Origin of the sequence: Nocardia sp. GP40 (genome assembly GCF_050434125.1) — a bacterium.
Taxonomy (GTDB): domain Bacteria; phylum Actinomycetota; class Actinomycetes; order Mycobacteriales; family Mycobacteriaceae; genus Nocardia; species Nocardia albiluteola.
The window spans coordinates 287,966-403,308 of the sequence record NZ_JBNPVW010000003.1; the positions used below are offsets into that span (position 1 = coordinate 287,966).

A 115,343-nucleotide genomic window follows, 5' to 3' on the forward strand; every position below is an offset into this window, starting at 1 on the left:
TGCGCCGAGCGGATCGGTCCCTGCCGGACGAGGCAGCCGCCGCCCGCACGGCTGGCGATACGATCGGCCGTCAGCGCCCGGAAGAGTCCCGCCGCAGATAATCCGCGGGGCCGTCCCGACGTGCCTCGCACCGCGCGAACGCAACGGGCGCGGCGTCGATCGACGAGTCTCCGCCGCCCGGAGGTGCGCAGCCCTCAGGACTCGCGCAGGGTGCGGATGAGGCCCTCCTGGACGACCGCCGCGACCAACTGCCCCTCGCGATTGAAGATCCGACCGCCGGTGAGCGCGCGCCCGTAGCCGGCCGACGGCGAATTCTGGTCGTAGAGGAGCCAGTCGTCGGCGCGGAAGGGGCGCAGGAACCACATGGCATGGTCGAGGGAGGCGTTCTGGGTGGGCTCGTCGGGGTGGGTGACCTTCGACGAGCCGAGCAGGGTCATATCGCTCATGTAGGCGAGGGTGCAGATGTGGAAGACCGGCTCGTCGGGCAGCGGGTGGCGGTAGCGGAACCACACCTGCTGCTGCGAGGCCAGCCCGTCGCGAGGGGCGACCTGGTCCTGCGGCAGCGACCGGATGTCCCAGTGCTCCCACTCGCGCATCGCCCACAGGCGCTCCGGGCTCATCGTCGTCTGGGCATCCGAAAGATTGTCCGGCGGAAGCACATTCGGCATCGAGTCCTGGTGCTCGGGGCCCTCGTCGCCGACGTGGAACGAAGCCGACATCGTGAAGATGGCCTGCCCGTCCTGGATTCCGGTCACCCGCCGGGTGCAGAACGAGCGGCCGTCGCGGATGCGCTCGACCTCGTAGACGGTGTGCTGGGCAGGATTGCCCGGGCGCAGGAAGTAACCGTGCAGCGAATGCACCTGATAGCGCGGGTCCACGGTACGAACCGCCGACACCAGCGCCTGCCCGGCAACCTGTCCCCCGAACGTCCTGGGCAGCTGGGTCTTCGTGGACGCGCCGCGGAAGATGTCCCGCTCCAGGCGCTCGAGCTCCAGCGCCTCTTCGATCGTGGCCATGAACCGTCCTTCCGGAATTCGACCCGCTCAGGCTATGCGATGGCGAACTCGGCGGCGTGCCTGGCTCTCCGTCCAGCGGGGCGGGCAGGATCACCGGGCGGCACGCTCGCCCCGACCCGGCATGATGGTCCAGTGCCCAGCTTCACCCCCATCGCCGCCGATGCCCTCGTCACGGCCGTCGCCGACCGCGCGGCAGCACTGCCCGGCCGCGCGGTCGTGGCGATCGACGGCGCCGACGCCGCCGAGCCGCTCCCGTTCGCCGAACTCGTCGCCGCACGAATCCGGACGCGGGGACGGCAGTGCGGGGTGGTGTCGCTGCACGACTACGTTCGCCCGGCCTCGCTGCGCCTCGAATACGGCCGCGACGAAATGTCCTACCGCACCGCATGGTTCGACTACTCCGGCCTGAATCGCGAAGTGCTGCAATCGCTGCGCGAGTACAACCGCTGGCTGCCCGCCCTCTGGGACGAGGCCACCGACCGATCCGCCCGCGCCACACCGATTGTCGCGACGAACGACACCATTGTGCTGGTGGCCGGACCGATGCTGCAGGGACGCGGCCTCCCCTTCGATCTCACGGTCGAGCTGCGCCTGTCCGAGGGCGCCCTGCGGCGCACCACCGCCGAGGACTTCACCATCGAGGCCCTGCTCCGGCACCGCCGCAATCATCCTGGTGACCCGGACTTCCTCGTCGCGTGGGATCATCGCGACCGGCCGGCACTCGGCACCTGAATATCCCCCCGGCCCGCACATTTCCCAGGCCGGGCCGCATTCCGCCGGTGGCCTCGCACACTGACACGTGTTCTAATGCAGATGATCGTGACAGAAAGAGGCGGGCATGTCGCTCACGTTCTTCACCTGGGCCGACGGACACTACGTCGCGACCGATATGTCGATAAGCCCCTGGTCGCAGGGCCAGTTGTCGGGCACGTCGGTCGGCGCCCTGCTCGCCCGTGAGCTGGAAACGCATTGTCCCGATTCGGGGTTCGTTCCCGCGCGTTTCACGGTGGACCTGTTCCGGCCGGTGCTGAACGAGCCGATCACGGTGTACAGCCACATCGTGCGCGACGGCAACCGGATCCGCGTCGCCGACGCCGCCATCGTCCAACACGATCAGATTCGGGCACGGGCGAGCGTGATGTATCTGACCACCGGCGAGCAGCCGCCGGGGCAGGTGTGGCACACGGACGACGACCTGCCTGTGCCAACCTCCGATCAGGTGGGGCCCATCGGCGCACCCCCGCTGTTCAAGTCCGGAGACCACGACTGGAGCCAGGATTTCGCATCCGGCCAGAACAGCGAGCGCAAGTGCGTCTGGCACAACCTCGAGTTCCTGGTGGATGACGAGCCCATGTCCCCGTTCGAGCGCGCCGCATTCCTCGGCGACGCGACCAGCATGGTCTGCAATTGGGGCACCGAGGGCGTCGGATACATCAACTGCGATGTCACCGTGACGCTCTCGCGCCTGCCCGAGGGTTCCGAGGTCGGCCTGCGAGCGCTGGATCAGGTTGCAGCACAGGGTATCTCAGTAGCAACCGCCACCATGTACGACCGGAACGGACCGCTGGGAACCAGCGTGGTCAACAGCCTGTCCAATGCCCGGCGTCAGGTGGATCTCGCCGGATACGGCGCCGCCAAGGCCGCCCTGGTCCACGGGTCGCGCTGAATCGCTGGAAACGGCGGGACAATCCGCGGGCGGTGTGGCTAGACTATCCGGGCTTGTTCGGGGTTTATCGGATGGTGGGGCGGCGAGTGACGTTCACGGAATCGGCGACGCGGGCGATTGTCGCCGGAGAAATCCCCGACGAACCGCTGGGTTGTGCCGAACGCGATATCACCCGGCACATTCGATCCATGATGGACCGGACCCCCGTACTGGTCTTGACCTCCCCGGATCAGGCCGCGGGCACCGGAAAGACCCAGATCGCCGCCGCATGCGCGCGGGCCGCGATCGCCGTGGACCGCGGGCTCATCGCATGGGTGAACGCGGAGTCCGAGGCACAGATGTGCGCGGATCTGGCGGTGGTCGCCGATCGGCTCGGCATCGCCGCAGGCGTCGACTCGGCGGGCGAGTCGGTGCGCCGGTACCTCGAGAGCACCGCGGGGCCCCATCTGCTGGTCTTCGACAACGTCGGTGACCCTGCCGCGCTGGAGCCGTTGCTGCCCGCTCGTGGCGACGCCCGGATCATCGTCACCGGCACCGCACAATTCGGGGAAACCGTTGCGGTGGGCCCGTTCTCACGCCCCGAGTCGGTCGATTACCTGCGCCGGCGGGCCCAGCTCGACGACGCGGTGGGCGCGGATCTGCTCGCCGAGGCGCTGGGCGATCTGCCGCTCGCGCTGACCGCCGCCGCGGCCGCCATCCGCCTGCGCCGCCGATATCCCGAGCACCGCATCGATTACCACGGATACGTGCGGGAGCTGCGGGGCGGCGGCCCCGACGCGGCCGTATCGCTGGCGGTGGACGCGGCCCTGCTCGACGATGTCGACGGGATGATGCATCGGATCCTGGCGAGTCTGGCGGTGCTGCCGCCCAGCGGGGTCCCCCTGGGCGCACTGCGCCGGCTGTCCGAGGGCAACGACTCCGGACCTGAAACCGTGGACATGGCCCTCGACAACTGCCTGCGTGCCGCCCTCGTCGGATATTCGCTGGATCGCACCGCGGCGCAGATGCATCGATCCGTCGCGGCGGTGCTGCGGAAACGGCTTGCCGACGCGGGCGAGCTGGACCACACCCTCACGGCCGCGGGCACGCTGATCGAACCGGAGGTCGCCGCCGGATCCCCGGGGGCGCACGCGGCGTCCGTCTGGCTCGAGCGCATGCGGCTGAGCCGCCTCGAACAGACCGCGATCGAACTGCACGACGGTGGCGCCTCGGGACATCCCGCGGCCGAACGGACCCGCGAGAAGCTGGCCGCCGCCTATCTGGCGGCCGGGCGGAGCGACCGCGCGATCGACCTGTGGCGGGACCTGCTGTCGGAGCGGACCCGGCTGCATGGTGACCTCGATCCGCGCACGCTGACCACGGTCCACGAGCTTGCCACCGCTCATCATATTGCGGGACAGCATGATTCGGCGATATCGGTATACGAGTCCGCGCTGCGGGCGGCGGAGCAGGGTCACGGCGGTGAACATCCCCAGACCCTCGCCCGGCGTCAGGATCTGGCCCGCGCGATGCTGTCGGCGGGGCGAACCGATGCGGCGATTTCATTGTTACGGAACATAATTGCCGATCGCGAGCGAGTTCTCGGCGCCGAGCATCCCGATACCGTCTCCGCCCGCGAAAACCTCGCGGCCGTTCACGTGCACACCCGGCGGCACACCGATGCGTGCCCGCTGCTGGAGCCGGGCGCCGCGGCCCTGGACAATGACAAAACTCCCGACCGGAACACCGTTTTGGCCGGACGACAGCTCGCGCAGGCATACTTCGCGGCCGACCGCTTCGGCGACGCTCTCGGCGTCTATGAACACCTCCTTGCCTACGCCGAACGGCATATCGGGCAGTCCGAAGAGGATGCCGGCCATGCCGCCGAGGATCTGCGGGACCTGCGAATGCGGGTCGGAATATGCCTGTCGCACACAAAGCAATACGCGCGGGCGGTTCCGGTGCTGCGAGAAGTCTTGTCGGAGACCCGGATCGCGCACGGCCGACACTATCCCAACACCATAGACCTGTCCCATTGGCTGGCCCTCGCGCTGCTCGAAACCGACCAGGGCGCAGAGGCTCTGGTGCTACTGGAACGATGCGTGGAGGGCAACGATCGCGTCCGCGGACCGGTCCATTCGAGAACAGTGTCCGCACGAAAGTGGCTGGTGCGGGCGTACCACCGGCAACCCGACGGGATGGACGGCGTTGTCGCGACACTAGAGCGCCTGGTCAGCGATTACGAGAGTATTCACGGCCCCACCGCGCTCACCACGCTGACCGAGCAGCAGCTACTGGTCAACACCTATCTGGGTGTGGATCGGCTCGACGATGCGATAACCCTGCTGGCCCGGACGGTGGACGGATTCGAGCGGGCCGTCGGTTCGGTGGATTCGCGCACCCATAAGCTGCGCCGCCTCCTGGCCCGCCTGTACCAGCGGGCGCGACGGCACGACGAGGCGATCGCCGTGCTGGATCTCGACCTCGCGGACGTCGAACGCACCGTAGGGAGGGGACATGCCGAAACCATCGCCGCCCGTGCCGAACTCGCCGCCGCGTATCGGCAGGCCGGTAAGTCCTCGATGGCGATCGCGATGTACAAGGTGAACCTGACCGCGCAGCAGGGAACGCTCGGTCAGATGCACGTCGACACCATCCGCACGCACGAGACCCTCTTCGTCATCTACACCCAGCTCGGTCGCCATGCCGATGCCACCGAACATCTCGAACGCCACTACGGCTATCTCGAGCGGACCCTGGGCGCCGACCATCCTGAGACCCTGGCCATCGCACATCACCTGAGCCGCAACTACTCCCGGATCGGCCGGGAGGCCGCGGCGATCGCGCTGTGGGAACGGATTCTGGTACGCCGCGAACAGGCGCTCGGCGCCGAGCACGCCGAAACTCTGCAAATCCGAGACCATCTGGGGGTCGCGTACATGAAGCAGGGCCGCACCGATGCGGCCGTCGCGCAGCTCGAGACCACACTGACCGCCCGTCGGCGGACGCAGGGACCCGAACACGACCTCACCCTGACCACCGAATGCAATCTGGCCGCGGCGTACGGGCAAGCGGGCCGCAACGACGAGGCGATCGAGCTGCAGACCCACACCCTGCGCATGCGCCAGGGCAGCGTCGGCCCCGAACATCGAGACACCCTGACCTCACAGAACAATCTGGCGATGGCGCTGATGAACGCCCGCCGCTACGACGACGGCATCCCCCTCGCCGAACGCACCCTTGCCACCCGCGATCGGATCCTGGGCCCGGCCCATGTCGACACCATGATCAGCAGGAACAACCTCGGCGTCTGGTATCACACGGTAGGCAGGTACGACGAGTCGGCCACCCTGCTGCAACACACCCTGGAGGATCGCACCCGGGTCCTGGGCGCCGACCACGCGGACACCGCCACCACCCGCCGACTGCTCGACGGCGTGATGACCGACATAAGCCGACGCCGGCGATCGCCACGGGGCCGGTAGACGTATCGAATCGGGCTGCGGCACAACGACGTCGAGCCCGGCCACACAGCGGACCGGGCTCGACGATTCCGGGCGTTACCAGCCGCGCTCGGCGAGGCGGTGGGGCTCGGGGATCTCCTCCACGTTGATGCCGACCATGGCCTCACCCAGGCCGCGGGAGACCTTCGCCAGCACGTCCGGGTCGTCGTGGAAGGTGGTGGCCTTCACGATGGCCGCGGCGCGCTGGGCCGGGTTGCCGGACTTGAAGATGCCCGACCCGACGAAGACGCCCTCGGCGCCGAGCTGCATCATCATCGCGGCGTCGGCGGGGGTGGCGATGCCGCCGGCGGTGAACAGCACCACGGGCAGCTTGCCGGTCTCGGCGACCTCGCGCACCAGCTCGTACGGGGCCTGCAGCTCCTTGGCCGCGACGTACAGCTCGTCCTCGGGCAGCGAGCCCAGGCGGCGGATCTCGTCGCGGATCTTGCGCATGTGGGTGGTGGCGTTGGACACATCGCCCGTCCCGGCCTCACCCTTGGAGCGGATCATGGCCGCACCCTCGGTGATGCGGCGCAGCGCCTCACCCAGGTTGGTGGCGCCGCACACGAAGGGGACCGTGAAGTTCCACTTGTCGATGTGGTGGGCGTAGTCGGCGGGGGTCAGCACCTCGGACTCGTCGATGTAGTCCACGCCCAGGCTCTGCAGGATCTGCGCCTCGACGAAGTGACCGATCCGCGCCTTGGCCATCACCGGGATGGAGACCGCGCTGATGATGCCGTCGATCATGTCCGGGTCGCTCATCCGCGACACGCCGCCCTGGGCGCGGATATCGGCGGGCACGCGCTCGAGGGCCATCACGGCCACCGCGCCGGCGTCCTCGGCGATCTTGGCCTGATCGGGCGTGACCACGTCCATGATCACCCCGCCCTTGAGCATCTCGGCCATACCGCGCTTCACGCGGGCGGTACCGGTCGTCGGGGCGGTTTCGGGCGTCGTCACGGCTAACTCCTGAGTGATGGGATGAATCGGTCGTTCATTGTCGAACGACACGATTCTAGGCGGCCCGATCAGGCCACTTCATAGCCAGTCAGGCAGCACTGGACTGGCTGCCCGGCCGGCCACCGGTCCTCGCTACCCCGCCGCTATAGCCCGCGCGCCACGCTGGCGCACAGCATCCAGCCATGCGACGCTCGTTCACCCCCGCCGCGCTCGGCGTCACCCTGCTGGCCCAGTGGGCCGGCGCCGGACCCGCACGGCGTGGTTCGGACCACCGCGGACGGCGACCAATTCACCTTCTGAGCGCCGGAGGTGATCCACTGGATAGATGACTGACGACACCCTGCGATCGGTAAGCATCGAGCGGACTGCGGCCGGGCGCTACCGCGCCACCAATGCGCGCGGCGGCCAGCTGGTTTTCGGATCCGGCGACGACACCGACTTCACCCCGGTCGAGCTGCTGCTCGCGGCCCTGGGCGGCTGCACCGGGATCGACGTCGACATCGCGACCTCCCGCCACGCCGAACCGACCGAGTTCACCATCGCGGTCAGCGGCGACAAGATCAGCGACGAGCAGGGGTCCCACATGACCGACCTCGAGGTTCGCTTCCGGGTCGCCTTCCCCGAGGACGAGGCCGGCGACCGCGCCCGCACCATCCTGCCCCGCGCCGTGCGCACGTCGCACGACAAGCTGTGCACCGTCAGCCGCACGATCGAGCTCGGGTCGGAGGTGCGGGCGATCGTGGCGGACCGCTAGGCGTACCTCCGCATTCGCGCCGGCCATGCGCGGTTTCGGACGGCTTCGCCGGCGGCCGCCCATCAGGCGTTCGTGGGCGCGGAGAGCTCGTCGGTGGCGATCGCCAGGTCCTTGTCGCCGCGGCCGGACAGGCACACCAGCAGCACCGAGCCCGGAGCCAGTTCGCCGCGTTCGCCCATCCCGAGCACATGCCCGAGCGCATGCGCGGACTCCAGCCCGGCGACGATTCCCTCGCTGCGGGACAGCGCGTGCATGCCACGCAGCGCGACGGCATCGGTCACCGCGTGGAACTCGGCGCGTCCGGTGTCCTTGAGATGGCTGAGCTCGGGACCGACCCCCGGATAGTCCAGACCGGCGGCGATGCTGTGCGTCCGGGCGATCTGCCCGTCCTCGTCCTGCAGCAGGTAGCTGTAGGCGCCGTCCACCTCGCCCGGGGTTCCGGCACTCAGGGTGGCGGCGTGATCGCCGGTCGCCATCCCGCGTCCCGCGGCCTCCACACCGACCAGCCGCACCGCTGGATCGTCCACGAACGGATGAAACATCCCGATCGCATTGCTGCCACCGCCGACGCAGGCGACCACATAGTCCGGCAGCCGGCCCTCGGACCGCAGGACCTGTTCCCGCGCCTCGAGGCCGATCACGGTCTGGAAGTCGCGCACGATCGTGGGGTACGGCGCGGGTCCGGCCACGGAGCCGAGCAGGTAGTGGCTGTCGTCCAGGTGCGCCACCCAGTCGCGGACCGACTCGGTGATCGCGTCCTTGAGTCTGCGACCACCGCTGTGCACCGGACGCACCTCGGCCCCGAGCAGCTTCATCCTCAGGACATTCATGGACTGCCGCGCCATATCGTCGGCGCCCATATAGATCACGCAGCTCATATCGAACATCGCGCAGACGGTCGCCACCGCCACCCCGTGCTGACCGGCCCCGGTCTCGGCGATGATGCGACGCTTACCCATCCGGCGGGCGAGCAGGGCCTGCCCCAGGGCGTTGTTGATCTTGTGTGCTCCCGTGTGCGCCATGTCCTCACGCTTGAGCCAGACCCGCACGCCCGGCGTCCCCAGCAGCCCGGTGAATCGTGGAATCGAGTGCAGCAGAGTCGGTCTCCCAACCCGCTCCCGCAGCAGCTCGTTCAACTCGTTCCGGAACCCCGGGCTGTCCATCGCATCCTGATACGTGTCTTCCAGCTCGAGCAGGGCGCCCATCAGGCCCTCGGGGACGTAGCGGCCCCCGTAGCGCCCGAACCTCCCGCGCGCGTTCGGAGATGTCCCGGGTAGGGAGCGACAACTTTGTGCAACACCGTGGTGGAGAACCATATACGTGACAACCTTCATGCCCGAGCAGCTCCGATGGCTGGAGTATTCACCCCATGTGAGCCTTGGGCATGACCACTATCCCCATCAGTGGTTAATTCTCGGTTAGAGGCTATCTTCCGGCGGCGCCGGGGGATCGGCATCCGGCCTACCGGATGGAGCGGACCTCGGGGTCGGCCAGGGCCGCGGCCGCGGCGGCGGCCTCGGGGAGCAGCTGGTCGAGGTGGTAGGGGTAGACCGTCTCGCCCAGCTTGTCGAGGGCGACGATGTCGTCGGGGGTGCACCACTTGTTGTCGGTGACGCAATGGCGTTCCCACGCGGTCGGATTGGCGGCCGACGGGATGAAACTCTTTGTGCGGGCGACGAAGAAGAGTTCCTCGGAGCGAATCAGCTCGCCGTCGAAGGGGAACACCGCGACACGGCGCCACAGCGGGCCGCGCAGCAGCGAGGAGTCCAGGGCGTACCCCGTCTCCTCCCACAGTTCCCGGACCGCCGCGGTGCGCAGGGTCTCCCCCGGTTCGACGCCGCCGCCGACGGTGAACCAGAAGGGAACGTCCGGGGTCTTGGGGTCGTGGCCGCGCATCAGCAGCACGCGGTCCTGGTCGTCGAGCAGGACCACGCGCGCGGAGGTACGCACGGTGTCGACGTCGAGCCCCGTGGTCGCGGCGGGGGTGACACGCTCGGCGATCTCGAAATACGTTGGCAGCGGCGCCGTGCCGCCCAGGTGCAGGAGCTGGACCAGGCGGCGGGTACGCAGCGCGAGGGTGTCACGGACGGCATCGTTGTGGAAGCGGCGCGCAATCAGCACCCGCGCCTCCGCATCGGCCAGCTCCGCCACCAGCTGCGGGCGCAGCTGCGTGATGTCCAGCGCGGAGAGCGCCGCGGCCAGCTGATTCTCCGCGGTCTCGCGGCTGTGCCAGTCGGCGCGCTCGGCCCGATCGGCCAGGGCGACAAGCTGTCTGGACCGTTCGGCCGTCGCCGCGTCCGCCGCGGGACCGGCCATCGAAATCGCCACGGTGCGCGCGACGACCGCCCGCCGCGACAGCGCCGCCTCGAGGGCGTAGCGAGCCTGATCACTGCGCACATGCAGCCGGTCCAGACGGTTCGCCGTGGAATACGCCCAGACGCCCGCGGCGACGAGCAGCGCCACGATGAGCGCCAGGACCAGGATCGTGGTCGCGGAGAAGGAGATCATCCGGCGGTCCTCACCCGGGTGTCACCGACCGTGACCGTCTCGTACACCCGCAGAATCTGTTCGGCCACGACCGGCCAATCGTATTCGCCCACCACCTGATTCGCCGCGCGAACCAGCTCCTCGCGGCCCGCCGGGTCACCGAGCAGTTCGATCAGCGCACCGGCCAGGGCGGCCGAATCCTCCACCGGCACCAGCCGGCCCGCCGTGCCGTCGCGCAGCACCCGGCGGAAGGCATCCAATTCGCTTGCCACGACGGCTGTTCCGGCGGCCATCGCCTCCACCAGCACGATGCCGAAGCTCTCCCCGCCGAGGTTGGGTGCGCAGTAGACCTCGGCGCTGCGCATCGCCGAGGCCTTCTCCGCGTCCGTGACCTGGCCGAGAAACCGCAGGTGTGAGGCGTTCTCACCGGCCTCGCGCCGTAGTCGCTCCTCGTCGCCCCGCCCGACGATCAGGATCTGCACGCCGGGGTGGCGGCGCACCAGCTTCGGCAGCGCGCCGAGCAGCACGTCCATCCCCTTGCGGGGCTCGTCGTAGCGGCCCAGGAACAGCACGGTTCCGCCCTGGCGCGGATAGCCCGGCAGCAGCGGCGCGTGCGCGAACGCGGGCACGTCGACGCCGTTCGGGATCTCCACCGCGTCCCCGCCCAGGGCCTCGACCTGCCAGCGCCGTGCCAGCTCCGAGACCGCGATCCGGCCGCTGATCTTCTCGTGGTACGGCCGCAGCACCCCCTGAAAGGTGCTGAGCACCAGCGACTTCGTGGTCGAGGTGTGGAAGGTCGCCACGATCGGCCCCTCGGCCACCTTCAGCGCCAGCATCGACAGGCTCGGCGCGTTCGGCTCGTGGATGTGCAGCACGTCGAAGTCGCCCTCGGCGATCCAGCGCCGCAGCCGGGAGTAGGCGGTGGGACCGAACGACAGCCGCGCCACCGACCCGTTGTACGGGATCGCCACGGCCTTGCCCGCCGAGACCACGAACTCCGGCAGCGGCGTGTCGTCGGACGCCGGGGCCAGCACGCTCACCCGATGCCCCCGCTCGATCAGCACCTGCGCCAGCTCCACGACGTGCGACTGCACCCCGCCCGGCACATCGAACGAATACGGGCACACCATGCCGATTCTCATGGTGCGCTGTCCTGTGCTACTCCGCCGTCCGGGGAGACCGCTCCGACCGCAGCCGCGGCGTCCTCCTGCGCAGCGGCGCCATTCGCCGACGCCGAACCGTTCGGCCGCACCGCGCTCTCCTGCCGCGCAACACCAGTCGCTGACGCCGTGCCGCTCCGAGACACCCTGTCCTGCGCGGCGGCGATTCGGGCGAGGCGAGCCGGGGACAGGTCCGATTCCCACATGGGTTGCAGCATGTGCCAATCCGCGGGGTGCGCGGCGATATTGGCGGCGAATTGGTCGGCGAGGGCCTGGGTGGCGGCCGCCACTCCGCCCAAGGTGTCGATTTCCGGATCGACCCTCAGCCCCCAGGCCTCACGGCCGGTGGCGTCGACGGTGAACCAGCTGTGCACCGGCAGCAGGGCGGCGCCGGTCTCGATAGCCAGCTTGGCGGCTCCGGCGGGCATCCAGGTGCGCTCGCCGAAGAAGGTCACCGGAACGCCCTTTCCCGTGAGGTCGCGCTCCCCCATCAGGCACACAATCTTGTTGTGCCGCAGGCGATCGGCGAGCTGCGGGAACGGTGGCTCATCGCCGCCGGTGAGCGGGAACACCTCGAATCCGAGGCTCTCGCGGTAGGCGACGAAGCGCTTGAACAGCGCCTCGGGCTTCAGGCGCTCGGTGACCGTGGAGAACGTGTCGTAGTTCTGTACCAGCCACACCCCGGCCATGTCCCAGTTGCCCGAATGCGGCAGCACCAGCAGCACACCGCGGCCCCGTGCCAGTCCGGCGTCCAGGTGCTCGAGCCCGCCCACCGGCAGCAGCGGCGAACGGCCCAGTTCGGCATGGTCCATGGTCGGCAGGCGGAACGCCTCGCGCCAATACCGCGCGTACGAGCGCATGCCGGCCCGGATCAGGTCGTCGGGCACCGCCTCGGGCGCCACGCCCAGCACCCGGGCCAGGTTGCGGCGCAGCTGATTCGGCTCACCGGTGCGGTGGGTAGCCCGATTGGCGCGCCGCCCGGCCCAGTCGCCCCCGGCGTCGAACATCCTGCGCACGCCCCGCTCCGGCAGCGCGCGCAGCAGCCGCCACCCCGCGGCGAACGCCTTGTCCGTCACTGCCGATTTCAGATCCGTCATCGCGCGTCCCCTCCGTCACCATTCCGCATCGTCATCCCGACGCACCCAGTGGTCATCGCGGCGCACCACATCGCCGTCCCGGCGCACCGCCGTGTCCCCGCGCACCGCCCCGTCATCCGGGCACACCGTCGCGTCGTCACTGCATGCGCTCGGCAGGATCCTGCGCTACCGAACTTCCCGCCGAAAACATGCGGTACTGACGAGATAGTGGCAGGCGCGAACGACACGATAATGGCGTGCGGGGATGACAGCGGTGAGGACATCACGCGCTGCCCGACGTCGCCGTGCCGGGCTCGGTGTTGTCCTGCTGCGCCTCGGCCGGCTTGTGCGACGAGTTCGCGCCGGGCTTGGGCGGCAGCACATCCCGCGCACCCGCCGAATTGCGCACCGCGAGCACGCGCTGGAAGACGGTGACGATACTGAGCACGGCCAGGATGTACATCGCGACATACACCGCATAGACCAGCCAGCCGATACCCCAGTATTCGCCGATACCGGTGAGTCCCGCGCCCACGAGCACGATGACCAGACGATCGGGCCGCTCGATGAGGCCGCCGTCGGCGCTCAGGCCGCTGGCCTCGGCGCGTGCCTTCACGTACGAGATGACCTGCGAGGTCACCAGCACCACGAGCGTCGCCGCGAACAGGTGCTTGGAGTGTTCGTGGTACACCGACCACCACGCCAGCGCGCCGAAGATCGCCCCGTCGGCCACCCGGTCGCACGAGGCGTCCAGCACCGCACCGTATTTCGTGCCGCCGCCGCGCGCGCGGGCCATCGCGCCGTCGAGCATGTCGAACATGACGAACAGCCAGATCACGATCGTGCCCCAGAACAGGTGATCGGACGGGAAGAGCGTCACCGCGGCCGCGATCGAGGCCGCGGTGCCGATCAGCGTCATCGCATCGGGCGTGAGCCCGGTACTCACCAGCGCTTTACCCAGGGGCGCAGTCGCTTTGGCGAATGTCTCACGACCGAAGAAACTGAGCACGCTAAGCTTCCTCCCATGCTCCGGCCAGTAGGGCGCGAGTCTCCCGTAGCAGCTGCGGCATAACCTTCACCCCGCCCACGACGGTGATGAAATTCGCGTCACCGCCCCAGCGCGGCACGATGTGCTGGTGCAGGTGGTCGGCGAGCGAACCGCCCGCCACGCCACCGAGATTCAGCCCGACATTGAAGCCCTCGGGCCGCGACACCTTCTTCATCACCCGGATCGCGCGCTGGGTGAACGCCATCAGTTCGGTGCTCTCCTCGACCGTGAGATCCTCGAGGTTCGCCACCCGCCGGTACGGCACCACCATCATGTGCCCCGGGTTGTACGGGTACAGGTTCAGCACCGCGTACACCCACTCGCCGCGGGCGATGACCAGGCCGTCCTCATCGGACATCTTCGGGATCTCGATGAACGGATGCCCGGACGCCGTGCGCTCACCGCCGTCGCGGTCCTCGCGCTCGCCCACCGCCCCGGTGATGTACGACATCCGGTACGGCGTCCACAGCCGCTGCAGCCGGTCGGGATCCCCGGCCCCGGCGTCGCGGATCTCGCCCGAGCCCGCCGGTGACACCGAATTCTCCTGCGACACTGTCATTCCCCACCGCTCACGATCGAGAATCCCTCCGCGGTCGGTGAGGCGTTCTCGCGGCGGCCGATCCAGTCGACGACGGTCGCGACCGCATCGGCGACGGGCACCCCGTTGACCTGGGTGCCGTCGCGGAAGCGGAAGCTCACCGCGCCCGCGGCGACGTCGCGCTCACCGGCCAGCAGCATGAACGGCACCTTCTGTGCGGTGTTGTTGAAGATCTTCTTCTGCATCCGGTCGTCGCTGCGGTCGACCTGGGCGCGCACGCCCGCGTCGTGCAGCAGCTCGATCACCCGATCCAGGTGCGGGACAAAGGCTTCCGCGACCGGGATGCCGACGACCTGCATCGGCGAGAGCCAGGCCGGGAAGGCGCCCGCGTAGTGCTCGGTCAGCACGCCGAAGAACCGCTCGATGGAACCGAACAGGGCGCGGTGAATCATCACCGGACGCTGCTTGGTGCCGTCGGAGGAGGTGTACTCCAGGTTGAACCGCTCGGGCAGGTTGAAATCGAGCTGGATGGTCGACATCTGCCAGGTGCGCCCCAGCGCGTCCTTGGCCTGCACCGAGATCTTCGGCCCGTAGAAGGCGGCGCCGCCCGGATCGGGCACCAGCTCGAGCCCGGAGGCCCCGGCGACCTTCTCGAGGGTTTCGGTGGCCTCCTCCCAGATCTCGTCGGAGCCGACGAACTTGTTCGGATCCTTGGTCGAGAGCTCCAGGTAGAAATCGTCGAGGCCGTAGTCCTTCAGCAGCGACAGCACGAACTGCAGCGTGGAGGTGAGCTCCGCGTGCATCTGCTCCTTGGTGCAGTAGATGTGCGCGTCGTCCTGGGTCATGCCGCGCACCCGGGTCAGGCCGTGCACGACGCCGGACTTCTCGTACCGGTAGACCGACCCGAATTCGAACAACCGCAGCGGCAGCTCGCGGTAGGACCGCCCGCGGGCGCGGAAGATCAGGTTGTGCATCGGGCAGTTCATCGGCTTGACGTAGTAGTCCTGGCCGGGCTTGCGGACCGTGCCGTCCTCGTTGTACTCCGCGTCCAGGTGCATCGCGGGGAACATGCCCTCGCGATACCAGTCCAGGTGGCCCGAGACCTCGAACAGGTGCCCCTTGGTGATGTGCGGGGTGTTGACGAATTCGTAGCCCGCGTCGATGTGCCGCTGGCGCGAGTACTCCTCGAGCTCCTTGCGGACGATGCCGCCCTTGGGGTGGAACACCGGCAGGCCCGAGCCCAGCTCGTCCGGGAAGGAGAACAGATCCAGCTCCAGCCCGAGCTTGCGATGATCGCGCTTCTCGGCCTCGGCCAGCAGGGCCAGGTACTCGTCCAGCGCCTCCTGCGACTCCCAGGCGGTGCCGTAGACGCGCTGCAGGTCCTCCCGGCTCTGGTCGCCGCGCCAGTACGCCGCCGAGCTGCGGGTCAGCTTGAACGCCGGGATGAACTTCGTGGTCGGGATGTGCGGCCCGCGGCACAGATCGCCCCAGACCTTCTCGCCCGAGCGCGGATCGAGATTGTCGTAGATGGTCAGCTCTTTGCCGCCGACCTCCATGACCTCCGGATCGTCGATGCCGGACTTGTCGGAGATCAGCTCGAGCTTGAACGGCTCCTTGGCCAGCTCGACTCGGGCCTCCTCGACCTCGACCACCCGGCGCGAAAACCGCTGTGCGCCCTTGACGATCTTCTTCATCCGCGATTCCAGCTTGGCCAGATCCTCGGGGGTGAACGGGCGATCGACCCGGAAGTCGTAGTAGAAGCCGTCCTTGATCGGCGGGCCGATGCCGAGCTTGGCTTCGGGGAACTCCTGCTGCACGGCCTGGGCCAGCACGTGCGCGGCCGAGTGGCGGATCACGCTGCGCCCGGCCTCGGTGTTCGCCGCGACGGGCTCGACCTCGGCGTCCTGCTCCGGGGCCCAGGACAGATCCCTGAGGTTGCCCTCGGCGTCGCGCACGACGACGACGGTGTCGGGGCCCTTCGTCGGCAGGTCCGCCTCGCGCACCGCGGAGCCCGCCGTCGTCCCGGCCGGCACCCGGATGAGGGCGGCTGGGGTTATGCGGGCTGAGATGGTCACGGCTGCGCTCTCCTTAGGCATTGTTGTACTCGAACCGGACGTCTGTGATGCCCGGCGCGACCATGCTATCGGGAGCATGTGACCGAGCGCAGCGAGGGAACCATCAAGCCGGCCTGGACCGAACGTCCGGGCCCCGCCGTTCAATCGGTGGTCGGCGCCCGTTCAGCTCCCCGTCGCCAGCTCGGTCAGCAGGTCGTGACGCTCGGCGGCGGGGCGTTTGGGGCAGCTGGTGCACATCTGGCAGCCGGGCACCTCGAACACCAGGCAGCAGGATGTGCGCCGCACGAAGGCGCGTCCGGAGACATCGATGAACCGCGGCACCGGCAACCGACCTGCCACCTCACGTGCGAGGCGGGCGCCGGCCTCGGCATCCCCGGCGTCGAGGGCGCGGTTGCCGATGGCGTCGGCGACGATCGCCCAGAGCGAGGGCGCGCCCGCGCCGGACACCTCCGCGACGACGGGGATGACGCGGTCGAGGGTGCGGCGCAGCGCCGGACCCACCTCCGCGTCGGCCTCCACGTGACCAGCAGCGGCCGTCCCGCGGACGACCCGCTCGATCCCGCCGTCCGGGCGAACTTCGCACCGCAGCTCCTCGAGCACCGGGGCCGCCGCGGGCCGCCCCCCGGCATAGGCGGTAGCGACGGGGTCGACCAGCGACGATGCGGCCATGCACCACCACAGGGTCCCGGAGACGCGCGAGTCGCCCGTGCCCCACGAGATCCCCATATCGGCGATCCGCTCGGCCAGCCACTCGGGCCGCGTGAGCGCCACGCCCGGAACGATCACCTGTGCCGACACCGCCGATGCCACCGCCATCTCCCTCCGATTCGATCCACCGAATGCGCTCTTACCCCAGACTGGCACGCCTGAGGTGCCGGGTCGATACGGGTCCGACCGGACCGCGTCGCGGCCGCAGGCCCCGCGGCGCTCGGGCCTGCCAAGCCTAGGCCCCGCCGCACTCCCGGGCCCGCAGGCTCGCCCGTCCCGATCACGGTAGCGCCCGCTCGCCCGGGGCGCGCCGGCGACCACGTTCGAGCGACGGGCGAAGGGCACGAATCCGGTTGTCACCGAACCGAATCCGTGCCCAACTCCGCTACAGAGTAGCCCGGTCCAGGGTGAAGACCACCTCGTACAGACCCGGATTCGCCTGCCCGAAGGCCCGGTTGCCGCGGATGAGCCCCTGCTCGGTGAGATGCTCGATCACGGCCTCCGCCGCGGCGAGGTTCTCGCTCTGCGCGTAGTTGACCACGCGGGTGCCGTCCAGGCTGCGGTGCAGGCTGGCCGACACCCAGCCGGGCACCTCGCGCGCGATGCGGGCAGCCCGGGCGAGGTGCTCGATGAGCTGTTGGTCCCGGCCGGGTTCGACGGTGAATACGTTGATCTGCGTCGTCAGTGCGTCGCCTATTCGAATGACTGGCATGATCTTCTCCTCAACTCCGTGGAAGGCGAGGACAACCGAGGATCGACCGGACCACCGAAACGGTATGCGCGCCAAGCCCCGGCGGTCTCGCCGAGTGCTTGTCGCGGGTTCGCCACCGGCGGTGGCGACACGGACCTCATGGGGAGGGGGCGGGCTTACCGATGCCGGCCCAGGTCCTTTTCGACACCACCACGATACAACAACGCCCCGGGCGCTCAACCCCGGGGCGTTGCCCGGTCTGCCGCCGCCCGGCCGTCGCTCACGGCCGGGGTCCCCTTCATACCGGCAGTACCGTGACCGGCTCTCCTGGTGCCGCGGTGGTGACATTCGGTGCGGCCTTACCGAATTCGGCGATGCCGTCGGCGGTGATCTCGATGACGCGGGCGGTGGGGATGTCGAAGAACAGGCCCGAGAGCACCACCGCGCGCTCGCGGATGCCGCGGGATACCACGGGGTGCCCGGCCAGGATGTCCAGCTGCACCGCGACATTCACCATGCCCAGCTGGTCGATCTCCCCGAAGCCCGCGGCGGCCGCGGCGGCGGCCACCGGATGCCCGCGCCGGAAGCTGTCCAGGCTCGCCCGCCCGTGTGCGAGCCAGTCGTCCAGGCCCGATCCGGCGGTCAGGTTGTGGTACAGCGCATCCATTGCGCCGCAACCGGAATGCCCGCACACCACGACAGAGCGCACGTTCAGTCGATCCAGGGCGTAGACGATCGCGGCCTCGACCGAGCTGTCGCGCCCGTCGGCGGGCACCAGATTGCCGATATTGCGGACGGTGAACAGATCCCCGGGACCGCTGCCGGTGAAGACGTTGGGTACCAGGCGCGAATCGGAGCACGTCAGGAACAGTGAATCGGGATTCTGGCTGTGGCGCAACGGATCCAGGTGGCTGCGCAGCGCGTGGGCGTGGCCGCGGTGATACTCGGTGATGCCGGCGGTGATCGGATCGACCTGCGGGGTGCGCCGCCACGGGCCCAGCGCCTCGTCGATCACGCGGCGCGCCCGGCCCCGACTGGGCGGACCGATCGCCAGGTCGGCGATGCGGGCCGCGCCCATTTCCACGAATTCCATGACGCCGCCGGTGCCTTCGTGGGTCTCCGCCCAGTCCCGCAGCGCATCGGCCGCGGCGTGGTCGAGGAAGTCGACCGTCATCTCCACGGTCACCGCCGCGCCCGCGGGCACTCGGGCCAGCGCGCCGGTCAGCCGGGGCAGTGCCAGGAAGGTGCAGGCGCCCTCGACAGTGACCAGCCAGCGCCCGTCCGCGACCGGCTCAGCGGTGACGTCGGCCCGCGCCACCCGCCACAGCAGCAGCCCGACCGCCAGGACCAGCCCGATCGCCATGCCCAGCAACAGATTTCCGAACACCACCACCAGCACGGTCACCCCGTAGACGAGCAGGTCGCCGCTGCGCCGGGCCAGCCGGATGTGCGCGAGCCGCACCAGGCCGATGCCGATCACGATCAGCAGCCCGGCCAGTGCCGCCCGCGGAATCCGGTGCACCACATCGACCATCGCCACCGCGAACACCAGCACCCACACGCCGCTGAGCATCGACGAGACCCGAGTCCGCGCGCCCGCCTCGACATTGGTGATGCTGCGCACGATCACCGCGGCGATCGGCAGCCCGCCCACCAGCCCGGAAACCATGTTGCCGATGCCCTGGCCGACCAGTTCGCGATCCGGATCGCAGCGCTGCCCCGGACGCAGCCTGGTCACCGCGGCCGCGGACAGCAGCGTCTCGACGCTGGCGATCAGCGCGACCGTGATCATGGTCAGCGTCACCGCACCCCAGCCGCCGGTCGGCAGCGCGGGCAGCCGCATGTCGTCGAACAGCGGCCCGCGCATCGAGATTCGGGCCACACTGGTCGGAACCACCAGCGCGGCAAGGGTTGCCGCAGCGACGGCCACCAGCGGCGCGGGAATCCGCCGCACCGCGGGCGGCAGGTACCGCCACCCCAGCATGATGACGATCACCAGCACGCCGACGAACGCGTCACCGCCGTGCAGCTGCCGCACCTGGTGCGGCAACTGGACGATGCTGTCCCACGGCGAGCTCAGCGCCTGCCCGCCCAGCAGCACATGCATCTGCTGCAGTGCGATCAGGACGCCGATGCCGGCGAGCATCGCGTGCACCACGACGGGCGCGATCGCCAGCGCACCACGCGCCAAGCGGCTGAGCCCGAACAGGATCTGCAGCGCACCCGCCCCCGCGGTAATGAAACAGGTTACCGCCCAGCCGAATTGGTGAATACTCTCCGCGACGACGATGGTGAGGCTCGCCGTCGGGCCGCTGACCTGCAGCGCGGGACCGCCGGCCGCCCCGGCGACGACGCCGCCGATCACCGCCGCCAGCAGCCCCGCGGCGACGGGCGCCCCGGTGGCGACGGCGATTCCGATCGAAAGGGGCAGGGCGACAAGGAATACCACGATCGACGCGGGCAGGTCGTACCGGAGCATTCCGGCCTGGCGAGGCAGGGCCCAGGGGCCTGGAGTCGACGTTCGGCGAGCCGAATCGGTGTCGGTGGACATTGATCTCCTTCGCCGATCCGGTGCATCCGGTCGGTTCATCGGGTCGAGAACATCTACTGGCATCGAAGGCAGAGCAGTTGCGGCCCGGGCACCGTGGTGTCGCAGGCGGCCTCGTGCGAACCCCGCGAGAAATGGGGCCGCGCCAATCGTAAAGAGTCAGCAAAGAATTTGAAAAGCAATTGTCCGAAACTCGCGACCCTCGGTACCGAATTGTGACCTGGACCACCCTCGGTCCGCCCCGATCGCTCGCGAAACGCGGCCGAGAGCTTGGGCCGGACCGAACGACGCCCCGGGCCGAAAGCCCGGGGCGTCGCATCGCCGCCTATCGCCGGATCACACCACGGACGGCTCTCCCGCCCGCTCGCTCGGGCTCTGCGTCGCGGCACGGTTGCGCAGCCGCAGCACGGCCTCGACCAGCGCGATGACCACCAGATTCACACCGAGCGCCACGATCCCGGCGTTCACGTTCGCCAGGCCGATCTTCCAGAACGTCACCCAGATGACGAACGCCTCGCCCGCCACGATGCCCCACAGCACCGCGTACCGGCCGACCAGCGGACGATCGCGCAGCCCGGCGATGAACCCGGGCACGAACTGCACCAGCCCGCTGTAGGTGAGCAGCAGCAGATTCGCCAGCGCGTTGGGCCGGGTCAGGTCCAGCACCAGCGCGAGCCCCAGAATCACCAGGACCACACCGTGATTGGTGTAGAACTGCACGCGCGGCACCGAGCTGCGCACGACGTTGCGCGCCACCATCGTGGACATGCCCAGCACCATGACCGCGGCGGGCACCATCGCCGCCGCCGCGCCACCGACCGCGATCAGGCCGACCACCCAACTCGGCAGCGCCCCATTGGTCAGGGTGAGCAGCACCCCATTGGCCGAGGTCTTCTTGGGCAAGGCCACGATGCCGATGAAGCCGACGATGATCGGGAACAGCAGCGTGATCTGATACAGCGGCAGCACCACCCAGTTGCGGCGCAGTCCGCGCGCACTACCGGCCGAGAGCACGGCGGGCCAGGTGTGCGGGAAGGTGAAGAATCCCGCGCCCAGCATGCTGGCCAGCATGCTGGTGGTCCACCACACCTTGTCATTCGGGCCCGAATGCACGGTCAGCATGCTCGGGTGTACCTGCTGAATCGTGTGGAACGCGTGCCCGATCCCGCCGGTGAAGTGGATCGGCACGGCGACCACGACGATCGCCACCGCCAGCAGCATCAGCGCATCCTTCAGATACGAGGTGGCCGCCGTGCCGCGGATCCCCGCCCACAGCACGAACGCCGCGGTCAGCACCGTGCCGATGATCTCGCCCCAGGTGCTGGAGGTGGAATCGTGCGTGACCAGCTTGATGATCAGCCCGAGCCCGGTGATCTGCAGTTGCAGGTAGGGCAGCATGAATACCACGGCGCACACCGCGATCACCACGCCCAAAGCCCGGCTGCCGTAGCGCTCCTCGTAGTAGTCGGCCTGGGTGAGGTACCCGTGCTGCCGCCCCAGATTCCAGACTCGGGGCCCCACGAAGTACCAGATCACGCAGGCCAGCGGAATGTACGGCAGCGAATAGCTCGCGGCCGCGCCGCCGCTGAACGCCAGCCCGGCCATGCCCAGGAAGGTGAAGGTGGTGAACACCTCCCCCGCCTGCAGGAACCACATCGTGACCGAGCCGAAACTCCGTCCGGCGACCGACCATTCGGCAAGATCCACGGCCGGGCGACGGCGGCCCAGGAGGCCGACGGCCGCGATGACGATCATGCCCAGGATTGTGAGGGTGAGCGTCACACTCATTGCGGCTCACCGCCTTCCACCGAACCGGCAGCCGAATTCGCCAGCGCCTCGGCATCTTCCAGATATCGCGTGCGCCCCCACTCGATCCCCGCCAGCGCGGGCACCAGGAGCAGCAGCCAGATCATCGGCCACACCACCATCGACGGCAGCCCGAACCACAGGTGCGGGCCGTTCACGAACGGCAGCCACGGCGTGAGAACCAGTGCCGCGGCGGGCAATACCGGGCCGAGCAGGTACAGATCACGCGTGGACCACTCACGGGCGGACATCGGCCACCTCCTGATCGAGACGGCGAATCGCCAACTCCGCCAGCAGCGCCGCCCCGTCCGGCAGCACCGAGTCGTCGAATATGGCCTGCGGGGAATGGTTGTAGGCGGCGATGGCCGGATCGATGCCCGGCGGCACGGCGCCGAGCATGGCGAAGCTGCCGGGGACCTGGTTCAGGACCCGGGAGAAGTCCTCGGCGCCGGTAAGCGGATTCGCCATGCGCGCGAAGCGGTCCGGGCCGAAGACCTCCGCGACGGTGTCGGCCAGGAAATCGGTCTCGGCCGCGTCGGTCGCGGTCACCGGGTACTCGATGCGGTATTCCACATCGACGTCCAAGCCGTGTGCGGCGGCGACCGACCGCAGGTACCGCGTCGACACCTCGGCCATCCGTTCGCGATTGGCCGGGGAGAAGGTGCGCACGGTCGCCTCGAAGTGCGCGTCGTCGGGGATGATGTTGTGCCGGGTGCCCGCGTGCAGCATGCCGACGGTCACCACCACCGGGTCGAAGACGTCGAACGTGCGGGTGACCAATGTCTGCAGGCCGGTGATCATCTCGGCCATCGCCGGGACCGGATCCTTGGCGCGCTGCGGGGCCGAGCCGTGCCCGCCCGCGCCGCGCACGGTGACGATCAACCGGTCCGAGGCCGCCAGCATCGGTCCGCTGCGGGAGGCGAAGACCCCGCGCGGCACCGACGCCGCGGACACGTGCAGCCCGTAGGCGGCCACCACCCGCTGCCCGGCGGCATCGAGCACCCCCTCGGCGACCATCTTGCCGGCGCCGTCCCAGCCCTCCTCGCCGGGCTGGAACATGAAAACCACGTCCCCGGAGAGGCTTTCGCGCCGATCGGCGAGCAGCTGCGCCGCGCCGACCAGCATCGCGACGTGCAGGTCGTGGCCGCAGGCGTGCATGGTGTCGCCGGTCTCGGAGGCATAGGACACCCCGGTGCGCTCGGTGACCGGCAGCGCGTCCATATCGCCGCGCAGCAGCACCGCCGGACCGCCGGGCCGGGCGCCGCGCAGCACCGCGGTCACCGAGGTCAGCGACGCGCCGGTGCTGATCTCGAGCGGCAGGGGGTCGAGTGCGGCCAGCACCCGTTCCTGCGTGTGTGGAAGGGTGAGTCCGATCTCGGGCCGCCGATGCAGATCATGCCGGAGCGAAACAAGATCGGAGGTGAGCGAGGAAGCATCCTCATGCAGCGCCATCGCGGCCTCCTGAAACAGACCCCGGCAAACGATATCCGGGGAGTTGCGATCTTTCTCCCCGCCGTTGGCTCGCACAAGGAAATCGCGAATCTCGCAACCCAGTCCTCACATCGGCGTTACGTCCCGGCTCAGCCGGTCCGGCGCCGCTCGGCGCGGTGGGCGAGGGCGGCCATGATGCGGGCCCAGGCCGGGGATTCGGTGACGATCAAGGAGAAGATCGGCGTCGGGTGCTCGGGCCTGCTGCTGCCGTCGTGTGCGATCTCCCAGGTCTCCAGGTCGTCGATGAGCCGATCCACGCGTGGATCGTCTGGTTCCCAGTCGACCGATCGATCACACGCGAGATACAGGCGCATCCGCTCGGGGTCCTCGAAACCCTCGTTCCTGTCGCGTATCCAGCCCGGCACGGACTCCGGATCCGTTGCCCGCAGCAGGATCGACCAGTCCCGCTCCAGCCGGATCGTCCGCTCGCTGACTCCGAGGCCGCGCAGCCGATTCAGGATGGCGACCATCTCGGGGGGCAGCACGAGCTCTTCACCGCTCGCCAATTCCGCTATGCGGCGCCGATGCTCGATGAGCTGGTCGATCTTGGCCCGCAACGCGGCGTCGAGATCGGTAATGGCGGCGGCGAATTCGGTGGGCCGTGCGTGCAGCATCGCATCGATACGGGCCAGCGGCACCCCCGCGTCGGCGAGGGCCCTGATCCGGACGAGATCCACCGCCGCCTGCGCGCCGTAGCGGCGGTAACCGGAGGCATCACGCTCGGGCTCGGGCAGCAGGCCGACCTGGTGATAATGGCGAACGGTTCGCACGGTCACCCCGGCGACCGACGCGAGCTGGCCGATCGTGAGCACCGTCTGCCTCCGGTCTTCGGGAAACGTGGCCACGCCGAGTCTATTCGCGAGTCACCCGGTCGACGACGTCACGAATCGCCTGGACCACCGGCTCGGGTCGGGTGAAGCACAACTGCCGGTGGCCGACGCCCGAGACGACGCGATGTTCCCCGGACGACACCGCACTCACCACCGCCTCGGCCATCCTTCGCATCCCCGCGTTGATCGCGCGCATCGCCGGCTCCGGCATCGCTCCCAGCGGGCCGGGATCGATGCCCTCCACGGTCAGCGCGACCACCGGCACATCGGGAATGTCCGCCCCAGCGCGCAGCTCCACGGTGAGTGCGGCCAAGCTCCCCCGCTCGACGGCCGCGACCCGGAGCCATTCGTCACCGACATGGGCATCGATCAGCGGCTGCCGCATGTGCTCCGGGAATTCCGCCAGCAGTTCGACGAACATCTCGCGGAGGGCAGGGCGGATCCGCTCGGGATCCGGTGCGGTCTGCTGGACGACCGAGCTCGCCGCGGGCATGACGTTCTCCCAATCGCGGTGGAAGCCGTCCACCCAGACCAGCCCGGCCACTTCTCGCGGGTACAACTGCGTGAACCGATGCGCATAGGCGCCGCCGAGAGAGTGCGCGACCAGGATGTACGGAGCGGCGAGGTCCTGGGCTTGCAACAACTCGTGCAGTTCCGTCGCGACCGCGGCGGCGGTGCGCGGCAGCGGAACCGGATCGCTGTACCCGGTGCCGCCACGGTCGTACACCACGGCGGTGCTGAACCGCGAAACCCCTTGCTGGACAGCGAAATAGTCCAGGCCGACCGCGCCCGAGCCCGGCAGGAACACCACTGCCGGACCGCCGCTGCCCAGCCGATGCACGAAAACCCGGCGGCCATCGACCTCCTGGAACCCGCCGACCGGCGGGGCGGGGCGGGCTGGGGAAACGATGTTCTTCGTCATGCGGCAAGCCTGCAACCCCGACGCTGCGTCAGGGTCAAGCGTTCATCCCGCGCGGGTCAGCCGAAGACCCGCACCGGAACGTCGTCGGCCCACGGCTGCCGGGTCACCATGTCGGCGACGCGCACCTCACCGCTCTCGAATTCGCCGGTGGCCGCGTCCACCAGGCGGTAGCGCTGGGTCTGACGGTGGATGGGCTGGGCGTCCAGCAGCACCACGCGCACCTCGCCGGGCTCGAAGCCGCAGCGCTCGTGCAGGGCGGCGATGAGCTGTTCGTTGTGCAGGTGGCCGTCGCCGAAGTTCCAGCCGACCGCGGTGGCGCAGATCCGCTCGCCGTCGGTGACGACGTACTCGGTCTCCTCGGCCCCCGCCATGGCCCGGTGCGCCAGCGTGAACAGCGCACGGCCGTGAGTGTTCATGGCGCGGAAGGCATATCCGAGATACATCAGGATCGGCATGCGGTCCTGGCCGTAGACGCGCTCGAGCTGCGCCTGCGGCATGCTGGCGATGGCCAGGATGTTGGCGTTGATCTTCGCCGTGGCCGAGGGTTTCACGCACCAGAGCGTGGTGTCCCAGTTGCCCGCGTAGTACCGCATGCCCGGCAGGAAGGAGACCTTGCGCGGGAACAGGTTTCCCGTCACCACGGTCCCGGCGACCACCAGGAACAGCAGGATGACCGGCACCGGATGCACCAGCGGGCCCAGGCCCCGCTCGGCGTGCGCGACAAAGAGACTCAGCACGCCGAAGATCATGAAGACGTTCCATTCCAGCGGCACGCCCATCGGGATCGCGGTGAGAATGCCGAGATGGAAGCACACCATGACCGTCGCCGCGATGGCCGTCGGCAGGCCACCGTGCGAGAAGAACAGCACGACGGGCACGCACAGCTCGACGGCGGTGGCACAGTGCGCGACGATCCGCGAGGGACGACCGGGCCGAAGATCGTCGGGGAAATGCTCGAAGAACATGCGCTTCAACGACTTTCCCCGCAGCAGGGGATTGTTGGACATCATCGTCGAGATCACGAACGGGAAGTGCCGGTTCAGCTTCGAGACCGCCGGCCCCATCCAGATCACCAGGAACACCAACTTGGCCGCGACCAGGGCGTCCGCGCCGAACAGGAAGCTCAGCGTCAGCGGCGCGTACACCTCGCCGCGCGCGGCCAGGAATATCGTCTTGTCGCGCAGGCCCAGCACCGCGAGCAGCGCCAGCACGAGCACGATCTCCCAGGCCGGCAGCAGCCCCACCGTGGTGTGCAGCGCGGGCAGCGGTCCGGCGCCGCTGGAGAACAGCGCCACCGCCGTGGCCACCAGCAGCGCCGCGTACAGCCCGACGTCCACCGGCGTGCGGTCGGTTCCGGCGGTCAGCGGGATCCGCGGCCAGGGTGGCAGCCGAATGGTCTTGGGCCGCAACCAGTACAGGATCGATCCGAAGGGCGGCAGGTAGCGGTTGTTCAGCGGCCCGAATCCGCAGCCGAGCCTGATCACCTCGACCAACAGCGTGTACAGCACCGCCTTCTCGAAGACGATCGGCTCCGACCACCAGCTGCCGACCCGGAGGAATCCGTCGATTCCGGTGGTGGACAGCATGATCAGCCAGCCGCCCAGGATGTACAGCGCGATCTTGCCGACATAGAACACATGCATCACCACGGGCGTGCCGAATCCCACCTCGGCCCAGTGCCGCGCCATCGGCTCGATTCGCTCGCCGCGCGTCCCCTTACTCCACTCCGCCATGTCGACCACCGGCAGATCCGGTTGCAGAAACCCCATCGCACACTCCCGTTCGATACCGCCCGGACCCGAACTAGAACCGGTTACAGGCCTCGTCACGGTGACACGCTCCCGGTGTGCTGTCAATCACAACGGGTCCTCGATCGGCGTGTAGCTCGTCCCAGATCTACGAGTCGCGGCTGCTGCGACTGGGCAGCCCGCTGTTCCACTTCGGCATGCTCGGCGTCGTCGGCGGACACGTGCTGGGAGTGCTGATTCCGCAATCGTGGACCGATGCGGTCGGCATCTCCGAGGAGCTGTACCACGTGGTCGCGGTGTCGGCCGGTGCCGTGGCCGGGGTGGCGGTGATCGCCGGCATCGGCCTACTCTGGGGCACCTACAACTATCGCCAGACCGTATCCCCCTGGTTCCGAAGCCTTTTCACCCCACACCCGCAGCCCGAGCTGATGGTCGGCACCCCTTGGACGTTCCAGCTGCACGGCCTGGTCGTCCTCACCCTGATCGCGCTGTGGCCCTACACCCGCCTGGTGCACATGTTCAGCGCACCGATCGGCTACCTGTTCCGGCCCTATATCGTCCACCGCGCCAAGCAGATCGACGCCGCCGACAAGCGTCGTTACGCCAGCGCATGGGACTCCCCGGTCGTCCCCCCGGCCGGACGCCACTGAGCCGCAACGACATCCGGCCCGCATGGGTCGCACGGCCCGAATCCCTTGGTGCGCAGACCCATCGCCGGTCCAGTGTGCCGCCAATCACACAACCCCCGCTCTCGCACCGCTTGAGCGCGCCCCTGCGGGTCCGTATCGTCTTCTAGTGAAGACGATACGTCTTCCGACGCATACGACACTGTGGTCGCTGCATCTTCACCAAACCTCACGTGGAACCAGGGGTGTCCCATGTTGGTATCGCAATACTTCGACCAATCCGTCCGCGTCGATTCCGTACCGGCGTCGTCGGTACCGGACGCGATCGACGCACAGGCATCGACGCCGGTCGCGGTCTACGCCCGGGCCCTGCGTGGGCTGCGCGGCAAATCCAAGAACATCGGCCACGAGCTCGACCAGCTGGAATTCGGCCGGCTCGTCGCCGAAACGCTCACCGGCGTCCAGACGGAACTGCAACTGCCCGAGGGGCATTTCTCGGTGGATACGTCCGGGGAGCCCCTGCTGGTCACCGAGGGCACCGGTTCGCACTGGGTGATGCCGACCAATTTCGAGAACGGCGCGTACTTCTCCACCCCGCACGCCGATCACCAGTACGGCCTGACCGCCACCCAGCTGCCACGGATCCATATCGGCAGATACGTCAAATTCGGCAAGGGCGCGGGGGTGAACGCCGGCGGCGACATCATCATCGGCGACGGCTCCTGGCTCTCCCCCGGCAGCCTGCTGCTGCGCCAGGACCACACCGCGTACGGCCGGCCGTCGGTGGGTTCGCGCACGGTGGCGATGACCCGTCAGCCGGGCATTCGGATGGGCGAATTCTCGTGGGTCGGGCGCGATGCGATGGTCGGCTGGAATTGCGATTACATCGGGGCGGGCGGCATTGTCGGCACCCGCTCCTTCGTGAACAGCTGGGTCGGTGACCACGCTATCGTCGGCGATCACGACCGGATTCTGCAGTATCAGCCATTCAAGGCATTCCTGGCCGACCGCTACCATCCGACGGTCGAGGAGACCCTGCGCATTACCGATTGGCACCGGATCGACGAGGACTGGCGCGTGGTCCACGACCGGACGCGCACCTCCCTGCGGGGCCCGGCGTTCGACCCGGATCTCGCGTCCTGGCTGCGGGATTCGGTTGGCGCGAGCTACCGCGCCCTGGTGGTCGAGCCGCGGTCGCTGTCGTTCCTGGAGCTGCTCGACGGCGCCCGGGTCGATATCGCCTCGAGCGGTACCGCACTCACGCCGTACATCCTGCAGTGGGCGATGGACCACCGCAATCGGCGCATTCGCGTGCGCACCGATCTGGACGGCGCCTCGCTGCCGCTGGAGACCTCCGGAAATCAGCACTATCTCAAGAAGGTCGGGTACGACGTCATCGTGTACGAATACGACGAATCGGCAACGGCGTTGCCGCTCACGGAAATCCAGCGACCGCTCGCCGCGGGTGGGCTGCTGATCACCGACGAGGCCGGTGCGGCCGAATCCGGCGTGCCGGATCGCCTGGTCGAGATCAAGGAGATCGCGTTCGGAGGGAAATCGCTCAAGGTATTCGAGAAGAAATGACCGCCCTGACTCTGCACGAATATTACGACCGCGCCTCGCGTCCGCCGTTCCTGCCGGACGCGACGGGCACGGCCCAGGTCTACTGCTTCGGGTACACCCACCGAACCGTGAACGACGCGCCGATCGATCGAGGCCGCATCGACTTCTACTACAAGGGCCCCGGCGGCCTGCTGGTCTGCGACGGCGAACAGCTCTGGGCCGCAGACGCAATGGTCGCCGGCGGCATCGAGGTCGAATACTGCGCGATCTACACCATCGACGAGGACGGCATTCCCGTCTATCGGGGCTACGGTCTGGCCGACGATTTCTCCGATGTCGGACTGCGCAGGCGGTACGCGAATCTGGCGGGCCTGTCCAAGCTACAGCCGACGGCGATCTCCGCGGAGATCGTGCCGGGCGATATTCCGGTACACAGCCGGGTCCGCGCCCGGATCGAGCGCGGCGGCGCGGTGGTCTGGTCCCGCGAGGGGATGCTGGGCTCGGGGGCGATGCTCTATTCGCGGCGCACGCTCGAGCGGCTCCTGTTCGGCCGGGACGGGATCTTCGAACCCGGCATGGTGGTGTACCTGCTGATCGGGTCGTGCATCAGCTCCTATCGGGACGGCGTGGTCCTGGAGTCCGGCGACCGCATCGTCATGGTGGACGAGGCCAGCGGGTTGTCCCTGTCGAATACCTTCTCCACACTCTGAGTTCCCGCGCGTGACGCCGGGCATGCGACACTAGGGGCGGCCAGCACATCGCGCCGTTGCGAATTCCGGGAGCCCGAGACCGACAATGGAACCTGTGACGAGTTCACCGCCCGTGTCCTTCGCCGATCGGCTCAATCAGCTGCTCGACGAGCGGGCGGCCCGCACCGGCGTGGCAATGTCCCTGTCCCAGTTCGCCGCCGACCTGCAGGCCAGGACCGGGGTCATCCTGAGCAAGGCGTACGTCGCCGCGCTTCGCAAGGGGCAGGCCCCGGAACCGCGCCTGGATGTCGTGCGCGGGCTCGCACGATATTTCGGCGTCAAACCGGCCTATTTCCTCGACGGCACCCCCGATCTGCCCGAGGAGATCCCGTCCGATCTGGCGGCCGCGATGCGGCGCTCGGGGATCCGCCAGATCGGTTTGCGGGCAGCGGGTTTGAGCGACGAGTCGTTGCGGCACCTGATCGGCATCGTGGACAACATCCGGGCACTCGAGGGCCTGCCGCCCCATCCGGGCGACACCGATTCCTGACTCACGCCGCGGCCAGCGCCCCGTACAGCCGCTCCTGCGCCGAGCGCCCGGCCCGCCCCGAGCGCCGATAATGCCCGGCCGCGACCAGATATCTGGCGCAATCGGCGTGGAAATCCTCGTAGGAATCCGAGAGCACCGGCGTCTCGACCCCCTCCGGCCCCACCGGCGGACGGCTCTTGCGGCGGCGCAGCAGAATCCAGACGTCGGACAGATAGGCGACCTGCCGCACGAGCTGCTGATTTACCCGGCTCGGCGTCAGCAGGTCGGCGGGCCGCAGGCACGGACACGATCCGAGCCCGGGAAAACAGCGGCGACCGGCGAGCGTGATGCGATTCAAGCGCAGGCAGGTCAGCGTGTCACGGACGTAACGATGCGCGGTCGACAATGGCGCGGCGAATACCACGGCCGCCACATAGCAAATGGCCCCCGCCGCGTGCGCCATTGTGGGCAGCAATTCCCAGCTCTCCGGATTTCCGATGGGCAGGATCAGCCCCAGCGCGAGCAGCAATCGACAGACCGCGTAGCTGCCGATTCCGGCCGACCCTGCGACCATCATGAGCAGCGCCGGCATCGCATCGGTTCGCCGCAACTGGCGGATCATCGATATTCCGGTGGCGATGACATACCCCTTCGCGACCAGCATCGGAAACGCGTAGGCGATAATATATAAATCGCCCGGCACGGAACCTCGAATCCACAGCAGGTAATTCTGCTCGGGCGGGCCTGGATACAGGTACGCGAAGGCGCCCAGCAGCACCGCCACGCTCGCCACGAAAGGCAGCGCCAGCACGATCCGGTGTATTCGGCCAAGCGATCCGGCCCACCAGGTCCGCACCACGACAACCGTGCTGAAATTCCAGGCCAGGCAGGTCAGATGCGCGCACAGGCAGGTCAGATGCCGCACCCCCAGCAGGTCGTCCGTCGAGGCCAGATACATGCCGGCCGCCAACTGATAGAACGGCAACCCGAGCAACACCGTGGCCAGCAGCAGCGTCGTGTCGCCCCCGCGCCGCGCGTGCACGGCCGTGTACAGCCCGCCCGCCGCGAAAAACACCGCGGCCGCCTCGTACCAGGCGAAATGGACGCCGTTCGAGGCGCTCAGCATCGGCGCGACCGATCCAGGCTCGCCGCGATCCGCCGCGCCGCGGCCGATGGCACCCGCTGATAGCCGCCCGCCTGCCGGGTCAGCAGTTCGCTCTGCAGCATGCGAGCGAACAGTTCGGCATCCTGTTCCCGGGCCGCCTGCCCCGATGTCCGGCACCGCACCGGGACGGTAGGCACCATCGCCGCCAGAGCAGGGGTCATGCCGTGTCCGAGAACAATGTGACCCAATTCATGACAGACGATATGATTGCGATGCGCCGGGGAGGCGTGCCGGTCGACGAGAATCAAGTCACGATCGTCGAGTTCGAACCATATTCCGAATATTTCGGTCTCCGCCAGATCGCTCGGCGCGACGACGATCTCGCGACCACGCCCGACCGCGGCAGCCTCGATACATTCGGCCAGCGTGACTGCACCCTCGACACCGGCGAACAATACCGCGCATGCCGCCCTGACATCGGCATTATCGCGCCGTGATCGCCTGCGATTCCACGATATCAACCGTCTCCTCCCCGGGCCCGTTCCCCTTTCCTGCAGATTAGCAGCAGACGACTACCGTCGCACCCGGGCAAAGTCGATCGGGGTTGATTGCTGCAATCGCGCGGCTACTGGCCGGGCATCGGCCCGTGCCTGACAATTCGCCTCACTCGGGCGACGGAGATCCGGCCTCGACATTGTCCAGAACTACACCCAGCAAACCCGGGAAACGATCGTCGAATTCATCTCGACGTAACCGAGCGGTCTGTTGCTGCCCCTGGTGCGACCGCCGGATCAGTCCGCACTCCCGCAGTACCCGGAAGTGATGGGACGCATTCGACTTGCTGATGCCCACGGCGTCATAGATCCGGTTGCACTCCATCTCGCCGTGGCGGGCGAGTAGGGCGACGATCCGCAGGCGCAGCGGATCACTCAGCCCGTTCATGGCATCGGCCAGGCTCACGGCGGCCAGGTCGGCGTGCAGGACATCGCGCATGGTCGCCATCATACCTTCCAATAGTTCAATGACCGTTGTACCGTTTGACTCATGAATCCACGGATCTACCTCCTCGCCTTCGGCACCTTCACGGTGGGTACCGAGGGCTACGTCATCGCGGGGGTCCTCCCGGCCGTCGCACACGACATGCACACATCCGTCTCGGTCTGCGGGCAGCTCGTGACGGTGTTCGCCCTGGTGTACGCGCTGGCGGGGCCCGTGCTGATCGGCACCTTCCACCGCGTGCCGCCCAAGTGGCTGCTCGTCGGCGCCGCGCTGGCCTTCGCGGTCTCCAACGCGATCGCCGCCGTCGCAACGGATTTCGCGCTGCTGACCCTCGCGCGGGTGCTGGCCGCGCTCAGCGCCGCCCTGTTCGCCGCGCCCGCCGCCGCCACCGCGGCCGCGCTGAGCCGGCCCGAGGATCTTCCGCACGCCATCGCTATCACCGCGAGCGGAAATGCCTTGGCGCTCACCCTCGGAGCCCCCATCGGCACGGTCATCGGCGCCGAGCTCGGCTGGCGCGGAGCGTTCTGGTTCGTGACCGCGCTGGCGCTGCTCACCGCCGTGGGCGTCGCGGCGTGGCTACCGGAGGTGCCGACGCCGCCCGCGCAGACCGGACGGCTGAATCTGTTGCGCAGCCCGGCAATTCGCTGGGGCCTGGTCACCACGTTCGGCATCTTCCTCGCCGCCTACTGCACCTACACCTACCTGTCGCCGATCGTCGGGCGGGCCACCGGCATGGGCAGCACCGGGGTGGCAGTGCTGATGGTCGTGTTCGGCGCGGGCGGATTCCTGGGCGGGCGCACCATCGGACGCATCCTGGTCCGCACCCCGATCGCCACGGTCTTGCGCACAGTCCTGGTGATCATGACGATTCTGCTCGCCCTGATCGCCGTTTTCACCGGCGCGCACGTCCCGGGCCTGGCCGAGGTCGTGTTCTTCCCGTTGCTGTTCCTGCTGGGCATGTCGTGGTGGTCCGGCGGCATCTCGCAACAGACCCGCATCGCCGCGCACGCCCCGCTGCAGCGCTCCCAGGCCCTGGGCCTGCACTTCTCGGCCCAGTTCCTTGGCGTGGCGGTGGGCGGCGCGCTCGGCGGCGCGGCCCTGTCCGCGGGCGGTCCGGTCGCGGTGCCCGTGGTCTCCGCCGTCATCGCGCTGGTGTCCCTGGTGTCCGTCCGGCTCACCGTCCCCATGGTGCCGGTCCCACTCCCCGCGTCCGTCACCACTCAACCATGATGATCGCGCCATCCGGATGCCCTGCTACACAAGGCATCCGGCACGGTCACCCACGCATGCAGGATCCCGCGCCCGTGGCCGCACATCCCTGACGCGACACCCGGATGCCCTGCCGCACACGGCATCCAGCACAGCCGCTCGCGCCACGCGGGATCCGGTACCCGCCGCTTCCCCTCTCCGACCCGATATCCGGATACCGATGCTCGCCACCGCTCCTCCCCGGCGTGCCATCCGGATACCTTGCCGCACAAGGTATCCGGCCCGCCTCCGTCAGGGCAGGAAGATCGCGCGGTCCGGTTCCGGGATCCAGCAGTCGGCGAGGATGTCTCCGTTGTAGTTCTCCCGGACGTGGTCGATCAGGTCGGGTAGGGCGGGGTGCGGATCGGTCGTGGACCACAGGAGTGCGTGCGGATAGGCGGGGGTGGGGTTCAGGACCGGGAGGCGGCGGATGTGGGGGTGCCAGGGAAAGGTGACGCTGTCGGCGCAGAACATCGAGAGGGTGTCCGAGGCGGCGATGCGGTCCAGGACGGCGATCTTTCCGGCCAAACCACGCGCGGCGGGCCGGTCGTCCTCCCGCTCGGGCGCGCCGCCGGGGGTGCGGCCGGTCAGGATCGTGATCGCGGTGGAGGCGGTCAGCTCCCGGTAGAAGTCGGCCCATTCCGAGGGGATCGACGCGCCGGGCGCCCACGACGGGTACGGCACGATGTCCGCCGGGGTGATCGACGGGCGGCCCGCGAGGGGATGATCCTTGCCGACCAGCAGGTGAAACGGGTCCACGAAGGCCGGGGTTATGCCGATTCCGGCGGGCAGCGGGCGCGGTCCCCCGTGCGGGCGGGCGAACGCGGCGTCCACCCGCCCGTTCAGCAGGGCGTCGCGGCTGGACCGGAACGCCGTGCCGATCACCAGCTCGATATCGGCGTCGGGCCGGCGATCCAGGTAGTACCGCACCGAATCCGCCTGCCGCTGATCCTGCACGGCCACCCGCAGCGCCCTCCCCGCAGGCCGCGCGGCGGCCAGGGTCTCCCCCGCCACCGCGAGCAGCGAGCGCGCGTATGGCAGCACCTTCGCGCCCGCCGCGCTCACCACGCTCCCCGAGGGCGTGCGGTCGAAAAGGCGCACCCCGAGCTGGCCCTCGAGCTTCGCGATACGCTTCGACACCGCCTGCTGGCTGATGCCCAGGAGGTCGGCGGCGTAACCGAACTGCCCCTCGTCGGCCGCGGTGACGAACGCGCGCACCGCCGCCAGATCGAGCTCCGCCACATTGCCTCCTCACGCCGATGAGTTGTGCAGCTTAGCGCGCCCGAATCCCCTCGCCGCACCGGCCACTGCGCACTCGGACGACCAACGAAGTCACCCGGCCACCGGCCCGAACACCGACCGTTCCCGCATCCGCGCGACCGACGAAGACACACGTCGACAGGTCCGGACGCGGTTCGGCAAGCGGGTTCGCACCGCGCAAATATCGGGCGCCTCCACCGGTCGGCCTCGAGCACCCGGGCGGCGCTGATTCGGGGGCTCATCACCCGTCCAGCGAACGACCAACACAACCATCGGTTGTGCGACACGACAAGTCGGTTGTTTGCGCGCCCCGCCCCACCCGACTTTGATCATCTCCCATGGCATTCGGCACCACAGTCCCGCGACGCGGCGCGCAACGACGGTCACTCGGCAGGGAATTCCGCTGGCTCTGGGCCGCGTACGCCGCCAGCGCCTACGGATCCGGCTTCGGACTTGGCGCGTTCTCGATCATCGCGGTCCTGGCCCTGCACGCGGGCCCGACGGCGGTGTCCGCGCTGTCGGCGGCGGGCCTGGCCGTGGGCGCGGTGCTCGCGGTGCCGCTGGGTCCGTGGGTAGAGGCGCACCGCAAGCGGCCGGTGATGATCGCGATGGATCTGACCCGGTTCGCGGCGATGGCGAGCATCCCGGCCGCGTACGCCCTGGGCGTCCTGACCTATGTCCAGGTGCTGACGGTGACGATCGTGGTCGCCGCCGCCAAGATCGCGTTCAACGCCGCGAGCGGCGCCTACCTGAAATCGCTGGTGCGCAGGGAGGATCTGATCGTGGCCACCGGGCGCTTCGAGGCGACCAACTGGACCTCGGTCACCCTCGCGCCCCCGCTGGGCGGCGCGGCGATCGGCGTCTTCGGCCCGGTCGTCACGATCGCGGGCGACGCGATCAGCTATCTGCTGTCCGCGCTCGGGATCTCCGCGATCGGCGGCGGCGAGCCCCGGCCCGCAGCCCCGACCGGCCGGATGCGCGCGTCGGATGTGCTCGACGGCTGGCGGCACATCCTGTCGCATGGGTCGCTGCGCCCGCTGCTGTTCAATTCGAATCTGTGCAACGGGTTCATCATGGCCACCGAGCCGCTGATCGCCCTGCTCATGCTCCGTCAGCTCGGCTTCCCGCCCTGGCAGTACAGCCTGGCCTTCGCCGCGCCGTGCGTCGGCGGGATCATCGGCGCCCGCGCCGCCGCCCCGCTGGTGGAGCGATTCGGGCGGCACCGGGTGCTGATGGTCTCCGGCGTGTTGCGCTCGTGCTGGATCCTGGGCTGGGCCTTCGTGCAGCCCGGCATCCCCGGCCTGGTGCTCGCGATCGCCGTGCAGTTCGGCCTGGTCACCTCGTGCGGGGTCATGATTCCGGTGTTCGCGGCCTACCGGCTCGAGCAGACCCCGAAGGAACTCGTGGCACGGACCCTGTCGTCCTGGTCGGTGTCCAGCAATCTGACCATCGCCGCCCTGACGGTCGGCTTCGGACTGCTGGCCTCGATCGTCGGCGTGCGCACCACGATCGCGGTAGCCGGGATCGCCATGCTGTTCACCCCGCTGCTGCTGATCCCGGTGCGGGCCACGCCCGCGCCCGAGCTGGAATCGGTGCCCGAACCGGAACCCGCGCCCAGCCGGGACTGACTGTCCGGTGAGTGAAAAAGATTGCCTGGCACCGTTCTTGGCGGTGGTAGAACCGGATTGATGCGGACCCGGCCCCGGATCGCACGGGCCGCGAGACGCCACGTCCGCACGCACTCACTCCGAGGAGGGGCGATATGACAGCGCAACAGGACGACGAAATCCGCCGGATCGAAGCGCAGGCGGCGCCGACCCGGTTCGCGCGGGGCTGGCACTGCCTCGGGCTCGTCCGGGACTTCGGAGGCGGCAAGCCGCACTCCATCGACGCGTTCGGCACCAAGCTCGTGGTGTTCCGGGGCGGCGACGGCAAGCTCAACGTGCTGGACGCGTACTGCCGCCACATGGGCGGGGACCTGTCCGACGGCGAGATCAAGGGCAACGAGGTCGCGTGCCCGTTCCACGACTGGCGCTGGGGCGGCGACGGCCGCTGCAAGCAGATCCCGTACGCCCGGCGGGTGCCGCCGCTGGCCCGCACGCGCGGCTGGACGACGCTGGAACAGGACGGCATGCTGTTCGTCTGGCACGACCCGGAGGGTTCGAAGCCCTCGGTCGACATCCCCCGCATCGAGGGCGCGGGCAGCGACGAATGGACCGACTGGCACTGGTACACCACGCTGGTGCACACCAACTGCCGCGAGATCATCGACAACATCGTGGACATGGCGCACTTCTTCTATATCCACGGCGCGCTGCCCACCTACTTCCGGAACGTCTTCGAGGGCCACGTCGCCACCCAGTACTTCGACGGCGGCTCGCGCGAGGACCTGGCCCCGCCGGGTTCGAAGATGCTCGGAAGCACCTCCGTCGCATCGTATTACGGCCCCTCGTTCATGATCGACGACCTGACCTACCACTACGAGGACGGAGACCAGCAGACCGTCCTGATCAACTGCCACTACCCGGTCGACGCGAATTCCTTTGTGCTGCAATACGGCATCATGGTCCGCAAGTCCGAGCACCTGCCCGAGGACGAGGCGATGGCCACCGCGATCGCGCTCGGGGACTGGGTCAAGCTCGGCTTCGAGCAGGACGTGGCGATCTGGAAGCGCAAGGCGCGCATCGACAATCCGCTGCTGTGCGAGGAGGACGGCCCGGTATACCAGCTGCGCCGCTGGTACGAGCAGTTCTACGTGGATGCCGCCGATGTCACCCCGCAGATGACCGACCGCTTCGAATTCGAGCTGGACACCACACGTCCGCTCGAGGCCTGGAACCAGCAGGTGCGCGACAACATCGCCGCCCGCGAGGCGGAGACGGTCTAGATCGAGTGTCTGCGGGCGGCTACCCGCCCGCAGACGCGGCGCTTCAGCCGGAATGTGTTCCCACTGTAGGCAATACCGCGAATCGGCACCGGGCGCCTCGGGCATGCCGTGCCCGCGGATCTTCTCCGATCCGTACCGGGCCATGACCCCGACGATCAGGCCGCCGGCGATCGGTGCGAGAAGTATGAGCCACCACGGGTGATGTTGTGCCCCGGGAGCCACGATCGAGGTCGAGAAACGCTGATAGAAAACGAGATTCGTGATGATTCCGAGAGCTTCAGCAGCCCGTCCGCGGCCAGGGCCGCCGCGGCGCCCACGGGGATGGCCATCGCCGCGATCCCCAGTACCCGCGGTTCGAGCCGGAAGTCTCCCAGATGCGTGCCATAGGACCGAACCGGCCGCCTGCGCTTGAGTTTCACGGCGAACTCCCTTCCCACTCAACGGACTTCGCGGAGACCGTCGTGTTCGAGGCTGCCGAGACGGCCCCTGCCAGCGCCCGCGCCGCGATCACGGTCGATTCCCGATCCGTGTCCGGCAGTCCATTCAGCACCGCGAGAAAGGCAGCCCGGCGCCGCTGCAGAATCTGATCCACGACCCGCTCACCGGATTCGGTGACCATCACGGTCACCACGCTGCGGTTGCTCGGGTCCGCACCGCGGGCCAGGTATCCGCGGGCCTCCAGTTTGTCCGCCAGCCGCGTGACCGAGGACGCGTTCACGCCCAGCGCCGCGGCCAGCCGCGACGAGGGGACTCGGCCGAGAGCCTCGACCTCCGCGGCGCACGATTCGGCCACACCCCCATCATCTTGCACTTAACAACAGTTGCTAAGTGCAATGAAATTCGTCAACCCCTATCCGGAAGATTGTGGTCGTTATCACGCGGCAATCCGGTTACGTCGAGATAACGCGATTTAGTTGTGTACATCACAGCGTCGGGCAACCGGTCGGCGGGAACGCGATTCGCGATCTTCCTGACCGCGGGCGGTCGTCCGTACCACAATGAAATGGCTTGTCGCGCGGAAGGAGACCCCTCCATGTACCCGGGAACGCACGCCGGTGATCAACCGGACAAACCCGCAGTCCTGCTCGCCGGAACCGATCGCGTGGTGACCTATCGCGAACTCGACGAGGGCTCGCTGCGGCTGGCGCGCATGCTGTTCGAGGCCGGACTGCGCCGCGGCGATCACGTCGCGCTGCTGACCGACAACGATCCCACCGCGTTCATCGCCTACTGGGCCGCCCTGCGTTCCGGGCTCTACATCACCGCGATCAACTGGCATCTGGGCGCGACCGAGGCGGCGTACATCGTCAACGACTGCGAGGCACGGGTTTTGATCACCGCGGCGGCCCTGGGCGGTCTGGCCGCGGATATCGCGGACGCGACCCCGCAGGTCCGGATCCGGGTCTCGTTCGGCGGCGAAGTGCCCGGCCACGAACCGCTGGAACCGATACTGGCACAGGCGTCGTGCGAGCCGTTGCCCGCGCAGCCGCGCGGCGCGGACATGCTCTACTCCTCGGGTACGACGGGGCGCCCCAAGGGAATCAAGCCCACACTGCCGGACTATGAGATCGACGCGCAGCCCGAGCCGACCATGTTCGCGCTCGGCCAGCTGTTCGGTTTCGGACTCGACACGATCTACCTGTCCCCCGCGCCGCTCTATCACGCTGCGCCCCTGCGTTTCTGCGGGTGGGTGCAGGCCTGGGGCGGCACCGTCGTGCTGCTGCCGCGCTTCGATCCCGAGACCGCTCTGGCCACGATCGAGCGGTACCGGATCACTCACAGTCAGTGGGTGCCAACGATGTTCGTGCGCATGCTGAAGATGCCCGAGCAGCTGCGCACCAAGTACGACCTGTCCAGCCATCGCCGCGCGATTCATGCCGCGGCGCCGTGCCCGGTCGAGGTGAAGCGGGCGATGATCGACTGGTGGGGGCCGATTCTCGTGGAGTACTACGCCAGCACCGAGGGCAGCGGGCTGACGTTCATCGACTCCCAGCAGTGGCTCGAACGCCCGGGATCGGTCGGCCGGGCCATGATCGGCATCGTGCACATCTGCGGCGACGACGGCGCGGAGCTGGCCACCGGAGAGACCGGCACCGTGTATTACGAACGCGACGAGCCCACCTTCGAGTACCACAACGATCCGGGAAAAACCCGCGACGGCCGGCATCCGCGATTCCCGTCGTGGGCGACCGTCGGCGACATCGGGCACGTCGACGCGGACGGCTACCTGTTCCTGACCGACCGCAAGGCCTTCATGATCATCTCCGGCGGGGTCAACATCTACCCGCAGGAAATCGAGGACGCGCTGGCGCTGCATCCGAAGGTGGACGATGTGGCCGTGGTGGGCGTGCCCGACCCGGAGATGGGGCAGTCCGTGCGCGCCTTCGTCCAGGCCGCCGCGGATGCCGCGCCCGGTTCAGAGCTGGCCGCCGAGCTCACCGGTTTCCTGCGCGAGCGCATCGCGCATTTCAAGGTCCCACGCGAGTTCGAGTTCGTGAGCGAACTGCCTCGGACACCCACGGGCAAGCTCGCGAAAGGCAAACTCCTGCAACGGCATACCTGACACCGCCGACCCGTTCGGCGGGCGCGGCTACGAGCGGCCGAGGAACCTGCGCCAGCTCCGCCTGCGGCCGGCCGCCCCCGGCGGGGCGGCCGCCTGCTCGTCCTGCCAGGTTCGCAGGCGCTGCAGCGCGATGGCCAGCGTGCCGTCCTCGAACAGGTGCGCGATGGTGCCGGTGACGAAGCGCTCCGAGTTCGCCATGACGCTCAGCACCCGGACCGATTCCGCGACCGGGGCCTCGGCCAGCCCGTGGCCGCATTCGTACCGGCGCAGCCCCTCCCACCGCCGCCACGGGAAGTCAACCAGCACACCGGCTTCGACCAGGGCCCGCAGCAGGGCGTTCATCTCGTCGCTGTAGCGCAGGTACGGCGTCTGGCCGGCGATGAAAATCCATTCCGAATGGGGACCGGACTCGGCCGCGAGTAATTCGTCGGCGGCTGCCCACAGCGACTTCCAGCACTCCGGCGCCGCCTCCCGCAGCCGGGACTCGATAGCCCGATCATTCGGATCCTCCACCCGAGCACCGTACCCCGCACCGCCGCAGGCGATTCCGGCGCATACATACTGACCAGTAGATATCCGCGAGACGTACGGAGGACAACGGTTCGGCGAATTCGGCACGGCGATACCACTTCCCGACAAGGGGAATAGGCAACCGTTGCCCTCACTAGGCTGTGCGGCGTGGGTGTGTACAACGATCGGCTCCAGCACATGGGCCAGAGCGCGGCCCAATTCCTCGACACCGACCCGGATCTCGACGAAGAGAACTACAACCTGCTCTATACCATCGTCCTGGCCGCGGACTTCGACTACCAGGTGAAGAACGGTGGCTTCGCGCAGTTGATCTTCAACCTGGGCCGTGACCGGCTCGAACATTGCCACGTCATGCTGACCACGGTGAACGCGCCGGTCGCCCTGTCCTTCTACGTGCGTGCCATCAAGCTCTGCGTAGAGAACCCGGCGGACTTCGATCAGCTTATGGCCGACTTCTCCGTACCGACCGTACTCGGCCAAAACCTGATCAGCCTCACCGTCGAGTACCTCCGAGGCGCCAACAGCTTCGACGCCGAGGTCGCCGAATTCATCGACTCCGTGGGTGAGCACATGCGAGCAGGTCTTCGTGCCTCACCGATCGGCACCGGAGCCGACGCATCGTTGGGAGAAGCCCGCCCGGCCGAGTGGCGCTCTCGGTGAATCCCCGGAGTGGCACCGACCACGACATCCCCAGTGCATCAAGGCAATTCCCGAGGAGCATCGGTACCGGCATTAAAGTTGTTGGTAGCTTTCGATTATGATCGATTCCGAGATCGAGCGGCTGCTGGACGGCCCGCCCAGCAAGCTGGCCTTCCGATCGCTGTGTGCGACGCTGGCCATGGCGGACTATCCCGAGGATCTCCTCGCTTGGTGCGAGGAGCGGCTCGTCTCGTGGCCGGATACCGTCCGGGAGGCGCCGGAGTCGTGGCTCCGCGAGCTCGAGGGCGACTTCACGAGGCCGACGTGGTCGCTGGTCCGGTCGTTGACCGTGTCGTCGGGCCGCCTCGGCATGCTCGATCTGGTCCTGCCCGATCCACGCTCCTACCCGGAGGTGCGTGGCGTGACACATATCGCTCTCGGGTGGTTCGGGTCCGACAATCTCGAGAGGCTGGTCGACGGATTCGACCTCTGGGAGAATCTGCGGGCACTCCGGCTCAACATCAACGACCAGGATTCACTGGACGACATCGCGAACCTCAATGCGCTCGCCCGAATCGAGTCGCTGAGCCTGAAAGACCTCCGATCCCACGCCGGGTGGTCGCGCGACTCGTTGTTCCGTCCGCCCGAAGGGCGGCCCTTGCGCGTCCGGCACGCCGAAATGCGGGCACGGCATCTGATTCACCTGCTCCGTGCGGGCCTGGTGCCGGACCTGCGCTCGGCCGACGCGATTGTCACCACTCCCGGTGAGGCGCGAGAACTCGCCGACTGCGCCGGCCTCGCCCGGCTGGAGCGGTTGGGGATCCGATTCTGCATCAGTCAGAACAGGGAGGGGCCGTGGTCGATACCACAGGGCGACACAATCGTCGCCGAAGACGACGAGGCCTACGAGGCCTTTTTCGCTCACGCCGACCTGACGAATCTTCGTAGCCTGACGATACTCGGAACCAACCATCACGGATTCCGGGAAGGATCGGGCGCTCGCGGGTCGAACTCCCTCGTCGCGAGCGGCGTACTACAGCGGCTCACCGAGTTCCACCTCGCGCATCTGCCACTCGGCGACACAGAAATCGCACACGTCCTCGGCGGAATCAGCGGCGACCGCATCGAGAAGCTGGTGCTCGTCGATCTTGCCGCCACCGACGCGATCGCGACGACATTGTCCGGGGCGGACGAACTTCCGCGGCTGCGCCACCTCGATCTGCACCGTAACCTGCTCGGCGAAACGGGCGCACGACAGCTGGCGACCCAGGTCGCGATGCCGGCACTGGAGCACCTCGACCTCAGCGGAAACAGCGGCGGTTCGCCGTATTACGGTCACCACACGGTGCAGCCGATCGGCGATCGAGGAGTCGCGGCCTGGGCAGGGTCGGACAATGCCGCAAATCTGAAGTACCTCAACGTGGCGGCCACGGGACTGAGCGAGGACGGGCTTACCGCGCTGCTGTGCTCGGAACTGCTCCAGCACCTCGAGACCCTGGACCTGTCCCGGAATCCCCTGGGGCGCTGGCCCGGCACCATCCGCACCTCGGCCGTGTGGCGCACACTGCGAACCTTGCACCTCGCCGAATGCGGAGTCGACGACGACGATATCGAAATCCTGACGGGCACAACGGCTCCCGAGCTGAGCAGCGTATCGCTGGCCTACAACAGCGTCGGGTCGCGCGGCGCGGCGGCCCTGGCCTCCTGGCCGGTATTGCCGCAACTGTGGAATCTCGACCTGTACGACAACATCATCGGGGACGACGGACTGATCGAGCTGGCCACCTCCGATGCGGCCGTCCGGCTTCTCGAACTCGACCTCGAACAGGACTGCTGGAACGCCCGCCAGCGAAGCCTGCGCAGCGCGCTGCCACCCGAAGTGCTGGATGCGGAGTCCTTTCCCAGCCTCGACTCGATCTACCTCGGCATCGTCGACGACTACCACGGGGTGCGGTACTTCTGCGGATTTCCGACCCACATGCTGCGCGGCATCGTATCGGCGCCGGAGACCCGCCCGGAGATCGTCACCTTCCTCACCAACATCGAGCTGGACGAGCTCGATGAGACGGAAGGCGATCCGGCGCAGCAGAATTCGGCATCATCAATCGCGGGCGACAGCAGAGACTTCCGAGCACGTCGCAAGGAGACTCACGCGGAGAGAGTCCGTGAGGCCGAGGAACTCATGCGCAGCCTCGTCGGCCCTCCCGGCCCCTGACCCGCCAATCGAGACGCGCGCGGCCGACCAGGGACAACCTCACGCCCCGAGATTCGAGAACCGTTCGCGCAGTTCTCGTTTGAGCAGCTTCCCGCTCGGGTTCTTGGGCAGCTCCCCCACGATGACGACGTACTTCGGCGTCTTGTATCCGGCCAGCCGCTCGCGGCAGAAGGCGATGACCACGTCGGGTGCCAGGTCGACGCCGTCCTTCGGCACCACCGCCGCGACGACGGCCTCGATCCAGGGCGGGTGCGGCACACCGAATACCGCGGTCTCGGCGATCCCGTCGTGCGCGTAGAGGGTCTCCTCGACCTCGCGGCTGGCGACGTTCTCGCCGCCGGTCTTGATCATGTCCTTCCTGCGGTCCACCACGTACAGGTAGCCGTCGTCGTCGAGATATCCGAGGTCGCCGGAATGGAACCAGCTGTTGCGGAACGCGGCCGCCGTCCGGTCCGGATCGTTGAGATAGCCGGACATCGCGTGCGGGCTGCGATGGACGATCTCGCCGATCACGCCGGCGTCCAACGGACGATACTCGTCGTCGACCACTAGCGTCTCGGCATTGAGCGCGGCCCGCCCGGCCGAACCCGCATGCGTCAGCTGGTCTTCCGGCTGCAGCACAGTGGCCATGGGCGCCATCTCGGTCTGGCCGCTGCAGGATGATGCTGGTCGAGCCCAAATAGATGTCCGGAATCAGGAAGCAGTCCAGCTGCGCGCAGTGATACAGCGGCAGCGCGTGCACCTCGATGTCGTGCCCGTCCATACCACCGTCCGCCAGGATGCTCACGTACTGCCACATCAGGCTGCGGCTGGAGAGCATCGCGCCCTTGGGCCGCGATTCCGTGCCGCTGGTGTACATCAGGCGTAGCACCTCGTCATCCTCTATCACGATGTCCGGCAACGGCTTCGGCACCTGCTTCAGCCAGGTCCGAATCTCTTCCCATCCCGTCCGCGCCGCACCGATCACCGCGCGAACCCGAATCTTCGCGTGCGACAGCCGCTGCGCCTCCTCCGCCGCCGCAGCGAGCGCATCCTCGGCCACCAATGCCGCCACCCGGCCGTGGTCGAGAATGTAGGCAATCTCGGACGCCCCCAGCATGAAGTTGATCGGCACAACCACCACGCCCAGCCGCGCCGCCGCGAAGACCAGCACCGGATACTGCCAGCAGTTGTGCGCCAGAATCGCGAGCCGCTCCCCGCGCTCGAGCCCGGCCTCGGCCAACGCGGTGGCGACGCGATCGACGATCGCGTCGAATTCGGCAAAGCTGAGCCGGGTGTCGCCGTCGACATGCGGATGCGCACAGCATCTCAGCGCTCGACCGGCCGCCCGTCGAGCCGCTTCGGCGTCCCGTAGTCGCGCCGCGCCGCCGCCTCCAGCGCGGCCCGTTGCTGGTCAGGATCCAATGCGCGGACCGGCCCGAGACTTGCTGCGGTCCGATAGATTTCACAGATCCACTCGACCAGCAGCATGTTGTCCACCGCATCGTCCAGATCCGAACCGAGCGCAACAGCGCCATGATTGGCCATGAGCGCCGCACGCTTGGCCCTCAGTGCGGTAAGCACATTCCGGCGAGCTCGGCGGTACCGAAGGCGGCGAACGGAGCCACCGGTATCGCGCCGCCCAACGGCAACTGCTGATAATGCACGACCGGAACCTCGTCGACCACCAGCCCCAACGCGGTTGCCTGCACCGAATGGGTGTGCACCACAGCGGCGGCTTCATGGTTCGCGTAAACGCCCAGGTGCAGTTCCAACTCGGACGTCGGCGCGAACTCCCCCGCAACCACCCGCCCGTCCCCATCGACGATCGTCACATGCTCGGCCCGCGCCTCGGCAAGCCGAATCCCCGTAGCGGTCACCGCCACACAACCGCCGGACACCCGCAGGCTTACATTCCCCGCGGTCCCGATCAACAGCCCGGCCCCCGCAAGCCTCCGGGCAGCCGCAGCCACCGCCGCGCGTTCTTCCTCGTATTCCGGCACGGCTCACGCTACCCCGGCACATCCAGCCGCACATCCGCGGCTGACGGTGCGCCGCAGGCAATCATCCGACAGGCTCGGCCCTACACTTCGCCCGGCCGCTCGCTGGTGAAGACGTGGTAGAAGTACGGCACGCTTTCCTCGGGGCCGTGGTCCAGGCGTTTGAATGCCTTGCCGATCGGGTTGCAGACCATGCCGGTGGGTAGCTCCATCACCATCGGGAAGCCGAAGAGGGTCTCCGCGACCTGGTCGCTGCTCAGTCTGTCCGATCGGAAGCCCTCGATGATCTCGTCGACGTGGCCGAGGCTGTCGGGGGTGTAATCGAGTTCGACGCCGCTGACGTTCGCGGCGGCCGCGGCGATATCTGCCGCGAAGCGGGCGGCGTTGGCGGGTTCGGGTGCGTACTTCAGACGGAGTCGCATGCTCTCTCTCACGATCGACGAGACGCCGTAGTGGCGCCGAAACCCGAACCTAACAGTCCTTTCGGACAGATGCCGACGCCGGAGAGCACGAAAACATCCGCCATGAAGCTGATTACACGATCGCTACCTCGCCGCGGCTACAGAGGTCACCCCGTGACGAGCCCCGACCGCACCAGCGCGGTGACCTTCTCCATGTCGTCGGTCATGTATCGGTCGTCCGCAAGAGGTTCGACGACACCGCGAACCACCGCGTGCGCCCGCGCGGTGCCACGCCCCAGCCGCAGGCCGCGCATTCGGTCGGCGATGAGATCGATACCCTGCGCGGCCATCAGCACCAGCACACCCAGCACCACGTCGAACCGGTCCAGGTTCGAGACCAGATTCCGGACCGAGGCCATCGCCATGGTGTTGTGATCCTCCTGCCCGCCCTTGATCGGAAAGGACAGCGAGCTTACCGGTGTCGAACGCGCATGCATCTCCGGGATCAGCGACGCGCCCACCGCATGCACCAGCGTCATGCCCGAATTCAGGCCGACCTTGCCGCCGGACAGGCTAGTGGGCAGCCCGTAGCTCCACAGGTCGTTGCCGAGGCGGCCCGATAAATCCTTGGCCAGCACCGCGATATCGGTGACATGGACGTTGAGCATGTGCGCCGAATGGCCCAGCAGGCTGCAGTCCCAATTGCCGCCGGTCACGAATTCGAAACAGCCGTCGGCATTCTCGAGCACCAGCGGGTTCGAGGTCGACGCATTCGCCTCCCAGACCAGCTGCCGCTTGGCCTCCTCGATGGTGCGCAACATGCTCGCGGCCTTGTGCGGCGTCGAGCGCACCGAGGTGGAATCCTGTATGCGCGGGCATATTTCGCCCAGGCGGGCCCTGCCCTGCCGGGTCATCCACTCGCTGCCTGAGACCAGCGCCAGGATACGCGCATTGGCCACGGCCTCCTGCGGTATGCGCCGTTCGGCGTGCATGCGCGGATCGAAGGCCTGCCGCTCGGCCCGGGTCGCCTCGCAGAACATCGCGAACGCGGCCATGAAGGTGTCGAACTGGTACCCGGACCTCCGCACCGCCGCCGCGTAGCAGGCGCACAGCACCGCACTGCCACTGATCAACGACAACGCCTCTCCCGCTTCGAGATCGAACCGCACGGCGAGTTTCGCGCGCCGCAACGCCTCCGGCGCCGTGGTGACCCCGGTCCGATCGGCGGCCGGGACCCGATCGCCGATCAACAGCAGCCCAGCCGCCGCCATCGGCTGCAGGTCGCCGGTCCCCAGCGATCCGACCTCCGGCATCAACGGCACGATTCCGGCATTGAGCACCGTCAGCATCCGATCCACCACCTCCGGCCGCACGCCGGCCGTGCCGCGCGCAAGAGCGTTGGCGCGCAGGATCAATGCGAGCCGGGCGATCGGCGCGGACAGATGCTCACCGACCCCGGCGGCATGCGAGCGCAAGATGTTGATCTGGAACTGCCGCTGCTCCGAGTCCGCCAGCGCCCGATCCTTCAATGGCCCCAGCGCCTGATTCCAGCCGTACACCCGGGGCGCGTCCGCCCGCAGCAACTCGCCGACCGCGCCCGCCCGCGCCCGCGCCATCACCTCCCGCGCCGACTCCGCGAGCCGGGCCTCCACCGAATCCGCCTCCAGCACAGCGACAATGTCCCGCCAACGGAGGGAATCGCCGTCCAGAATCAGCTCGACGTGCCGACTTCCCCTGCTGGGCAAGGGAAGCAGCGGCGGACCGTCGTCCTGCATGGTCAGCGAGTCGAGCCCGCCGGACAGGGCCACCGGCTCGGACAGCGCCTCGGGCAGCGGATCGGTGTCGCTGGGCAAGGCCATCGGCGCGGCTTGGTCGGGCAGGACCACCACCTCGGCCCTGCCGGACAGGGCAATCGGCTCCGCGTAATCGGGCAACGCCATCGACTCGACATGTCCAGGCACGGCCACCGACTCCGCAGGCTCAGGCAAAGCCCGCGACTCGACATACCCAGGCAGGACCGTCGGCTCGGTGTGATCGGGCAGGGCCATGGGCTCGGTGTGACCGGGCGAATTCTGTTCCAGCATCAAGGCACCTTCCGATCTGACGAGCTATCCTCAACTGCCGCAAAGCTATCGATCCGTGTGCGGCCTCGCCCACAGCGAGAAGTACGCCCGATGATCGTTCTCACGACAACGCCTACCATCGATCGGCGTTGTCGTGCGACGACGCACGCGCCAGGCGCCCAGCTACCGCGAGAACGCCGATCGCGGCAATGGCTCGCGATCGAGGGCAACCAGGGCCTCGGCAAGCACGTGCGCACCGCGGGCGATGTCCGCGGCCGCGGTGAACTCCTGCGGACAGTGCGACAATCCGCCGACGGACGGCACGAAGATCATGCCCATGGGTCCGAGCCGCGCCAGGTGCGCGGCGTCGTGTCCGGCGCCCGACGGCACCGCCTTCCAGGTGTAGCCCAGATCCGACGCCGTGGTCGCGATCAGATCCTGGACCGGTGCCGCGGCCGGGACCGGGTCCTGATCGGTGAGGTATTCGGTCTCCACCTCCACCCCGCGTGCCCTTGCGGCGGCGGTGATCTCGTCCACGATCTGCCGCCGCGCCCCGTGCAACCAGGACGGATCGACGCTGCGCAGCTCGGCCCAGAGCCGGGCGCGGTCGGTGATCACGCCCATCGATCCTGGGCTGGACTCGATCCGGCCGCTGGTGGCGACGCCGTGACCCGGTGCGCCGCAACCGACCCGTTCCACGATCAGCACCGCCTCCGCCGCGGCGACCAGCGCGTCGTGCCGCTCGGCCATCGGCGTGGTACCGGCGTGCCCCGCCAGGCCGCTGAAACTCGCCAGCACGCGGTCGATTCCGGCGATGGCGGTGACGACGCCGATCTGCTCGCCCGAACGTTCCAGCAGCGGCCCCTGTTCGATGTGCAGTTCCAGGTAGGCGTGGATTCCCTCTGCAGCCCAGGCGATTCGGGTCGCCGCACCAGCATCGAGGCCGAAGGATTCGAAGGCCCGGCCGAGGGCCAGGCCGGTGCCGTCGGTGCGGTCGAGATGTTCCGGTATCAGCTGCCCGGTGATTGCCCGCGAACCCAGGCAGGACACCCCGAATTCGTTGGCCTCCTCGCCGAGGAAGTCGACCACCAGCAGGTCCCGCTCCAGCCGAGTTCCGGTTTCGCGCAGCCGCCGCGCTACTTCGATGCCCGACAGGACCCCCACGACTCCGTCGTAGCGCCCGCCCCGGGAGACGGTGTCGGTGTGCGAGCCGGTCACCAACGGCGGCTTGGCCGGATCGCGCCCCGCGAGCCTGCCGATGACGTTGCCGGCCGCATCGATGTGCACCTCGAGCCCGGCGCCGGACATGGTGGCGCGCACCCATTCCCGGGCCGCGCGGTAGGGACTCGAGAACGCCTCTCGGCTCCATCCGGACAGCTCCGGATCGTGGAATTCGGCCAGGGCCTCCAGATCCGCTGCGAGCCTGCCGGATTCGGGCGCGAGGGCGGTCATCGGCCCGCCCGCTGCGGCAGGTACTCGAGAAAATCGATGCCCATGATCCGCTCGCATTCCCCGACCGCGACCGGGTCGACCGCGGAGGAGGACAGCGGCAGGGCACTGGCCTCGGCCCTGATCAGCACGGCATCCAGACCCTCATGAGCGTCCTTGACCGCCAGTGGAAATCCGTCCTCGGCGCGCAGGATCACGATGGTGTCCGGGTACGTCGCCACCCGCCCCTGCGGCCCCTCGATGGCCATGTACTCGTTCAGGTAGGGAACGGTGTGCGCGCCGATGCGGAACGTCCCGTGGTCGAAGCCACCGCGGGTCGTCAGGGGGACCTCGAAAAACAATGCCCCACGGTCGATCACCGTGCCACCGATGCGCTTGCACACCGCCGCGGCGACCGCCTCTCCGCGCACGCCCGCCGCGGCTCCCTCGCCCGCCTCCTCCATCTCCGCACCGAGCTGCAGCGCCAGCGAAATGACGCCCAGCGCCGCATGATCACGCACCCAGGACAATTCGACCGGGTTCCGCGCCGCGGCGATGAATCCACCGGTGCGCACGGAGATATCGCGCAGCACGTCGTCGCAGGTGTCCACCCGCCCGGTGTTGATGCTGGTGAAATGCCCGTGCAGGGACCGGTTTCCGCCGCACACCACCTGGGTGGACACGTACCCCTCGCGGGTGGTCAGGCCGAGCGAGCCGAGTTTGCCGGTGGGGTGGGCGCGCACGTCACCCGCGGCGTCCAGCACCTTCACCCCGAGCACCGCGGACTGGATCCAGCCGTTGAGGGTGGTCGAGTAGCCGTTCTGCCCGGTGATGACCGCGGAAATCGGCACATCGGACACGCGCATGAGCTCCTGCAGGGCGTGCACGTAGTCGACCGGGCGGATCTCCCAGTCCTTGGCGGCGGGGGCGCCGATCGCGGTCACCGTCGCAACCCAACTGTCCTGTGGCAGTTCGTCGATCGCGGCCAATATCGGGCGGTTCACCTCGGTGGCCAGGCGGCCCATCAGCTCGCCGTGATGCCGCCAGCCGCCACCACCGCAGGCGAAGACGCCTCCGCCCAGGACCGCCCGCCGGGCGTCGTCGGAAGTCAGTTCACGCATGATCCGTCCTTACGTGTTCGGGTTGATCCAGTGCAATTCGGGACCATGCGACGCCGGCCGGGCCGAATCGCGTACGGCCTGTTGTGCTTCCGGATATCCAGCCGTCGCGTGACGCAGCACGCCCAGGCCCGAGTCCAGGTCCAGTGCCAGCCGCAGCCGCTCCCTCGCCTCGGGGGTGCCGTCCGCGACCACGGTGACCCCGGACGACTGCATCCAGCCCGAATAACCGCCGCCGCCGGAGTGCACGGCCACCAGATCCGCACCTGCGGTGGCCAGCAGCATCGCGTCCAGGATCGGCCAGTCGGACACCCCGTCGGAGTCGTCGGCCATGCCCTCGGTGCCTATTCTCGGGTGGGTCATGCCCGCGGAATCGAGATGGTCCCTGGTGAACGCCACCGGTGCGGAGATCCGGCCGTCACGCACCGCATCGTTGACCGCCACCGCCAGCGCGGCGCGTTCGCCGTAGCCGAGCCAGCAGGACCGCGCGGGCAGCCCCTGCGGCGGAATATGCTGCCGGGCAAGGGCGATCCACTCGGCGACCTCGGGCCGCTCGGGAAACAGTCGCGAGGCGAGCTCGTCGACGACGTCCCGATCGGCCTCCGATCCGGACAGCAGCACCCATCGGAACGGGCCGATCCCCCGGCAGAACAGCGGGCGCAGGTACGCCTGCATGAATCCGGGTATGCCCGCAAAGGCCCGCTCCGATTCCGGCGGCGACAGCGCCTCGGCGGCCTGCACCCGCAGGTTGTTCCCGTTCTCGAAGACCACCGCGCCCGCGTCGCGCAGCGCCAGCATCGCCCGTACCTGGGTGGCCATGGATTCCCTTGCGCGCAGCTCGATCTCGCGCGGCGCCGATTCACGCAGCCGTATCCAGTCGGCCAGGTCCAGCCCCTCGGGGACGTAGCCGAAGCGGGCATCGTGGGCCGCGGTCTGATCGGTGACCAGATCGGGCACGACTCCCCGCGCCGCGATTCGCTCGAATACCGTGGCCGAATTACCCTGCAGCGCAACCGCGGTCGGACTGTCCGCCGCGACGGCCTTGCCGATCGCCGCCAGGGCCTCCTCGAGGTCGGCGGCGACCAGGTCCAGCCCGCCCGCCACGACCAGCCTGTCGATCTTGGCAGGGTCGACTTCGACTGTCAGCGAGGACAATCCCGCCATCTTCGCGCTGATCGGCTGTGCCGACCCCATCCCGCCCAGGCCCGCGGTGAGCAGCCAGCGGTGGCGCCCATCGGCCTCGGGAAAGTGCTTTCGCTGTGCGGCGCGCAGCAGCTCGTAGGTGCCGCCCAGCACACCCTGGCGGCCGATGTACTGCCACGCCGCCGCGGTCAGCCCGCCCCAGATCGTCTTGCCCTCGCGCATGCGCTCGTAGCAGCGCTCCTCGGTGGCCCAGCGGCCGACGGTGTTGTTGACCGCGGACACCACCAGCGGCGCACCGGGATGGGTGGTCAGGACGCCGATCGGCCGGCCGGTCTGCAGCACCAATGTCTGGCCGATCTCCAAGGCGCGCAACGCATCCACGATGGCGTGATATGCGGGCCAGTCCCTGGCGGCCTTGCCCAGCGCCGCGTACACCACCAGTTCCTCCGGACGCTCGCCCACCTCGAGCACGTTCTCCAGCATCCGCAGCAGCGCCTCGGCCCGCCAGGACTTGCAGCGCAACACATTTCCCCGGGCCGCGGTGATCATGACCAGTACCTCTCCTCGTCGGGCAGCCGCCAGCTGGGCGCCGCACTGCCGGTGATGCGCCGGGATATCTCTTCGGCCGCCCGATGCAGCCACCGCACCGCGAGATCCGCCTCGACCAGGGCGTGATCGGGGCCGACTAGCGACAGCGCGCAGACGCAACCGCCGTCGACCACGACCGGCACGCCGACCGCCGTCATCCCCGGGGTCAGCCAGCCTCGGCTGACCGCGTGCCCGTCGCGGCGGATCGCGTCCAGTTCCGTGCGCAGGCCCGCCCGGTCCGGAGTCGCCGCCGTGAAACGCTGAATCTTCGCCCGCAACACCTGATTTCGCACGGCGACCGGTGCCATCGCCAACAGCGGGAGGGCACTGGCCCCGGCATACAGGGCCAGGACCTCGCCCGGGTGATAGGCCACCCAGCCACCGTCGCCGCGCCGCACGTCCAGGCACAGCGCCGCGGTGTGCGCCCGCACGGTCAGAGCGACCGTCAGGCCCGACTGCCCGCGCAGCCAGTTCAGCACCGGCTGCGCGAATTCCATCAGATGCGCCCGCCGATCGGTACTGCGGTCGGCCATCCGATCCCCCGCAAGCAACTGCCCGTCCAGCTCGACCAGGTACCCCGCGCGTTCGAGGCGCCCCAGATACCGATACACACTCGAAGACGGAATCCCCAGTCCCGCAACAATCTCCGCCGCGGTCACCCGACCGTTGTCCTGGACGAAACCGAGGATCTGCAGACCGCGGTCGAGCGCGGAGAGCTTGCCCTCGGGGGTACGCGCGACACGCGCCTCCGCCTGACGATCCCGCGGCGTTTCCACCCCGTCCTGCCTGCGCCCCCTGCTCACGTTCGGTCCACGCCCCGGGCGGGCCGACAACCGGGTGTCGTCCGAGCAGACCACCTCCCTACCGGCGGGACCCCGGCCCGGCATTCTCGCCCCGGGTTCCGGAGGTACTTCCAGCGCCCAGCCGCCTTCGAGCCCCTCATCGGCGGACAACCTGCGCACCCCGTCCCGGCTTGGCCGACAGTCCGGCCGCGGCCGACCAGACGACCTCTCCGCGCGAGATCGTCGTAGTCACCCGCGCACCCGGGGCGTATCCCTCGTATGGGGTCCATCCGGCGTTGGAGTACTGACCGTCGGCGGTGATCCGGAAGCCGGGGTCGGGAGTGAGGACCATGATGTCCGCATCGTATCCAGGGGCGAGAGTTCCCTTGTGTGTCAGTCCATATCGCTCGGCGGGATTGGCAGTGAGCGCGGCGACGGTCGTCTCGAATTCCTTGCCCGCGCCGTATCGGCGCAGGCATTCGCCCAGGGTCGCGGCCACCAGCGTCTGGACGCCGGGCACGCCGGAGTGGTTGTCGAGGATGCGCTCATGATCCTTCCACTGCGCGGGCCACGGTGCGTGGTCCGAGGAGATCACGGTGGCCAGGCCGCCGGTTACCGCGTCCCACATGGCCTCTCGCTCGACGGCCGCGCGCAGCGGCGGGTTGATCTTCAGTCGTCCCCTGTGCGCGAACACATCCCGCTCGGTGAAGATCAGATAGTGCGGGCAGGTCTCGAAGCTCACGTCTACACCCTGCTCGCGGTACCAGCCCACGAGCGCGGCCGAGCGGCCCAGCGACAGATGGCACAGGTGCAGCGGATTCCCCTGGTGCGCAGCGATTTCCATGGCGGTGAGCGCGCCGAGTGTCTCACTGACCGGTGGCCGGGTGGCGGCGTGGGCACCCGGGTCGTTCGGATCGCGCCCGTCCTGCTCCGCCAGCAGCGCCCTGATGATCTCGTTGTTCTCCGCATGGGTGCACAGCGTCGATCCGGCCTCGCCCACCGCCCGCATCACCGGCAGCAGTTCCGCGTCCGAGATGCGCGGGAACCGGAACGGATCGGTGTCGAAGAGGGACACCTTGAATCCGACCACCCCGTGCGAGACCAGGTCCTGCGCCCGGCGCCAGCCGCCGCCGGGTTCGAGGGTGCCGAGCAGTGCGACGTCCACGACCGCCTCGTCCGCGATCCGCTGCTGCTTGGCGGCCAGGCGATCCACCGAATTGATCGGGCCGGTGGCGTCGAACGGCATCTCGACGATGGTCGTCACACCCCCTGCGGCAGCGGCCGAGGTCGATGCCAGTAGCCCCTCGCCCGCATGCGAGTACGAGTGCACATGCGCGTCGACGGCGCCGGGCAGGATGAACGCCGCACCGGCATCGATCACTCTGGCCGATCCGATCTCGCCATTACCCACATCCTCACGATCGGCCGCCTCGACTACCGCGGTGATGCGTCCATCGGCGATATACACCCGCCCCGGACCGAACCCTCCGCCGGACAGCGGCACCTGACCGGAGACCACCAGGTCGACATCGGCGGGCATCTCATCCATGCAGACGGACGGTACGGATCGCCGGAGCAGCACGACAGGCTATTCCCGCGAATTGGGAAAACCACAGGTACAAGACCTCCTCACCGACGGCCCGGCGCGCTGCCGATAGCCGATTCTCGCCACAATTTCGTCTGTCCAGACTGATAAGCCTATTGTTATTACTGTGGATAAGGAGTCCGAACACACCGCGGAGACGGCACGACCCGCCGCCCGCCTGCGAATCGCGGTGGGGCGCATCGCTCGCCGGTTACGACGGGCGCACGCCGTCGGCGAACTCACCCTGTCGGAGGTGTCGGTGCTCGCCCGGCTGGAGCGGCAGGGACCGGCCGCACCCGGAGCACTGGCCGAGCTGGAGGGGGTACGGCCGCAGGCCATGGGCACCACGCTGGCGGCACTCGAGGTGCGCGCGCTGGTCGAACGCACCCCCGACGCCGCCGACGGACGCCGCGTGCTGATGTCGGTGACGGACGCGGGCCGCGAGCTCATCGGCGACCGCCGCTGCGAAACGACCCTGCGCATCGAGCGGGCCCTGGCCGCCGAATTCACCGCCGCCGAGCGGAAGCATCTGATCGACGCATTACCACTGCTGGAGAGGCTAGCCGAAAGACTATGAGCACCACCGCAGTTCAGGCTCCTCCGGTCAGCGATCGCTACAAGTGGGTGGCGCTGTCCAACACCACACTCGGCGTGCTCATCGCGACGCTCGACTCCTCGATCGTGATCATCTCCCTACCCGCGATCTTCCGCGGCATCGGCCTGGACCCGCTGGCGCCGGGCAATATCGGCTATCTCCTGTGGATGATCCTGGGCTACCTACTGGTCTCGGCGGTCATGGTGGTGACCCTGGGCCGGTTCGGCGACATGTTCGGCCGGGTCCACATCTACAACACGGGTTTCGTGGTGTTCTCGGCGGCCTCGCTGGCGCTGTCGGTGGATCCGATGCACGGCCAGGGTGGCGCGCTGTGGTTGATCGGCTGGCGGATGGTGCAGGCCTTCGGCGGCGCGATGCTGACCGGAAATTCCGCGGCCATTCTCACCGACGCCTTCCCCGCGCGCCAGCGCGGAATGGCATTGGGCATCAACCAGATCACCGCGCTGGCGGGACAGTTCCTGGGCCTGCTGGCCGGTGGCCTGCTGGCGGCGATCGACTGGCACGCGGTGTTCTGGGTGAGCGTTCCGGTCGGCCTCATCGGCACCATCTGGTCCTACCGCAGCCTTCGCGAGATCGGCGCGCGCCAGCCCGCGCGGATCGACTGGGCGGGCACCGCGACGTTCACCGTCGGCACCGGAATCATCCTGGCCGCCATCACCTATGGCATCCAGCCCTACGGCCGGCACGCCACCGGGTGGACCAACCCGCTGGTGGTCGCGGCCCTGTCCGGCGGCGTGCTGCTGCTGGTCGCCTTCTGTGTGATCGAGACGAGGGTGCGCCAGCCCATGTTCCAGCTCGCGCTGTTCCGGGTGCGCGCCTTCGCCGCGGGAAACCTTGCCGCCCTGTTGATCTCCATCGCTCGCGGCGGCATGCAGTTCACCATGATCATCTGGTTGCAGGGCATCTGGCTGCCACTGCACGGATATTCCTACGATTCGACCCCGCTGTGGGCCGGAATCTACATGCTGCCCTTGACCGCCGGATTCCTCGTGGCCGGACCGCTGTGCGGATTCCTGTCGGATCGATACGGTGCGCGGCTGTTCGCCACCGCCGGACTGCTGATCGTGGCCGTGTCCTTCGTCGGGCTGACCGCGCTGCCGGTGTTGTTCTCCTATCCGGAGTTCGCCCTGCTGCTGTTCGCCAGCGGATTCGGGCAGGGCATGTTCTCCGCGCCCAACACCTCCGCGATCATGAGCAGCGTGCCCGCGCAGCGCCGCGGGGTCGCCTCGGGAATGCGTGCGACCCTGCAGAATTCGGGTCAGGCGCTGTCGATCGGGGTGTTCTTCTCGCTCATGATCACCGGCCTGGCCTCGACCCTGCCGCACACACTGTCCACGGGGTTGCAGGCCAATGGGGTGCCGGCCGGCACCGCCACCCAGGTCGCCTCCCTCCCGCCCGTCAGCAGCCTGTTCTCCGCATTCCTGGGCAACAATCCGATTGCGCACCTGCTCGGCCCGACGAACGTGCTGCACACCCTGCCGCCAGCGAATGCGGCCACGCTGACCGGGACCGATTTCTTCCCGCACCTGGTGTCCGGCCCGTTCCACCACGGCCTGGTCATCGCGTTCACCGCCGCGGCGATCATGGCGCTGATCGGCGCCGTCGCCTCGCTGCTGCGCGGCCGCCCGGCCCCGGCCACGGCGCAGGATCCCACCGCCTGAGCCGCCCCCGGGAAAAGCTCACGCGGCGCCCAGCATTCGGCTCCGCTGCTCGAGGGCGCTGATTCGCCCGTCCCCGGCCAGCTCACCGACCATGAAGATCTCGGTGGAGACGACCGCACCGGTGCGCATGGTCGCGTGTAGCGTATAGTGGGCGGCAATTCCGTTGTTCGACAACAGTTTCGCGTGTACATCCACGCTGATCGCGCGCGCATTGCGGCGCGCGGGCCGGACGTGATCGATCAGTCGCTGCCGCTCCAGGACAAGTCCGTCGTTGCGGAAGACGAATCCGGGGGCGAACCAGCGATCGATGATCCGGCCCGGTTCCTCGTCCCCGAAGGCCATCTGTTCGGGATATCGGGTCAGGAATTCGGTCAGATCCTCCTCGGCGTGCAGTCCGCCGGCCTCATTGTGCGCCACGGAGGTCATCGGACCACCTCCGCCCGCTCGGCGTGGGCGAGTAGTTCGTCGACCGACCACTGATCATCGGCGTGGACACCGTGTTTCGAGGCGAGCACCGAGCCCCCGGGGGCGATGAGGAAGTCCGCGGGCAAACCCAATCGGCCGTTCTCGGGCCGCCCGCGCAGGGGCACCTTCTCGTGGCGAAGCACGGCGCGCAGCTCCGCGGCCACGCCACGCACGATGCCCGGCCAGGCCCGCGGATCCAGCAGCGCTCGCGGGGCGGACTCGACGCCGAACTCGCGGTACAGCGTGCGCCCCGGATCCGCGATGAGGTCCAGCGGTACGTCGCCGACATATTTGCGCAGTTCCGCTGCGCCGGAATGGAATACCACGACCTCGCGAATTCCGGCGGCGGCGATCTCACTGCGGCGCAGGACGATCGAGCGCAGGTGCAGATTGCAGATCGGGCATCCGGCGAATCGGCGAAATTGCAGATGGATCAGCCGATGCGGATCGGGCACGGGCACCGACGCCCCCGTGACGGTGGTCAGCGTCCGGGCGGACACCGTGGCAGGCAGTGACATGAGTGAGTCTCCCTTCGTAGGCGTACGTCATACGCCTACATTCAGTATGCGCGTATCTTGTACGCTGTCAATCCATGCCCCGCCCCCGCTCGCTGACCACCGACGATCTCGCCGCCGCGGCGCTGGCGGTGATCGATCGCGACGGCCTGTCCGCGCTGACGATGCGCGCGGTCGCCAAGGAGTTGAATATGGCGACGATGGCGCTGTATCGCTATGTGCCCGACCGGGATCGGCTGGAGGTTCTGGTCGCGGACCGCGTATTGAACCCGATCGAGGTCGCCCTGCCCCCGGAGTTGGACTGGCGCGAGCGCATCGCCACGCTGCTGGATCGGGTGCGCGCCGTGGTCTCAGCGCACCCCGCGGCACTGCCGCTGACGCTGCGGCACCGGCAGAATTCGGCGGCCACCATGCGCTGGATCGAGGCCATGCTCACGGTGCTGACCGAGGCCGGATTCACCGGCCCCGACCTGGTGATCGCCCAGCGCACGGTGGTCGGATTCCTGGTCGGCCACCTCGAGAACCACCATTACGCCTCGATCACCGGGCCCGGCACCGCGGCGCTGGCACACGCCGAGTCGTATCCGCTCCTGGCCCGGACCGCCGGCCTGGCGTCCGCGATGTCCCCCGACGACGAATTCCGGGGCGGACTGGAGATCGTGCTGCGCGGTCTCGCCGAGAGCCTGCGCTGATCCGGGAAACACCCCGAGAGGCGATCGAAGAATGTGAAGTGCCTCCCTCCCTCTTCAACATATATCGCACCCGGGGGCTTGCCGCAAGGCCCGGGTGATGCCGCACAATCGTCCAGCAAATGCCATCACCTGCGGAAATAGGGGTAATGAGTGACTGACACCGACGTGATCATCGTGGGCGCGGGGCCGGTCGGCCTGTTGCTGGCCGCCGAGCTCCGATCGGCCGGGGTGCGAACGCTGATCCTGGAGCGGCGGCCACAGATCTGGGAGATCCCGAAGGCCAACGGTTTCGGCGGGCAGATCCTGCATCTGCTGCGGTATCGGGGGCTGATGGAGCGGTTCCGCGCGGTCGGCGCCGAACCGCATCCGGCTCCCGCCATCCCGTTCGGCGGCCTGCACGTGGATTTCTCCACATTGCGGGACAACCCGATGCCCGCGATGGGCATCCCCCAGCCGAAGCTCGAGCGCGTGCTCGACGCCTACGCGACCGAACTCGGCGCCGAGATCCGTCGCGGGCACGAGGTCGTCGCTGTGAGCCAGGACAGGGAGACGGTGACCGTCGAGGTGCGCGGGCCCGACGGGCCGTACCGCCTCACCGCGCGCTACCTGGCGGGCTGCGACGGCGGGAACAGCCGGATCCGCGAGCTGGCCGCAATCCCATTCCCCGGCACCCTCTATCCCGAGGTGCTGCGGCTGGGGCAGGTCGCGATTCCCGAGGGGGTGACCCGCCTCGACAACGGGGACCTCGAGGTGCCCGGGGCCGGGCGCATTCCGGCGGGTTACACCTATACCGACAACGGCCTGTTCGCATTCGGATCGCATCCGGGCGCGATGATGATCCAGACCACCGAGAACGAACCCGCCGACGCCGACGACGACCGCCCGCTGACACTCACCGAACTGCAAGACAGTATTCACCGGGTGCTCGGGGTGAGAATGCCGCTGGGAGAACCGCTTCGGCTCTCGCGCTACCGGGCCCGAGCCGGGCTGGCCGAACGCTACCGCGCGGGCCGGATCCTGCTGGCCGGTGACTCGGCACACCAGTTCCCCGCCACCGGCGTGGGCCTCAACGCCGGGCTGACCGATGCGGTCAATCTGGCCTGGAAGCTGGCCGCCGCCGTCCACGGCTGGGCGCCGGACGGCCTGCTGGACACCTACCACGACGAACGCCACCTCGCCGGGGCCCACATCCTGCGTCACACCCGGGCCCAGACGGTGTTGCGGCGCGTGCAGGATCCGGACGCGCAGGCGCTGCGCGAGCTGTTCGAGCAGTTGTTCTCCGATGAGCAGCCGGTGCGCCGCATCGCGGACATGATCGCGGGCAACGACATTCGCTACCCTGCGCCCGGTTCGGACCGGCACGCCCTGATCGGCGCCTTCGTCCCCGACCTTGCCCTGCGCACCGATCGGGGCGCGACCAGCGTTGCCGAGCTCATGCGACCCGCACATCCGGTCCTGTTGGACCTCGCGGACCGCGCGGACCTCCGCGAGATCGCCCGAGCCTGGGACTCCCGCATCGAGATCCACACGGCCACAACCGATCACCCACCGGCCGATGCCGTGCTGATCCGTCCGGACGCGTACGTCGCCTGGGCCGCGCCCACCGGCGAACCGGCCGACACCGCCGCGCCCGCGCTACGAGACGCGCTCGCGCACTGGTTCGGTGCACCGGTGAAAGAGTTTGCACCGGTGAACGATCGCTGACCGAGGGCAGTCGCGGCCGAGGGCCGGGCGCTCGCTTCGCAGCGCGGAACGCCCGGTCCTACCGCCGAACGGACAACGCACAATGCTGGGCCAAGCAGAAAGCCGTTCGGGCAGTGCCGCTTCCGGCGGGCGATCCACGTCGCAAGGTGTCCACCGCAACTCACTATGTCGCGGTGGCCGGTACTCGCGAGCGAGTGCGAGCGCTCAGAAAACGACGACGGAGCGCAGCACCTCACCCTCGTGCATGGTGTGGAAGGCCTGCTCCACCTCGTCGATTCCGATGCGTTCGGTGACGAACTTGTCGAACGGTAGCCGCCCCTGCCGGTACAGGTCGATCAGCATCGGGAAGTCGCGCTCCGGCAGGCAGTCTCCGTACCAGGACGACTCGAGCGCACCGCCGTGCGAAAAGAAGTCCAGCAGCGGCATCTCCAGGCGCATATCCGGCGTCGGAACCCCCGCCAGCACAACGGTTCCCGCCAGGTCGCGGGCGTAGAACGCTTGCTTCCAGGTCTCGGGGCGCCCAACCGCGTCGATGACCACATCGGCGCCGAAACCACCTGTCAGCTCCCGGATTCCGGCAACCACATCGACCTCGGCGGCGTTGATCGTATGCGGTCGCACCGAGTTCGGCGGCCCAGCGGAGTTTGCGCGGATCCCGGTCGACCGCAATGATTGTCGACGCTCCGGCCAGGCGGGCCCCGGCGATCGCGCCGTCGCCGACGCCACCGCATCCGATCACGGCCACCGAATCGCCGCGCCCGACGCCGCCGGTGTTCATCGCCGCGCCCAGCCCGGCCATCACCCCGCATCCCAGCAACCCCGCCACGGCGGGATCGGGGGCGGGATCCACCTTGGTGCACTGACCGGCATGCACCACCGGAGGCCGGGCCCATCGATTCGGCCGGATAGTTACCACCCGGCTCCGAGCGGGACGGCGGTCACCGGGCGCGTGGCGACCGCTGCCACCGGATCGTCACCGGTCGACCGGCGCCCAGGGGTCCACCGGTGCGACGCCGATCGCATGCCCCGCGGAATCCAGCAACCGCCCCCACGACTTCACCGCCCGCAGCACCAGCCGCTGATCGACCACTCCCACCTCGGCGGCCAGGTGGTGAATCCGGTCGAGTACCTCACCGATGTCGACGATCCGGTGCACCTGCGCCATCACCATAAGATTCGCCGAGCCGACGGTGGACAGCGAGATCCGGGTCTGCGGCCAGCGGCCGATCTCCGCGCCGATCTCGTCGAGCGCATGGTGCGGAATCGACAGCCAGAGCACGTATTCGGTCGGCCAGCCACCCTCGCCGCGGGCGAAATCGGTTCGGAAGGACAGCATTCCGCGCCGAACCAGCGAATCCAGGCGGCGACGCACCAGAGCTTCCGAGACGCCGATCCGCCCGGCCAGCTCGCGGTAACGGGCCCGGCCGTCGCGCTGCAGGGCAAGAAACAGCGCATGATCGGCGGGATCGAGCGCTCGATTGCGCAGCGGCCGTGTGCGATTCGCCTCGGCTGGTGCCTCGACCGACCTGCGCTGCGCGGTATCCATCGCGCCGAGTTGCCAGCGGACCCCGCTATACCACGACAGTCCGACCTGCGCCTGCCCGGCCGCGATCCCGGGTACCTGCGGCAGCGTGTCCAGCAGCAGTGTGCTCAGCGCCGACATATCACCGGCGAACACCAAAGTGTGCAGATCGAAGGCACCGTCGGTGGCGTACACGCTGACGACCTGCGGTATCGCCGCCAACGCCGCCGCGACTTCGGTGACGCGTCCCGGCTGCGCACGCACCTGGTACACCGCCCCGACCAAGGCGAGGTTCGGGCCGGGCACCGAGGAGACCCACGCCCGGCCGGAGTCGGCGAGCCGCTGCCAGCGCCGCGACGCGGTCACCGCGGAGATGCCCAGCGCCGGACCCAGCCGCTCGAAGCTGGCCCGAGGGTTGGCATGCAGGGCGTCGAGCAGCATGACGTCGACCTCGTCGACATCGGCTTCGGTCGATCGCTCCCTGGGCATTACCGCTCCGTTCCGATGCACGCTACCCCGCCCCTCATCCAGCAGATTACCTGCATGAATTCCGCACTTACTATCGATTTCCGAATCAATCGGCCGCTCGAGACAACTTTCACTACATTTTCAGAGATGCATGTCTGCGCCGACGTTCACTGGTCACATGAGCGAATCGACGACAGGTGTGACGGTTCCACTGGCACGATGGGTCGAGCGGTTGACGCTCGACGCCATCCCCGAACGCGTCCGGGCCCGCGCCCGGCATCTGCTGCTCGACGGGGTGGCCTGCGGCCTGGTCGGCGCCCAGCTGCCCTGGTCCCGGGTGGCGACCGCGGCGGTGCTGGACCTCGAGGGCGCCGGGGACGTGCCGGTGATCGGCACCGGCACGACAACCAGTGGTCCGGCGGCGGTGGTGCTCAACAGCACCTTTGTCCAGGGGTTCGAGCTCGACGACTTCCATCCGCTGGCCCCGCTGCACAGCAACTCGCTGGTGCTGCCGGTGCTGCTGGCGACCGCGCAGTCCCGCGGCGGCGTGTCCGGCGCCGACGCGCTGACCGCAGCGATCGCCGGCTTCGAGGTCGGCCCGCGGGTCGGGCTGGCGCTGCACGGCGGGGAAATGCTGTCGCGCGGCTGGCACAGCGGGCCGGTGTTCGGCACGCATACCGCCGCGATGGTGGCCGGTAAGCTCCGCGGCCTCGATGCCGCCGAGCTCGAGGACGCCCTCGGCATGGCCGGCACCCAGTCGGCCGGGCTGATGGCGGCCCAGTACGAGGCGATGTCCAAGCGGATGCAGCACGGATTCGCCGCCCGCAACGGCTATTACGCCGCCGGGCTGGCCGCCGCCGGATACACCGGCATCAAGCAGGTCTTCGACCGCCCGTACGGCGGCTACCTCGCGGTGTTCGGCGAGGGCCACGATCCGGATCCGCAGCAGATCGTCGCTGGTCTCGGCGAGGGCTGGCACACCGAGTTCATCATGGTGAAATCCTATGCCGCCCAGGGTGGTTTGCACGGAACGATCCAGGCCGCCCTGGAGCTGCGGGCCGAGCACGACATCGATCCGAAGACCATCTCGCACATCGAGATCCGGGTCGGCCACACGGTCTACCACCACGGCTGGTGGACACCGCGGCGGCCGCTGACCTCCATCGGCGCGCAGATGAACCTCGGCTATGCGGCGGCGGTCGCGCTGCTGGACGGCCAGGTGCTGCCGCCGCAGTTCACCGATGCGCGCCTGGACGCGGACGACGTCTGGGAGCTACTCGGCAAGGTTGAGGTAAAGCTCGACGAGAACATCCAGAACGGGCCGGTGCAAGACCGTTTCGCCACCGAACTGACGATCGTCCTCGACGACGGCACCACCCTGCACAGACGCATCCGGGAACCGCACGGCGGGCCGTCCGATCCGGTCACCAACGAGGACCTGATCGCCAAGTACCGCTCCCTGGTGGGCCCGCTGATGCCGGTCGAGCGGCTGGATGCGATCCAGGCCGCGGTCCTGGGAATCGACCATCTCAGCGATGTCCGGGAGCTGGCGGACCTGCTGGCCGCGCCCGTCGCCGGCGCCCTGGACGGGCAGCGCTGATGGCCGCGCACGACGCCCGGCGGCGGTTGCGAGCAGGCCTCACCTCCGGCGAATTGACCATCGCCCCAGGTGTTTTCGACGGACTCTCGGCACATCTGGTGCGCCGGGTGGGATTCGGCGCCGCCTACATGACCGGCGCGGGCGTGGCCGCGTCGGGATTCGGGCTGCCCGATATCGGACTGGTGACTCAGACCGAGATGACCGAGCGGGCGCGGATGCTGACCGAGGTGCTCGGCGACATCCCGCTGATCGCCGACGCCGACACCGGTTACGGCGCCCCGCTCAACGTGATTCGTACTGTTCGTGCCTACGAGGCCGCCGGTGTCGCAGCAATTCAGCTGGAGGACCAGGCATTTCCGAAGAAGTGCGGGCACCTGCCGGACAAGGAACTCGTCCCGGCCGGCGACTTCGTCCTGAAGCTGCGGGCGGCGATCGACGCGCGCACCGACCCCGATCTGGTCGTGATCGCCCGCACCGATGCCCGTGCACCCCTGGGCCTGGATGCGGCGATCGAGCGCGCCAACGCGTACGCCGAGGCCGGCGCCGATGTCCTGTTCGTCGAGGCGCCGCAGAGCGTCGAGGAGATCGAGCGCATCGCGAAGGAGGTGTCCGCGCCCAAGCTCATCAATCTCGTCCTGGGCGGCCTGACCCCGATCGAATCCTCGCGACGGCTCGCCGAACTCGGCTATGCGATCGCCATCCAGCCGTCGCTGCCGCTCGGCGCCGCCGCCTACGCGATGCTGACCAGCCTGGCCGAACTCGCGGGACACGATCCGGCGCCGCTGGTACCGACGAAACCCGCGGAATTCTTCACCCTCGTCGGCCTCGGCGAATGGTCCGAGCTCGGCGAGCGCTACCGCACCGAAGGAGCCTGAAAACCCATGGGAATGACCATGATCGAGAACCTGCTCGCCCGCAAGGCCGGGCTCGCGCGGGTCGCACCGGGTGACATCGTCACCGTCGAGGTCGACATGTGCGTAATGATCGACCTGCAGTTCGCGACGATGTGGATACCTCCGGCGCGGATCCACGATCCGGACAAGGTGGCGGTCATCATGGATCACGCGGTCCCCGCCCCGACCCTGAAGGACGCCGCGGGCGGGCCGAAGGCGCGAAAGTTCGTCGTCGACTTGGGAATCGAGAAGTTCTTCGATGTCGGACGGCACGGCATCTGCCATCAGGTGATCGCGGAGAACGGGCTCGCGCGCCCGGGAGAGGTGCTGGCCTGCACCGATTCTCACACCTGCGCCGGCGGGGCGTACAACACCGCGGCCCGTGGCATGGGCCCCACCGAGGTGTACTCCATTCTGTGCACCGGCTCCACCTGGTATCAGGTCGCGCCGACCGTGCGCTACGAGCTGACCGGCACGCTGCCCCCGGAGGTCAGCGGCAAGGATGTATTCCTCTACCTGGCCAACGCCTTCGGGGACGCCACCAACCAGAACCTCGAGTTCGGCGGATCCGGCCTGGCGAGCGTGCCGCTCAACGACCGGCGCACCATCGCCACCCAGGCCGCCGAGATCTCCGCCGACTTCGCCACATTCGGCGTCGACGAGCTGCTGCGCGAATTCCTGGCCGCGCGGGGCGTCACCGACTTCCGCGCCGCCGAGGCCGATCCCGACGCCCAGTACGCGGACGTGCGGACGATCGACCTGTCCGGGCTGGAGCCCTACGTCGCCAGGCCGGGCACGGTGAGCCGCAACGGATTACCCGTCTCCGGCATCGAACACCGCACCATCGACCAGGCTTTCATCGGCTCCTGCGCGAACGGGCAGCTCGAGGACCTACGGATCGCCGCGGATATCCTGCGCGGCAGGACCGTTGCGCCGGGCGTGCGACTGCTGATCACCCCCGCGTCGCAACAGATCTACCGGGACGCGATGCGGCTGGGCTATCTACAGGACCTCGCCGACGCGGGCGCGGTGGTCACCAACGCCACCTGCGGCGCCTGCTTCGGCTATCACATGGGCGTGGTCGGTCCCGGCGAGGTCTGCCTGACCTCCAGCACCCGCAATTTCACCGGCCGCATGGGCAGCACCGAGGCCGAGATCTACATGGCCTCACCGGCCACGGTGGCCGCCTCCGCCGTCGCCGGGTACATCACCGATCCGCGGAGCGTGAGCGCATGAACGCGAAAACCACTGTGCGCGGGAAGGTCTGGGTGTTCGGCGACTCGATCGACACGGACGCGATGTATCCGGCGTTCGCGATGAAGCTCGATGTCCCCGAGGCCGCCGCGCATGTCTTCCACCAGCTCCGGCCGGGCTGGACCGACCAGGTCGACCCGGGCGATATCGTGGTGGCGGGCAAAAACTTCGGCGTCGGCTCGTCCCGTCCCGTCGCCGCGCTGTTCCGGCACCTCGGGGTGAGTGCGCTGATCGCGGAGGAGTTCAATTCCCTCTTCTTCCGCAATGCGATCAATGCCGGGCTGCCCGCGCTCACCGTGCCCGGCGCGCCCCGGTTCTTCGGCGACGGCGACCGAGCGGTCTTCGACATCGCCACCGGTGATTACCGCAACGAGACCGCGGGAACGTCCGGGCACACCGCTCCGCTGCCCCCGCTGATCCTGGAGATTCTCGCCAGCGGCGGGATCCTGGCCCGGCTCGCCGAACACGGCTATCTGCCGCGAGAACTGCTCGAGATGCTGCGCTCCGGCGCGATTCCGGTCGAGGGCGGGGCGACGGCATGACCGGTCACTCCACCCCGATTCCGGACCACACCACCGATGGAGTTCCCATGGCCCGCAACATAATCGGGCGGCTTCTACAACCCGCCCGCGCTGGGATCGGCAAGACCGCCTGGCACCATCCGGCGGCTGGCGCGGCACCCGAGACGATCACCGTGACCAGCAATGCCTTCGCCGACGGGGCACCCATTCCGCGCCGATACGCCGGAGCGGGGGTCGGCGACAACATCGCGCCCCCGCTCGCCTGGTCGGGAGCGCCCGAGGCGGCCGCCGAACTGGTCCTGATCGTCGAGGACCCCGATGTCCCGCTGCCGCGCCCGATCGTGCACGCCCTGCTCACCGGCATCGACCCCGGAATCGGCGAATTGCGTGAAGGCGCAATGAATCTCCCGGCGCCCGGCAGCCCATCCGAGCCGCTCTCGGCGCACATCGGCGTGGGCTCGTTCAAACGCCGCGGTTACGCCGGGCCACGCCCCATCCCCGGGCACGGACCACACCGCTACATTTTCCAGCTGTTCGCGCTCGACACCCCCAGCGGGCTGGCCGACGAAGCCACCCTCCCGCGCACCCTGACCGCCATGGACGGCCACGTCATCGCTCGCGGCCGCCTCACTGGCACCTACCAACGCGACTAACCCTGAGCTCCGGGCACGGAGGCGCGAGTCAGCCTCGCGCCCGGCGGCGGCGACCGCTCAGGCGACGGTGGCGACGAAAACGCCCATCCGGCGCCCGCCCATGCGGGCGATGCGCGGCAGGTCCACGCCCTCGGCGTCCGAACCGGCCGGCAGGATTCGCGGGTTGATGACGTGCACGTCCCGGCCGCTCAGCCGCAGGTCGGCACCGCCCGCTGCCAGCACGTTCTTCGCCCAGTCGGTCTTGCCGTGGCCCAGCAGGACCGCGACGACGTCGCCCTTGCGGTAGGCGTTCACGACGGTCTCGTACGCGGTACCGGACTTGCGGCCGCGATGCTTCACGACCGCGAACGCCGGGAGGTAGCGCGCCACGGGGCGCAGCAGCGGGTTCACATACCTCGTCTGAAAGCGGTCGATCCAGGCCGGAAAGAGATTCGGCAGGTCGGGGGCATTATCGGGGCGTTGTTGAGCGGACATGACGGCTCCGTTCGTAGGGGCTGTACCGATAGCGTATCGGCCGGGCTCGCGACACGCCCCACAACGCCTGTCCGGAAGGGCCGCAAGCGATTCGCCCCATCGTTGGACTGTGCGCCCGCGGCAACTACGACACGCGTTCTCCGACAGGCCGATCGGAGCCGGTGGCCGCGCCCAGGGCCCGGCGGAGGGCGTCCATGCGGTCGGCTGCCATCCTGCGGCTGACGGCCGCCTCCCGGACCATTTCCGAGCCGTGGAAGGTGCCACGGTAGTGGTGCAGCTCCGTGCTGACCCCGGCCGCGAGCAGGCGCTGAGCGTAGCTCATGCCCTCGTCGCGCAGCGGATCGAATTCGCACGTGGAGACGAAGGCGGGCGGCAGGCCCGCCAGGTCGTGTGCCCGCGCCGGGGCCGCGTACTGCAGGCCCGGCACCTCCGGCGTGCCGGACAGATAGTACTTCCAACTCCACACGGCCGCAGGCTGATTCCAGATCGGAGTGTCCACGAACCGGCGCATGGACGGGGTGTCGAGACGATCGTCGAGCTCGGGGATCTCGAGCAGTTGGAAGCACAGCGGCGGACCCTGCCGATCCCGGGCGAGCAGTGCCACCGCCGCCGAGAGCCCACCTCCGGCGCTCTCGCCGCCGACGGCGATGCGCGCGGGGTCGACGCCCAGGTCCGCGGCATTGGCGGCGAGCCATTCCAGAGTGGCGTAACAGTCCTCGAGCCCCGCCGGGAACGGATGCTCCGGCGCGAGCCGGTAGTCGGGGGCGACGACCACGACATCGCAGGCCGCGGCGATGTCGACCGGTGTCTGTTCGAAGGTGTCGAGGTCGCCCAGGACGAATCCGCCACCGTGAATGTGGACGTACCCGCTCCGGAGTCCGTTGCCCGCCTTGGCCGTTGCGTAGACGCGGGCGGTGATCTCGGTGCCGTCGTGCCCGGGGATCCGCACCTCGCGGATCTCGAGGCCGTCGGGGATCTGCACCGGCGGCAGCGAAGCGGCCAGCTCGCCGAGCCCGGCCCGGGCGGCGGCCATGTCGGCGAGGTCGACCGTCGGGAGCATTGCCAGCCAGGGCAACAGTTCCGGGTCGATCGCGTAGTCGTTGTCGGTCATCTCGCTGCCTCTCGTCGTCGACCGCTTCAGCTTGCCCGAGCCCACCGCCCCCAGCAGCCGCCGGACGGCGGAGATCCGCGGCCGGTATTCCGCCGCCCGGCGGAACACCTCGGTAGCCTCGATTTATGAAGGGCCTGTTGTTACGGCTGTCCGGACTGGACGCGGACGCCGAGAGTGCCGTCCGGGTGATCGAATTCTTCGACGCACTGATCACTGGCAGGGCCGACCTGGACACGCTCCTGCGCAATACCGCGGCGCTGGCGGAGTGCCAGGTCGGCGTCGAGGCGGCCGGACGCGGACTCGTCCTACGGGCCGACCCGTCGGGGACCGTGGACGTCCACGCCGCGCCGCCCCGGGCCCGGATCCGGACCGTCGGCGATGCCTCGTTCTGGCTGGCCCGGCCCGCCGGAACGATGGCCTTCGACGAGATGGTGCTCGAGCGGCTCGCACTGTCGGGCTCGATCCTGCTCGATAGCACCGTGAATCCCCTTCCCGCCATGGGAGATTCGGCGCTGGTCGAGCTCGCGGTCTCCGACTCGGCCGGTATTGCCGAGCGCTCGCGGGCGCTCCATCTGCTCGGCGTGGGCCCCACCGCCCCGCTCCGGGTCGCGGTCTCCGCACGCCCCCCATCGGGACCGGCGCGCTGGGCTCAGGTCGGCGACCAGGCGGTGACCCTGCTCCCCGCGGACGCTCCCCCGATTCCACCCGACGCCGAGCCGACCGGCATCGGCCCCGCGCTCCCCGCCATCCGGGCCAGCGAATCCTGGCGCGACGCGCGCACCGCCCTGCGCCTGTCCTGCCCCGAACAACCCGTCGTCCGGGCGGACGAGTTGGGCGGCCTGCTGGTCCTGGCCGGACGGCTACGGCCGCAGGACATCGCCACGTCGCCGGATGTCGCGGCCCTGGATCGCATCGCCGCCGAACCCGGTGGCGCGGACCTGATCGCCATCCTGCGCGCCGTGTGCACCACCGACTCGATTCGCAAGGCCGCCACCGTCGTCCACCGCCACCACAGCACCGTGGCCTACCGCCTCGAGCAGGCCGAATCCGTCCTGGGGTTCGCGCTGGACAACCCGCACAACCGCTTTCGCCTCCACCTCGCCATGGTGATGCGAATGCTCGGCTGAACGAGCACTCACAGTGCGTAAAAGCCCTTGCCCCACAGGGTTTCCAGGCGCCGGAAGTACGCCTCGTACTGTCCGGCGATCACGGGCGTGGAGAAGCGGGACACCGCGTAGTCGCGGATGCCCTGGTAGTCGAGCTTGTCCACGGCGGCGGCGGCGTCGCAGAACTCCCGCATCGAGCGGCAACGGAATCCCTGCACGCCCTGCTGCACGGTTTCGCTGAAAGCCCCCCAGTCCGTGGTGATCACGGGCGTGCCGCACAGCATCGCCTCCACGTGCACGCCGCCGAACGGCTCCAGATACAGCGAGGGCACGAACACCGCGCGGGCGCGGCTCATCAGCTCGCCGCGGCGCTGCGGGTCCACGATGCCGACGTACTCACCGAAATCCGGCGGCGTGCCCGCGCCCGCGATCACCAGCTTGCGATCGAGGGTCCGGCAGGTGTCCACGGCGATCTGGTAGCCCTTGGACTCGATGAGGCGGCCGATGAACAGGTAGTAGTCGTCCTTCTCCGCCGAGTACGGGAACTCCTCCACGTCGAAGTAGTTCGGGATCACCGCATCGTAGAACCGGCCGCGGTCGCTCATGATCCCCGACAGCGTCGTGTGCGCCCCGTGCACCGCGTGCATCCACGCATAGCTCTCGAACACCCGGTGCTTCGCGAAGACACCGCTGTAGCCGACGCCGAATTCCACGGTCATCATGTTCGGGAAGGCCGCGCCGATGGCCTCCTGACAGGTGCCGCCGATGATGCAGATGAAGTCGCGCGGCTCGGCGCGCTCGGCGATCGCGGCGATGGCCCGTTGATTGGTGACGAGCCAGTGCTCATCCTGCTTGCTCCAGGTGATGTTGATCGGCCCGGTCATGAAGTCGTTGCTGCCGAACCACTCTCGCTGCTCGTCCTTGGTCACGATGGTGACCATTTCGGTGCAGGCGGCCTCGTTCTCCTGCGAGGCGTACAGGAACACCTCGTGCCCCTGACTGGACATCATGTCGCAGAACCGCCGCACCTTCTGGGTATACGCGCACGGCGAGTACCGCTTGGTGGTCTGGGTGTGGGGCAGGTTGACGACATGAAACCGCACCACCGATACGATACCGACGGCCGGAGAGCCGATTCTCCGATGCTTCCCGCCACCGGTGGTGCCGCGCTACACGAAGAGCCGGTGCGACCATGTTGCCGAATAATGGGCCGCGATGGCACACGGATTCTCGACCTGGACCCTTGCGGTGCTCGCGACCTGCGCGCTGGCGGCCGTGAGCGGATGCTCGGCATCCCCAGCCGGTCCCAGCCGGAGCACGACCACCGCCCCCCACGCCGCGACACTGCCCGCGGACGCGGTCCACGACGACAACATCCGCTTCCCCAGCGACCGCGCACCGGTATTCGCACCGGGCTCGGAGTGCACCGCATTCACCCCGGGGGTGCGCGCGATTGCCGATATCGCGCCGGATCTCCCGGCCACGCCGATGGAGACCGGCCACGGCTGCTGGATCACCGGCGACGATGTCGTCGCAATCCTCACCACAGCAACGTCTTTCGCGAACTTCTGGCGACGGAGCTATCCGGAAGACGACGGCAGCGGCCTGACCGCGATGACGGTGGACAAGGACTCCGCCCAACTGTTCGAGCGCTTCATCCTCGATCAGCGCTACTACGCGGTCCGCGCCGGCGACCAGTGGGCGGCCGGATTGGACAGCGGCGTAACGAAAACGGTCTGCATGCTCACCGTCGACACCGGCTCGACCCGGCCGCTACAGGTCACCGTCACTCAGCAGGTCGCCAGGACCGCCACAACCGTGAAGACGGTACGTCAACAGTGCGACCTTGCCTCCGCCGTCGCGCACACGGCGCTTGCCGAGCACGACCCGGGCGGTGGCAGCCGCATCTCCGAATCGGTTGCCGGACACCCACGATGAACACCGAGCCGACCCGATCGCCGACGAATCGGGCTGGTGCCGGTGTTCGAGGTCGGGTTCGTCACCGCGTTCGGCGCGCACAGCATCGCGGCCGGGCTGGACGGGTAGACCCGATCCGGACACGCGAGCCTGCTGGCGCTTGGAGTGCTGCCGGCGGTGTACGACGGCGCGGGGGTGCTGCTCGTGCCGGTGTTCGGGGCGCCGGCCGATCGCATCGGGCCGCGGCCGGTGTGCCGAGGCTTTCCGGTCGCGCCGATATGGCCGAATTACCGGTTGGTTTGCGGGATTTCGATGCTGAGTGGCATCCGCAGCTCAGCCAGGTACCACATCGCGAACTGGCGCAGGAATTCGTCGAACATCCAGTAGGCGTCCTGGGTGGGCGGGATGACGTCCAGCAGCCCTTCCCGCACGGCAAGGTAAGGCCCCCAGCTGAATTCGAGCAGCGGGCTCCAGACGGGCTCGCGCGGTATGAGCAGCCGGTCGGCGATCTTGTCCCCCAGCACGAACCGGGTGAACGCGCCCAGGATCGGCCGGCTGAGCAGGGTCAGGTCGAGATCGGCGCCGAGGCTGAGGAGTTGATCGGCCAGGTTGTTGCCCTCCGCGGTCGGCTCCAGGATCGGGTCCAGGACCTGCCGGGCCTGCGCCTCGGCCTGATCCCATGTCGCGGGGAGGTATTCGTCTCGGATGCCCAGCAGGTGCCCGGCCAGCTGCCAGCTGTGCAGGTAGCCCTCGGATTCGTCGGGGGCGATGGGCACATTCCACGCGGTGAGCGTCCGCTTGATGCTGGTCGGGAGGCTGTGCCAGGTGACCATCAGGTCGTCCTGGCTGATCGGGATGATGTTCTTGCCCTTGGGCCAGTACGGGGACTGCGGCAGCAGGTGCCGCACCGCCGCGTGGATGATCCTGGTCTTGACGCAGGTCACGATCATCTCGCCGTCAGGAGCGTAGGCGTTCACCGTGCCGATGTCGTATCCGAATTTCGCGGTTTTGGCGATGCGTTCCTTCAGGTGCGATCCGCCCCGCGAGTAATACACCGCGCGCGCCTCGTGCGGAATGACGGTGCTCATCATGCCGCTGTCGAACGCGTAGAGCACGCCCAGCAACGTGCCCCGTTTCTTGGTGAATTCGAATGAGCTGGCCAGCTTGGCCTGATCGGTCCACGACGGTAGCTGCCGCGCGTATTCGATGAAATCGTGAAGGCCCTTGGGCAGCCCGTCCGGCGGCGGTTGACCATTGCGGGTCCAGGTCCGCAGCAACGCGTTGATCGCGGGGACGTCGGCGTGATCCAGGACGTCGGCCAGCACCGGATCGGCCTCGGAGTCCCAGAGCGTCAAGGGATCCGCGCCTTTGCCGCTGCCGAGCACCGAACCGCTCGACGACCAGGTCCACGGGTCGGCCCGCGCCGTTCGCGCGCCCAGTGCCAGCGCCCCGGCGGCGCCGAGGAGTCCGCCGCCCGCCCGCAGTGCCGCACGCCTGTTCAGCCCGAGTCCATCCATGGCATAGCTCTCTTCTTCGAGTGAAAGATATAGAGATACAGAGATTGAATCTCTGTATCTCTGATAACATCACGATGTGCTCTTGATCACAAGGGGCAAGAATGAAGGGAATGCCGATGAACCCGTGGAGTGTTATTCAGGACCTGCTCGACCAGCTTGACGGAGGGTCGTCGGCACCGGTGCCCAGCGGCGCACTGTTCGCCGCCGGTACCGTTGGCGGGGTATGACTTCCGGCATGGACAAGTCCGGCGTCGCGGCCCAGGGCGAAGGAGCAGAGCGTGGAACCGGCACTATCGGTGCACATGACGGCCGCGGGCGGGCCGGAATCACTGCTGGAGCGCGCCTACACCGATGCCGTCGGGCAGGTCGGTGACACCGACGAAATCCGTACGAGGCTACTGGATTCCGCGTACGAGCAGTTCTGCCGCATGGGCATTCAACGCTCGACAATGGAGGACGTCGCGCGCCGCGCCAAGGTCTCGCGGATCACGCTCTATCGTCGGTTCGCCACCAAGGACGTGTTGATAGAACAGGTGATCCTGCGGGAATTCGTCCGCTATTTCCACCAGTTCTTCCGCGATATCGAGGGCGCCGAGACCGCCGCGGACCGGGTGGTCGCGGGCTTCGTCTGTTCGGTGCGCACCATCCGGGCCAACCCGCTGATCGGCGGACTGATCGCCGACGAGCCGGGCCTGCTGGTCAGTTCGATGGTGGGCGACAACGGCCGCACCCTCGCCGCGGTCCGCGGCTTCGTGGCCGGGCAGCTGCGCCGGGAACAGCACGCGGGCAACGTCTCCGAGGCGATCGACACCGATCTGGTCGCCGAGATGATGGTTCGCGTCTGCGCCTCGTTCCTGGCGATACCGAGCCGTGTCCTGAACGTCGACGACGACGAGCAGCTCGCGGCGATCGCCTGTCAGTTCCTCGTCCCCATGCTGACCACGCCCGGTCACGGAACCTGATCGCCCAAGATCAACCGCTCGACACCGAGCGTCCGGTTAGCTATCCCCCTCCGCACGAGGATCGAAACACTCCAGCCGTCGTCGGCGCCCGGAGTCCGCATGCGGCGGATCCGATCCATCGCCGTTCGCATCGAGCGAGGGACCCACAGAGGTCCGATGACATAATAGAAGAGCGCTTGCTCTGTTACTCTGAGCGCATGCCCCGCCCCCGCATCCACGACCCGGACGATGTTCTCGACGCGGCCGAGACGCTGGCCGTGCGATCCGGGCCTGCCGCGGTGACCATCCGCGCCGTCGCCGCCGCCACCGGCGTCTCCAACGGGGCGCTCTACCACACCTTCGGGTCGCGGGCGGAACTGCTGGGGCGCACCTGGATTCGCGCCGCGCAGCGGTTCCTGGAGGTGCAGGGCGAATTGGTGGCGGCGGCCGGAGAACCGATCGCCCAGGTCGTCGCGGCCGGAGAGGCCTGCGTCGAGTTCGACGCTCGCTATCCGCTCTCGACGCGGTTGTTCTTCACCGTGCGCCGGGACGACCTGCTCGGCGAGGAACTGCCCGATGCCCTGCGCGAGGAGCTGGACGCCCCGCAGCGCGCCCTGGTCGAGCTCATGAAGACCCTCGCGCGGCGGCTGTGGGACCGCACCGACGCGCAGGCCGTGGACACCCTCACCATCTGCCTGGTCGACCTGCCCACCGCGATCCTGATCGAACGGGACCGACTCGCCGATCCCGTTGCCCCCCAACAGCTTCGGGCCGCCATCCGCGCGGTCCTGGACATCGGTCCCGCGCCTCGGACTCCCAAGAAAGGAAACCCCCATGCCCACTCTCAGCTACCACGACAAGATCGCCGTCCTTGACATCGGCGACGACGAGAATCGCTTCTCCCCCGACTTCCTCGACGAGATCGGCGCGCACCTGGACGCCGTCGTCGCCGAGGGCGCCCAGGCTCTGATCACCACCGCCTCGGGCAAGTTCTACTCCAACGGCCTCGACCTCGACTGGCTCTCGGCCAACGGCGACCGCGCCGAATGGTATGTGGCACAGGTGCAATCGCTCCTGGCGCGGATGCTGACCCTCCCGGTCCCCACCGCCGCCGCACTCAACGGCCACGCCTTCGGCGCCGGCGCCATGCTGGCCATCGCCCACGACTTCCGGGTCATGCGCACCGACCGCGGCTACTTCTGCTTCCCCGAGGCCGATATCCGAATCCCGTTCAGCCGCGGCATGGCGGCCCTCATCCAGTCCAAGCTCACCCCGAAATCGGCGGTCGCCTCGATGACCACGGGGCGCCGCTTCGGCGGTCCCGATGCCCTCGCCCACGACCTTGTCGATGCCACCGCCGAGGCCGACGCCGTCATCGACACCGCCCTGGCGATGCTCGCCCCGCTCGGCGCGAAGGACCAGACCACCCTGGGCGCGATCAAGTCGACCATGTTCGCGAACGCGGCGGCCGCCCTGTCCGAGGCCTGAACCGGCGCTGCGAACACGGGTCGGCGCCTAACGATCCGGCCCACGGCCCGGTCGACGCTCGCGGGTACGCCGAGCCCGAACGGCACGTCGAGCTGTCGAAGCTGGCTCGCGCACAGGGCGTTTCGCTGGGGGGCCCGAGCCCGTCGCCACGCTGATCCGCCCGGTTCGGCGGGGGCCGGTGCGCCCCAAACCCCCTGCGCCTCACAGTGAAACAGCTTCGTGGCCCGCAACACCGGCACTGGGGTTACCCGCGCCGTGTCTGCGGGTCGTGCTCGCAGACACGGCGGTGTTCCCAGCGTTGAGCGGGGCAGAAAAGCGGCCTGCATCCAACCAGCCCGTCCTCGAGGCATGCCGCGTCGAGCACTCCAGGGTCACGGAACGAAATGGAGTGCTCCGAGCCGGGCAGGTGACGCGGCATGCTCGATCAGGTCCGGTCGAACCAGGTGACCTGTACGCCGTTGCTGAATTCCCTGCGCTGCGTGACAGTGAACCGCGTCGGATCGAAGTGTCCCGACAGCGCCCGGGCACCCTCGCCCCAGAGCACGGGATAGCTCTTGATGACCATCCGGTCGATCTCGCCGATGAGCTGACCGGCCAGGTTTCCGCCGCCGCAGAGCCAGATGTCCAGGCCGGGTTCGCTTTTCAGCTGCCGTACCAGTCGAACCGGATCGCCGTCGACGATCTCCACCTGCGGATTGTCCACCGAGGCAAGGGCACTGGAGAAGATGTACTGCTTCAGATGGTTGTACGGACTGTCGGCGCCGATCGCGAGACCCGGCTCGTAGGTGCCGCGGCCCATCAGCACGGTGTCCATCGTCCGGTTCGGCGCATCGGCCGGGATACCCATGTGCTCACGAACATGGGTCGGAAGCGTCTCCAGGTAACACTCGGCGAACCATGCCATCATGTCCTCGCTCAGCGGGGCGAAGTCCACTTCCCCCTGCGGACCTGCGATGTAACCGTCGAGGGTGACTCCCACGTAGTAGACAAGCTTTCGCACTTAACCGCCTCGATTGTAGTACTATGTCCGAAGTGGTTATGAACCATAATACTACGAATGGAGTGGTATCAAGTGGTCCGCACCAACCCGGGGCGTCGACAGGCCCTGCTGGACGCATCGATCGAGGTCCTGGCGCAGGAGGGCGCCCGCGGGCTGACCTTCCGCGCGGTAGACCAGCAGGCCGCGGTGCCCGCCGGAACCGCCTCCAACTACTTCGCCAACCGCGACGAACTCCTCGTCCAGGTCGGCAACCGCTATTACGAGCGCCTGGTCCCCAGCGACGAGGCAATAGCACAATCGCGCGGACCGCAGACGCGCGAGAGCATGACCGAACTCATGACCGAGGTGGTCGAGCGCGTATCCCACTTCCGCACCGGCTATCTCGCCATCCTCGAACTGCGACTGGAGGCCACCCGGCGACCCGAACTCCAGGCGCTGCTCACCCAGCGGGTGCGCGCTGATCTCGACTTCAATATCGACAACTACCGGGAATCGGGACTGCCCGGCGGCGAGAACACCGTCGCACTGCTGTATCTCGCGCTGAACTGGCTCATACTCGAAAGACTCACACTCCCGGGCATTTTCGATGAACAGCAGGCTGCCGAACTGGTGCGGACCATCGTCGAGCGGACAATTCCCGCCACCCGCGACATCCCTTGACATGTTCGGCGTCAGCGGCACCGGCGACACCCCCGGGTACGGCCGCCTGATCCGCACGCTGAGCCTGCCCGCCGTCCGCTGGGATCACGAATTATCTTGCTCCCCTGCCTGATTCGCCACACCTGGCGGCCCCCCGAATTCAGGGCTGCCCACCGGCGCTAGAGCAAGGTATCGTGCGAGTTTCTTCACCTCGAGAAGGTTCGACGCATGCAACTCATCTCGCTGGCTCAGCTCATCTCAATGACCTCGGGCATGTTCGGCGCGCTGCTGGTGCCCACCGGAAGCGCGGACTGCTGGATGGACAGCACCGCCCCCGCCTGCTACCCCCACTAGCAGCCGGGCGAGCACGCATCGCCTGGGGCGAGCGCACGACGAATTCGTGCGACGAGTTTCGCCGCGCACTCCGTCTATCCAGACACACCCGATCAACGCGACCCGAAGAGTGCATCGTGACCGTTACCTACACCTTCGACGTCTTCTCCAGCCTCGACGGCTACGGCAGCGTGAGCGGGGGCGACTGGGGCGGTTACTAGGGAAAGCAGGGACCCGAACTGCTCGCGCACCGCCTCGCGTTGTACGAGGCGAGGCAGCGAATGATCCTCGGGGCCAACACCTACCGGGCGTTCGCACAGATGCTGGCCGAGGGCATGGACGAGGCACTGCGCGACCCCTGGGTCACCCGGATGCGGAACCTGCCGGCGACGGTGGTGTCGTCCACGTTGGCGGAACCCCTCGACTGGCCGGACGCGACGGTTGCGGGCGGCGACGCGGTCGAGGTCGTCGCCCGGCTCGAGCAGGAGTCACCGGTGCCGCTGCGCTCGCACGGCAGCCCGTCGTTGAACCGGGCGCTGATGGTCGCGGGCCTGGTCGACCTCGTCCAGGTGACGCTCTTCCCGGTCATCACCGGCCGGACCGGCGACGAGCCGATCTTTCAGGGCGCGGCCGATTTCGACCTCGAACTGATCGAGAGCCGGACACTGGACGGCAATATCCAGGAACTCAGCTACCGGCCCAGCCCGCATCCCTGAGGGCGGCCCGGCGAGGCTCCCCGGTGGCCGAGCCGCTCGCGGTGTCCCGGGCCGCTTTCCAGCCGATGTACTTCTCCGGCAGGCAGACCGCACAGGGTCGGTACCCGGCGGCGATCGCAGTGGTCTCGTCGGCGAAGAACACCCGGTATTCGATGTAGTGGCCACGGGCGATGGCCCGCACCGCGGAGGGACAGTCCAGCCGCCCGTAGAGCCGGCGGCGGCGGTACCCGCCGACCGTGCCCGGCTCGGTGCTCCGATAGGTCCGTCCGTCCGCACCGGTGAGCATGTAGACAGGGTGCGGCGCGTCCGCGGCGGTGGTCATGCGGCATCGTGGAATACGAGGCCCAGGGTGCGCCTGCGGCCGGACCGGACGGTGCTGACCCCGTGCCGCATGGGCGCCTTCGACCAGCCCCGCGCGGTCGCGACCGGGCGCTCGCGTGTGGTGAAGATCAGGCCGTGGCCCTGCGGGATGGTTGTGGACGAGCCGCGAGACTGGGCGCGGGGACGCTGCTCGGTCATCAGGAACTCGCCGCCGGTGAAGTCCGTGCCCGGCGCGTCGAGGCCGACGACGACCTGCAGGGGGAACAGCATGTCGCCGAATACGTCGCGATGCAGGGCGTTCCAGTCGCCCGGGCCGTAGCGCAGCAGGATCTGGGCGGACCGGGATTGTCCTGCGGCATGGCACATTTCGAGCCACTCGTCCAGGCTGTCGGGCCACGGCGCGGGGCCGCCGAGCCGCTGCGCCCAGACGCGCGCGACGGGCAGCAGGCGGGGATAGAACGCCTCGCGTAATTCCCGCACGGGGGCGGGCAGGTCGTGGGTGAAGTAGCGGTACTCGCCGCGGCCGAAGCGGTGACGGGCCATGTCCACCGTCGTGCGAAAGCGATCGGGCTCGTCGTACAGGGCCGCGATCCTGCGGCATTCGGCGCGCGTGAGCAGCGGTCCGATCGCGGCGCTACCGAACTCGTCGAGATCGCCGGCCAAAGCCGTCCAGTCGGCGCCCGCGAGACGATCGGCGACCGGCCCCGTGCTCCGCGTGGACTCGATCATGGCGGACTCCTCGGTATCTCGGCGTTGCTGCCCGGTCGGTTTCTCACCTCCCACTGTGCGGTCAATGACTCTGTGTTTCCGGCGGATTCCGGACATCATGCTGCGGTCGACGCAGGCGGCCCAGCTCGCGCAGGTCGCCGGGGCAGCTGGTCACGATGTCCTTCGGCGGTGCGGGCGGCGTGTGCACGCCGCGCTGGACAGGGGCTCGAGCACGCATTCCCCAGCTGCGGCCTCGGTGGTGCCGGAGATTCGCGGCGGCCGGGCAGGACGACCGCGGCGGTCCGGGGAAAGACCGAGGGCCTGCTCGACACCGCCGGGAGGGTTTCGGGGGCAGCTGCTTCACCGCGCTCGCTCTGGCAGGCGCCCTGTCGCGGATGGAATGCGTGGTGGTGGTAGCGGTTTCGCGCTCAGACGACGTTGGCGGCGATCAGCATGGTCCAGATCTCGTTCTGGTCGACGACCGCGACGCCGAGCTTCTCCGCCTTGCTCAGCTTGCTCTCGCCGACTCCCGCACCGGTGATGAGCATGTCGGTGCTCGCCGAGACCGAGGAGGCCGTCGTCGCACCCGCCTTCTCGCACAGGCGCTGGAACGTCGGGCGGGCGACCTTCTCCCCCGAGCGCGGGTCGCTGATGGCGCCGGTGATCACCACCGTCTTGCCCTCCAGGGGTGCGCCGGCCGCGACGACCGGTGGCAGGTCCTCCGCGCGCACGTCCAGGCTGACGCCCACCGCGCGCAGCCGTTCCAGTTCCGGGCGCAGCCGGGTCAGGTGTTCGACCAGCGAGGCGGCGACCTTCGGTCCGATATCCTCCACTGCCACGAGCCGTTCGTCGCCCGCCTCGGCGACCTCTTCGAGGGAGCCGAATCCCGCGCGAGCCAGGCGGGCGGCGGTGCCGTCGGAGGCCATCGGGATCGCCAGGCCGATGAGCGCGCGGCGCAGGCCGACCTGCCGGCTGGCGTCGATCGAGTCGATCATGCGGGCGGCCGAGACCTCGCCGATGCGGTCGAACTCGAGCAGGCGCTCGGTGGTCAGGGTGTAGAAGTCCGACGGGCGTTCCAGGATGCCCGCCTCGGCCAGGCGTTCGATCCACACCCCGCCGATGGCGTCGATGTCCGCCGCGGCGCGCGAGGCCCAGTGGATGAGCCTGCGGACCGTCTGCGCGGGACAGGATACGTTGGTGCAGAACAGTTCTCGGCTGTTGCCCTGCTCTGTCACCGGCTGCCCGCACGAGGGACAGACGGTGGGCGGCACGATCTCACGCTCGGCGCCGGTGCGCTTGGAGGCGTCCAGGACGCCCGCCACGAACGGGATCACATCGCCCGCGCGGCGCACCAGCACCGTGTCCCCCACCTTGATGTCGCGGGCGCGGATCACCTCCTGGTTGGCCAGCGTGGCCTTGGTGACCGTGGTGCCGCCCACGAATACCGGCTCCAGCCACGCGACCGGCACGATCTTGCCCGTCTTGCCGACGTCCCAGACGACGTCGGCCAGCAGCGTGGTCTTCTCCTCGGCGGCGAACTTGAACGCCAGCGCACCACGCGGCGAGTTCGACCTGGTCCCCGCGGCGGCGTATGCATCCCGGTCGGCCAGCCGTAAGACCGCGCCGTCGATGTCGTAGTCCAGGTCGTTGCGGCCCTGTTCGATCGCGGTGATCGCGGCCTGAGCCTGCTCGGCGTCGGTGCACAGCCGCATCTGCGCACCCGCGACACCCAGGGCACGCAAGCCCTCCCCCAGGTCCACCGCGGCGTCGTCCGCGGCGGTATCCAGATCGAAGCCGAAGAATCGTAGGCGCCGCTCGGCGACGGTGGCCGGATCCTTCGCGCGCAGCGTGCCCGCGGCGGCATTGCGTGGATTGATCAACGGTTTGTCCGGGTGCGCGGTGTTGTAGGCCGCGAAGGTCGAACGCAGCATGACCGCCTCGCCGCGCACCTCCACCCGGCCGGGGACCTCGACCCGCTCGGGAACACCGTCGACCAGCGCACGGACCAGCATGGTCACGTCGTCACCGGTCGTCCCGTCGCCGCGGGTCACCGCACGCACCAGCCGCCCGTCCTCGTAGACCAGGGACAGGGACAGGCCGTCGAGCTTGGGCATCACCACCACCGACTGCCCGGGAAAACGATCGAAGAACGCGGCGACCTGTTCGGGCGTGGTTGCCTTCTCGAGCGACAGCATCGGGCGCGCGTGCCGGATCGGGGCGTGCAGCACGGCGGGCGCGCCGACCTGCTCCAGCGGATTCGGGTCCGGCGTCAGGTCGGGGTGCGCCGCGACCAGCGCGCGCAGCTCGTCCTCGATCCCGTCGTACTCGGCATCGGCCACCAGCGGCGAGCCCTGGTAGTAGGCGTCGCGCAGCGCCACAATGCGGTCGGCGAGCTGTTGGATGCGTTCTCCAGTGTCCACGCCCCAGACGCTACCGATACCCACCGACAAACAGGCGGACCCGCCGCAGAACCGCCATCCCGGTGCCCGACCGCCGGATGTGTCGCACAACCAGCGCTGTCGTCAGCGGTCCGCTACGGCGCGCTGGCGAAATTCGTTCTGACACCGACGGATCGGATCCGACTGACGAGCAGACGGCCGACGCGGCACGGATCTTCGGCGTGCACGAACTGGCCGCGGGGGGTGCACGGCAATCAGCCTCCCTCGGCTCGGTTCCGGCCTCCGCGCCGATCTCGACAGACAGGCTGGAGCCGACGTCCGGCCGGAGACACGCGGGCTACCGCTGTGCGAGCGCAGATGGGCACGGGAATCGATATGCGGCACTTCGGTTCCCGCTACAACCTCGGGAACGGTGGTTGTGTGCGGCAGCAGAGTTTGTCGGTGGTCCGTGCTTCGATGAGGGGGTGATGGAGGTTGAGCTGGCGGCGGCGCGGGGTGATTTCGAGGCGCATATCACCGTCGCGACGGACGAACCGGGGACGGCGGCGACGCTGGAACGCTATGCGACGCACCATGATATGAAATTCACGCACATCGTGCTGCTGCGCGGGCGCACGCCCGATCAGCCGATGTTGACCGTTCGGCGTTCCGGAACCGCTGTGGCGGTGCATGATTGGATCCGTACGGTCGTTGCCGGGCTGTCCGAGGCAGGCTTCCGGGTGACGCGGGTGAAGCTCGAGGCGACGCCGTGGGCCGAGGGTGTCCCCCGCACTGACGATGCGGCCGCAAACCTCGGGCCGAGCTACTACTTCGAACACCACATCAAGCTGTTACTCCCCGCCGGCGTAGAACCGGAAGGACTGGCCGAGACGGTAACCGGTCACCGCGCGCATGTGTCCGCGAATGCCCGGCGGGTCCGGCCGGACGGCCGCACCGAGAGGTTCGTTACCCAGCGCTGCCGAGCCGTCGGCGACCGGACGGCGCAGGACCGCCTCGCGGCCCTGCTGGCGGTGCTGCCGGACTACCGAATCCTGTCCGTCGAGCGGGAATTCGTGGTGCTCGACACGAACGAGTCGGTCGACGAGGGCTGGATCACCGAAGCGGCGGTGGCGTCGTGACCGCCCGGCTGCCCTGGTATTTCACCGAACCCGAGGACGGCGCCGACTGGGTGGCCGCGAGGCGCGAGGCGATCGATCACGCACTGGCCGCGATCGCGGAGTCACCCTGGTCGTCGCATCTGGTGCTGCGCGGCAGCGTCCTGGTCAAGGCGTGGTTCGGGGCGTGCGCGCGCGAGCCCGCCGACCTGGATTTCGTTGTGGATTACCAGCGCACCCGGCTCGACGAGCCCGGCACCGACGAGATGCTCGAGGACATCGCCACCGATGCCGCGACGATGTCGCACCGGCCGAGCAGCACGGTCTTCATCAGTCACCACCCGGAATCGATAGAGCCGCTCGCCGGCGACACCTTCTACACCGTGTCCGGTTACCGTTTGCTACTGACCTGGCACGGGCGTGGACACGTGGGCACCGTGCAGATCGATTTCGCGGTGGACGATGCCCTCCACGACCCGCCGGAGCTGACACCGATCCCGCGATCGAGTCTGCCGGGCCCACCGTTCATGCTGCGCGCCGCCACCAAACGGCAGTCGCTGGCATGGAAGATTGCCTGGCTCATGGCCGACTCCCCGACCCTCGGCGATCCCGACCACGCGCTGCCCGAGGGCCACGATGAAGCCACAACACGCACAGCGCGCCACCTCGCTCGGGAGGTGAATCACGTGGCACCCCAGGCAGATCGCGCGGACCCGGAGGAAGACGAGGAGGAGGACCTCGAGTACGAGGAGGACGATTACGACTATTGCGAGGAGGACCACGAGGGCCGAGAGCCGGCACTACCGCTGGGCAAGGACCTGTACGACGCCGTCCTGCTGGCAGAACAATGCCCACTCCCCGGCGAGTTTCTCGACAAGACGTTGCTCTCCTGCGGCCAGTCCGGTTACGTCGGTCTCGGAGCCCCGCTGGACACGATCGTCTGGATCGCGAACGACGTCGACTGGCATGCCTTCGCAGGCGAGGATCTGCGGCTGATCCGCGTACACGAACAGTTGGTCTGGCGACTCGCGGTCGCGTTGGCTCCGACCTTCCACAACGGCCCGAACAGGCTCCTGCCGCTGCTGACCGAGCACTGCCGCCACGAATTGCCCACCCTGCGTGAGGTATTCGCCTCCGAGGGCCTGCCCGGCCTCGCCCAATCGTTCGCCGACTCGCATCATTCGATCGCCGAACGCATCGTGCTCGTCCGCGAGCTCCTCGGCCCGAACTGCTCGCTCGGCCGAGCCGCAGACCTCGTGGCGCGCCTACCCTCCGACCGAATCCCGGGCGGCCACGCCGATCCCCGACACGTCGCGCAACGTCTGGTACCGTGACCATCTGTCCAGGCTCGATTCTCCCGCATCGATGCCGCCGGTTACTGCCTCACCAGAGGCGCACCTTCCCGAGCGGAAGACGGAAGGCTCGAACTCCAATGCCGTAGCATCCACCCGCATTCGAAACGGGGACCATCTCCATGATGGTTTCGTCTTCCTCGCGGAGGATGGAGAACTCGAATCTCAGTAGCCTTGCGGCCACCCGTTCGCTTTCCGGGCGACGACCGTCACCTAACGGCATCATCCTCCTGGACGGAGGATGGGAGACTCGAACTCCCGCAGGCTCATCACCTGACGACGGTTCAGCAAACCGCTGCCGCTACCACTCGGCCAATCCTCCAGACACGCCTAAGCGCGGGACGATTGGGATGAATTGTAGTGGTACGTCATGGAATTGACGGTACCGCATCGAGAGCCTGGCGGCGAAGGGTTTTACCGCCCGACGCCGCGCCCCACCTACGGCACCTCCTCAGCGCAGATAGTGATGCAGCGCTGCCCGGGTATCCGGTTGGCACGCACCGGAATCGAACTCGATGAGCGCGGCCTCCGCGACCAGCCGAACCCACAGCCGCGCCCCGTCGAGCGGATACGGCCAGCCCATCGCGGCGAAGTCGGGTTCGCCCAACCGCGCGAGGGATTCGTTGCGGGCGCGGATCTCCTCCAGCACGGCCGGCTCGGCGCGCGCCTCCAGCAGCACCGCCCGCACACCGGGCTGCTCGAGAAACGCGTCCAGGTATCCAACGGCGCTGTGCCACAGCCGATCCCGCCCCGGTGGCAGCTCGTCGAAATTCTCCAGGGGCGCGAGGATCCGATCGTGGAAGGCCCGGTGCAGCGCCCGCAGATATCCGGCACGGTCACCGAAGTGATGGAAGAAGCTGCCCTTCGCCACCCCGGCCTCGGCGACGATTCGATTAACGCTTATCTGGGCTAGGCCCAGCTGCTGCGCCAGCCGTAAACCCGCATCGAGCAGTTCGGCGCGGGTCCGGTCGGCGCCGTCCTGCCGCGTCGTCATCCCTCCACCGCGGCATCGGCTCGGTGCAAGAATTGCGTGACGTGCGTGAGGAATCCGCCCGGATCGGAAGAGAAGACGACGTGCCCTGTTTCGAGGGTAGCCAACTCGGCGTCAGGCAGGGCCGCCTGCACCGACCGCACCTCCCGCAGGGGCAACACGATGTCGAGAGTGCCCCACACCAGCAGCGTGGGCGCGAGAATTCGAGTACCGCGCAGGTCGTACGCCGGGTCGGTGAAGCTGCGCCACAGCCCGGCGATCAATTCCGCGCCCTGCGAAGTGCGGGCCCGCGCAATGGCATTCGCCTCGACCACACGATCGTTCTCGCTGCGCGCCCGCATGTACCGAGGTATCAACCGCGGGAAGATGATCCGGGCCAGGGCGGGAATGCCCAGCATCCGGCACGCGACGCGGACGAGCGGGCCGCGCCCGGTATAGCCACCGGTATTGACCAGCACCAACCGCGACACCCGCTCGGGATGGGCCGCCGCTAGCCGCGCGGCGGCATATCCCCCAACGGAGTTGCCGATCACCGTGGCCGCCTCGATCCCCAGCCCCTCGACCACCTCCTCCAGCACATCCGCGAAAAGCACTGCGGAAGCGGACATCCCACGCGGAAGCGGGTCGGACTCGCCGTGCCCGGGCCAGTCCACGGCGAACACCCGGAACCCCTCGGCGAGACGATCGATGACCGGGTCGAAGTCGTGATGATCGTGCCCAGTGGCGTGCAGCAGCACGACCGGCGGTCCGTCGCCGCGCTCCGCGACGTGGATCCGACCGGCCCGAGTGGTGACGTATGGCATGGCACCTCCTTAATCGGCTGACCGTACGGTCATCGAAAGTCTACCGCCATGACTACCGGGATTGCCAGCCCGCGGCCCAGAGGTGTTCCGGACCCTCGGTCCCGCGGAACACCGGAGCGGACCTCTCGGCGAACTCGGCGAAGGGGGTCGGGCGCAAGCCGAGCCGGTCGAATACTGCCGTCTGAACGGTTGATTCGGGCCCGCCCTCACGGCGGAGGCGGAACAGGATGTCCAGGTCGTCGGCGAAGTGGGGTGGAATACCCGCGGCGACGATGCGACGACGCTTCTCCTCGGGATCGATGTCGACGTAGCGGATCGGCGCGCCCAGGACCGTCGAGAGGATCCCGCAGACCTCGGTCATGGTCAGCGCCTGCGGCCCGGTCATCTCGTAGGTCGAGGATTCGTGACCGTCCTCCACCGCGGTCGCGTAGGCGACCCTGGCGATGTCCTCGACATCGATGGGCGCCAAGCGGGTTTCGCCGAGCGGCTGCTCGAATGTCCCCTGCGCCAGCATGGTCGGCACCTCGCGGTAGTAGACCTGCATGAATTGACCAGGCCGCAATATCGTCCACCCGATGGGCGCGGCCTCGAGATGCTGTTCGATCTGCGCGTGGTAACGCCCGAATCGGAAGGGAGAGTTCGGATCCGTCCCCAGGCCCGATATTTTCACCACGCGCCGGACGCCCGCGGCGACCGCCGCATCGATCAGGTTGCACTGCGCCTCGACCATCCGGTCGTCGGCGCTGGAGATGAGCACGACCGCGTCGATGCCGTCCAGAGCCGCTGCGAGAGTGTGCTTTTCGAGCAGATCGGCTACCACGGTCTCGACGCCGGGCACCGAGCCCGCGATCCCGGCCGGATTGCGAACCATGGCGCGCACGGGCCGGCCCCGGCGCACGAACTCTCGAACTGCTGCCGAGCCGGTCAGGCCGGTGCTACCGGTAATCAATATCATTGCGACTCCTCGTCGAACCCGGGCCGCACCGCGCGACCCTCATACCTGTAGACGCGCAGCATCGCGGGAACTGACCACGTACCCGGGAATCGGTTCCGGCGTCCGGGTGTTGCGGGTGAGGTGACCACGAGCGCCGCCGCCCGCGAAACCGGCATCGACTGGACCGATATTCACGCGCGGCACCGTCCCGAGCTGCTGGGCTACTCCTACCGGATGCTCGGCTCGGCGATCGACGCCGAGGAGGCGGTTCAGGAGACGATGCTGCGCGCATGGCGGGGCCGCGACGGCTTCGCCGGGAGGTCCTCGCCGCGGGTGTGGCTGTATCGGATCGCCACCAACGTCTGCCTGGACATGCTCAGAAGGCGCCCGCGCCGGGAACGGCCGATCGATGTCGCCGACGCCGGTGCCGCCACCTCGTCACTCGGCCCGGCCGACCATGCCCGGTGGTTGCAACCGGCGCCCGACGACTGGCTGTTGCCGGCCGCCGCTGATCCCGCCCGGACCGCCGTCCTGCACGACTCGGTTCGCCTCGCGTTCGTCGCGGCCCTGCAGAGCCTGTCCCCCATGCAGCGCGCCGTGCTGATCCTGCGTGACGTCCTGGAGTTCAGCGCCGCCGAGACCGCCGACCTACTCGATCTCACGGTCGCCGCGGCGAACGGTCACCTGCGGCGAGCACGCTCCCGCCTCGCCGAGGGATCCACGCCGCCCGAACCGGCCGAACTCACCGAACGGCAGCGCGAGCTGCTCGAACGCTTCATCGATGCCTTCCAGCGATACGACGTCGCAGCCCTCACCGCACTGCTGCATCACGACGCGACGCTGTCGATGCCGCCGCACAGCCTCTGGCTGGCGGGCCGGGACGCGGTCGCACACTGGTTCCGGCGCGACCCCCATCCCTGCCGCAGCGCGCATATCGTGCGAACCCGAGCCAACGGCTCCCCGGCATTCGCGATCTACCACCGCGTCCCGGATCGTTCGGATCTACGCGCCTTCGCCATTGCGATTCCGACAGTCGATGACGACTCTGTGATCTCCATCGAAATCCACATCACGCCAAGCCTTTTCCCGCTCTTCGGGCTGGCCGACGCGATGTAGCACCCACCGGGACGCCCGTCGTAAGAACTACACGGCGATAACCACCGCGCTCCGTTGTCGACCGCGATCGCAGAAGGCAACGTCCGACAAGCGATCGATGACAGTTCAGGAGGCGCGGCGGCTCAGCCGCGTACGCGCGGATCGGGCAGGTCGGCCGGCCCCAGCACCTTGCGCAGCGTCGCGGCCAGCGCGTTCAGTTCGTCGGCGCTCGCCGCGGCGAAGCGTTCCTCGATGCCGGAGAGATAGTGCGGAGCGGCCTCGCGGAGCCGCTGACGGCCCGTGTCGGTGATGCTCACGAAGGCCGAGCGCCCGTCGTCCGGATTGGATTCGCGGCGCACCAGGCCCTGCGCCTCCAATTCGGTGACCAACCGGCTCACCCTGGTGCGGCTCAGCACCACTCGCTCGCCCAGGTCGCTCATCCGAAGACGTTGCGGCGCATCGAGTTCCAGCAGCACGTCGTACCAGTTCAGCGGCAGCCCGACCGCGCGGCGCAGGGCGGCGTCGAGTTCGGGGACCAGCGCGGCGTGCACCTGCAGCAACGCCGCCCAGGCGGCGACCGCCGGAGGAGTTCGCTTCGCGTTCGTCGGCACCGCCCGATCGTAACCTATTGCGTGCGCACGCACACATGTAGTAGCGTGCACACGCACATAAATTCCCCCGAGAAGGGCTTCCTGTCATGACCGAACTGATCACCCGCGACGAGCTCGCCAAGGAAATCGAGGCCGGATCGGTGACCGTGATCGACGCACTCGGCGCCGAGTACTACGCCAAGGCGCACCTGCCCGGCGCGTTGAACCTGGTCGAGTCCGACGTGAAATCCACAGCACCGCAACTTCTTCCGGACAAGTCGGCGGCGATCGTCACCTATTGCTCCAACGCGGCCTGCGGCAACAGTCAGCAGGTGGCCACCAGCCTCGAGGCTCTCGGCTACACCAACGTGCGCAAGTACCGCGACGGCATCGAGGACTGGACGACCGCCGGGCTGCCGATCGAAAGCTGAGCATTCCGGCACAGCACGCGAATCCTCGCGAGGTGCGCTCGCCGGCTGGCGTGCAAGCGTCGCACTAGGAGCCCGCCGGGGTTCGCGCGCCGGTGCGTTCTGCGCATGCGGCGCACCATGTCCGGGGTCGTCGTGCAGATGTAGCGACGGCGCGCACATACCGCGGCGATCCGGCGACGACTCCACCGGCCGGCCGAGCGCAGCACACTCGACCGATGCGTCATTCCGCGCCGAGGTTCGCCAAGGCCTCGGCGCGGTTCTCGTAGATGTGCGGCGCCACACCCCGGCTCGCCAAGTGGTCATGCAGCTTCAGACGCATGAACGAGCTTGTGCTGTATCGACTTACAGACAGATAGAAACGGTCGGCAAAGTCCTGTATCGAGTGCGCATAGAGGTCGCGCAGATGGTCGGGGAGCGTGAAGTTGTCGTAGTTCGCGACCAGGTGGACCTTTCGCCCGACTGCGGCAAGCCGGGATTCGATTGCGGCACGAAGGGTTTCGACCTCCGCGGGTGTGGACGGCGCCAGGCCCTCCATATTCAGAAAGAAGACGTTGCGTGCGGCGTCGTAGGACATGCGGGCCGCCATCGGTACCGACAGGAGCTGATCCTTCAGTCCCATCGGCTCCGGAGCGAGGATGCGCGCGTCCATGACGGCCGGGTCGCCGTCGATGATCGGCTTGAAGGGCATGTGCGCGAGGATGTCCCGCTCGATATCGATGCCCGGAGCGATCTCGGTGAGCTGCAGCCCGTCCGCGGTCAGGCGGAACACGCACCGGTCGGTGATGTAGAGCACCGGGTGGCCCGTGCGCAGCGCCTGGGCCCCGCTGAAGGTGCGCTGCTCGACCGCCTCGACGAACTTCGCCGCGGCGGGTTCCTGATCGACGATCAGGCGGCCGTCCACCACCGTCGTGCGGCTCGGCGCGAGGAAGGTGCCCAGGAACAGCACCTGTTTCGCGTTCTGGCTGATATTGATGAATCCACCCGAGCCTGCGAGCCGGGCGCCGAATCGGCTGACATTGACATTGCCGTCCCGATCGGACTGCGCCATCCCGAGGAACGCCGCGTCCAGCCCCCCGCCGTCGTAGAAGTCGAACTGGTAAGGCTGATCCAGCACGGCCTGCGCGTTCACCGCGACACCGAAATCGGCTCCCCCGGCGGGCATTCCGCCGATCACCCCGGGTTCGGCGGTAAGGGTGAGGTAGTCGACGATCCGCTCCTCGGTCGCCACCGCGGCAACGCCCTCGGGCATGCCGACGCCGAGGTTGACCACGCTGTTGGCACGCAGCTCCAGGGCCGCGCGCCGGGCGATCAGTTTGCGCTCGGTGAGCGGCAGCGGACGCAGCTGGTGCAGCGGGACCCGGCGCAGCTCGCCGCTGTACGCGGGCGAGTACGGCGTCCCGAAGGTCTGCCAGTGATGGTCCCGCTCGGCCAGCACGACGCAATCCACCAGCACCCCAGGAATTTTCACCTCGCGCGGGCTGAGCGAGCCCGCGTCCGCGAGCCGCTCCACCTGAACGATCACCAGCCCGCCCGCATTGTGCACGGCGGTCGCGATGGACAGCACCTCGAGGGTCAGCGCCTCGCGTTCCATGGTGATGTTGCCGTCGGGGTCGGCGGTGGTGCCCCGAAGCAGCGCCACGTCCAGCGGCAGCGCCTTGTAGAACAGGAACTCCTTGCCGCCCAGGGTGATCAGCTCGACCAGGTCCTCGGTGGTGCGCTCGTTCACTTTGCCGCCGCCGAAGCGCGGGTCCACGAACGTACCCAGCCCGACATGGGTGAGCAGGCCCGGTTTCCCGGCCGCGGTGTCGCGGAACAGCTGGGACAGCACGCCCTGCGGCAGATTGTGCGCGGCGATCTCGTTGCCCACGGCCAGCTTCTGGATGCCGGGGCTCATGCCCCAGTGCCCGCCGACGGCGCGATCGATCAGCCCCGGATGACAGATCCGGTCCAGCCCCCGACCACGACGATCCCCCTGGGCCACAGTGAAAATGATCCCGAGCCCCCGAGGCGATCCGGACTCCAGGAAGCGCTGTTCGAGCGCGATGGTGAGCTCCTCGGGGAAGCACTGTCCCCCGAATCCCTCGATGGCGACCGAATCGCCGTCGCGGATCAGGCGGACGGCCTCGGCGGCGGTGACGACCTTGTCGCGGGAGGTCGGCGCGGACGGGAAATCGGCAAGTGCGGGCATCGGTACTCCTGGAAATATGCTGTCCGGCAGATCGACTCAGACGAACGCGCCGATGCCGGTGATGTCGCGGCCCACGATCAGGGTCTGCATGGTTTCGGTGCCCTCGAAGGTGTGCACCGCCTCGACGTCGGCCATGTGCCGCATGACCTGGTAGTCCAGCAGGATTCCGTTGCCGCCCAGCATGTCCCGCGCGACGTGCAGGACCTTGCGCGCGGTACTCGTGTTGTGCATCTTGGCCAGCCCGGCCAGGGTCGGCTGCAGGCGGCCCTCGGTGGCGAGCGTGCCGATCTGCAGGCAGTACAGCTGCATGGCGGTGACGTCGGCGAGCATCTTCACCAGGCGGTCCTGCACGATCTGGAAGGCGGCCAGCGGTTTTCCGAATTGCTCCCGCCGCTTGGTGTAGGTCAGCGCGGTGTCGAACCCGGCGAGCGCGTGGCCCAGGGCCATCCACGCGCACGCGCTGCGGGTGCCCACGAGCACCTCGGCGCAGTCCTTGAACGAATTCGCCCCGGACAGCCGGTTCTGCGCCGGAACCCGCACGCCCTCGAGTTGAATCTGCGCCTGCCACACCGCGCGCAGCGCACCCTTGCCGGTGATGACCTCCGCGTGATAGCCGGGCGTGCCCTTCTCCACCAGAAAGCCCTTGACCTGACCGTCCTCGGTGTCGCGCGCCCACACCACGATCACATCGGCGATGCTGCCGTTGCCGATCCATTTCTTTGCGCCGTCGATGACGTACTCCTCGCCCTCGCGGCGGGCACTGGTCTCGAGCCCGATGGAATCGGAGCCGTGTTCGGGTTCGGTCAGCGCGAACGCCCCGATCTTGCGCAGCCGCGCCATATCCGGCAGCCACCGCTGCTTCTGCTCCTCCGAGCCGCACTGGGCGATGGACTGCATCGCCAGCCCGGCCTGCACTCCGGCGAAGGTGCCGATGCTGCCGTCGCCGCGGCTCAGTTCCATGTAGGCCAGGCCGACCGAGATCGGATCCATGTCCGGGCAGCCGTAGCCGACGATGCCGTCGCCGATGATGCCGACCTCGCTGAGCTTTTCCACCAGCGGGAAGGGAAATTCGGCGCGCTCCCAATAGTCGTTGATGACCGGCCGGACCTGTTTCGCGACGAATTCGCGCGTGCGCAGCAGGACATCGACCTGGGCCGGTGTGAGGCGTTCCTTCAAGAAGAAATAGTCGGTTCCGAGTGCATCGGCGACACCGATCTGAAGATCCATTTCGGCCTCCCAGCGCGAAGTTTCGGCAGGACTTGTGACTCACATCACTCATAGTCAGAGTGCGCGCCCCGCCGAGCTCCGACAATGTGTTCGCGGACAACGAACCCCCTGATCTGTTGTCTCACAGCACGTCCACCGTCACTACTCGCGCCGGAAGGCCTCGATCACCGGGGCGAGCGCGGCGGCGTTGACGATCAGATCGACGTGACCGCCCGGGTGCAGGTGCACGGTGGCGTGCGGCAGCAGCCGGGCCATGACGCGGGCATTGGCGATCGGAATGATCGGGTCGTCGGTTCCGGCCACGATGAGCGTGCGCTGGCGGATCAGCGGCAGCGCGAACAGGCTCGTCCACACCGATCCGGCCAGCAGCTGATGCACGTAGCCCACGCGTGAGCCCGCCATCAGCTGCCGGTCGAACAGCCGCTCGACGATCGTCGCATCCTCGCGAACGCTGCCGCCGTACAGTTCGCCGGCGATCCGCGCGGCGTAGTGGTGGTCCAGGAAGCGTTGCGGGGTCAGCATTTTCAGCAGTGCGGCGGGCCGGCCGGGAATCATCAGCACGCCGGTGCCGGTCGAGACCAGGATGAGCCGGCGGCAGCGCATCGGATATTGGAAGGCGAACTGCTGGGCCAGCGCACCACCCCAGGACAGGCCCAGCACATCGACCTTCCCGAAGATGCCCAGCTTGCGCAGCACCCCGCGCAGCACCGCGGCCAGATACGGGAATCCGTACGGCAGTGGCGAATCCGGAGATCCCCCGGTGCCGGGCACGTCGAATCGCACCACCGTGGTGTCGGGGCGCAGCGCCGCGATCAGCGGATCGAACACCTCGAGGGCGGCGCCGATCCCGTTGCACAGCACCAGCGGAACGCCCTCCCCCCATCGGACGTCCACCCGGATCTGCTGTCCCAGTACCGGTACCAGGCGCCGCTCGACGGCGTTGTCGGGCAGCGAATCACTCATGGATACAGCACCACCACGTCCGCGACGCACGCCGGCCGCGTGCCGCCGTCGATCTCGTAGGTCAGGCCGAATGCGGCCTCCACCCCGGATGTCTTCTGCTGGGCGGTATTCAGCGTCACCACCGCGCGGATCTTCGAGCCCACCGGCACCGGCGCAGGGAAGCGGACCCGGTTCAGGCCGTAGTTGAGCGCGGCGGTGAGCTCCTTGATCTCGAGCACGTCGGCGATCGCCACCGGCGCCAGCGACAGGGTCAGGTACCCGTGTGCAATGGTGCCGTGGAACGGCCCGTGCGCGGCCCGCGCCGGATCGGTATGTATCCATTGATGATCGCCGGTCGCGTCGGCGAACAGTTCTACCTGCTGCTGGGTGATCTCGATCCAGTCGGTCGTGCCGAGCTGCCGTCCGGCCATGCCGATCAGATCGGCCGGTGTATCCAATTGTGTTGTCATGATGGTCCTTTCAGTGAGCCAGGACGTAGGTGCCGGGCGCGGGAGCCAGCGGCGGCAGCTCGGGGAGCCCGAGGGCGGCCGGGGCATCGCGCATCGGGCCGCTGCGCTCGCCGAGCCAGTCGGTGAAGTCGGTCCACCACGAACCCTGGTGCTGCGCCGCCGAATCCGCCCAGGCGCCCGGATCTGCCTCGTCGGTGGCGCCGATGCGGTAGGCGGACTTGGGATTTCCGGGCGGGTTCACCAGTGCGGCGATGTGCCCGCTGGTGGACAGCACGAATCGCGAGTCCTTGCTGCCCAGCAGCCGGGCGCTGCGGTAGCACGCCTGCCACGGCGAGATGTGGTCGGTCAGCCCGGCGACCACGTAGCTGTCCACGCTCACCCGCGACAGATCCACCGGCGTGCCGAGCATGCTCGCCGCGTCCGGGACCGTCAGCGCGTTGTGCAGCCCCAGCATGACCATGTCGCGGTGCAGGGCGGCGGTCATGCGGGTGGCGTCGGCGTTCCAGAACAGCACGTCGAACGGGGCGGGTTGGCGACCCTGCAGATAGTTGTTGACCCAGTACCGCCACACCAGGTCGTTGGGCCGCAGCCAGGCGAACATCTCCGCCAGGGCCGCGCCGTCCAGATAGCCCTTGCGCGCCGACGCCGCGATGGCCAGGTGCGCGGTCTCCTCGTCCAGGACGGCGTCGGCGAAACCCGCGTGGGATTGATCCAGCACCGTCACCATGAGCGTCAGGCTGGCCAGCCGCTGCTCCTGTCCGATCGCCGCGAGATGGGCCGCGGTCATGGCCGCGAGAATGCCGCCGGAGCACGAGGCCTGCAGGTGGGTGCGCTCGGAGCCGGTGATGCGCTGCACCGCGGCCAGGGCGTCGAGGATGGCTCCGCCGTAGGTGTCGAATCCCCAATCCCGCTGCGCGGCATCGGGATTACGCCACGACATGGCGAACACCTGCTGCCCCTGGGACAGGAAATACTCGATCATGCTGCGCCCGGGCGCGATGTCCATGACATAGAACTTGTTGATCACCGGCGGCACCATCAGCAGCGGCACGGTGCGCACCTGCTCGGTGCTCGGCTGGTACTGGATGAGCTCGAAGGCCTCGGTGCGCAGCACCACCGACCCCGCCGTGACGGCCACGTTCTCCCCCACCGTGAACGCGTTCGCCTCCACCATCGCCGGAATCCGCGGCGCCCCGGCCATGTCGCCGAGGAAGTGCCGCACCCCCTGCACCATGCTCGAGCCGCCGGTGTCGATAGCGGCCTTCCAGGCGACCGGATTGAGCAGCGGATTGTTGGTCGGGGCCAGCGCATCGATCGCGTTGTCCACGACGAACCGCATCCACTCTTCGTCGCGCCAGTCCAGCTGGGCGTCCGTGAGCAGGGTTTCCGCGGTGTCGCCGGCGGCCAGATAGGCCTGCATCGCGCGCCGCAGCAGCGGATTGCCCTGCCAGGCGGGATCGGCGAAGCGCTTGTCCGACCTGGCCGGGGCGACCTGTGACTGGCCCCGCGCGATGTCCACCAGCTCCCGGCCCAGCGCCGAGACCCGGGTGCCGACCACTCCCGGACGGCGGGCCAGCTCGAGCGCCAGCCGGCCCCAGGAGTTGTTGGGCATCAGGCGGCGCCCGATGCCCACGGCCGAGCCGGTCAGTAGCAGATCCAGCGGGGCGGCCAGTTCGTCGGCCCCCAGCATGTCGTCGGTGTTTTCGGTTTTCGTCGCCATGTGCTCACTACTCCTGTGATCGGACATCGGGTCGTTCGAGATCCGCCCATTGATCTCCATGGTTTTGCCTGACGAGCTCGGAGTCGATGTGGTGGCGGACAATCTCGTCGGCACGACGGTGTGCGACGGGACAACGGGGGCGAGGTTCACAGCAGCCGCCGGTACACCTCGAAGGCGAAACAGAGCTCGGCCAGGTCCCGGGGCCGCGACAACGACCTGCCGGTGCGTTCCTCGATGCGGTGCAACCGGTAGCGCACGGTGTTGGGGTGGCAGAACAGCAATTCGCCGGTGGCGCGCAGGGATCCGCCGGTGGCCACCCAGACCCGGAAGGTCTCGAACAGCACCTCCCGCTCCTCCTGCGCGACCTCGTCGAAGGAATCGAACAGCGGCGCAACCAGTTTGGTCGTGATCTCGGGGGCGCTCACGGCGGCGATGCCGAGGATCGAGCCGTCGAAGACCGAGACCAGGGCATCGGGTTCGGCGCGCCCGCCCGCGGTGATCCGCGCGTACCGCAGCGCCACGGGGGTCTCGCGCAGATCGTCGAAGCGAGAACTCACCCCGATCCGGGCGGTCGCGGTGCGCGAGAGCAGGGCCAGCGCATTCGTCAGCTGCTGCTCGGTGCGGAAACTCAGGATGCCGATGGTCAGTTCGGGCAGCTCCCACCAGGCCGAGAACACGTCCAGGCTGCGGAGTTTGGGTTCGATCTCCGGCAGCGCCTCGGCCCCGGGCGCGGGCGCCCGCGCGGCCACGACCACGAACGGGCCGGTCGCTGGCAGGCGCAGGTAGTCCGCGGCCTCCCATACGCTCCATCGCTCGAACAGCCGTCCGTGCAGCAGCGCGTCCATGAGCGCGCTGCGCGTGTCGGTGTCGCGCTCGATCCGCCGGGTCTGCTCGCGGCGATAGCCGGACGCCGCGGCATCGGTATAGAGCCCTTGCGCGGCAATCACTTTCGCGGTCAGCGAGCGCATCGTCTCACCGTCGGCGCCCGTCGCGGCGCCCAGCAGCGCCTCCCAGAGGCGGTAGAATCCGATCCGGTACGCCTCGAGCACCGCGGCCAGTGGAATGTCCTCGCGGGCGCGCTCGGCACCCACCGCGGCGGCCGGGTCGATGTCGAAATCCACGCCCGTGATCAGCCCGTCGAGCACAACGCGCAGGTGCTCGGTGACCACCGCGACCAGCACGTCGAACGGCACCACCGCCGACGTGCCGTAGTAGACCACCTCTTTGCCGATCGCCCGAGCCAGCTCCACGGCCAGCTGATCGACGCGACCGCCAAGGGTCCGCGCCGCCGCTGCGATATCGTGTCCGCTGTTGTCCATGAGAGCACGGTAGGACGGTGACGGGCGGCTGCCATTGTCTCGAGGAGACGAAAAGTCGGCGCCTCATTGTCGCCGAAAGGGCACGTCAGGACGGATCCGGGCGCAACACCACCGGACCGTACCAATGACACACCAGCAGCGCGAGCTCGACGTCGAGCCGATCCTGCGCGATCGGCCGCCCGCGCCGGGCGACCGCGCGCCCGACCCGGTACTTCACGGAGTTGAAATGCAGATCCAGTTCCTCCGCGGCCGCCTTGTAGCTCGATCCGGTGCGCAGAAACACCCGCAGCGTCTCGCGCAGGCGCGCGTCGTTGTCGGTGTCGCGGGCCAGCTCGCCCAGCGTCTCGCCCACCCATTCGCGGGTCTCGGCGAGATCGTCGCCCAGCAGCGCGGCCGCGGCCAAGCCCGGATCCGACGCGGCCACAACGGGATTCGCCATGCCCCCGGCCGCCGCCACGGCCTGCGCCTGCCCGGCCTGCCGGTGCGAGCGGCGAAAGCCCGCGACCCCGGATCCGGCCCGGCCGATCGCGATCCCGGGCGCGGCGGGCGATGACGCGGCGCGGGCCCGCAGCACCGGCGCCGGATCGGGCGGCGCCGCGCGATAGGGCAGCCACGCCCACGCGCAGGCCGGATCGGCGGCGACGAACAGCGGATTCGCGTCGGTGGCCAGCTCCTGGGCCAGCTCGCGGACGAACTGCTGCAGCCGGGGAATCTCACCGTCCCCGGCGTCGGAATACCACAGCACCAGCGCGATGTGGTGCCAGCGCAGCGGATACCGGATCACGGTGGAGGTCTCGTCGGCGTCCACGGCCTTGCGGGTAGTCAGCAGTTCGCGCACGCGCAGCGCGCGCAGGCTGTTGCGGGTCTCCAGCCACCGTTCCCGCTCGTCGTCGTAGATGACCACGACCTGCTCGGTGATGCGGTCGATGTACTCGAACACGATCGCGGTGATCCGCTCGATCGCGGAGATCCGATCACCGGGCGGAATCGCCATCTCGTGCAATTCGGCGAACACCATCTCGGTGAGCCGGCGCTGCCCCAGCCGATAGGCCCGCACCAGCGCGTGTACCGGAACACCCTGCTGGGCAAGGCGTCTGGCGTACTCGACGGCCGCCGCGGGCGCCTGGATGCGCTCGACGGGCAGGTCGTGGCGCAGCGCGTGCAACAGGGTGTCGACATTGGCCTCGACGCTCGCGCCCAGGAGTTCGGCGGTGCGCGCGTCGCCGCGCAGATCGATGATGTCGTCTTCCAGGGCGGCCTGGATGGCCGCGCTGACCTGCGTCACCCTGGCATTCATCCGGGCAGCGATCGCCTCGATGTAGCGGCCCACCGCGACGTCGCCGTCGCGCCGCGCAACCGTCATACCCCCACGGTAGTGCCGGTAACCCGCGACGGCGGGCCGTTTGCCTTGTTCTCCGGCGACAAGTACCGGGCCGAAGTTCGTTCACGCGCGACGGTGGCTCGCGGACCGGTGATTTCTACGGTGTTCGCCATCACTTTTTCACCCGGCAAAGGACCTCCCCGATGAATCTTCCCTCGTTACCGGACCGCAGGGCCGCCCGCGATCCGCACGCCCCCGCCCTCGCCGACGACCGCGTCGACCTCGACAACGCCGGATTCCACACGGCCGTGGGACGGGCCGCTGCGACGCTGCGCGGTGCGGGCATCGGGACCGGCGACGTGGTGGCGGTCCTGCTGCCCAACACCGCGGACCTGGTGGTAGCGCTCTTCGCCGCCTGGCGCCTGGGTGCGGGCGTCACACCGGTGAATCCCTCGCTCACCACCGACGAGATCGCCTATCAGGCGAACGACGCGGGCGCGAAGATGCTGATCACCGACCGGCCGTTCGACGGGCAGGTGGGCGCGGTGCTGCCGGTGGACCGGTTGCGCTCCGGACCTCTCGAGGCGGGCGAAGACCCTGTGCCGGTGCAAACCGATGCGCTGGCGCTGCTGATCTACACCAGCGGAACCACCGGGCGGCCCAAAGGCGTGATGCTCGATCACGCCAACTTGATCGCCATGTGCGGCATGATCATCGCCGCGCTGGAGCTGACCGAGGCGGACCACAGCCTGCTGATACTGCCGCTGTTCCACGTCAACGGAATCGTGGTCGGGGTGCTCTCGCCGCTGCTGACGGGTGGGCGCACTACGGTGGCGGGGCGGTTCGAGGCGGCCGGATTCTTCCCGCGGATCGAGAAGGCCCGCGCCACCTACTTTTCCGCGGTCCCGACCATCTACCGGATGCTCGCCGATCTGCCCGCGACGGTGCGCCCGGATACGTCATCGGTGCGCTTCGCAATCTGCGGCGCCGCCCCCGCAAGTGTGGGCCTGCTCGCCGAATTCGAAGGACGCTACGGCATTCCGGTCATCGAGGGTTACGGATTGTCCGAGAGCACCTGCGCCAGCACCATCAATCCCCTTGCCGGAGAACGGAAACCGGGCACGGTCGGGCTGCCGCTGCCCGGTCAGCGCATCCGCATCCTGGCCGACGACGGCTCCGAGGCCGTCCCGGGTGAGAGCGGCGAAGTGCTGGTCTCGGGCCCGAACATCATGCGCGGCTACCTCAATCGGCCCGAGGAGACCGCCGCGACCGTCGCGGACGGGTGGCTGCACACCGGCGATATCGGACGCCTCGACGCGGAGGGCTACCTGACCCTGGTGGACCGGGCCAAGGACATGATCATCCGCGGCGGGGAGAACATCTACCCCAAGGAGATCGAAACCGTCGTCTACCAGCTGCCCGAGGTCGCCGAGGCCGCGGTGATCGGGCGGCCCGATCCCGTCTACGGCGAGCAGCCGATCCTGTTCGTCGCCCTCACCGCCGATTCGGCGCTGGACGCCGACGCGATCCGCGACCACGCCCGGACCGGATTGGCGAAATACAAACTGCCGGTGTCGATCCGGGTTCTCGATCAGCTACCCAAGAACGCCGTCGGCAAGATCGACAAGCCCGCGCTGCGGCTGCTCGATGCCGAAACACGTTGATTCCCAGCACTATCGATAGAGAAGGAGAAAATACCATGGGCTTCACGAAACCCGATCTGCCCGCGGTCGAACCGGAGACCTTCCTGCGGCTGCCGCTCATGGAGCGAATGCGGATCCTGGCCACCCACTGGGTCGAACACGGCTTCGGCTCCCCGCGCATGGTGCACACGATCTACATCCTGAAACTGATTGTGCTGTACGCCCTCGGCGGCGCGGTCGTCGCGACGACCACCTCGCACCTGCCCGCCTTCTGGCACGTGACCCAGTGGTGGAACCAGCCGATCGTCTATCAGAAGGCGATCCTGTGGACGGTGCTGCTGGAGAGCATCGGCATCGCCGGATCGTGGGGACCGCTGGCGGGCAAGGTGAAACCGATGACCGGCGGCATCCTGTTCTGGGCGCGGCCCGGCACCATCCGGCTGCGGCCCTGGAAGTGGGTGCCGCTCACCGCGGGCGATCGGCGCACCTGGTTCGACATCACGCTGTATGCCGCGTTGCTGGTGAGCGTCGCTGTTGCGCTGTTCTCCCCTGGCGTGCACAGTGATTCGCTGTCATCCGCGGTCCCGGGCAACACCTCCGGGCTGGTGAATCCGGCGCTGCTGATCGCACCGATCGTGCTGCTGATCCTGAACGGCGTGCGGGACAAGACGATATTCCTCGGCGCGCGCGGCGAGCAGTATCTGCCCGCGCTGTTCTTCTCCGCCGCACTGCCTTTCATCGACATGATCATCGCGCTGAAGCTGCTCATCGTCGTGGTGTGGGTGGGCGCGGGGGTGTCCAAGTTCGGCAAGCACTTCTCGCTCGTGGTGCCGCCCATGGTCAGCAACAGCCCCTCGGTGCCCTTCACCTTGCTCAAGCGCGCACACTACCGCGATTTCCCGCGGGATCTGCGCCCGTCCCGGATCGCGGACCTGATGGCGCACGCCGGCGGCACCACCGTAGAGATCATCGTTCCGCTGGCGCTGCTGTTCTCGCGCAATCACTGGCTCACGGTGCTGGCGGTGGCCGTGATGGTGGTGTTCCACCTGTTCATCGTGTCCACCTTCCCGCTGGCGGTGCCGCTGGAGTGGAACGTGCTGTTCGCCTACGCCTCGATGTTCCTGTTCCTGGGATTCCCGAATCAGGGCGGCTACGGACTGTTCGACATCTCCTCGCCGTGGCTTGCGCTGGTGCTGATCGCCGGACTGCTGTTCTTCCCGATCCTGGGCAACTTCCGTCCGGACAAGGTCTCGTTCCTGCCGTCCATGCGCCAGTACGCGGGAAACTGGGCCTCGGCGGTCTGGGCTTTCGCGCCCGGTGCGGAGGGCAAACTGGATAGGGTGACACGCACCGCGAGAAACCAGGTCGACCAGTTCGTCGAATTCGGTTACGAACCGCAGTGGGCCGAGATCACGATGCAGCAGGTCATCGCCTGGCGCACGATGCACAGCCAGGGCCGCGGACTGTTCTCGGTGCTGCTGAAGAACCTGCCCGATATCGACACCCGCACCGTGCGCGAGGGCGAATTCCTGTGCAATTCGCTGATCGGTTTCAACTTCGGCGACGGTCATCTGCACGACGCGAGCTTCATCGCCGCCGTGCAGCGCGAGGCCCGCTTCGAACCGGGCGAGGCGGTGGTGGTCTGGGTCGAATCGCAGGCGTGGGGCAGCCGGGTGCAGCACTATCAGGTCATCGACGCGGCGCTGGGCGTCGTCGAGCGCGGCACCTGGTCGGTCGCCGATGCCGTGGACGCGCAGCCCTGGCTGCCGGACGGCCCGATCCCCCTGGCCGTCACGTGGACCGCGCCAGACGGCGCACCCGTCGCCCCGGCCGACGCCCGCGACGAGCGGGAACACGGACACGGAGCGCTGGCATGACCACCGCGACCGTCGTCGGCGGCGGGCCCAACGGACTCGCCGCCGCCGTGGCCCTGGCCCGGGCGGGCGTCCGGGTCACGGTCCTCGAGGCCGACACCGAGATCGGCGGCGGTACCCGCACGGTCGAGGGCATCGTGCCCGGGCTGTTGCACGACCGGTGTGCGGCAACCCATCCGATGGCCGTGGGCTCCCCCTTCCTGGCCGGGCTCGACCTCGAGCGGTACGGATTGTCCTGGCGCACACCGGACATAGACTGCGTCCACCCGCTGGAGGATGGGCGCGCCGGGGTGCTGCACCGCTCGGTCGAACGCACCGCGGCCGGGCTGGGTCGCGATGGGGATCGCTGGAAGCTGTTGTTCGGCAGACCCTCCGAGCGTTACGACGCCCTGGCCGAGGACATCCTGTATCCGCTGCTGCATCTGCCCCGGCACCCGCTGACCCTGGCGCGTTTCGGCGCACCCACGCCCCTGCCCGCCTCCGCGCTGGCCCGCACCTTCCGCACGCCGGAGGCGCGGGCCCTGTTCGGAGGCGTTGCGGCCCATGCCTTCCGGCCGCTGCACCTGCCGATGACCTCGGCGATCGGCATGGGCATTCTGACCGCGGGGCATCGGCACGGGTGGCCCGTCGCCGCCGGCGGTTCGCACGCGATCACCCTGGCACTCGCGGCATTGCTGGCGGACCTGGGCGGCAAGATCGAGACCGGCGTCCGGGTGAGCACCCACACTCAGCTGCCGACCGCGGACATCACCATGCTCGACCTGGCTCCCGAAGCGGTCGCCGAGCTCCTCCGCGACCGTCTTCCGGCCCGAATCGCCCACGCCTACCGGAACTTCCGGCGCGGTCCGGGGGCATTCAAAGTCGATTTCGCGGTGGCCGAGGGGGTCCCGTGGACCAATCCGGAGGCCCGCCGCGCCGGAACCGTCCACCTCGGCGGGCCGTACGCCGAAATCGCCGCCGCCGAGCGCGACACCCACGCCGGGCGCCTGCCGGAGCGCCCCTTCGTGCTGATCGGCCAGCAGTACCTGGCCGATCCGCAGCGCTCGGTGGGCGATATTCACCCGGTGTGGGCCTATGCCCATGTCCCGCACGGGTATACGGGCGACGCCACGGAGGCGATCATCGCCCGGATCGAACAGTTCGCCCCCGGATTCCGGGATCGCGTCATCGGCAGGTCGGTCCGCACCACAACCGAGCTCGCGGCCTACAACCCCAACTTCACCGGCGGCGACATCATGACCGGCTCCAAGGACATCCGGCAGCTGGTCTTCGGTCCACGCATTACCTTGTCTCCCTATACAATAGGGGTGCCCGGTATGTACATCTGCTCCGCCGCCACACCGCCGGGCCCCGGCGCCCACGGCATGTGTGGGGCCAACGCCGCCGACCGGGCCCTGCGCGACCTCGGACGATGACCGGGGCCCAACGCGGCAGCGCCAACGCCACCGACCGGGCCCCCGCGCGACCTCACGGGGCCCCGGTGGTGCTCACTCGGAGCGCGGGCGAGCCGGCAGGTCACGCTCCCTGTGCGGCCATGGCAATCGCTACCTGAATCCGCGATTGCAGCTTCAGTTTGGTCAGGATGTTCGAGATGTGCGACTGCACGGTGCGCGGGGACAGGAACATTCGGGTAGCGATGTCTGGATTCGACAGTCCCTGCGCCACCAGGGCGGCGACCTTCTTCTCGGTCGGGGTCAGCGACTGCCAGCCGTTCTTGGGCCGGTTGCGGGGACCACGCCGCCCGCGGCGAATCCCGAACTCCCGCAGGCTCGCCTCGGCCCGGGCGATATCCCATTCGGCGCCGAACCCGGTGTACAGCTCGACCGCGGCGTCCAGCGCGGACCGCGCCTGCACCGTGTGCCCCTCGGCCGCGAGCAGCGTGGCGAGGAACTCGTTGGCCTGGGCCTGATACCAGGGGCGACCGGCCTCCCGGAACGATTCGACGGCACGGGCGACGAGGGCCGAGTCGCCGTCGGCCATCCCGTGACACAGCTCCGTCGTAGCCCGCCGGCTGGGGGTGGAATGGCGCGCCTGCAACGTATCCGCGGCGGCGGCGACCTTGCCGACGACATCCTTGCGCCCGGCCGCGATCGCCATGCGCACCAGATCCGGATACGCGTGATAGACCGTGGCACAGATAACGCCGTCCACCAATTCGTTGCTCGGGCCCAGCAGGGTGTCCATGGCCCGGGCGGGATCACCCTGTGTCTCACAGACCAGCGCCTGCACCCACGGGCGTAGGTGCCGGTAGCCGCGGCCCTCCAGCCGATCGCGGGGAGCGGGCAGCGAGTCCGGGGTGCCGGTGAACGTGCCGCGGTGCACCGCGACCAGAGCCGCGAAACAGTCTGCGGTCGCGGCGAATCCGAAGACGTCCGGCGCCTCCCGGCAGGCGCCCAGATCGACCAGGGTATCGTCCCAGCGGCCCCGCAGGAAGTGTAATCTCGCCAGTTCCAAGCGATTCGAGCCGAGATACGCCCCGGACATGCTCTCGCTGTATCGGACCGCCCGGGTCAGCATCTTTTCCGCGGCCTCGTACCGGTCGAGTTCGGTCAGGCAGATGCCGCTGAGTGAATAGGGCTCGATGTTGGAAAGCCGCCGGCGGCCACTGGATTCGAAACTGCGTACCAGCTGATCGCCGAGTTGCTGCGCCTCGTCCAGGAATCCCTGCTGGAACCGCAACGAGCCCAGTGCGAGCGAGCCCAGCCCCCACGCGACCGGATCCGCGCAGGCATCGCCGATGGTCATCGCCCGGGCCGCCGCGTCCTCCGCAATGTCGAAGCGCTCGAGCAGCACGTAGGACAGGCCACGGAAGCCGTGAAATTGCCCCTGCTGCACCGGGGTGAGACCGGGCACGCCGAGGACGGACTCGGCGACCGCGATGGCGTCGGACAGGTTCCCCCGGGCGAAACACGCATGCGCCAGCAACCAGTGCAGCATGATGTTGTCCGACTGCTGCCGACTCATCACCGTGGATCCCAGCGACAACACGTGCCGTGCGACCGCCTCGGCCCGGGTGGGGTTCCCGCTCCACAGCAGCGCTCTGATCTGCCACAGGCGCAGTTCGTCGTGCAGGGCGGGGTCGAGTCGCGGAGTCTCGATGGCCCGGGCCAGCAGCCCCGCCGCGAGTTCGGGCGCACGCACCGTCAGTCTCTCCACAAAGGCCGTCAGCCATTCCAGGCCGACCGGGTCCAGTGGGCCTTCGCCCGGCAGCAGGTACATCGCGACCCGCTCCACGGGCGCTTCCATCGACATCAACACCCGCGCGGCCCGCGATTGCAGCATCACCCGCGTGGCCGGCGGAAGCTGGTCGGCCAGCACCTGGCGGATCAGGTCGTGCCGGAAGGTCAGCTCCGCGCCGTGCCGCTCCAGGATTCCCGACCCGACCGCCATGCTTATCACGTTCCACACATCGATCAGCGGAGCCTCGAGGAACTCGGCCAGCTCGACGGCCTCGATGCCGTGCCCCAATGCCGCTGCCATCGAAAGGATCTGCCGCGAGCGCGCCGGAAGATGGTCCAGCCTCCGGACGACCACCTCCGTCAGCGATTCCGGCAGGCGAATCTCTCCCGCATCGCCGACCGCGAAAGCCGTTGCGGCCGGGCTTATTTCTCCGCCGTCGAGCATCCCTGCCTGCGACAATCCCGCCACCAGCTCGGTGACGTACAGCGGGTTGCCGCCCGCGCTGGCGACCGCGGCCGACAGCAGTGGCCCGGCGGCCGATCCGAGCGAGCGCTCCACCAGCACGGCCACCTCGGCATCGCCCATCGGTCCGAGTCGCACGAGTTCGGCTCCCCCCGACTCGAATTCGGCGAACAGGGCGGGCAGATTGCGGCCACGCGAGAGCGGCAGGGCCGCGAGCAGAATCAGCAACGGGAGCTCGCGGACGAGCTGCCCCAGCCGTTGCAGCGTCCGCAGACTGGACGAATCGGCCCAGTGCGCATCGTCCAGGATCAACGCGAATGGACCTATGACACAGCGATTCTCGATCATGGCGAGTAGATTCTCGATGATCCCCAGCTCGTGCCCGAGCGTCAGCGTGTCGGCGAGGGTCTCCCGCTCGACCGGCGCCCGGCCGGATCGCGGCGAGGAGGTCGCTTCGAGCGTGGCCCGCAGTGCCGCCATCGCCCCGAACGGGACCCGTTGCGCGAGCTCCTTGGCGTCGCTGCGCAGTACCTGCACGCCGCGCACGGACGCCAATCGTGCGGCCGCCGAGAGCATCACGGACTTGCCGATGCCCGGTTCACCCTCGATGAGGACGACCCCGCCCTCCCCCGCGACCACCCTGTCGATCCGCCGTGAGATCCGGTCGAGTTCGTCGCGCCGGCCGATCAATCGCCCCTCCGGACCGTCGTACAGAGGCAATCCTGGTGATGCACCCACACCGACCACCTCTACCGGTCTCTTCGTTGATTCGATGTCGCTGAGTTCCTGCATTGTTGGTGCCGCCTGGGAATCCGAGGGGGTCGAGTGCTGTCGTACGTGGATGAGATCCGTTGTCCCATGGCACGCTGGCCAGTCTCGCCCTCCTCCTGGGTCGAGTTGACGCTCGGCAAATCTCATGCAACATCGGAACCGTGCCCCACAACGACCGCGTATCAACCGCAATCGGTTGCGCTGCAATAGCTTCGCAGGGTAGAAACGCGGCCGGATCGGATCGCCCGACGTACACTGATTTACCAGTAGGTCAAATTCTTACCAGTACCCGCCCGATAGTCAAGAGGTAGAAGCACATGGCACCACGCACCTCGTCACACATCCTCGATGTCGCGGAGCAACTGGTGCAGAGCCGCGGGTTCAACGGGTTCAGCTATGCCGACATCGCCGCAGCCCTGTCGATCTCCAAACCCGCTCTGTACTACCACTTTCCGAGCAAGGCGGAGCTGGGACTGGCACTGGTGCAGCGATACGAGCAACGGTTCTTCGAGGCGCTGGCGGCGGTCGACGGCGCGGACGCCCCGGCCCGGCTCGAGCGCTACGCGAGCCTGTACGCGGGCGTCCTGCGCGAGCAGCGAATGTGCCTGTGCGGCATGCTCGCCGCCGAGTACAGCACACTGTCGGCGGCGATGCAGGCATCGGTTGCCCACTTCTTCGAGCGCAACGTCGAATGGCTGTCGGATGCCCTGGCGCAGGGCCTGCGGGAGGGAACGCTGGCCTTCGCCGGCTCTCCGAATGAAAAGGCACATATGATCATCAGCTGCCTGGAGGGCGCCCTGCTGGTGGCCCGGCTCTACGTCGATGTCGACATGTTCCAGACGACGGCGGCGAGCCTGCTTTCGGGGCTCGCGGCCGCCCCGGTCGGCGAAATCGCCGACACCGCCAGCTGATTCCGCTCTCGCCGGAGGCCGTACCGGCCCCGGCGACCATGTATTCGACTGTGCGACAACGACTGCAGTTGATACGCATACTGGCGCCCTCGTTCGGTGAAGCTACCTGGACGCTCGTCCGCCGCATGAGCGATGCAGCGCTCGCACCGGATGTAGCGAGCGTGCCATCGGCTCAGCGACGAGTTGTCGCACATGAGTCATACGTGAACCCTATGAGGAATACTCCACGATGACTGGTGTCGCTTCGGACAGATTCGGTACTGTTTACGACATGGAGGCTGCGGTATTCGTATTCGATCGCGTGGCCGATTTCGGACTCGCATCGGTGGTCGAGGCCCTCAATATGGCCAATGCCCTGCTGCCCGAGCTGGAATCGCCGCCCGCACCCTGGCGCGTGCACATCGTGTCGCTCGGCGCCAGCGTCCGGTCGGCCCACGGTCACCTCATACCGACTACTCCCCTGGACGATCTCCGCGAGGAGATCGATGTAATGATCGTGCCCGCGATCGGCGTACTCGACATCCAGGAGTTGGTGGATCTAGTTTCCAACTCCTCGAACCACCCCCTGCTGGAACGAATTTCGGCAGCACACCGCCAGGGGACCCACATGGCGGCGGCCTGCACCGGAACATTCTTCCTGGCCGAAGCCGGAGTGCTGGACGACCTGGAGGCGACCACCAGCTGGTGGCTGGGCCCTACCTTCCGCCGCCGATACCCGAAAATCCAGGTCCACGAGGGCCGCACCCTGTGCCGCGCCACCGGCGCGACCACCGCCGGCGCGTCCCTGTCCCACCTGGACCTGGCTCTGTCCCTGATCAGGTCGACCAGCCCGGCCCTGGCCGAACTCGTCGCCCGCTACCTGGCGATCGGCGACCGCGGACCCCAGATCGAATTCTCCATCCCGGAGGTCGTCGCCCGCGGCAACTCGCTGGTCGCGTCCTTCGAGCGCTGGGTGCGCGAACGCATCGACGATCAGTTCGCCATCGCCGACGCCGCCCGCGCCCTCGGCGTCACCACCCGCAGCTTGCAGCGCGCAACCCAGACCGAATTGGGCATGTCCCCCAGGGATTTCGTCGACGAGATCCGCCTCGAGCGCGCGACGCGGCTCCTGCGCACGACCCCGCTGTCCGTGGACGCAGTCGCCGCGAAGGTCGGTTATCTCAATGCCGGGACGCTGCGGTCGCTGTTCCGGCGACGGCGTGGGAGGACGATTGCCGAGGTGCGGGGGGTGGGCGCCGCATGGAGAACGGCGTCGGTATCGGGACCGTGAGATGTCGACCTTGGTGCCGGCTCGGTGCGGAGGTCGAGTCGCGGAACATCGTCGCAGTTCATTGCCTCGGGATACCCAGTAGCGGAAGCTCGAGGTGACGGTTGCCGTCCCTGGAGTTCCATGCCTGGTAGACGAGATCACCGGGCGCGGTGACCAAAGCGGCATCACGAAGACCTATTACGACCATCGTCGCCAGCTCGCGGTAGCTCGCCGAGGTGAGCGGCCATGGTAATTCGATCCACCAGTTGGGGTCTTCGTACTCGTCCGGGATCTGCCAGCCGGCGGTAATAGCACGCTGATTTCCCGGTGTCCCGAGCCCAGCGGCGGGGTCCAATTGCCCGGCCGCGCCCAGCTCGGCTCGTAACATGTCCTCCGTCTGCGCGAACTGCGCGAGCCCGGAGTGCGGGGCGGAAGATGTGGTCTCGATGATGACAAGCGCTCCCGCCGGGAGCATCGTCAGTTCCGCGGCCAGCCCCGCGGCGAACTCGTCCCAATCGGTCACAGCACGTCCCGCTCATCCAGTTCGGTCGCCACGTCCTGGGATGCCAGCTCCTCGTTGGTGAGCAGGAACAACTTCACGCACACCGTCAGATCCATCAGGCGGAGCGTGGTTTCCGTTCCAGCCCAACGAATCTCGGCTGACTCGCCGGGTATTTTGCTGGTGGGCGCGCCGATCGCGGCGGTGATCGCCGCTGCCGTCGCGACGAACGCGTCACGAATCAGCGCAGGACCCACCCTGCCCTCACCGACATGATCGGTAAGCAGGACCTCGATTTCATCAACGTACCCCGAGTGGCCGGAGATCTGGCCGCCGGCCAAGCCGATTCCGGTGTCGAGCAGGACCGAATCGGGCTGCGACAGGAGTGTGGTCCAGCCGAATGCGGCCGCCAGCTGCGGCGTGCCGGCCATCAGCAAAGGCCGCTTCAAGGCCGCCAACCTGACCGCCAGCTCGCTGACGTCGGTGTCCGTCATCACACGCAACTCCGTCATACGATCACCCTAATCGCTGCAATTGGCGCTCGAGCGTGTCCCTCACCTTCCCGAGGGTTCGTGCACGCTTCGATTCCAATGCATCCCGTACCGCGCGGGCACGATCCTCGCCCAAACCCATGGATTCGACAGCACGATCCTCCAAATTCCGCTCGTGTTCGATTACTCGCTGCACGGCGTCGAACGCCTTTCGCACGTCCGCAATCTCCGGCGGCCTTCCTTCCGATATATCCCGCTCGAACTTCCGGCTCAATTCCGCGTGGTAATGGGAGAAGCGGGCCCTGTCTTTCAACGGAACGTCCCGTGCCTCGAGGGCTTGCGCGACGGCGTCGTCGACGAGCCGCTGCCCGGCGACATCTTGGTTCGCGAGTTCGACTGCGGATGTCCGCACTTTTTCGATGCCACCGATATTTTGAATCGATAGGGGGACACCATCACGCTCGAGATCGAATGGGGTGATGGTTGTAAATCCGTTGATATCCGTATGCGCCAGCTCGGCTTGGAACGCAAGGGTGCCGTCGTGGAACACGCGTAACAGCTCATCCTTGGCCCACAGCAGCCGCTGCGCCGCCGGGCTGCTCGGATCGATGCCGCGCCGGCGCATATCCTCGGGCGTCTCCCTCAGGACCCTGGCGAGATTCTTCTCGAGCGCCAGGGTCCGGCTCTGGTACTCCGGCGAGCCCTGCTCCGCTCCGCCCGCGGGCGTGTCCGCCTTGCCCAAGCTCGATCCGACACCCTTGTTCTCAATGGTTTTGAAAATCGGAGGCTCGCCGTCCCGCGCCGGCATGAAAAGCGGAACATCGAAGCTGTCGTTCCCATCCCATACCTCGTCGATCGGGTGCATAATCACAGCATCCGGATGTTCAGCAGGATCGTTCGCGTAGGCGAATCCGGGAATGTCTCCGATGCTCTTGGAGGCCTTGACCATGTTCTCGCCGATCTTGTGGTAGCGCCAAGCGATCCCGCGAAGTTCGCGTAGCCGGGCGAGCTTCTCCAGTTTTTCCCTTTCGTCCAGACTGCTTTCACGCACCGCAGTCTGGCGCTCTGCAATAACCTTCGGCACTTTATCGCCGGTCAGCTTGTTGATATCTTCGATATCGAACTCGGCCATCAGGGTTTTCGCCCGGACCCCGATCGGATCACGAAGACTCTGTTGCATCTGACGCACCAAGGTCTTGGCAGTAAGTTTATTTTGTTCGGCCTCATCGGAGATTCTATACGGACTCGATTCACCTTTCTGCGCCTTATATACTATGCCTTTACTGGAGAGATGATCGTTCAGGAAGGGATTTTCTCTGCGACTGCTATCGCGCAGGTTGAATCCTTTGTCACGCCAGGACTTCTCCGGGTCGGTGATGTGATGCAACCGCCGGTCGCCACGAGTCCGGTAGGTATCGGGCCTGTCGCCCTGCACGTGGAGTAATCCGTCCTGGCCGCGGTACAAACCGTTCGGGGGCGGCTGGTTGTCGTGTTCGGGCACAGCGGGTATCGGAGCGCCCGAGTGGGACAGTTCCGCACCCGGAACCCGGTAGAGCTCGTCGGCCGGTTGCGCCGGGTCGCCAGGATCGACGGCCCCCTCGCCGGTGAGATCGAGGTGCCAGTGGTCCGGAACGCCGTCCATGGTTCCCGGCCTGCCGCCGGTGATGTAGACCAGCATCTTGCCGTCCCTGGGCGTCCACATCGGGGCGCCGTCGGTCTCGAGTTCCGCTCTTCCTGGAAGGAAGAACGGGCTGACCGCAACCTTCCGACGGTACAACTCGAACGGCCCGAAACTGGCCAGCGCCGCCGTCGGATCGACCGGATGGCCGAGTTCCTCGGACAGCATCCGCGTCCACGGCAGAATGGATTTCTCCGACACCTCCATCATGTATTTCGTGCGCGCTATCCCGGCATGCACCATTCGCTCGGTCGGCTCCGAATGCGCGGCGCTGTCGGCAATGGTGTGCGAGGGCCGCACGACCGGATCCCCATATTCGAACGAGTCCACGAACGCGGGTGCGTTCTGCGGTGCGACACCCACGACGTCGATGGCTTGCCCGGAAAGCGACTCCACGATGGTGCCGGCGAACGATCCATTGCCCACCGGAACGAAGACGGTTCCGAATTCGTCGGGGTGATCGATGATGTGCTGATTCAGGTGGTAGTGCATGGCGGCCTGCTGGGAGGCCGCCTCCTGGTCGACGATCAATCCGTCGTTGTCGTAGGCCCACACGTTCTCGACATACTCATGGCATTTGCTGTAGTCCGAGCCGACCTGCTTCACCTCGACGCCCAGGTCCTCGAGGGCCTTCACCTTGACAGGGTTCGCGGTCTCGGGCGTGAAGATGATGATCCGGCGGCCCATCTCCCTCGCCTTCAGAGCCAGGGAGTAACCGTAATTGCCGGTGGTGATCGCGACAATCGGAATATTCTCGTCCGTCTCGCCGAACTCCAAAATCTGCCGGACCATCTCATCCTTGACCGAATGGCCCGGTTCCGACAGATTCCCCAGCAGATATCGAACCTCGATTGTGCGCCCGAACACCTCGTAGGTCTTGTCCACGTACGGAAGCGGTTCCGGGTTGGTCGCGTGAATCTTCAGGTGCCAGTCCAGCAGTGTCGCCGTGTCATAGTCGCCGAAGTCGAGGAACTTCGCCTTGCGTTCGCGCGGTGCGGCCGAACCGTCGATCGCCGGTATAGCCATGGGATCGTCGTGCGGTGGGGGCGCGGGCCGGTCGGCGGCCTCGCGTTGGGCGAACCGCCGCTGTTCCAGGTCCAGTTCCTCGAGCATCCGGCTGCGCGTCATCTGGACGGTCCCGGAATATTGCGGTGGATCGCCGACACCACGGTCGCCGCCCCCGTACCTGAGGTAGACGAGCATCGTGCGGCCCTGCCCTGGACCGTGCATGACCACGTCCACCCGGTCCGCAAACATATTCAGTGACCGCACCACACCCGGCAGAACGGACTCGTCGTCGCTGTCATCGTGATAGTGGAGCAACACCGAGGGATGCAAGTCGCCGATGATCCGGGCCTCGATCGACGCCGCCTGCTGGGGCCAAGCGCGGGCTTCGTCGTCGTACGCCAGATGGTCCACCAGCTTTTCGCCGACGAACGTTGCGTCCATTATTTCGCTGACCCCGGCACGCCCCTCCAGTTCCTCGCGCAGGTATGTCTTGACGGCGTGGTGCTGGTCCAGCCTCGTGCCCAGTGACGCATCGATCCGTAACCGGTTTCGACCGTCGACCTCATCGACGTTCTCCCGGAGGTCGACCTGTCGGATGCGCAGGGGGTCGAGCCGCTCGAGGGTAAGGCGGGTGAGCAGCAGGCCTCTGAGCCTGTTCGCCTGTTCGGTGGCGAGACCACGAGAGGTCAGCTCGGCAAGGGTCCGTTCCGGGTCGGCCATGACGTCCGCGCGCAGGCTGTGAAATCCGATGTCGGGCCAGGTCTGCCACGCCGCGCGCAAGTCCCTGTCGATCAGCAGATCGGTCCCGCGGATCAGACCCCCGCCGTTGTTGCTCAGTTCCTCGAGCGGGCGGTATTCGTCCGCAGGCAATCTCCCCACAGGAACCAGCACCCTCGCATCCGCGGGGATCGGCTCATCGGCGCCGATCGCCACGAGCAGGTGCATCCGAAGGGTGTGCCGCGCCAGCCGGGCGATCTCGATAAAGGTGCTGTCGATAGCCACCGTCGCCAGGCCCTGCGGTGCGTCCGACAGCTGCAGACGGTCGAGCAGACTCGTCCACTGTGACAGGACGTCTTCCTGTTTGGCTGCGAGGGCCGCGGCAAACCCCGTCGGCGACAAGGCATCCGGATCGCCCAGCCCGACGGCCCTCGACAGTCCCCATAGCGCACTGTTCCGCGTGCCGTCCGGCCAGCGGTAGAGCTCGCCGGCGGGAATCGAGTTCGAATCGGGCGCGCACAGCCGCTCGAACGCCAGTCGGCGCGAGACCGACGATCGCAGCCGGTCGACTTCGGCCGGTGGCGCGGTGCCCTCGAGTTCACGGACGACACCAGCCAAGCGGGCCGGAGTCTCGGTATCCACACTGGGCAGCGTGACGACTCCCGTGCGCTGGATGGCGGTCTCGAGATCCGTTCGGAGGAACGCACGCGCCGCGGACCGGAGGGCCGGAAGGAGTTCCGGGTGGTCCATCACCGCGAAGCCGGGATCCGCCAGATGCTCGGTTCCGGGCGGAATCGTGCCGCCCTCCAACAGTTCACGGAGCATCCGCAACCGCAGGCTGTCGCACGCGCGGTTCAGCAACGCCGAGCGCAACTCGGGCGTCAGCCCCGCATCGGTCAGCAGCTCCGGCTCGTCGGCCGCATCCAGCCGCCCCAGCAGTTCGTGCCAGTCCGCGCGGTCGATCCGCTCCTGGCCGGAGAGCACTCGGTCAACCGCGGCCGCGTCGCCGGGATCGAACTCGAGCCCCAGCCGTGCCATCAACTCACGCACCGGCTGGCCATCCGGTGGGGGCGGATCGTGGTGTACGGTCGGCGGCTGGCCCCCACCACCCTCGGCATCGGTGCTCTCCTCGCCTCCCGCTCGGTCCCCCTCACCAGGAGACTCGCGCGGGCGGCCGATGCCCACCCGGTTCGCATCACCCAGTTGACGGATCGCGTCCTGGGCCATCCTGTCACGCTCGCCATCGTCGATCGGATCGACCGGACGTCCGTCAGGACCGAACAGGATCGCCTTGACCGGCGCGTCCCCCGGCCGAGGCGATCGTCCGGTGAACTCCTCGACGGCACCGAGATCCCGGACCACAATCCTGTTGCCCTCGTTGACCATCAAGAACGCATGACCCCCCACCCCGTCGGCGTCCCTGCTCGAGAACATCTCGACAACCAGAGCCGCCGCACCGCGTTTGACACCCCGCGCCTGCTCCTCGGGCGTCCCCAGCAGCTCGGCGGCGACGTCCCCACGACCTCCGACGAAGTCCCCAAACTTGCCACCGGCGCACGCTGCGATCTCCCCTTCCGACATCCCCTCCAAACCGACCAGCCGCGAGGGCAGCCGGATGCCCGAGATCCTCCCGAACATCCCCAGCAGATCGCGCAACGCCTGCACCGCGCATTGACCGCCGCGGCCGGCACCGGCGACCGATCCCTCCGCGGGATGCACCCCGGAACCGGAATTATGATCTGCCACTGGATCATTCGTTCGAGTACCGTCGCCGTGCAGGTGTGCCGAACCGCTTGCTGACCGCCGTCCCCGACCCGAATCCACCTGCGCAGCACTGGGATCCATCCCACTAGGCCGTCCGCGACCCGAATCCGACTGCGCGGTGCGGGGATCCGTCCCATCCGGCCGCGCATGCGCGTGCGGTCCGGTGTGACCGGCAGTGCCATCCCCGGTGACCCGCGTCGATCGCCGTGAGGACTCGGCGGCTGCCCCGCCTTCCCCAGTACGGCCGTGGTTGTCCCCGGCACTCTGGCCCGGGCGCTGCGGCTGCGGCGTCGATTCCTGGGGTTCCGGGACATGCGGTAGCTCATCGAAATTCGCCAGCACCGATCCCTGCTGCGCCCGGGCATCCTCGAGTCGCTGATCGATCCCGGCGTGCAGGTCGGCGAGTTCGCGGCCCTGTTCGCCGACCTGAGCCAGCTC

The 115,343-nt window shown here is 68.3% G+C and carries 96 protein-coding genes, 1 tRNA gene and 5 pseudogenes (1 of these 102 cut by a window edge); 41 read left to right on the forward strand and 61 right to left on the reverse strand.

Annotated features, from left to right (window positions below; all coding sequences use genetic code 11):
* Positions 1-194: 194 nt before the first annotated feature.
* Positions 195-1,016 carry an acyl-CoA thioesterase gene (locus tag ABH933_RS10425; RefSeq protein WP_429416447.1) on the reverse strand — a complete coding sequence of 274 codons (822 nt, stop codon included), beginning with the start codon at positions 1,014-1,016 and terminating at the stop codon, positions 195-197.
* 132 nt (positions 1,017-1,148) lie between these two features.
* Between ABH933_RS10425 and ABH933_RS10430 the strand changes: the two genes are divergently transcribed.
* From ABH933_RS10430 to ABH933_RS10440, 3 genes are all read left to right on the forward strand, one after another.
* On the forward strand, positions 1,149-1,748 hold the full coding sequence (locus ABH933_RS10430) for a hypothetical protein (RefSeq protein ID WP_429455021.1): 600 nt from the start codon (positions 1,149-1,151) through the stop codon (positions 1,746-1,748).
* Between the two features lie 106 nt (positions 1,749-1,854).
* Positions 1,855-2,682 carry an acyl-CoA thioesterase domain-containing protein gene (locus ABH933_RS10435; protein WP_429416449.1) on the forward strand — a complete coding sequence of 276 codons (828 nt, stop codon included), beginning with the start codon at positions 1,855-1,857 and terminating at the stop codon, positions 2,680-2,682.
* 86 nt (positions 2,683-2,768) lie between these two features.
* Entirely contained in the window at positions 2,769-6,146 is a 3,378-nt protein-coding gene (locus ABH933_RS10440) for a tetratricopeptide repeat protein (RefSeq protein ID WP_429416452.1), read from the forward strand.
* 75 nt (positions 6,147-6,221) lie between these two features.
* Here ABH933_RS10440 and pdxS read toward each other — a convergent pair whose 3' ends face one another.
* The gene (gene pdxS / locus ABH933_RS10445) at positions 6,222-7,124 is read right to left on the reverse strand and encodes a pyridoxal 5'-phosphate synthase lyase subunit PdxS (protein ID WP_429416455.1); all 903 of its coding nucleotides are present in this window, start codon (positions 7,122-7,124) and stop codon (positions 6,222-6,224) included.
* A gap of 325 nt (positions 7,125-7,449) precedes the next feature.
* Between pdxS and ABH933_RS10450 the strand changes: the two genes are divergently transcribed.
* Complete coding sequence (locus ABH933_RS10450) at positions 7,450-7,878, forward strand: OsmC family protein (RefSeq protein WP_429416458.1); 429 nt, start codon at positions 7,450-7,452, stop codon at positions 7,876-7,878.
* 62 nt (positions 7,879-7,940) lie between these two features.
* On the opposite strand, the gene trpB is transcribed toward ABH933_RS10450, so the two are convergent.
* From trpB to ABH933_RS10530, 16 genes and pseudogenes are all read right to left on the reverse strand, one after another.
* Positions 7,941-9,212, reverse strand: a complete 1,272-nt coding sequence (gene trpB / locus ABH933_RS10455) for a tryptophan synthase subunit beta (protein ID WP_429416461.1) — start codon at positions 9,210-9,212, stop codon at positions 7,941-7,943.
* Positions 9,213-9,339: 127 nt separating this feature from the next.
* Positions 9,340-10,383: an NUDIX hydrolase gene (locus ABH933_RS10460; protein WP_429417773.1), complete on the reverse strand. Its 1,044-nt coding sequence runs from the start codon at positions 10,381-10,383 to the stop codon at positions 9,340-9,342.
* A complete protein-coding gene (locus ABH933_RS10465; protein WP_429416465.1) occupies positions 10,383-11,507 on the reverse strand; it encodes a glycosyltransferase family 4 protein in 1,125 nt (374 codons plus the stop codon). The genes ABH933_RS10460 and ABH933_RS10465 overlap by 1 nt, the downstream gene beginning before the upstream one ends.
* A 176-nt stretch (positions 11,508-11,683) precedes the next feature.
* Positions 11,684-12,622: pseudogene (locus ABH933_RS10470) on the reverse strand (phosphatidylinositol mannoside acyltransferase); the annotation flags it as partial.
* Between the two features lie 262 nt (positions 12,623-12,884).
* The gene (gene pgsA / locus ABH933_RS10475; protein WP_429416468.1) at positions 12,885-13,610 is read right to left on the reverse strand and encodes a phosphatidylinositol phosphate synthase; all 726 of its coding nucleotides are present in this window, start codon (positions 13,608-13,610) and stop codon (positions 12,885-12,887) included.
* A gap of 1 nt (position 13,611) precedes the next feature.
* On the reverse strand, positions 13,612-14,208 hold the full coding sequence (locus ABH933_RS10480) for an HIT family protein (RefSeq protein ID WP_429416471.1): 597 nt from the start codon (positions 14,206-14,208) through the stop codon (positions 13,612-13,614).
* A complete protein-coding gene (gene thrS / locus ABH933_RS10485; RefSeq protein ID WP_429416474.1) occupies positions 14,205-16,283 on the reverse strand; it encodes a threonine--tRNA ligase in 2,079 nt (692 codons plus the stop codon). The genes ABH933_RS10480 and thrS overlap by 4 nt, the downstream gene beginning before the upstream one ends.
* A 141-nt stretch (positions 16,284-16,424) precedes the next feature.
* Positions 16,425-17,072, reverse strand: coding sequence for a (2Fe-2S)-binding protein (locus ABH933_RS10490; protein ID WP_429416477.1), 648 nt, complete (start codon positions 17,070-17,072; stop codon positions 16,425-16,427).
* A 283-nt stretch (positions 17,073-17,355) separates the two neighbouring features.
* Positions 17,356-17,682 carry an antibiotic biosynthesis monooxygenase family protein gene (locus ABH933_RS10495; RefSeq protein WP_429416480.1) on the reverse strand — a complete coding sequence of 109 codons (327 nt, stop codon included), beginning with the start codon at positions 17,680-17,682 and terminating at the stop codon, positions 17,356-17,358.
* Positions 17,683-17,959: 277 nt separating this feature from the next.
* Positions 17,960-20,212 (reverse strand): SulP family inorganic anion transporter, encoded by a 2,253-nt coding sequence (locus ABH933_RS10500; protein WP_429416483.1) that lies wholly within the window; start codon positions 20,210-20,212, stop codon positions 17,960-17,962.
* Between the two features lie 333 nt (positions 20,213-20,545).
* Complete coding sequence (locus ABH933_RS10505; RefSeq protein WP_429416486.1) at positions 20,546-21,997, reverse strand: sodium:solute symporter family protein; 1,452 nt, start codon at positions 21,995-21,997, stop codon at positions 20,546-20,548.
* On the reverse strand, positions 21,994-22,266 hold the full coding sequence (locus ABH933_RS10510; RefSeq protein WP_429416488.1) for a hypothetical protein: 273 nt from the start codon (positions 22,264-22,266) through the stop codon (positions 21,994-21,996). Before ABH933_RS10510 ends, ABH933_RS10505 begins: the two co-directional genes overlap by 4 nt.
* Positions 22,253-23,467: a M20 metallopeptidase family protein gene (locus ABH933_RS10515; protein WP_429416491.1), complete on the reverse strand. Its 1,215-nt coding sequence runs from the start codon at positions 23,465-23,467 to the stop codon at positions 22,253-22,255. The genes ABH933_RS10510 and ABH933_RS10515 overlap by 14 nt, the downstream gene beginning before the upstream one ends.
* A gap of 128 nt (positions 23,468-23,595) precedes the next feature.
* Entirely contained in the window at positions 23,596-24,351 is a 756-nt protein-coding gene (locus tag ABH933_RS10520) for a MerR family transcriptional regulator (RefSeq protein ID WP_429416494.1), read from the reverse strand.
* A 7-nt stretch (positions 24,352-24,358) separates the two neighbouring features.
* Positions 24,359-25,258: an alpha/beta fold hydrolase gene (locus ABH933_RS10525; RefSeq protein ID WP_429416497.1), complete on the reverse strand. Its 900-nt coding sequence runs from the start codon at positions 25,256-25,258 to the stop codon at positions 24,359-24,361.
* Positions 25,259-25,314: 56 nt separating this feature from the next.
* Positions 25,315-27,027 carry a DUF3556 domain-containing protein gene (locus ABH933_RS10530; RefSeq protein WP_429416500.1) on the reverse strand — a complete coding sequence of 571 codons (1,713 nt, stop codon included), beginning with the start codon at positions 27,025-27,027 and terminating at the stop codon, positions 25,315-25,317.
* Positions 27,028-27,104: 77 nt separating this feature from the next.
* On the opposite strand from ABH933_RS10530, the gene ABH933_RS10535 reads away from it, so the two are divergent.
* From ABH933_RS10535 to ABH933_RS10550, 4 genes are all read left to right on the forward strand, one after another.
* Entirely contained in the window at positions 27,105-27,656 is a 552-nt protein-coding gene (locus tag ABH933_RS10535) for a respiratory nitrate reductase subunit gamma (RefSeq protein WP_429416503.1), read from the forward strand.
* Positions 27,657-27,884: 228 nt separating this feature from the next.
* Positions 27,885-29,216, forward strand: coding sequence for an acyltransferase (locus ABH933_RS10540; protein WP_429416506.1), 1,332 nt, complete (start codon positions 27,885-27,887; stop codon positions 29,214-29,216).
* The gene (locus ABH933_RS10545; RefSeq protein ID WP_429416509.1) at positions 29,213-29,905 is read left to right on the forward strand and encodes a hypothetical protein; all 693 of its coding nucleotides are present in this window, start codon (positions 29,213-29,215) and stop codon (positions 29,903-29,905) included. Before ABH933_RS10540 ends, ABH933_RS10545 begins: the two co-directional genes overlap by 4 nt.
* A 94-nt stretch (positions 29,906-29,999) precedes the next feature.
* Complete coding sequence (locus ABH933_RS10550; protein WP_308166787.1) at positions 30,000-30,434, forward strand: helix-turn-helix domain-containing protein; 435 nt, start codon at positions 30,000-30,002, stop codon at positions 30,432-30,434.
* A gap of 1 nt (position 30,435) precedes the next feature.
* Here ABH933_RS10550 and ABH933_RS10555 read toward each other — a convergent pair whose 3' ends face one another.
* Together ABH933_RS10555 and ABH933_RS10560 are read right to left on the reverse strand one after the other, a co-directional pair.
* Positions 30,436-31,539 carry a hypothetical protein gene (locus ABH933_RS10555; protein WP_429416513.1) on the reverse strand — a complete coding sequence of 368 codons (1,104 nt, stop codon included), beginning with the start codon at positions 31,537-31,539 and terminating at the stop codon, positions 30,436-30,438.
* Complete coding sequence (locus tag ABH933_RS10560) at positions 31,533-31,826, reverse strand: ImmA/IrrE family metallo-endopeptidase (RefSeq protein WP_429416516.1); 294 nt, start codon at positions 31,824-31,826, stop codon at positions 31,533-31,535. Before ABH933_RS10560 ends, ABH933_RS10555 begins: the two co-directional genes overlap by 7 nt.
* On the opposite strand from ABH933_RS10560, the gene ABH933_RS10565 reads away from it, so the two are divergent.
* Positions 31,743-32,015, forward strand: coding sequence for a hypothetical protein (locus ABH933_RS10565; RefSeq protein ID WP_429417817.1), 273 nt, complete (start codon positions 31,743-31,745; stop codon positions 32,013-32,015). The two genes, ABH933_RS10560 and ABH933_RS10565, sit on opposite strands and share 84 nt — an antisense overlap.
* Positions 32,016-32,181: 166 nt before the next feature.
* Here ABH933_RS10565 and ABH933_RS10570 read toward each other — a convergent pair whose 3' ends face one another.
* A complete protein-coding gene (locus tag ABH933_RS10570; protein WP_429416519.1) occupies positions 32,182-32,511 on the reverse strand; it encodes an ArsR/SmtB family transcription factor in 330 nt (109 codons plus the stop codon).
* Between the two features lie 51 nt (positions 32,512-32,562).
* Here ABH933_RS10570 and ABH933_RS10575 point away from each other — a divergent pair, with 51 nt between their 5' ends.
* Complete coding sequence (locus tag ABH933_RS10575) at positions 32,563-33,747, forward strand: MFS transporter (RefSeq protein ID WP_429416522.1); 1,185 nt, start codon at positions 32,563-32,565, stop codon at positions 33,745-33,747.
* Between the two features lie 270 nt (positions 33,748-34,017).
* Here the strand turns inward: ABH933_RS10575 and ABH933_RS10580 are convergent, their stop codons facing one another.
* Positions 34,018-35,007 (reverse strand): LysR family transcriptional regulator, encoded by a 990-nt coding sequence (locus tag ABH933_RS10580; protein ID WP_429416525.1) that lies wholly within the window; start codon positions 35,005-35,007, stop codon positions 34,018-34,020.
* Between the two features lie 356 nt (positions 35,008-35,363).
* Between ABH933_RS10580 and ABH933_RS10585 the strand changes: the two genes are divergently transcribed.
* Positions 35,364-36,653, forward strand: a complete 1,290-nt coding sequence (locus ABH933_RS10585) for an MFS transporter (protein ID WP_429416528.1) — start codon at positions 35,364-35,366, stop codon at positions 36,651-36,653.
* Positions 36,654-36,787: 134 nt separating this feature from the next.
* Positions 36,788-37,912: a Rieske 2Fe-2S domain-containing protein gene (locus tag ABH933_RS10590; RefSeq protein WP_429416531.1), complete on the forward strand. Its 1,125-nt coding sequence runs from the start codon at positions 36,788-36,790 to the stop codon at positions 37,910-37,912.
* Between the two features lie 415 nt (positions 37,913-38,327).
* On the opposite strand, the gene ABH933_RS10595 is transcribed toward ABH933_RS10590, so the two are convergent.
* Entirely contained in the window at positions 38,328-38,705 is a 378-nt protein-coding gene (locus tag ABH933_RS10595) for a MarR family winged helix-turn-helix transcriptional regulator (protein ID WP_429416534.1), read from the reverse strand.
* A gap of 240 nt (positions 38,706-38,945) precedes the next feature.
* Between ABH933_RS10595 and ABH933_RS10600 the strand changes: the two genes are divergently transcribed.
* A complete protein-coding gene (locus ABH933_RS10600) occupies positions 38,946-40,475 on the forward strand; it encodes an acyl-CoA synthetase (RefSeq protein WP_429416537.1) in 1,530 nt (509 codons plus the stop codon).
* 27 nt (positions 40,476-40,502) lie between these two features.
* Here the strand turns inward: ABH933_RS10600 and ABH933_RS10605 are convergent, their stop codons facing one another.
* Positions 40,503-40,988 (reverse strand): DUF6508 domain-containing protein, encoded by a 486-nt coding sequence (locus ABH933_RS10605; RefSeq protein WP_429416540.1) that lies wholly within the window; start codon positions 40,986-40,988, stop codon positions 40,503-40,505.
* Between the two features lie 165 nt (positions 40,989-41,153).
* On the opposite strand from ABH933_RS10605, the gene ABH933_RS10610 reads away from it, so the two are divergent.
* Together ABH933_RS10610 and ABH933_RS10615 are read left to right on the forward strand one after the other, a co-directional pair.
* A complete protein-coding gene (locus ABH933_RS10610) occupies positions 41,154-41,666 on the forward strand; it encodes a DMP19 family protein (protein ID WP_429416543.1) in 513 nt (170 codons plus the stop codon).
* 97 nt (positions 41,667-41,763) lie between these two features.
* Positions 41,764-43,860, forward strand: a complete 2,097-nt coding sequence (locus ABH933_RS10615; RefSeq protein WP_429416545.1) for a hypothetical protein — start codon at positions 41,764-41,766, stop codon at positions 43,858-43,860.
* Positions 43,861-43,899: 39 nt separating this feature from the next.
* Here ABH933_RS10615 and ABH933_RS10620 read toward each other — a convergent pair.
* The 9 genes and pseudogenes from ABH933_RS10620 to ABH933_RS10660 all read right to left on the reverse strand — a co-directional run.
* A pseudogene (locus ABH933_RS10620) lies at positions 43,900-45,148 on the reverse strand (AMP-binding protein); the annotation flags it as partial.
* A gap of 20 nt (positions 45,149-45,168) precedes the next feature.
* Positions 45,169-45,842 (reverse strand): annotated as a pseudogene (locus ABH933_RS10625) (class II aldolase/adducin family protein).
* Between the two features lie 80 nt (positions 45,843-45,922).
* Positions 45,923-46,261: a hypothetical protein gene (locus ABH933_RS10630; protein ID WP_429416548.1), complete on the reverse strand. Its 339-nt coding sequence runs from the start codon at positions 46,259-46,261 to the stop codon at positions 45,923-45,925.
* 146 nt (positions 46,262-46,407) lie between these two features.
* On the reverse strand, positions 46,408-48,324 hold the full coding sequence (locus ABH933_RS10635; RefSeq protein WP_429416551.1) for an HAL/PAL/TAL family ammonia-lyase: 1,917 nt from the start codon (positions 48,322-48,324) through the stop codon (positions 46,408-46,410).
* A 162-nt stretch (positions 48,325-48,486) separates the two neighbouring features.
* Entirely contained in the window at positions 48,487-49,755 is a 1,269-nt protein-coding gene (locus ABH933_RS10640) for a M20 family metallo-hydrolase (RefSeq protein ID WP_429416554.1), read from the reverse strand.
* The gene (locus tag ABH933_RS10645; RefSeq protein WP_429416557.1) at positions 49,752-50,852 is read right to left on the reverse strand and encodes a DUF917 family protein; all 1,101 of its coding nucleotides are present in this window, start codon (positions 50,850-50,852) and stop codon (positions 49,752-49,754) included. Before ABH933_RS10645 ends, ABH933_RS10640 begins: the two co-directional genes overlap by 4 nt.
* A 9-nt stretch (positions 50,853-50,861) precedes the next feature.
* Positions 50,862-52,541, reverse strand: coding sequence for a urocanate hydratase (locus tag ABH933_RS10650; RefSeq protein WP_429416560.1), 1,680 nt, complete (start codon positions 52,539-52,541; stop codon positions 50,862-50,864).
* A complete protein-coding gene (locus ABH933_RS10655; protein ID WP_429416562.1) occupies positions 52,538-53,383 on the reverse strand; it encodes an IclR family transcriptional regulator in 846 nt (281 codons plus the stop codon). Before ABH933_RS10655 ends, ABH933_RS10650 begins: the two co-directional genes overlap by 4 nt.
* Before the next feature lie 136 nt (positions 53,384-53,519).
* Positions 53,520-54,911, reverse strand: a complete 1,392-nt coding sequence (locus ABH933_RS10660; protein ID WP_429416565.1) for a dihydroorotase — start codon at positions 54,909-54,911, stop codon at positions 53,520-53,522.
* A 163-nt stretch (positions 54,912-55,074) separates the two neighbouring features.
* On the opposite strand from ABH933_RS10660, the gene ABH933_RS10665 reads away from it, so the two are divergent.
* Both ABH933_RS10665 and ABH933_RS10670 read left to right on the forward strand, forming a co-directional pair.
* Positions 55,075-55,524 carry a MarR family winged helix-turn-helix transcriptional regulator gene (locus ABH933_RS10665; RefSeq protein WP_429416568.1) on the forward strand — a complete coding sequence of 150 codons (450 nt, stop codon included), beginning with the start codon at positions 55,075-55,077 and terminating at the stop codon, positions 55,522-55,524.
* Positions 55,521-57,224, forward strand: a complete 1,704-nt coding sequence (locus ABH933_RS10670) for an MFS transporter (RefSeq protein WP_429416571.1) — start codon at positions 55,521-55,523, stop codon at positions 57,222-57,224. The genes ABH933_RS10665 and ABH933_RS10670 overlap by 4 nt, the downstream gene beginning before the upstream one ends.
* An 18-nt stretch (positions 57,225-57,242) precedes the next feature.
* Here ABH933_RS10670 and ABH933_RS10675 read toward each other — a convergent pair whose 3' ends face one another.
* Both ABH933_RS10675 and ABH933_RS10680 read right to left on the reverse strand, forming a co-directional pair.
* Positions 57,243-57,650 carry a nuclear transport factor 2 family protein gene (locus ABH933_RS10675; protein ID WP_429416574.1) on the reverse strand — a complete coding sequence of 136 codons (408 nt, stop codon included), beginning with the start codon at positions 57,648-57,650 and terminating at the stop codon, positions 57,243-57,245.
* The gene (locus tag ABH933_RS10680; protein ID WP_429416577.1) at positions 57,647-58,207 is read right to left on the reverse strand and encodes a peroxiredoxin-like family protein; all 561 of its coding nucleotides are present in this window, start codon (positions 58,205-58,207) and stop codon (positions 57,647-57,649) included. The genes ABH933_RS10675 and ABH933_RS10680 overlap by 4 nt, the downstream gene beginning before the upstream one ends.
* Before the next feature lie 74 nt (positions 58,208-58,281).
* Here ABH933_RS10680 and ABH933_RS10685 point away from each other — a divergent pair, with 74 nt between their 5' ends.
* Positions 58,282-58,896 (forward strand): TetR/AcrR family transcriptional regulator C-terminal domain-containing protein, encoded by a 615-nt coding sequence (locus tag ABH933_RS10685; RefSeq protein ID WP_429416580.1) that lies wholly within the window; start codon positions 58,282-58,284, stop codon positions 58,894-58,896.
* 150 nt (positions 58,897-59,046) lie between these two features.
* A complete protein-coding gene (locus tag ABH933_RS10690) occupies positions 59,047-60,600 on the forward strand; it encodes an FAD-dependent monooxygenase (RefSeq protein ID WP_429416583.1) in 1,554 nt (517 codons plus the stop codon).
* 204 nt (positions 60,601-60,804) lie between these two features.
* Here the strand turns inward: ABH933_RS10690 and ABH933_RS10695 are convergent.
* Together ABH933_RS10695 and ABH933_RS10700 are read right to left on the reverse strand one after the other, a co-directional pair.
* Positions 60,805-61,480 (reverse strand): annotated as a pseudogene (locus ABH933_RS10695) (zinc-binding dehydrogenase); the annotation flags it as partial.
* Between the two features lie 93 nt (positions 61,481-61,573).
* Positions 61,574-62,611 carry an Lrp/AsnC family transcriptional regulator gene (locus ABH933_RS10700; RefSeq protein ID WP_429416586.1) on the reverse strand — a complete coding sequence of 346 codons (1,038 nt, stop codon included), beginning with the start codon at positions 62,609-62,611 and terminating at the stop codon, positions 61,574-61,576.
* A 157-nt stretch (positions 62,612-62,768) separates the two neighbouring features.
* Between ABH933_RS10700 and ABH933_RS10705 the strand changes: the two genes are divergently transcribed.
* The 5 genes from ABH933_RS10705 to ABH933_RS10725 are packed head-to-tail and all read left to right on the forward strand — an operon-like array spanning position 62,769 to position 67,511.
* Positions 62,769-64,190 (forward strand): MmgE/PrpD family protein, encoded by a 1,422-nt coding sequence (locus ABH933_RS10705; RefSeq protein WP_429416589.1) that lies wholly within the window; start codon positions 62,769-62,771, stop codon positions 64,188-64,190.
* Positions 64,190-65,065: an isocitrate lyase/PEP mutase family protein gene (locus ABH933_RS10710; protein WP_429416592.1), complete on the forward strand. Its 876-nt coding sequence runs from the start codon at positions 64,190-64,192 to the stop codon at positions 65,063-65,065. Before ABH933_RS10705 ends, ABH933_RS10710 begins: the two co-directional genes overlap by 1 nt.
* 6 nt (positions 65,066-65,071) lie before the next feature.
* Complete coding sequence (locus ABH933_RS10715; RefSeq protein WP_429416595.1) at positions 65,072-66,319, forward strand: 3-isopropylmalate dehydratase large subunit; 1,248 nt, start codon at positions 65,072-65,074, stop codon at positions 66,317-66,319.
* On the forward strand, positions 66,316-66,879 hold the full coding sequence (locus tag ABH933_RS10720; RefSeq protein WP_429416598.1) for a 3-isopropylmalate dehydratase: 564 nt from the start codon (positions 66,316-66,318) through the stop codon (positions 66,877-66,879). The genes ABH933_RS10715 and ABH933_RS10720 overlap by 4 nt, the downstream gene beginning before the upstream one ends.
* A gap of 47 nt (positions 66,880-66,926) precedes the next feature.
* Positions 66,927-67,511, forward strand: a complete 585-nt coding sequence (locus ABH933_RS10725) for a YbhB/YbcL family Raf kinase inhibitor-like protein (RefSeq protein ID WP_429416601.1) — start codon at positions 66,927-66,929, stop codon at positions 67,509-67,511.
* Positions 67,512-67,568: 57 nt separating this feature from the next.
* On the opposite strand, the gene ABH933_RS10730 is transcribed toward ABH933_RS10725, so the two are convergent.
* Together ABH933_RS10730 and ABH933_RS10735 are read right to left on the reverse strand one after the other, a co-directional pair.
* The gene (locus tag ABH933_RS10730; protein WP_429416604.1) at positions 67,569-67,985 is read right to left on the reverse strand and encodes a nitroreductase family deazaflavin-dependent oxidoreductase; all 417 of its coding nucleotides are present in this window, start codon (positions 67,983-67,985) and stop codon (positions 67,569-67,571) included.
* A 124-nt stretch (positions 67,986-68,109) separates the two neighbouring features.
* Complete coding sequence (locus ABH933_RS10735; protein WP_429416607.1) at positions 68,110-69,204, reverse strand: alpha/beta hydrolase; 1,095 nt, start codon at positions 69,202-69,204, stop codon at positions 68,110-68,112.
* Positions 69,205-69,221: 17 nt separating this feature from the next.
* On the opposite strand from ABH933_RS10735, the gene ABH933_RS10740 reads away from it, so the two are divergent.
* A complete protein-coding gene (locus ABH933_RS10740) occupies positions 69,222-70,223 on the forward strand; it encodes a helix-turn-helix domain-containing protein (RefSeq protein ID WP_429416610.1) in 1,002 nt (333 codons plus the stop codon).
* A gap of 8 nt (positions 70,224-70,231) precedes the next feature.
* On the opposite strand, the gene ABH933_RS10745 is transcribed toward ABH933_RS10740, so the two are convergent.
* Entirely contained in the window at positions 70,232-71,305 is a 1,074-nt protein-coding gene (locus tag ABH933_RS10745) for a glycosyltransferase (RefSeq protein WP_429416613.1), read from the reverse strand.
* A 112-nt stretch (positions 71,306-71,417) separates the two neighbouring features.
* Here ABH933_RS10745 and ABH933_RS10750 point away from each other — a divergent pair, with 112 nt between their 5' ends.
* Positions 71,418-72,140 carry a hypothetical protein gene (locus ABH933_RS10750; RefSeq protein ID WP_429416616.1) on the forward strand — a complete coding sequence of 241 codons (723 nt, stop codon included), beginning with the start codon at positions 71,418-71,420 and terminating at the stop codon, positions 72,138-72,140.
* A gap of 266 nt (positions 72,141-72,406) precedes the next feature.
* Here ABH933_RS10750 and ABH933_RS10755 read toward each other — a convergent pair whose 3' ends face one another.
* On the reverse strand, positions 72,407-73,636 hold the full coding sequence (locus tag ABH933_RS10755; protein WP_429416619.1) for an oxygenase MpaB family protein: 1,230 nt from the start codon (positions 73,634-73,636) through the stop codon (positions 72,407-72,409).
* A 302-nt stretch (positions 73,637-73,938) separates the two neighbouring features.
* Between ABH933_RS10755 and ABH933_RS10760 the strand changes: the two genes are divergently transcribed.
* The 3 genes from ABH933_RS10760 (at position 73,939) to ABH933_RS10770 (ending at position 76,065) form a co-directional block, all read left to right on the forward strand.
* The gene (locus tag ABH933_RS10760; protein WP_429417775.1) at positions 73,939-74,598 is read left to right on the forward strand and encodes a TetR/AcrR family transcriptional regulator; all 660 of its coding nucleotides are present in this window, start codon (positions 73,939-73,941) and stop codon (positions 74,596-74,598) included.
* 197 nt (positions 74,599-74,795) lie between these two features.
* Positions 74,796-75,452 carry a TetR/AcrR family transcriptional regulator gene (locus ABH933_RS10765; protein WP_429416622.1) on the forward strand — a complete coding sequence of 219 codons (657 nt, stop codon included), beginning with the start codon at positions 74,796-74,798 and terminating at the stop codon, positions 75,450-75,452.
* Positions 75,412-76,065 carry an enoyl-CoA hydratase-related protein gene (locus ABH933_RS10770; protein WP_429416625.1) on the forward strand — a complete coding sequence of 218 codons (654 nt, stop codon included), beginning with the start codon at positions 75,412-75,414 and terminating at the stop codon, positions 76,063-76,065. The genes ABH933_RS10765 and ABH933_RS10770 overlap by 41 nt, the downstream gene beginning before the upstream one ends.
* A 424-nt stretch (positions 76,066-76,489) precedes the next feature.
* Here ABH933_RS10770 and ABH933_RS10775 read toward each other — a convergent pair whose 3' ends face one another.
* On the reverse strand, positions 76,490-77,065 hold the full coding sequence (locus tag ABH933_RS10775; protein ID WP_429416628.1) for a dihydrofolate reductase family protein: 576 nt from the start codon (positions 77,063-77,065) through the stop codon (positions 76,490-76,492).
* A gap of 57 nt (positions 77,066-77,122) precedes the next feature.
* Between ABH933_RS10775 and ABH933_RS10780 the strand changes: the two genes are divergently transcribed.
* The 3 genes and pseudogenes from ABH933_RS10780 to ABH933_RS10790 all read left to right on the forward strand — a co-directional run bounded on the left by ABH933_RS10780 (position 77,123) and on the right by ABH933_RS10790 (position 78,753).
* Complete coding sequence (locus ABH933_RS10780) at positions 77,123-77,725, forward strand: TetR/AcrR family transcriptional regulator (protein WP_429416631.1); 603 nt, start codon at positions 77,123-77,125, stop codon at positions 77,723-77,725.
* A gap of 207 nt (positions 77,726-77,932) precedes the next feature.
* Positions 77,933-78,058, forward strand: coding sequence for a hypothetical protein (locus ABH933_RS10785; RefSeq protein WP_429416633.1), 126 nt, complete (start codon positions 77,933-77,935; stop codon positions 78,056-78,058).
* A gap of 116 nt (positions 78,059-78,174) precedes the next feature.
* Positions 78,175-78,753: pseudogene (locus tag ABH933_RS10790) on the forward strand (dihydrofolate reductase family protein).
* Here ABH933_RS10790 and ABH933_RS10795 read toward each other — a convergent pair.
* From ABH933_RS10795 to ligA, 3 genes are all read right to left on the reverse strand, one after another.
* The gene (locus ABH933_RS10795; protein WP_429416636.1) at positions 78,725-79,075 is read right to left on the reverse strand and encodes an Ada metal-binding domain-containing protein; all 351 of its coding nucleotides are present in this window, start codon (positions 79,073-79,075) and stop codon (positions 78,725-78,727) included. The pseudogene ABH933_RS10790 and the gene ABH933_RS10795 overlap by 29 nt on opposite strands.
* Positions 79,072-79,803, reverse strand: a complete 732-nt coding sequence (locus tag ABH933_RS10800; RefSeq protein WP_429416639.1) for a 2OG-Fe(II) oxygenase — start codon at positions 79,801-79,803, stop codon at positions 79,072-79,074. The genes ABH933_RS10795 and ABH933_RS10800 overlap by 4 nt, the downstream gene beginning before the upstream one ends.
* A gap of 407 nt (positions 79,804-80,210) precedes the next feature.
* A complete protein-coding gene (ligA, locus tag ABH933_RS10805) occupies positions 80,211-82,202 on the reverse strand; it encodes an NAD-dependent DNA ligase LigA (protein WP_429416642.1) in 1,992 nt (663 codons plus the stop codon).
* Positions 82,203-82,648: 446 nt separating this feature from the next.
* Here ligA and ABH933_RS10810 point away from each other — a divergent pair, with 446 nt between their 5' ends.
* Together ABH933_RS10810 and ABH933_RS10815 are read left to right on the forward strand one after the other, a co-directional pair.
* The gene (locus tag ABH933_RS10810; protein ID WP_429416645.1) at positions 82,649-83,299 is read left to right on the forward strand and encodes a hypothetical protein; all 651 of its coding nucleotides are present in this window, start codon (positions 82,649-82,651) and stop codon (positions 83,297-83,299) included.
* A complete protein-coding gene (locus ABH933_RS10815) occupies positions 83,296-84,609 on the forward strand; it encodes a nucleotidyl transferase AbiEii/AbiGii toxin family protein (RefSeq protein ID WP_429416648.1) in 1,314 nt (437 codons plus the stop codon). Before ABH933_RS10810 ends, ABH933_RS10815 begins: the two co-directional genes overlap by 4 nt.
* A 253-nt stretch (positions 84,610-84,862) precedes the next feature.
* Here the strand turns inward: ABH933_RS10815 and ABH933_RS10820 are convergent.
* From ABH933_RS10820 to ABH933_RS10835, 4 genes are all read right to left on the reverse strand, one after another.
* A tRNA-Ser gene (locus tag ABH933_RS10820) sits at positions 84,863-84,949 on the reverse strand.
* Positions 84,950-85,078: 129 nt separating this feature from the next.
* Positions 85,079-85,621: a TetR/AcrR family transcriptional regulator gene (locus ABH933_RS10825; RefSeq protein ID WP_429416651.1), complete on the reverse strand. Its 543-nt coding sequence runs from the start codon at positions 85,619-85,621 to the stop codon at positions 85,079-85,081.
* Positions 85,618-86,421 (reverse strand): alpha/beta fold hydrolase, encoded by an 804-nt coding sequence (locus tag ABH933_RS10830; protein ID WP_429416654.1) that lies wholly within the window; start codon positions 86,419-86,421, stop codon positions 85,618-85,620. Before ABH933_RS10830 ends, ABH933_RS10825 begins: the two co-directional genes overlap by 4 nt.
* Positions 86,422-86,473: 52 nt before the next feature.
* Positions 86,474-87,376 (reverse strand): SDR family oxidoreductase, encoded by a 903-nt coding sequence (locus tag ABH933_RS10835; RefSeq protein WP_429416657.1) that lies wholly within the window; start codon positions 87,374-87,376, stop codon positions 86,474-86,476.
* Positions 87,377-87,496: 120 nt separating this feature from the next.
* On the opposite strand from ABH933_RS10835, the gene ABH933_RS10840 reads away from it, so the two are divergent.
* A complete protein-coding gene (locus ABH933_RS10840) occupies positions 87,497-88,471 on the forward strand; it encodes an RNA polymerase subunit sigma-70 (protein WP_429416660.1) in 975 nt (324 codons plus the stop codon).
* A 122-nt stretch (positions 88,472-88,593) separates the two neighbouring features.
* Here the strand turns inward: ABH933_RS10840 and ABH933_RS10845 are convergent, their stop codons facing one another.
* On the reverse strand, positions 88,594-89,061 hold the full coding sequence (locus ABH933_RS10845; RefSeq protein WP_429416663.1) for a MarR family winged helix-turn-helix transcriptional regulator: 468 nt from the start codon (positions 89,059-89,061) through the stop codon (positions 88,594-88,596).
* Positions 89,062-89,147: 86 nt separating this feature from the next.
* Here ABH933_RS10845 and ABH933_RS10850 point away from each other — a divergent pair, with 86 nt between their 5' ends.
* Positions 89,148-89,471: a rhodanese-like domain-containing protein gene (locus ABH933_RS10850; protein WP_429416666.1), complete on the forward strand. Its 324-nt coding sequence runs from the start codon at positions 89,148-89,150 to the stop codon at positions 89,469-89,471.
* Positions 89,472-89,691: 220 nt separating this feature from the next.
* Here ABH933_RS10850 and ABH933_RS10855 read toward each other — a convergent pair whose 3' ends face one another.
* The 7 genes from ABH933_RS10855 to ABH933_RS10885 all read right to left on the reverse strand — a co-directional run bounded on the left by ABH933_RS10855 (position 89,692) and on the right by ABH933_RS10885 (position 98,700).
* Positions 89,692-91,659 (reverse strand): acyl CoA:acetate/3-ketoacid CoA transferase, encoded by a 1,968-nt coding sequence (locus ABH933_RS10855; protein ID WP_429416669.1) that lies wholly within the window; start codon positions 91,657-91,659, stop codon positions 89,692-89,694.
* Positions 91,660-91,695: 36 nt separating this feature from the next.
* Positions 91,696-92,886 (reverse strand): acyl-CoA dehydrogenase family protein, encoded by a 1,191-nt coding sequence (locus tag ABH933_RS10860; protein ID WP_429416672.1) that lies wholly within the window; start codon positions 92,884-92,886, stop codon positions 91,696-91,698.
* A 141-nt stretch (positions 92,887-93,027) separates the two neighbouring features.
* Positions 93,028-93,849 carry an alpha/beta fold hydrolase gene (locus ABH933_RS10865; RefSeq protein WP_429416675.1) on the reverse strand — a complete coding sequence of 274 codons (822 nt, stop codon included), beginning with the start codon at positions 93,847-93,849 and terminating at the stop codon, positions 93,028-93,030.
* The gene (locus tag ABH933_RS10870; RefSeq protein WP_429416678.1) at positions 93,846-94,298 is read right to left on the reverse strand and encodes a MaoC family dehydratase; all 453 of its coding nucleotides are present in this window, start codon (positions 94,296-94,298) and stop codon (positions 93,846-93,848) included. The genes ABH933_RS10865 and ABH933_RS10870 overlap by 4 nt, the downstream gene beginning before the upstream one ends.
* A gap of 10 nt (positions 94,299-94,308) precedes the next feature.
* Entirely contained in the window at positions 94,309-96,018 is a 1,710-nt protein-coding gene (locus ABH933_RS10875) for a PHA/PHB synthase family protein (RefSeq protein ID WP_429416680.1), read from the reverse strand.
* A gap of 146 nt (positions 96,019-96,164) precedes the next feature.
* Entirely contained in the window at positions 96,165-97,337 is a 1,173-nt protein-coding gene (locus ABH933_RS10880) for a PucR family transcriptional regulator (RefSeq protein WP_429416683.1), read from the reverse strand.
* Positions 97,338-97,422: 85 nt separating this feature from the next.
* Positions 97,423-98,700: a PucR family transcriptional regulator gene (locus ABH933_RS10885; RefSeq protein ID WP_429416686.1), complete on the reverse strand. Its 1,278-nt coding sequence runs from the start codon at positions 98,698-98,700 to the stop codon at positions 97,423-97,425.
* Positions 98,701-98,861: 161 nt separating this feature from the next.
* On the opposite strand from ABH933_RS10885, the gene ABH933_RS10890 reads away from it, so the two are divergent.
* Genes ABH933_RS10890 through ABH933_RS10900 form a run of 3 tightly spaced genes read left to right on the forward strand, consistent with a single transcriptional unit; the run spans position 98,862 to position 103,590 of the window.
* Positions 98,862-100,322, forward strand: a complete 1,461-nt coding sequence (locus ABH933_RS10890) for a class I adenylate-forming enzyme family protein (protein WP_429416689.1) — start codon at positions 98,862-98,864, stop codon at positions 100,320-100,322.
* A gap of 35 nt (positions 100,323-100,357) precedes the next feature.
* Entirely contained in the window at positions 100,358-102,178 is a 1,821-nt protein-coding gene (locus ABH933_RS10895; protein ID WP_429416692.1) for a DUF3556 domain-containing protein, read from the forward strand.
* Positions 102,175-103,590, forward strand: coding sequence for a phytoene desaturase family protein (locus tag ABH933_RS10900; protein WP_429416695.1), 1,416 nt, complete (start codon positions 102,175-102,177; stop codon positions 103,588-103,590). The genes ABH933_RS10895 and ABH933_RS10900 overlap by 4 nt, the downstream gene beginning before the upstream one ends.
* Positions 103,591-103,690: 100 nt before the next feature.
* Here ABH933_RS10900 and ABH933_RS10905 read toward each other — a convergent pair whose 3' ends face one another.
* Positions 103,691-106,555 carry a helix-turn-helix transcriptional regulator gene (locus tag ABH933_RS10905; RefSeq protein WP_429416698.1) on the reverse strand — a complete coding sequence of 955 codons (2,865 nt, stop codon included), beginning with the start codon at positions 106,553-106,555 and terminating at the stop codon, positions 103,691-103,693.
* A gap of 350 nt (positions 106,556-106,905) precedes the next feature.
* Between ABH933_RS10905 and ABH933_RS10910 the strand changes: the two genes are divergently transcribed.
* Both ABH933_RS10910 and ABH933_RS10915 read left to right on the forward strand, forming a co-directional pair.
* A complete protein-coding gene (locus ABH933_RS10910) occupies positions 106,906-107,499 on the forward strand; it encodes a TetR/AcrR family transcriptional regulator (RefSeq protein ID WP_429416701.1) in 594 nt (197 codons plus the stop codon).
* Positions 107,500-107,770: 271 nt separating this feature from the next.
* Positions 107,771-108,769, forward strand: coding sequence for a GlxA family transcriptional regulator (locus ABH933_RS10915; protein ID WP_429416704.1), 999 nt, complete (start codon positions 107,771-107,773; stop codon positions 108,767-108,769).
* Between the two features lie 58 nt (positions 108,770-108,827).
* Here ABH933_RS10915 and ABH933_RS10920 read toward each other — a convergent pair whose 3' ends face one another.
* The 3 genes in view from ABH933_RS10920 to ABH933_RS10930 are tightly spaced (at most 4 nt apart) and all read right to left on the reverse strand, a layout consistent with a single transcriptional unit that may run on beyond the window.
* Positions 108,828-109,271 (reverse strand): TY-Chap domain-containing protein, encoded by a 444-nt coding sequence (locus tag ABH933_RS10920; protein ID WP_429416707.1) that lies wholly within the window; start codon positions 109,269-109,271, stop codon positions 108,828-108,830.
* On the reverse strand, positions 109,268-109,759 hold the full coding sequence (locus tag ABH933_RS10925; protein WP_429416710.1) for a DUF6301 family protein: 492 nt from the start codon (positions 109,757-109,759) through the stop codon (positions 109,268-109,270). Before ABH933_RS10925 ends, ABH933_RS10920 begins: the two co-directional genes overlap by 4 nt.
* A gap of 4 nt (positions 109,760-109,763) precedes the next feature.
* On the reverse strand, positions 109,764-115,343 hold the 3' end of the coding sequence (locus tag ABH933_RS10930) for a pyridoxal-phosphate dependent enzyme (protein WP_429416713.1). The gene runs 16,362 nt beyond the window's last position; the window shows 5,580 of its 21,942 coding nt (coding positions 16,363-21,942); its start codon lies beyond the right edge, outside the window; its stop codon occupies positions 109,764-109,766.

Excerpts from the sequence above, each read along its gene's own strand:
- ABH933_RS10425 (WP_429416447.1), bottom strand. The coding sequence starts at position 1,016 with ATGGCCACGATCGAAGAGGCGCTGGAGCTCGAGCGCCTGGAGCGGGAC.
- ABH933_RS10435 (WP_429416449.1), top strand. The coding sequence starts at position 1,855 with ATGTCGCTCACGTTCTTCACCTGGGCCGACGGACACTACGTCGCGACC.
- ABH933_RS10450 (WP_429416458.1), top strand. The coding sequence starts at position 7,450 with ATGACTGACGACACCCTGCGATCGGTAAGCATCGAGCGGACTGCGGCC.
- trpB (WP_429416461.1), bottom strand. The coding sequence starts at position 9,212 with ATGAAGGTTGTCACGTATATGGTTCTCCACCACGGTGTTGCACAAAGT.
- ABH933_RS10465 (WP_429416465.1), bottom strand. The coding sequence starts at position 11,507 with ATGAGAATCGGCATGGTGTGCCCGTATTCGTTCGATGTGCCGGGCGGG.
- ABH933_RS10480 (WP_429416471.1), bottom strand. The coding sequence starts at position 14,208 with ATGACAGTGTCGCAGGAGAATTCGGTGTCACCGGCGGGCTCGGGCGAG.
- thrS (WP_429416474.1), bottom strand. The coding sequence starts at position 16,283 with ATGCCTAAGGAGAGCGCAGCCGTGACCATCTCAGCCCGCATAACCCCA.
- ABH933_RS10495 (WP_429416480.1), bottom strand. The coding sequence starts at position 17,682 with ATGCCAGTCATTCGAATAGGCGACGCACTGACGACGCAGATCAACGTA.
- ABH933_RS10500 (WP_429416483.1), bottom strand. The coding sequence starts at position 20,212 with ATGTCCACCGACACCGATTCGGCTCGCCGAACGTCGACTCCAGGCCCC.
- ABH933_RS10505 (WP_429416486.1), bottom strand. The coding sequence starts at position 21,997 with ATGAGTGTGACGCTCACCCTCACAATCCTGGGCATGATCGTCATCGCG.
- ABH933_RS10510 (WP_429416488.1), bottom strand. The coding sequence starts at position 22,266 with ATGTCCGCCCGTGAGTGGTCCACGCGTGATCTGTACCTGCTCGGCCCG.
- ABH933_RS10515 (WP_429416491.1), bottom strand. The coding sequence starts at position 23,467 with ATGGCGCTGCATGAGGATGCTTCCTCGCTCACCTCCGATCTTGTTTCG.
- ABH933_RS10525 (WP_429416497.1), bottom strand. The coding sequence starts at position 25,258 with ATGACGAAGAACATCGTTTCCCCAGCCCGCCCCGCCCCGCCGGTCGGC.
- ABH933_RS10530 (WP_429416500.1), bottom strand. The coding sequence starts at position 27,027 with ATGGGGTTTCTGCAACCGGATCTGCCGGTGGTCGACATGGCGGAGTGG.
- ABH933_RS10540 (WP_429416506.1), top strand. The coding sequence starts at position 27,885 with ATGTTGGTATCGCAATACTTCGACCAATCCGTCCGCGTCGATTCCGTA.
- ABH933_RS10545 (WP_429416509.1), top strand. The coding sequence starts at position 29,213 with ATGACCGCCCTGACTCTGCACGAATATTACGACCGCGCCTCGCGTCCG.
- ABH933_RS10555 (WP_429416513.1), bottom strand. The coding sequence starts at position 31,539 with ATGCTGAGCGCCTCGAACGGCGTCCATTTCGCCTGGTACGAGGCGGCC.
- ABH933_RS10570 (WP_429416519.1), bottom strand. The coding sequence starts at position 32,511 with ATGCGCGATGTCCTGCACGCCGACCTGGCCGCCGTGAGCCTGGCCGAT.
- ABH933_RS10575 (WP_429416522.1), top strand. The coding sequence starts at position 32,563 with ATGAATCCACGGATCTACCTCCTCGCCTTCGGCACCTTCACGGTGGGT.
- ABH933_RS10585 (WP_429416528.1), top strand. The coding sequence starts at position 35,364 with ATGGCATTCGGCACCACAGTCCCGCGACGCGGCGCGCAACGACGGTCA.
- ABH933_RS10590 (WP_429416531.1), top strand. The coding sequence starts at position 36,788 with ATGACAGCGCAACAGGACGACGAAATCCGCCGGATCGAAGCGCAGGCG.
- ABH933_RS10600 (WP_429416537.1), top strand. The coding sequence starts at position 38,946 with ATGTACCCGGGAACGCACGCCGGTGATCAACCGGACAAACCCGCAGTC.
- ABH933_RS10615 (WP_429416545.1), top strand. The coding sequence starts at position 41,764 with ATGATCGATTCCGAGATCGAGCGGCTGCTGGACGGCCCGCCCAGCAAG.
- ABH933_RS10630 (WP_429416548.1), bottom strand. The coding sequence starts at position 46,261 with ATGCGACTCCGTCTGAAGTACGCACCCGAACCCGCCAACGCCGCCCGC.
- ABH933_RS10635 (WP_429416551.1), bottom strand. The coding sequence starts at position 48,324 with ATGCTGGAACAGAATTCGCCCGGTCACACCGAGCCCATGGCCCTGCCC.
- ABH933_RS10640 (WP_429416554.1), bottom strand. The coding sequence starts at position 49,755 with ATGACCGCCCTCGCGCCCGAATCCGGCAGGCTCGCAGCGGATCTGGAG.
- ABH933_RS10645 (WP_429416557.1), bottom strand. The coding sequence starts at position 50,852 with ATGCGTGAACTGACTTCCGACGACGCCCGGCGGGCGGTCCTGGGCGGA.
- ABH933_RS10650 (WP_429416560.1), bottom strand. The coding sequence starts at position 52,541 with ATGATCACCGCGGCCCGGGGAAATGTGTTGCGCTGCAAGTCCTGGCGG.
- ABH933_RS10660 (WP_429416565.1), bottom strand. The coding sequence starts at position 54,911 with ATGGATGAGATGCCCGCCGATGTCGACCTGGTGGTCTCCGGTCAGGTG.
- ABH933_RS10670 (WP_429416571.1), top strand. The coding sequence starts at position 55,521 with ATGAGCACCACCGCAGTTCAGGCTCCTCCGGTCAGCGATCGCTACAAG.
- ABH933_RS10675 (WP_429416574.1), bottom strand. The coding sequence starts at position 57,650 with ATGACCTCCGTGGCGCACAATGAGGCCGGCGGACTGCACGCCGAGGAG.
- ABH933_RS10680 (WP_429416577.1), bottom strand. The coding sequence starts at position 58,207 with ATGTCACTGCCTGCCACGGTGTCCGCCCGGACGCTGACCACCGTCACG.
- ABH933_RS10685 (WP_429416580.1), top strand. The coding sequence starts at position 58,282 with ATGCCCCGCCCCCGCTCGCTGACCACCGACGATCTCGCCGCCGCGGCG.
- ABH933_RS10700 (WP_429416586.1), bottom strand. The coding sequence starts at position 62,611 with ATGCCCAGGGAGCGATCGACCGAAGCCGATGTCGACGAGGTCGACGTC.
- ABH933_RS10705 (WP_429416589.1), top strand. The coding sequence starts at position 62,769 with ATGAGCGAATCGACGACAGGTGTGACGGTTCCACTGGCACGATGGGTC.
- ABH933_RS10710 (WP_429416592.1), top strand. The coding sequence starts at position 64,190 with ATGGCCGCGCACGACGCCCGGCGGCGGTTGCGAGCAGGCCTCACCTCC.
- ABH933_RS10715 (WP_429416595.1), top strand. The coding sequence starts at position 65,072 with ATGGGAATGACCATGATCGAGAACCTGCTCGCCCGCAAGGCCGGGCTC.
- ABH933_RS10720 (WP_429416598.1), top strand. The coding sequence starts at position 66,316 with ATGAACGCGAAAACCACTGTGCGCGGGAAGGTCTGGGTGTTCGGCGAC.
- ABH933_RS10725 (WP_429416601.1), top strand. The coding sequence starts at position 66,927 with ATGGCCCGCAACATAATCGGGCGGCTTCTACAACCCGCCCGCGCTGGG.
- ABH933_RS10730 (WP_429416604.1), bottom strand. The coding sequence starts at position 67,985 with ATGTCCGCTCAACAACGCCCCGATAATGCCCCCGACCTGCCGAATCTC.
- ABH933_RS10740 (WP_429416610.1), top strand. The coding sequence starts at position 69,222 with ATGAAGGGCCTGTTGTTACGGCTGTCCGGACTGGACGCGGACGCCGAG.
- ABH933_RS10750 (WP_429416616.1), top strand. The coding sequence starts at position 71,418 with ATGGCACACGGATTCTCGACCTGGACCCTTGCGGTGCTCGCGACCTGC.
- ABH933_RS10755 (WP_429416619.1), bottom strand. The coding sequence starts at position 73,636 with ATGGATGGACTCGGGCTGAACAGGCGTGCGGCACTGCGGGCGGGCGGC.
- ABH933_RS10760 (WP_429417775.1), top strand. The coding sequence starts at position 73,939 with ATGACGGCCGCGGGCGGGCCGGAATCACTGCTGGAGCGCGCCTACACC.
- ABH933_RS10765 (WP_429416622.1), top strand. The coding sequence starts at position 74,796 with ATGCCCCGCCCCCGCATCCACGACCCGGACGATGTTCTCGACGCGGCC.
- ABH933_RS10770 (WP_429416625.1), top strand. The coding sequence starts at position 75,412 with ATGCCCACTCTCAGCTACCACGACAAGATCGCCGTCCTTGACATCGGC.
- ABH933_RS10780 (WP_429416631.1), top strand. The coding sequence starts at position 77,123 with ATGGAGTGGTATCAAGTGGTCCGCACCAACCCGGGGCGTCGACAGGCC.
- ABH933_RS10785 (WP_429416633.1), top strand. The coding sequence starts at position 77,933 with ATGCAACTCATCTCGCTGGCTCAGCTCATCTCAATGACCTCGGGCATG.
- ABH933_RS10795 (WP_429416636.1), bottom strand. The coding sequence starts at position 79,075 with ATGACCACCGCCGCGGACGCGCCGCACCCTGTCTACATGCTCACCGGT.
- ABH933_RS10800 (WP_429416639.1), bottom strand. The coding sequence starts at position 79,803 with ATGATCGAGTCCACGCGGAGCACGGGGCCGGTCGCCGATCGTCTCGCG.
- ABH933_RS10810 (WP_429416645.1), top strand. The coding sequence starts at position 82,649 with ATGGAGGTTGAGCTGGCGGCGGCGCGGGGTGATTTCGAGGCGCATATC.
- ABH933_RS10825 (WP_429416651.1), bottom strand. The coding sequence starts at position 85,621 with ATGACGACGCGGCAGGACGGCGCCGACCGGACCCGCGCCGAACTGCTC.
- ABH933_RS10830 (WP_429416654.1), bottom strand. The coding sequence starts at position 86,421 with ATGCCATACGTCACCACTCGGGCCGGTCGGATCCACGTCGCGGAGCGC.
- ABH933_RS10835 (WP_429416657.1), bottom strand. The coding sequence starts at position 87,376 with ATGATATTGATTACCGGTAGCACCGGCCTGACCGGCTCGGCAGCAGTT.
- ABH933_RS10850 (WP_429416666.1), top strand. The coding sequence starts at position 89,148 with ATGACCGAACTGATCACCCGCGACGAGCTCGCCAAGGAAATCGAGGCC.
- ABH933_RS10855 (WP_429416669.1), bottom strand. The coding sequence starts at position 91,659 with ATGCCCGCACTTGCCGATTTCCCGTCCGCGCCGACCTCCCGCGACAAG.
- ABH933_RS10860 (WP_429416672.1), bottom strand. The coding sequence starts at position 92,886 with ATGGATCTTCAGATCGGTGTCGCCGATGCACTCGGAACCGACTATTTC.
- ABH933_RS10865 (WP_429416675.1), bottom strand. The coding sequence starts at position 93,849 with ATGAGTGATTCGCTGCCCGACAACGCCGTCGAGCGGCGCCTGGTACCG.
- ABH933_RS10870 (WP_429416678.1), bottom strand. The coding sequence starts at position 94,298 with ATGACAACACAATTGGATACACCGGCCGATCTGATCGGCATGGCCGGA.
- ABH933_RS10875 (WP_429416680.1), bottom strand. The coding sequence starts at position 96,018 with ATGGCGACGAAAACCGAAAACACCGACGACATGCTGGGGGCCGACGAA.
- ABH933_RS10880 (WP_429416683.1), bottom strand. The coding sequence starts at position 97,337 with ATGGACAACAGCGGACACGATATCGCAGCGGCGGCGCGGACCCTTGGC.
- ABH933_RS10885 (WP_429416686.1), bottom strand. The coding sequence starts at position 98,700 with ATGACGGTTGCGCGGCGCGACGGCGACGTCGCGGTGGGCCGCTACATC.
- ABH933_RS10890 (WP_429416689.1), top strand. The coding sequence starts at position 98,862 with ATGAATCTTCCCTCGTTACCGGACCGCAGGGCCGCCCGCGATCCGCAC.
- ABH933_RS10895 (WP_429416692.1), top strand. The coding sequence starts at position 100,358 with ATGGGCTTCACGAAACCCGATCTGCCCGCGGTCGAACCGGAGACCTTC.
- ABH933_RS10900 (WP_429416695.1), top strand. The coding sequence starts at position 102,175 with ATGACCACCGCGACCGTCGTCGGCGGCGGGCCCAACGGACTCGCCGCC.
- ABH933_RS10910 (WP_429416701.1), top strand. The coding sequence starts at position 106,906 with ATGGCACCACGCACCTCGTCACACATCCTCGATGTCGCGGAGCAACTG.
- ABH933_RS10915 (WP_429416704.1), top strand. The coding sequence starts at position 107,771 with ATGGAGGCTGCGGTATTCGTATTCGATCGCGTGGCCGATTTCGGACTC.
- ABH933_RS10925 (WP_429416710.1), bottom strand. The coding sequence starts at position 109,759 with ATGACGGAGTTGCGTGTGATGACGGACACCGACGTCAGCGAGCTGGCG.